85 protein-coding genes (1 of these 85 running past the window's edge) are annotated in these 93407 nt (G+C 70.5%); 52 read left to right on the forward strand and 33 right to left on the reverse strand.

Annotation, left to right across the window (positions count from 1 at the left end; all coding sequences use genetic code 11):
- From K8640_RS18465 to K8640_RS18485, 5 genes are all read right to left on the reverse strand, one after another.
- Positions 1–339, reverse strand: the 5' portion of a protein-coding gene (locus K8640_RS18465; RefSeq protein ID WP_223748215.1) for a biliverdin-producing heme oxygenase. The gene continues 474 nt to the left of window position 1, outside the view; the window shows 339 of its 813 coding nt (coding positions 1–339); it begins with the start codon at positions 337–339; the stop codon falls past the left edge of the window.
- Positions 336–590: a hypothetical protein gene (locus K8640_RS18470; protein WP_223748216.1), complete on the reverse strand. Its 255-nt coding sequence runs from the start codon at positions 588–590 to the stop codon at positions 336–338. The genes K8640_RS18465 and K8640_RS18470 overlap by 4 nt, the downstream gene beginning before the upstream one ends.
- Before the next feature lie 380 nt (positions 591–970).
- A complete protein-coding gene (locus tag K8640_RS18475; RefSeq protein WP_223748217.1) occupies positions 971–1687 on the reverse strand; it encodes a GDYXXLXY domain-containing protein in 717 nt (238 codons plus the stop codon).
- Positions 1687–2784, reverse strand: coding sequence for a DUF4401 domain-containing protein (locus K8640_RS18480; RefSeq protein WP_223748218.1), 1098 nt, complete (start codon positions 2782–2784; stop codon positions 1687–1689). Before K8640_RS18480 ends, K8640_RS18475 begins: the two co-directional genes overlap by 1 nt.
- A 1-nt stretch (position 2785) precedes the next feature.
- Positions 2786–3793 carry a DUF2157 domain-containing protein gene (locus K8640_RS18485; protein WP_223748219.1) on the reverse strand — a complete coding sequence of 336 codons (1008 nt, stop codon included), beginning with the start codon at positions 3791–3793 and terminating at the stop codon, positions 2786–2788.
- Positions 3794–3962: 169 nt separating this feature from the next.
- Here K8640_RS18485 and K8640_RS18490 point away from each other — a divergent pair, with 169 nt between their 5' ends.
- Both K8640_RS18490 and K8640_RS18495 read left to right on the forward strand, forming a co-directional pair.
- Positions 3963–4400, forward strand: a complete 438-nt coding sequence (locus K8640_RS18490) for a tol-pal system YbgF family protein (protein ID WP_223748220.1) — start codon at positions 3963–3965, stop codon at positions 4398–4400.
- Between the two features lie 129 nt (positions 4401–4529).
- Positions 4530–5828: a M14 metallopeptidase family protein gene (locus K8640_RS18495; RefSeq protein WP_223748221.1), complete on the forward strand. Its 1299-nt coding sequence runs from the start codon at positions 4530–4532 to the stop codon at positions 5826–5828.
- Between the two features lie 140 nt (positions 5829–5968).
- Here the strand turns inward: K8640_RS18495 and K8640_RS18500 are convergent, their stop codons facing one another.
- Positions 5969–6877 carry an alpha/beta fold hydrolase gene (locus tag K8640_RS18500; RefSeq protein WP_223748222.1) on the reverse strand — a complete coding sequence of 303 codons (909 nt, stop codon included), beginning with the start codon at positions 6875–6877 and terminating at the stop codon, positions 5969–5971.
- Positions 6878–7060: 183 nt separating this feature from the next.
- Here K8640_RS18500 and K8640_RS18505 point away from each other — a divergent pair, with 183 nt between their 5' ends.
- From K8640_RS18505 to K8640_RS18545, 9 genes are all read left to right on the forward strand, one after another.
- Positions 7061–8050 carry a MoxR family ATPase gene (locus K8640_RS18505; RefSeq protein ID WP_223748223.1) on the forward strand — a complete coding sequence of 330 codons (990 nt, stop codon included), beginning with the start codon at positions 7061–7063 and terminating at the stop codon, positions 8048–8050.
- A gap of 18 nt (positions 8051–8068) precedes the next feature.
- Positions 8069–8950 (forward strand): DUF58 domain-containing protein, encoded by an 882-nt coding sequence (locus K8640_RS18510; RefSeq protein ID WP_141330729.1) that lies wholly within the window; start codon positions 8069–8071, stop codon positions 8948–8950.
- On the forward strand, positions 8947–9978 hold the full coding sequence (locus K8640_RS18515; RefSeq protein WP_223748224.1) for a BatD family protein: 1032 nt from the start codon (positions 8947–8949) through the stop codon (positions 9976–9978). Before K8640_RS18510 ends, K8640_RS18515 begins: the two co-directional genes overlap by 4 nt.
- Entirely contained in the window at positions 9953–10963 is a 1011-nt protein-coding gene (locus K8640_RS18520) for a VWA domain-containing protein (RefSeq protein ID WP_223748225.1), read from the forward strand. Before K8640_RS18515 ends, K8640_RS18520 begins: the two co-directional genes overlap by 26 nt.
- A complete protein-coding gene (locus tag K8640_RS18525; RefSeq protein ID WP_223748226.1) occupies positions 10960–12021 on the forward strand; it encodes a VWA domain-containing protein in 1062 nt (353 codons plus the stop codon). The genes K8640_RS18520 and K8640_RS18525 overlap by 4 nt, the downstream gene beginning before the upstream one ends.
- Entirely contained in the window at positions 12018–12998 is a 981-nt protein-coding gene (locus K8640_RS18530) for a tetratricopeptide repeat protein (protein WP_223748227.1), read from the forward strand. The genes K8640_RS18525 and K8640_RS18530 overlap by 4 nt, the downstream gene beginning before the upstream one ends.
- On the forward strand, positions 12982–14850 hold the full coding sequence (locus K8640_RS18535; protein WP_223748228.1) for a BatD family protein: 1869 nt from the start codon (positions 12982–12984) through the stop codon (positions 14848–14850). The genes K8640_RS18530 and K8640_RS18535 overlap by 17 nt, the downstream gene beginning before the upstream one ends.
- Positions 14847–15557, forward strand: coding sequence for an SH3 domain-containing protein (locus K8640_RS18540; protein ID WP_223748229.1), 711 nt, complete (start codon positions 14847–14849; stop codon positions 15555–15557). Before K8640_RS18535 ends, K8640_RS18540 begins: the two co-directional genes overlap by 4 nt.
- Positions 15558–15653: 96 nt before the next feature.
- Positions 15654–16022 (forward strand): hypothetical protein, encoded by a 369-nt coding sequence (locus K8640_RS18545; RefSeq protein ID WP_046715551.1) that lies wholly within the window; start codon positions 15654–15656, stop codon positions 16020–16022.
- A 12-nt stretch (positions 16023–16034) separates the two neighbouring features.
- Here the strand turns inward: K8640_RS18545 and K8640_RS18550 are convergent, their stop codons facing one another.
- Positions 16035–17504, reverse strand: a complete 1470-nt coding sequence (locus K8640_RS18550) for a tetratricopeptide repeat protein (RefSeq protein ID WP_223748230.1) — start codon at positions 17502–17504, stop codon at positions 16035–16037.
- Positions 17505–17889: 385 nt separating this feature from the next.
- Between K8640_RS18550 and K8640_RS18555 the strand changes: the two genes are divergently transcribed.
- Entirely contained in the window at positions 17890–18297 is a 408-nt protein-coding gene (locus K8640_RS18555; protein ID WP_223748231.1) for a response regulator, read from the forward strand.
- 3 nt (positions 18298–18300) lie between these two features.
- Here K8640_RS18555 and K8640_RS18560 read toward each other — a convergent pair whose 3' ends face one another.
- Complete coding sequence (locus K8640_RS18560) at positions 18301–18627, reverse strand: PilZ domain-containing protein (RefSeq protein WP_223748232.1); 327 nt, start codon at positions 18625–18627, stop codon at positions 18301–18303.
- A 207-nt stretch (positions 18628–18834) separates the two neighbouring features.
- Here K8640_RS18560 and K8640_RS18565 point away from each other — a divergent pair, with 207 nt between their 5' ends.
- The 11 genes from K8640_RS18565 (at position 18835) to K8640_RS18615 (ending at position 27758) form a co-directional block, all read left to right on the forward strand.
- Positions 18835–19329, forward strand: coding sequence for a hypothetical protein (locus K8640_RS18565; protein ID WP_223748233.1), 495 nt, complete (start codon positions 18835–18837; stop codon positions 19327–19329).
- 15 nt (positions 19330–19344) lie between these two features.
- Positions 19345–19827, forward strand: a complete 483-nt coding sequence (locus K8640_RS18570) for an ATP-dependent helicase HrpB (protein WP_223748234.1) — start codon at positions 19345–19347, stop codon at positions 19825–19827.
- 7 nt (positions 19828–19834) lie between these two features.
- A complete protein-coding gene (locus K8640_RS18575; protein WP_223748235.1) occupies positions 19835–20638 on the forward strand; it encodes a flagellar M-ring protein FliF in 804 nt (267 codons plus the stop codon).
- A 17-nt stretch (positions 20639–20655) separates the two neighbouring features.
- The gene (locus tag K8640_RS18580; protein ID WP_223748236.1) at positions 20656–21141 is read left to right on the forward strand and encodes a hypothetical protein; all 486 of its coding nucleotides are present in this window, start codon (positions 20656–20658) and stop codon (positions 21139–21141) included.
- Positions 21142–21282: 141 nt separating this feature from the next.
- Positions 21283–22431: a type III secretion system cytoplasmic ring protein SctQ gene (gene sctQ / locus K8640_RS18585; RefSeq protein WP_223748237.1), complete on the forward strand. Its 1149-nt coding sequence runs from the start codon at positions 21283–21285 to the stop codon at positions 22429–22431.
- 8 nt (positions 22432–22439) lie between these two features.
- Positions 22440–22853, forward strand: coding sequence for a flagellar biosynthetic protein FliO (locus K8640_RS18590; protein WP_223748238.1), 414 nt, complete (start codon positions 22440–22442; stop codon positions 22851–22853).
- Positions 22850–23575 carry a type III secretion system export apparatus subunit SctR gene (sctR, locus tag K8640_RS18595; protein WP_223748239.1) on the forward strand — a complete coding sequence of 242 codons (726 nt, stop codon included), beginning with the start codon at positions 22850–22852 and terminating at the stop codon, positions 23573–23575. The genes K8640_RS18590 and sctR overlap by 4 nt, the downstream gene beginning before the upstream one ends.
- Before the next feature lie 4 nt (positions 23576–23579).
- Positions 23580–23849 carry a flagellar biosynthetic protein FliQ gene (locus K8640_RS18600; RefSeq protein WP_223748240.1) on the forward strand — a complete coding sequence of 90 codons (270 nt, stop codon included), beginning with the start codon at positions 23580–23582 and terminating at the stop codon, positions 23847–23849.
- Complete coding sequence (locus K8640_RS18605; protein WP_223748241.1) at positions 23846–24640, forward strand: EscT/YscT/HrcT family type III secretion system export apparatus protein; 795 nt, start codon at positions 23846–23848, stop codon at positions 24638–24640. Before K8640_RS18600 ends, K8640_RS18605 begins: the two co-directional genes overlap by 4 nt.
- Positions 24637–25686, forward strand: coding sequence for a flagellar biosynthesis protein FlhB (locus K8640_RS18610; RefSeq protein WP_223748242.1), 1050 nt, complete (start codon positions 24637–24639; stop codon positions 25684–25686). Before K8640_RS18605 ends, K8640_RS18610 begins: the two co-directional genes overlap by 4 nt.
- Positions 25683–27758, forward strand: coding sequence for a flagellar biosynthesis protein FlhA (locus K8640_RS18615; protein ID WP_223748243.1), 2076 nt, complete (start codon positions 25683–25685; stop codon positions 27756–27758). Before K8640_RS18610 ends, K8640_RS18615 begins: the two co-directional genes overlap by 4 nt.
- A gap of 7 nt (positions 27759–27765) precedes the next feature.
- Here the strand turns inward: K8640_RS18615 and K8640_RS18620 are convergent, their stop codons facing one another.
- The 6 genes from K8640_RS18620 to ligA form a co-directional block, all read right to left on the reverse strand.
- Positions 27766–28116, reverse strand: a complete 351-nt coding sequence (locus tag K8640_RS18620) for an HU family DNA-binding protein (RefSeq protein WP_046715538.1) — start codon at positions 28114–28116, stop codon at positions 27766–27768.
- Positions 28117–28241: 125 nt separating this feature from the next.
- Positions 28242–29630, reverse strand: a complete 1389-nt coding sequence (locus tag K8640_RS18625) for a YhjD/YihY/BrkB family envelope integrity protein (RefSeq protein ID WP_370640359.1) — start codon at positions 29628–29630, stop codon at positions 28242–28244.
- Positions 29631–30242: 612 nt separating this feature from the next.
- Positions 30243–33089, reverse strand: coding sequence for an Rne/Rng family ribonuclease (locus K8640_RS18630; protein WP_223748244.1), 2847 nt, complete (start codon positions 33087–33089; stop codon positions 30243–30245).
- 553 nt (positions 33090–33642) lie between these two features.
- The gene (locus K8640_RS18635) at positions 33643–34086 is read right to left on the reverse strand and encodes a DUF3052 family protein (protein ID WP_046715536.1); all 444 of its coding nucleotides are present in this window, start codon (positions 34084–34086) and stop codon (positions 33643–33645) included.
- On the reverse strand, positions 34083–34370 hold the full coding sequence (locus K8640_RS18640; RefSeq protein ID WP_223748245.1) for an acylphosphatase: 288 nt from the start codon (positions 34368–34370) through the stop codon (positions 34083–34085). Before K8640_RS18640 ends, K8640_RS18635 begins: the two co-directional genes overlap by 4 nt.
- Positions 34371–34389: 19 nt before the next feature.
- Entirely contained in the window at positions 34390–36408 is a 2019-nt protein-coding gene (ligA, locus tag K8640_RS18645; protein WP_223748246.1) for an NAD-dependent DNA ligase LigA, read from the reverse strand.
- 596 nt (positions 36409–37004) lie between these two features.
- Between ligA and rho the strand changes: the two genes are divergently transcribed.
- Positions 37005–38639 (forward strand): transcription termination factor Rho, encoded by a 1635-nt coding sequence (rho, locus tag K8640_RS18650; protein ID WP_223748247.1) that lies wholly within the window; start codon positions 37005–37007, stop codon positions 38637–38639.
- Positions 38640–38666: 27 nt separating this feature from the next.
- The gene (locus tag K8640_RS18655; protein WP_046715533.1) at positions 38667–38978 is read left to right on the forward strand and encodes a hypothetical protein; all 312 of its coding nucleotides are present in this window, start codon (positions 38667–38669) and stop codon (positions 38976–38978) included.
- A 15-nt stretch (positions 38979–38993) separates the two neighbouring features.
- Here the strand turns inward: K8640_RS18655 and K8640_RS18660 are convergent, their stop codons facing one another.
- The 5 genes from K8640_RS18660 to K8640_RS18680 form a co-directional block, all read right to left on the reverse strand.
- A complete protein-coding gene (locus K8640_RS18660) occupies positions 38994–40238 on the reverse strand; it encodes an AI-2E family transporter (protein WP_223748248.1) in 1245 nt (414 codons plus the stop codon).
- A gap of 138 nt (positions 40239–40376) precedes the next feature.
- Entirely contained in the window at positions 40377–40832 is a 456-nt protein-coding gene (locus tag K8640_RS18665) for a hypothetical protein (RefSeq protein ID WP_223748249.1), read from the reverse strand.
- 15 nt (positions 40833–40847) lie between these two features.
- Positions 40848–41639 (reverse strand): alpha/beta fold hydrolase, encoded by a 792-nt coding sequence (locus K8640_RS18670; RefSeq protein ID WP_223748250.1) that lies wholly within the window; start codon positions 41637–41639, stop codon positions 40848–40850.
- Positions 41640–41744: 105 nt separating this feature from the next.
- The gene (locus tag K8640_RS18675) at positions 41745–42230 is read right to left on the reverse strand and encodes a hypothetical protein (protein ID WP_223748251.1); all 486 of its coding nucleotides are present in this window, start codon (positions 42228–42230) and stop codon (positions 41745–41747) included.
- A gap of 20 nt (positions 42231–42250) precedes the next feature.
- Positions 42251–42988 (reverse strand): glutamine amidotransferase, encoded by a 738-nt coding sequence (locus K8640_RS18680; protein ID WP_223748294.1) that lies wholly within the window; start codon positions 42986–42988, stop codon positions 42251–42253.
- A 106-nt stretch (positions 42989–43094) separates the two neighbouring features.
- Between K8640_RS18680 and K8640_RS18685 the strand changes: the two genes are divergently transcribed.
- The 3 genes from K8640_RS18685 to K8640_RS18695 are packed head-to-tail and all read left to right on the forward strand — an operon-like array spanning position 43095 to position 47291.
- Entirely contained in the window at positions 43095–44585 is a 1491-nt protein-coding gene (locus K8640_RS18685) for an aldehyde dehydrogenase family protein (protein WP_223748252.1), read from the forward strand.
- Positions 44586–44616: 31 nt separating this feature from the next.
- Positions 44617–46083 carry a glutamine synthetase family protein gene (locus K8640_RS18690; RefSeq protein ID WP_223748253.1) on the forward strand — a complete coding sequence of 489 codons (1467 nt, stop codon included), beginning with the start codon at positions 44617–44619 and terminating at the stop codon, positions 46081–46083.
- A gap of 23 nt (positions 46084–46106) precedes the next feature.
- Entirely contained in the window at positions 46107–47291 is a 1185-nt protein-coding gene (locus K8640_RS18695; protein WP_141325637.1) for an iron-containing alcohol dehydrogenase, read from the forward strand.
- Between the two features lie 181 nt (positions 47292–47472).
- Here the strand turns inward: K8640_RS18695 and K8640_RS18700 are convergent, their stop codons facing one another.
- From K8640_RS18700 to K8640_RS18715, 4 genes are all read right to left on the reverse strand, one after another.
- A complete protein-coding gene (locus K8640_RS18700) occupies positions 47473–48069 on the reverse strand; it encodes a hypothetical protein (protein WP_223748254.1) in 597 nt (198 codons plus the stop codon).
- Positions 48070–48262: 193 nt separating this feature from the next.
- Positions 48263–49543: an Nramp family divalent metal transporter gene (locus tag K8640_RS18705; protein WP_223748255.1), complete on the reverse strand. Its 1281-nt coding sequence runs from the start codon at positions 49541–49543 to the stop codon at positions 48263–48265.
- 17 nt (positions 49544–49560) lie between these two features.
- Positions 49561–50055 (reverse strand): hypothetical protein, encoded by a 495-nt coding sequence (locus tag K8640_RS18710; protein WP_223748256.1) that lies wholly within the window; start codon positions 50053–50055, stop codon positions 49561–49563.
- Positions 50056–50129: 74 nt separating this feature from the next.
- Positions 50130–51326, reverse strand: a complete 1197-nt coding sequence (locus tag K8640_RS18715) for a macrolide family glycosyltransferase (protein WP_223748257.1) — start codon at positions 51324–51326, stop codon at positions 50130–50132.
- A gap of 118 nt (positions 51327–51444) precedes the next feature.
- Between K8640_RS18715 and K8640_RS18720 the strand changes: the two genes are divergently transcribed.
- Positions 51445–52056 carry a TetR/AcrR family transcriptional regulator gene (locus K8640_RS18720; protein WP_223748258.1) on the forward strand — a complete coding sequence of 204 codons (612 nt, stop codon included), beginning with the start codon at positions 51445–51447 and terminating at the stop codon, positions 52054–52056.
- A 13-nt stretch (positions 52057–52069) separates the two neighbouring features.
- Here K8640_RS18720 and K8640_RS18725 read toward each other — a convergent pair whose 3' ends face one another.
- The gene (locus K8640_RS18725) at positions 52070–52720 is read right to left on the reverse strand and encodes a hypothetical protein (RefSeq protein ID WP_223748259.1); all 651 of its coding nucleotides are present in this window, start codon (positions 52718–52720) and stop codon (positions 52070–52072) included.
- A gap of 331 nt (positions 52721–53051) precedes the next feature.
- Here K8640_RS18725 and K8640_RS18730 point away from each other — a divergent pair, with 331 nt between their 5' ends.
- Both K8640_RS18730 and K8640_RS18735 read left to right on the forward strand, forming a co-directional pair.
- A complete protein-coding gene (locus tag K8640_RS18730) occupies positions 53052–53780 on the forward strand; it encodes an HAD family phosphatase (protein ID WP_223748260.1) in 729 nt (242 codons plus the stop codon).
- Positions 53781–53926: 146 nt separating this feature from the next.
- Complete coding sequence (locus K8640_RS18735; protein ID WP_223748261.1) at positions 53927–54403, forward strand: hypothetical protein; 477 nt, start codon at positions 53927–53929, stop codon at positions 54401–54403.
- A 58-nt stretch (positions 54404–54461) separates the two neighbouring features.
- Here the strand turns inward: K8640_RS18735 and K8640_RS18740 are convergent, their stop codons facing one another.
- The 6 genes from K8640_RS18740 to K8640_RS18765 all read right to left on the reverse strand — a co-directional run bounded on the left by K8640_RS18740 (position 54462) and on the right by K8640_RS18765 (position 61481).
- Positions 54462–56306 carry a glycosyltransferase family 39 protein gene (locus tag K8640_RS18740; protein ID WP_223748262.1) on the reverse strand — a complete coding sequence of 615 codons (1845 nt, stop codon included), beginning with the start codon at positions 56304–56306 and terminating at the stop codon, positions 54462–54464.
- Positions 56303–57253: a hypothetical protein gene (locus K8640_RS18745; protein WP_223748263.1), complete on the reverse strand. Its 951-nt coding sequence runs from the start codon at positions 57251–57253 to the stop codon at positions 56303–56305. The genes K8640_RS18740 and K8640_RS18745 overlap by 4 nt, the downstream gene beginning before the upstream one ends.
- A complete protein-coding gene (locus K8640_RS18750; RefSeq protein WP_046715518.1) occupies positions 57240–57752 on the reverse strand; it encodes a hypothetical protein in 513 nt (170 codons plus the stop codon). The genes K8640_RS18745 and K8640_RS18750 overlap by 14 nt, the downstream gene beginning before the upstream one ends.
- Positions 57753–57811: 59 nt before the next feature.
- Complete coding sequence (locus K8640_RS18755) at positions 57812–58780, reverse strand: CarD family transcriptional regulator (RefSeq protein WP_223748264.1); 969 nt, start codon at positions 58778–58780, stop codon at positions 57812–57814.
- Positions 58781–58853: 73 nt separating this feature from the next.
- Entirely contained in the window at positions 58854–59066 is a 213-nt protein-coding gene (locus K8640_RS18760) for a hypothetical protein (RefSeq protein ID WP_046715516.1), read from the reverse strand.
- 87 nt (positions 59067–59153) lie between these two features.
- Positions 59154–61481, reverse strand: coding sequence for a serine/threonine-protein kinase (locus tag K8640_RS18765; protein ID WP_223748265.1), 2328 nt, complete (start codon positions 61479–61481; stop codon positions 59154–59156).
- A gap of 175 nt (positions 61482–61656) precedes the next feature.
- Between K8640_RS18765 and K8640_RS18770 the strand changes: the two genes are divergently transcribed.
- Complete coding sequence (locus K8640_RS18770; protein ID WP_223748266.1) at positions 61657–62601, forward strand: App1 family protein; 945 nt, start codon at positions 61657–61659, stop codon at positions 62599–62601.
- A 217-nt stretch (positions 62602–62818) separates the two neighbouring features.
- Positions 62819–63598, forward strand: a complete 780-nt coding sequence (locus tag K8640_RS18775) for a hypothetical protein (protein ID WP_223748267.1) — start codon at positions 62819–62821, stop codon at positions 63596–63598.
- A 3-nt stretch (positions 63599–63601) separates the two neighbouring features.
- Here K8640_RS18775 and K8640_RS18780 read toward each other — a convergent pair whose 3' ends face one another.
- Together K8640_RS18780 and K8640_RS18785 are read right to left on the reverse strand one after the other, a co-directional pair.
- Complete coding sequence (locus K8640_RS18780) at positions 63602–63784, reverse strand: hypothetical protein (protein ID WP_223748268.1); 183 nt, start codon at positions 63782–63784, stop codon at positions 63602–63604.
- Between the two features lie 70 nt (positions 63785–63854).
- Positions 63855–64889 carry a hypothetical protein gene (locus tag K8640_RS18785; RefSeq protein ID WP_223748269.1) on the reverse strand — a complete coding sequence of 345 codons (1035 nt, stop codon included), beginning with the start codon at positions 64887–64889 and terminating at the stop codon, positions 63855–63857.
- A 319-nt stretch (positions 64890–65208) separates the two neighbouring features.
- On the opposite strand from K8640_RS18785, the gene K8640_RS18790 reads away from it, so the two are divergent.
- A complete protein-coding gene (locus K8640_RS18790) occupies positions 65209–67011 on the forward strand; it encodes an acyl-CoA dehydrogenase family protein (RefSeq protein ID WP_223748270.1) in 1803 nt (600 codons plus the stop codon).
- Positions 67012–67024: 13 nt separating this feature from the next.
- On the opposite strand, the gene K8640_RS18795 is transcribed toward K8640_RS18790, so the two are convergent.
- Entirely contained in the window at positions 67025–67732 is a 708-nt protein-coding gene (locus K8640_RS18795) for a PilZ domain-containing protein (protein ID WP_141326194.1), read from the reverse strand.
- A gap of 264 nt (positions 67733–67996) precedes the next feature.
- Between K8640_RS18795 and mraZ the strand changes: the two genes are divergently transcribed.
- From mraZ to agmC, 18 genes are all read left to right on the forward strand, one after another.
- On the forward strand, positions 67997–68449 hold the full coding sequence (mraZ, locus tag K8640_RS18800) for a division/cell wall cluster transcriptional repressor MraZ (RefSeq protein ID WP_046715510.1): 453 nt from the start codon (positions 67997–67999) through the stop codon (positions 68447–68449).
- A 46-nt stretch (positions 68450–68495) separates the two neighbouring features.
- Positions 68496–68882, forward strand: coding sequence for an STAS domain-containing protein (locus K8640_RS18805; RefSeq protein WP_223748271.1), 387 nt, complete (start codon positions 68496–68498; stop codon positions 68880–68882).
- 6 nt (positions 68883–68888) lie between these two features.
- Positions 68889–69803 (forward strand): 16S rRNA (cytosine(1402)-N(4))-methyltransferase RsmH, encoded by a 915-nt coding sequence (gene rsmH / locus K8640_RS18810; protein WP_223748272.1) that lies wholly within the window; start codon positions 68889–68891, stop codon positions 69801–69803.
- Positions 69800–70204 (forward strand): cell division protein FtsL, encoded by a 405-nt coding sequence (gene ftsL, locus K8640_RS18815; protein ID WP_223748273.1) that lies wholly within the window; start codon positions 69800–69802, stop codon positions 70202–70204. The genes rsmH and ftsL overlap by 4 nt, the downstream gene beginning before the upstream one ends.
- The gene (locus tag K8640_RS18820) at positions 70201–72222 is read left to right on the forward strand and encodes a penicillin-binding transpeptidase domain-containing protein (RefSeq protein WP_223748274.1); all 2022 of its coding nucleotides are present in this window, start codon (positions 70201–70203) and stop codon (positions 72220–72222) included. Before ftsL ends, K8640_RS18820 begins: the two co-directional genes overlap by 4 nt.
- Before the next feature lie 54 nt (positions 72223–72276).
- The gene (locus K8640_RS18825) at positions 72277–73800 is read left to right on the forward strand and encodes a UDP-N-acetylmuramoyl-L-alanyl-D-glutamate--2,6-diaminopimelate ligase (protein WP_223748275.1); all 1524 of its coding nucleotides are present in this window, start codon (positions 72277–72279) and stop codon (positions 73798–73800) included.
- Positions 73801–73832: 32 nt separating this feature from the next.
- Positions 73833–75236 carry a UDP-N-acetylmuramoyl-tripeptide--D-alanyl-D-alanine ligase gene (gene murF, locus K8640_RS18830; protein ID WP_223748276.1) on the forward strand — a complete coding sequence of 468 codons (1404 nt, stop codon included), beginning with the start codon at positions 73833–73835 and terminating at the stop codon, positions 75234–75236.
- The gene (mraY, locus tag K8640_RS18835; protein ID WP_223748277.1) at positions 75236–76414 is read left to right on the forward strand and encodes a phospho-N-acetylmuramoyl-pentapeptide-transferase; all 1179 of its coding nucleotides are present in this window, start codon (positions 75236–75238) and stop codon (positions 76412–76414) included. Before murF ends, mraY begins: the two co-directional genes overlap by 1 nt.
- Before the next feature lie 24 nt (positions 76415–76438).
- Positions 76439–77806 (forward strand): UDP-N-acetylmuramoyl-L-alanine--D-glutamate ligase, encoded by a 1368-nt coding sequence (gene murD / locus K8640_RS18840; protein ID WP_223748278.1) that lies wholly within the window; start codon positions 76439–76441, stop codon positions 77804–77806.
- Positions 77807–77810: 4 nt separating this feature from the next.
- Positions 77811–78974 carry a putative lipid II flippase FtsW gene (ftsW, locus tag K8640_RS18845; RefSeq protein ID WP_223748279.1) on the forward strand — a complete coding sequence of 388 codons (1164 nt, stop codon included), beginning with the start codon at positions 77811–77813 and terminating at the stop codon, positions 78972–78974.
- A complete protein-coding gene (gene murG, locus K8640_RS18850; protein ID WP_223748280.1) occupies positions 78971–80116 on the forward strand; it encodes an undecaprenyldiphospho-muramoylpentapeptide beta-N-acetylglucosaminyltransferase in 1146 nt (381 codons plus the stop codon). The genes ftsW and murG overlap by 4 nt, the downstream gene beginning before the upstream one ends.
- Positions 80113–81531 (forward strand): UDP-N-acetylmuramate--L-alanine ligase, encoded by a 1419-nt coding sequence (gene murC / locus K8640_RS18855; RefSeq protein ID WP_223748281.1) that lies wholly within the window; start codon positions 80113–80115, stop codon positions 81529–81531. Before murG ends, murC begins: the two co-directional genes overlap by 4 nt.
- 6 nt (positions 81532–81537) lie before the next feature.
- A complete protein-coding gene (gene murB, locus K8640_RS18860) occupies positions 81538–82473 on the forward strand; it encodes a UDP-N-acetylmuramate dehydrogenase (RefSeq protein ID WP_046715498.1) in 936 nt (311 codons plus the stop codon).
- Positions 82470–83426, forward strand: a complete 957-nt coding sequence (locus K8640_RS18865; protein WP_223748282.1) for a D-alanine--D-alanine ligase — start codon at positions 82470–82472, stop codon at positions 83424–83426. The genes murB and K8640_RS18865 overlap by 4 nt, the downstream gene beginning before the upstream one ends.
- 941 nt (positions 83427–84367) lie before the next feature.
- On the forward strand, positions 84368–88216 hold the full coding sequence (locus K8640_RS18870; protein ID WP_223748283.1) for an Ig-like domain-containing protein: 3849 nt from the start codon (positions 84368–84370) through the stop codon (positions 88214–88216).
- A gap of 377 nt (positions 88217–88593) precedes the next feature.
- A complete protein-coding gene (locus K8640_RS18875; RefSeq protein ID WP_223748284.1) occupies positions 88594–89448 on the forward strand; it encodes a cell division protein FtsQ/DivIB in 855 nt (284 codons plus the stop codon).
- 44 nt (positions 89449–89492) lie between these two features.
- Positions 89493–90725 carry a cell division protein FtsA gene (ftsA, locus tag K8640_RS18880; protein ID WP_046715495.1) on the forward strand — a complete coding sequence of 411 codons (1233 nt, stop codon included), beginning with the start codon at positions 89493–89495 and terminating at the stop codon, positions 90723–90725.
- 412 nt (positions 90726–91137) lie between these two features.
- On the forward strand, positions 91138–93407 hold a 2270-nt coding region (agmC, locus tag K8640_RS18885; protein ID WP_223748285.1), incomplete at its 3' end, for an adventurous gliding motility protein AgmC.

Genomic DNA, 93407 nt, shown 5'->3' on the forward strand with positions numbered 1-93407 from the left:
CATCAGCAGCACGGGCGTCAGTGACGTGCGCGCGGCGCGGGGCAGCACGCTCTCGTACGTGGCGTAGAGCATGTGGAGCTGGCGCAGGTAGCTGACGTAGTGCTGGGCGCGGACGTACTGGCCGTAGATGCCTTCCCACGAACCGCCGAAGAGCGACTGGAGGAACACGGAGCGCTCGGCCTGCTCGTGCGCTCGGGCAGTGCCTTCCGTGAGCAGCACGGACAGTGGCGCGGAGGTGGGGGCCACGGGCTGGAGGGCCTCTGCCTCGCTCTCGCTCAGTCGACGCACGCGCGCGGACTGCTCGTTGCGCGGCAGACGCAAGGTCCCGGTGGCGCTCACTGCTTCCACCCGCCGAACGTCGGGGCCTGCATCGACGGCGCGCTCTCCGCCTCGTCGGCGTGCGGGCGCTCGGGCTCGTCCAGGTTGTGCACCGCCTCCGCCAGCGTCATGCCGATGGCGCGCAGCACTTCCTCTTCGACACGAATCGTCACCGGCCCCATCGCCAGGTGGATGTGACCGCAGGTGCAACGCGTCACCTCGGCGCATGGCCCCCGCGCGAGCACCCTCTTGCCGCATCCCTGACCGAGCATCGCGTGTCTCCTTCTTGATGATTTTGATTTTGATTATCGAAATCAATAAGATGATGCGCGAAACCCGCCCGGGAGTCAATCCCGAGGGGAGAGGGGGCTGGATGATGGGCAGCGGGCGCCAACCCCGGGAGGGTCGCTGGAGGAGGGAGTCGCGTCGGCGGATTCAAGCGCCTCGATGCGAGAGGAGCCTGAGGCCGGTGGGCTGCGTCGTCCGTGTCACCCCGGGCGAGGGGGGCTGGATGTCAGTGGGATACGCGCTATCGGGAGTCACCGCTGAGAGGGTGCTGGATGACGCGCAGGAACCTCGTCGTCAGGAGTCGCCCTGCGAGGCTGCTCGATGACAGTAGGCGCCGCGTCGTCGGAAGGCATCCTCGCAAGGGTTACTCGATGACGGTGGGCTCCTTTTCGTTGGGAGTGTCGACGTCGGTAGAAGCGTCGGCCGCGCTGGGGCTGTCGATGGTGGGCGCTTCGACGGGAGCAGGCGCATCGACCGTGGTGGGGGCATCGATGGTGGTGGGCGCATCGACGTCCGTGGGCGCATCGATGTTGGGGTTCGCCTCGCCCTCGTCGGGAGTGTCGGTGAGGGTCGTCGCGTCGACGTCGTCAGCGGAGTTGGCGTCCAGGGGCTGGCGCTCCTTGTCACGCAGGCCCGCGAGGACGCTGTTGCCATTGTCGGCGGTCTTCAGCTCCGCGTAGCGCGCTCGCTCGTAGCGCCTGGCGTGTCCCTCCTGGAAGAAGAAGGACTCCGCACCCAGTCGGAAGCGGCCGTCCCTGATGCGGTATCTCAGCCTGTGCTCATCGGGAGCCAGGGGGACGACGGCCGAGTCCATGCGCGCGAAGGTCCCCACGCCGTCGCCGTCGAGCTTCAGCACGAGCACCCCGTCCTGGGGAAACTTCTCGTACTTGTTGTTGAGCTCCCGCGTGAGCGCGTAGTCGAGCACCATGTAATCGCCCTGCATCAGCGAGCGAGGGTCCCGAGGCGCGAGCTCCAACAGGATGCCCTTGCCGGTGGAGAGCACGCGCTCCTTCTGGACCGTGAGGCCCAGCGGCACGGCGAGCGCGAGCAGCAGTCCGACGAAGAACAGGGGCGAGCGCATCAGCGTGCCTCCACGGGGGACGGCGCCTGGGGGAAGCGGCGCGAGAGGAAGAGCCGGAGCCCGAGCAGGACGAGCCCGCTGCCCATGAGCGCGAGCGCCTTGGCGAGCAGGGTGACGCTCAGGTCGTAGTAGTACCAGGCGCCCGAGGCGAGCAGGAACGCGGTGGCGATTCCCACCATCAGGTTGCTGCGCCGATGGAAGCCGAGCGCCAGGAGCCCCACCGCGCAGATGACCGTGGGCGTGTGGACCGTGAGGACGGCGACGAGCGTGAGCGCGGCGAAGACGGCCGCGCCAGGGGCTCCGGAGGGGGCCAGGTCGTGCTCCCGCATGATGTGCCACACGGTGTAGAGGGTGATGGCGGTGAGGCCCAGCGTGAGCAGGGGCATCGGCAGCGTCAGGGACCACTCGTGTGTCTCGACGAGGAACGACGCGAGGCGCGTGAGCATCGCGGCGGGCAGGCCGCAGGCGAGCGCGAAGCTGACGGGGCCGACGAGGTCTCCATACTTACCGGCCCGCAGCCTCGCCTGTTGCAGGAAGAGCCAGTGGAGGAGTCCCGTGCACGCGAGCAGTCCCAGGTCCATGACCTGCCCGGACACCAGCTCCAGCAGGAGATAGAGGCTCGCCGCGCCCGCGCCGAGCGTGGCGAGGAAGCGCAGGGTGGCGTCCGGGTAGACGAAGAGCAAGACCAGGCAGAGGACGAGGCCGGCTCCGACACCGGCATTGTCCGAGCCCAATTGAGCGACCCCGGCCCCTGCCATGCCCACGCCGGCGAGCGTCAGCGCGAGCGTGAGCTGCTCCAGGAAGACGCCATGGATGGTGCGCCGGAGCGCGACGGCGGCGATGACGAGGACGATGCCTACGACGGCGAACACCTCCTCTTCATCCCAGAGTCCCACGCAGGCGAAGAAGCTCAGCAGGAAGAGCGCGGCCAGCCAGGCGCCGAAGGCGGCGAAGGCCTTCACGAACCAGGGGGAGGCGGTGCTGGTGCGCTGGTGCACCTCGAGCGTGGAGCGGGCGCGGGACCCGGCGAGCTCGTCGACCTGGCCTTCTCGTCTCAGACCCTCGAGGACCTGTTGGATGGATGGGCGCAGGGACATGTCAGGACTCCTCGGAGGCGCCCGTGGCGCGGGCCTCGGCGCGCAGCCAGCTGACGGCGACGGCGACCTGGATGATGATGAGGATGGGGAGGATGAAGAGCCCCAGCTCGTCCTTCGTGCCCTCGAACACCACGCGGCCCAGGCCCGTCGTCACGAGCGTCATCGCCGAGAGCGCGCCCAGGGTGAGCAGGAACAGCTCGCCGCGCAGGTGCCGGTGGAGCGCGTACTCCGCGGCGAAGGTCCCGAGCAGCAGCACCAGGGCGGCGAGCCCGCTGAGGCGGACCTCACTGGGGATGATGATGAACGACGTGCCGACGGCGAGCAGGGGCAGCACGGCCATCGTCGCGAGGACGCGGGGCAGCCAGCGGCCTCGCAGCCAGGAGACACCCTGGTTGGCGAAGTGCTCGTGGGTGGCCCACGCCAGGCCATTGAGCAGCCCGAGCACCACGGCGAGCCAGCCCTTCGCTGCGTCACCCCCTCCGAAAACCTGGTCCTGGAACAGCGCGATGCCGGTGTTCACGAGCACGAGGAAGAGCAGCCACAGGGGCGGGAAGCGCGCCGCGAGCACCCAGGGCAGGATGAGCGCGGCCCAGCCGACGAACAGCTCGAACGCGTCCGCGCCCGTCTGATACGCCTGCCCGTAGACGGCCAGCATCGCGCCGACGAGGACCGACGAGGCGAAGAGGCTGCACTGTCCCGCGAGCGTGTCACCGAGCCTGCGCGCGAGCAGCGCGGTGCCGAGGATGCCGACGCCGATGAGCCCCAGCTTGGCGAAGCGGTGCATCTGCGCCCAGTTGTAGGCGAAGAAGTAGATGACGCCGGAGAGCACCAGCAGCGCGCCCAGGCCGAGCAGCACGGTGGAGACGAAGCGCCGCCACGCGTCGGACGTCGGTGTAGCCGTGGAGAGCGCGAGCGCGCGCTCCAGGGCGTCGGGAGGAATGACGCGGGCCTCGGCGAGCGCGCGCAGTCGCTCGGGTGTCGCATCGAGTTCGAGCAGGTCTTTCGGCACGCTCGGAGTCTATCCAAGAGTCGTACCCGACCGGGGCTCTCCTCGGCACGAGGCGCGGGGACACGCGGTGGGATGGCCGCCTGCCCACGGGTTGTGCAGCGCGCTGCACACCGGGAAGGGTGGTATACGCAGCCGTGCACGGCGGTCTTCCGCCCGTGGTGAGGTGCACATGCCCGAGATTCCGGACGAGGTCCACGAGCGCATCCAGGCGCTCTGCGCCGAGGGGGATGAACTCGCCGAGAAGGGCGACCCCGCCGCGGCGCTGCGGTCCTTCAAGGCCGCGTTCCAGCTCATCCCCGAGCCGTGGATGGAGTACGAGGCGACCACGTGGGTCTGCACGGCCATCGGTGACATGCTCTTCCAGATGGGGGAGTTCTCGCGAGCCCGCGCCGCGCTCAAGGACGCCGTGCACGCGCCCGATGGCCTGGGCAACCCGTTCATCCACCTGCGGCTGGGGCAGTGCGAGTTCGAGCTGGGCGACCTGCGGCGCGCCGGTGACGAGCTGGCACGGGCCTTCATGGGCGCGGACAAGGAGATCTTCGAGCAAGAGGACCCGAAGTACCTGCGCTTCCTCGAGACGTTGCTGCGTCCCGCCCAGAAGTCCTGATGGCCCCGCGGCCAGGAGCGCGCCATGTTCCAGGTTGGACGCAGTCGTCTCCTTCGTGTCGTCGCCTGTTGTTGGGGGATGGTGCCCGCACCGGCCCTCGCTCGAACCGCGCAGCCCGTGGCCTCGCCCATGTCCACCTCTCCGGTCGTCACCGTCCCCGAACCCCACGCGCTCGCGGAGCGGTGGGACCAGGTCCATCTCGCGTCGCTCCCGGTGGCGCCGCTCGTCCGTCACGCCGATGTGGAGCGACACCTGAAGGACTTGAAGGCGCGCTCACCCGACTTCTTCCGGCTCGAGGTCGTGGGGCACTCGGTGGAGGGGCGCGCGCTCCACCATGTCGCGCTGGGCACGGGCTCGCGTCACGTCCTGCTCTGGTCCCAGATGCACGGGGACGAGCCCACGGCGACCACCGCGCTGTTGGACCTGCTCGAGTACCTGAGGACCCACCGTGACGAGCCCTGGGTGGCGAGGTTGCTCTCCACGCTCACGCTCCACGCGGTGCCCATGCTCAACCCGGATGGCGCCGAGCGCTTCCAGCGCCGCAACGCGCAGGGCATCGACATCAACCGCGATGCGCTCGCGCTCCAGACGCCCGAGGCGCGGACGCTCAAGAAGCTGCGTGACGAGCTCCAACCGTTCATCGGCTTCAACCTGCACAACCAGGGCTGGCGACATGGGGTGGGGGACACGGGCCGGCCCGCGTCCATCTCCGTGCTCGCGGCCGCGTTCGACAAGGCGCGGAGCGACAACTCCGGGCGGCTGCTCGCGAAGAAGGTCTGCGCGGTGATTCGCGACGCGGTGGAGACGCTCGCGCCCGGACAGGTGGGGCGCTACGACGACAGCTTCGAGTCGCGGGCCTTCGGCGACAACATGACGCGATGGGGGACCCCCTCGGTGCTCATCGAGACGGGGGCGTGGACCTCACTGCCTCCGGACGAGCCCCTGGTGCGACTCAACTTCGTCGCGCTGGCCACGGCGCTCGATGCGCTCGCGAGCGGCCGGGCCGAGGCGGCGGATGTCTCGCGCTACGAGTCCATCCCCCAGAACGAGAGCTCCGGCATGGTGCATCTGCTGCTCCGGGGCATCGGCCTGTTCGGCGCGGATGGAAGGTCCTTCACCGGCGACGTGGGCATCGCCGTCAACCGGGCCGTGCGCGCCAAGGGCAAGAAGCGGGTGCTCGCGCACGTGGGGAAGATTGAAGAGCTGGGAGATTTGCGAGTCCTCGGCGCCGTCGAGACCGTGGATGGCGCGGGTCTGTTCGCGGTGCCGCTGTCCGGCAAGGGCGCGAAGCCGGGCGATACGGTCCGGCTCACGCAGCCCGCGCGTCAGTCGCTGTCCCTGGGACAGCGTGGCGACCTGATGCTCGTGAAGGCCCTGGATGTCGCCGGCACGTACCGCATCGAGCGCATCATCCGCTTCGACCCGTGAGCCGCACACGTTGCTCCGAGGATACTCGCGCGCGTCCGCATCTCCGAAGGACGCCCGCTTCGTAGGCGTCCTCCGCGTCTCGTCCCCACCACGTCGTGGAGGTCCACGGGCATCCGCGGCATCGACGCGGGCGCGGTGCGCTACGGCGCTCCGCTCGCGGCGAGGAACGTCTTCAGCTCGGGGAGCACGCGCTCGGGACGCTCCTGATGGGGACTGTGGCCCGCGTCCACGCGCACCAGCCTCGCGTTCGGAAAGCGCCGGGAAGCCTCCTCGGCGAGCGACAGGGGCAGCACGTCCTCGCGCTCACCCCAGACCAGGAGCACCGGCGCCGTGACTTCACCGAGCCGCTCCCGACGGTGGAACACCGGCCCCATCAGCGGCACCAGGCTGTCGAAGGCCCGCGCCGCCTCGTCGTGCCCACCCGGCGCCGACATCAGCTCGTAGTCGAGCGCGCCCAGCCGCTCCCCCAGCGGCGTCGGCGCGGGCGGCATCATCCGCGCCCAGGCCCAAGGCCCCAGCGAGCGCGCCAGCCGCTCCGGTCCCGCGCGGAAGAATGCCCGCGCCTTGCGCGCCATGTCCGGCCCCAGCCCCATCGCGTCCACCAGCACCAGCCGCTCCACCGGCACGCGCGAGCGCAGCGCCAGCTCCACCCCCACCAGTCCCCCCAGCGAGTGACCCACCACGGACACGGGCCCGGGCGCGAGCTGTTCGAGCAGCGCCTCCACGGGCGCGGTGAAGAACCCCACTCCCTCCTCCGCCGAGCGGACGGGCCCCTCGGTCGGCGAGGACATCCCGAAGCCGGGCAGGTCCACCGCGAGCACCCGGTGCCCCCTCGAGATCGCCGTCAGGTACGCGAACCACAGGGAGGCCGCCCCGCCGCGCCCGTGCAGGAGCACCACCGTGGGGCCCTGGCCCCCCTCCAGCACCCTCAGCGCCCCCCCTCCGGGCAGCCAGTGCACCGTGGACGTCACCGCCGGGGCCAACTGGGCCAGCAGCCCCGCCTCCACGGGCCCCGCCGAGGGCGCCTGGGCCCAGGCCGAGCGCTTCATGGCCGCCCCCCACAGCCCCTGGAAATTCGCGAGGTGGGACGAGAAGTGGGGGACAATGGGGCCATGGACACGGTCCTCGGGGACAAGGGGACCCAACTTACCGGAATGCCCGGGCTTCTGCGGTGTTGAGCCCGATACCCGGTCAACCCTAGGCTGCCCGCCGCCAGTCTCATCCGAGGCGTCATGAACACGGACATCCGCGCGCTCACCGAACGCGTGCAGCAGGAAAGCAGCTTCGTCGAGGTCCTCAACCAGGAAACCGGCAAGGTCATCGTCGGCCAGCGCTACATGCTGGAGCGCATCCTCATCGGCCTGTTGTGCAACGGCCACGTGCTCCTGGAGGGCGTGCCCGGCCTCGCCAAGACGCTCACCGTGCGCACGGTGGCGGACGCGCTCAGCGCCACGTTCATGCGCATCCAGTTCACCCCGGACCTGCTGCCCGCCGACGTCGTGGGCACGATGATCTACAACCAGCAGGCCGCGAACTTCACCGTCCGCAAGGGCCCCATCTTCGCGAACATCGTCCTCGCGGACGAAATCAACCGCGCCCCCGCCAAGGTGCAGTCCGCGCTGCTGGAGGCCATGGCCGAGCGCCAGGTCACCATCGGCGACCAGACCTTCGGGCTGCCCCAGCCGTTCCTCGTGCTGGCCACGCAGAACCCCATCGAGCAGGAGGGCACCTACCCGCTGCCCGAGGCGCAGGTGGACCGCTTCATGCTCAAGGTGAAGGTGGGTTACCCGACGCGGGATGAGGAGAAGATCATCATGGACCGCATGTCCGGAGGCTCCACGCCCCGGGCCCAGCGGGTCATCGCGGTGGAGCACCTGGTGCGCGCCCGCGAGCTCGTCCACCAGATCTACATGGACGAGAAGGTGAAGGAGTACATCCTCAACGTCGTCTTCGCCACGCGCGAGCCGGGCAAGTACGGCCTCAAGGACCTGGCCGACTACATCCAGTTCGGCGCCTCGCCGCGCGCCACCATCTCCCTGGCCCAGGCCGCGCGCGCGCATGCGTTCCTGCGCCACCGTGCCTTCGTCACGCCCGAGGACGTGAAGGCCATCGCCTTCGACGTGCTCCGCCACCGCGTGGCGATGACGTACGAGGCCGAGGCCGAGGACCTCACGCCGGAGAAGATCATCCAGCGGGTGTTCGACCGCGTCGAAGTGCCCTGACCTCCCGCCGAGCGCCCCGTGCTGCCCAAGGACCTCATCCGCCGCATCCGCAAGCTGGAGATCCGCACCCGCAAGGTGGTCTCCGACATGCTCGCGGGCCAATACCACTCGGTCTTCAAGGGCCGGGGCATGGCCTTCTCCGAGGTGCGGCAGTACCAGCCCGGCGACGAGATTCGCATCATCGATTGGAACGTCACCGCGCGCATGAACGAGGCCTACGTCAAGGTCTTCACCGAGGAGCGTGAGCTCACGGTGATGCTCCTGGTCGACGTGTCCGCCTCCAAGGAGTTCGGCTCGAAGGAGCGCACCAAGGCCGAAATCGCGGCCGAGGTCGCCGCGCAGATCGCCTTCAGCGCCATCGCCAACAACGACCGGGTGGGGCTCATCCTCTTCTCGGACCGGGTGGAGAAGGTGGTGCCGCCGCGCAAGGGCCGCACGCACGTGCTGCGGCTGGTGAGCGACATCCTCACGTTCCAGCCCGCGGGCAAGGGCACGAACCTGTCCGCGGGGCTGACGTACCTGACGCAGGTGGCGAAGCGGAAGGCCGTCACCTTCCTCGTCTCCGACTTCCAGGCGCGCGACTACGAGAAGCCGCTGCGGCTGGTGGGGCGCAAGCACGACCTGGTCCCCGTGGTGGTGGAGGACCCGCTGGAGGAGGCCTTCCCGCGCCTGGGGTTGGTGGAGATGGAGGACCCGGAGACGGGGGACCGCTTCGTCGTGGACACGAGCGACCCGCGCGTGCGGGGCCGTTACGCGCGCGCCATGCAGGCCGCTCGCGACGAGCGCCGCAAGCTCTTCAAGAAGCTGGAGCTGGACCACGTGGAGCTGCGCGCCGGAGACGACCACGGCAAGGCGCTCGCGCAGTTCTTCCGCGCGCGGGCCCGGAGGATGGCGGCATGAGCCGGTGGATGGCGCGCTTCGCGATGGGGCTGTGCGTGGGCGCGCTGACGCTCGCGTCGTCGGCCGGGGCCCAGGCGCCGCAGGGGACCGCGCCCGCCGCGGCGAGCCCGCCGGGGGCTCCCACGCACGAACAGACGCAGCCCTTGGACGTGTCGGTGCGCGTGGACCCGCAGCAGGTGCGCATCGGCGACCCGTTCACGTACCACGTGGTGCTCACCCATCCGAAGGACCACCGCTACGAGCTGGCGGTGCCCAAGGAGACGGGGGACTTCGAGTTCCTCGACCAGACGCGCCAGCGGCAGGACGGCGCGGAATCGGCCACCACGACGTTCGCGGTGCGCATGTCGGCCTTCGCGCTGGGCACGGTGCAGGTGCCCGCGCTCGCGTTCGACGTGGCCACGCCGGAGGGCCCGCGCCAGTACTCGCTGCCGGGTCGGCAGATTGAAGTGACGTCCACGCTGCCTCCGGAGGCGGAGGGGCAGGGCGCGGACCTGTTCGACATCCAGCCGCCGCAGGAGGTGCCCATCCGCTCGTGGCGCCTGGTGCTGGCGGTGCTCGGCGCGCTCGCCGCGGGCCTGTTGGCGTGGGCGCTCTTGCGCTGGTGGAAGAACCGCCCCAAGCACGTGTACGTGCCGCCCCCGCAGCCCTTGGACGTGCGCACGCGCAAGGCGCTGGACACGCTCAAGGCGGAGAACCTGCCCGCGCGCGGCCGCGTGAAGGACTACTACTTCCGCCTGTCCGAAATCGTCCGTGGCTACCTGGGCGAGCGCTACGGCTTCGAGGCGTTGGAGTGCACCAGCTCCGAGCTGATGTCCTCGCTGCGCCGCCTGGCCCCGCCGAACCTCCCCGAGGACAAGCTCATGCGCTTCGTGTCCGAGTCGGACATGGTGAAGTACGCGCGGGCGGACGCCTCGCCCGAGAGCTGCCGTGACGCGCTCCTGTTCGGCTACGAGCTCGTCGACAAGACCTACGTTCCGCCCCAGCCGATTCAAGCTCCCGACAATGCCGCCGCTCCCCGCGTTCAATAACCCCGAGGCGCTCTGGGGGCTGCTGCTCGTCCCGCTCCTCCTGGTGCAGGCCTGGCGGGAGCGTCGCGCTCGCGCGCCCCTGCGCTTCTCCGCGGCGAACGTGTTCGCCAGGAGCGGCAAGGGCCTGCGCACGTACATGCTGCCATTGTTGCCGCTCTTGCGCGTGGTGGCGGTGACGGCGGCGGTGCTCGCCATCGCCCGGCCCCAGGTGCGCGACTCGCGCGTGCGCGACTTGTCCGTGGAGGGCATCGACATCGTGGTGGCGTTGGACCTGTCCACGTCGATGGAGGCCGGCGACTTCCGTCCGCAGAACCGTCTGCACGTGGCCAAGGAGGTGCTCACCGAGTTCCTCGCCAACCGCGTGAATGACCGCATCGGCCTGGTGGTCTTCGCGGGCGCGGCGTACACGCAGGCGCCGCTCACGCTGGACTACGGCGTGCTGAAGGAGGTCATCAAGCAGCTGCGCACCCGCGTGCTGGAGGACGGCACGGCGATTGGTGACGCGCTGGCCACGTCGCTCAACCGCCTTCGCGACTCGGAGGCGAAGAGCCGCGTGGTGGTGCTGATTACCGACGGCGACAACAACGCGGGGAAGCTGTCGCCCATGGACTCCGCGAACATGGCGCAGGCGCTCCACGTGCCCATCTACACCATCCTCGTGGGCAAGGGCGGCAAGGTGCCCTTCCCGCAGGGCACGGACCTGTTCGGCAACACCGTGTGGCGCGAGACGGAGATTCCCATCAACCCCGAGCTGATGCAGGACATCGCGGACCGCACGGGCGGCGAGTACTACCGCGCGACGGACCCTGAGGGCCTCCGGCGCGGCCTGCAGAAGGTGCTCGATTCGCTGGAGCGCTCCAAGCTGATGGAGGGCGGCGCGTCCGCCACCTACCGCGAGGAGTTCCATCCGTTCCTGCTGGCCGCCTTCGGCCTGCTCGCGCTGGAGCTGCTGCTGCGCTCCACCTTCCTGAGGGTCTTCCCGTGACGCCCGTGGAACCCTGGCGCTTCACCGTGCTCGGCTATCAGGCGGGACTGGCCCAGCCGGTGTTCCTCGGCCTGGTGCTGCTGGGGGCCCTGTTGGGCTTGCTCGCGCTCATGCTGTCCCTGCGGCGCCGCTCGCGTGTGCGCGCGGTGCTGCATGAGCGGCACGCCGAGCGCTTCACGCCGGGCATCTCCGTGTGGCGTCCGGCCACGCAGGGCGGACTGTACGGCCTGGGGCTCATGCTGTTCGGCTTCGCGCTGGCGCAGCCGCAGTGTGGAACGAAGAGCGAGTTGACCAAGCGGCGCGGCATCGACGTGGTGGTGGCGCTGGATGCGTCCAAGTCCATGCTCGCGCGCGACGTGCAGCCCAGCCGCCTGGAGCGCGCCAAGCTGGAGCTGACGACGCTGCTGGATGAACTCAAGGGCGACCGCGTGGGCCTGGTGGTCTTCGCGGGCGATGCGTTCATCCAGTCGCCGCTCACGTCGGACTACTCGGCGGTGAAGCTGTTCCTGCGCGCGGTGGACCCGGAGGTGATGCCCCAGGGCGGCACCAACGTGGGCTCGGCGCTCCGGCTGGCGAAGCAGGTGTTGGACAACGCGGACCGCGGCTCGAAGGAGCGCGTGGTGGTGCTGTTGTCGGACGGCGAGGACCTGGTGGGCGAGGTGGGCGAGGCCAGCGACGCGCTGAAGGAAGCGGGCGTGCAGGTGCTGACGGTGGGCGTGGGCTCCGAGTCCGGCGAGCCCATCCCCGTGTATGACCGGCGCGGCGAGTTCGTGGACTACAAGAAGGACGGCGCGGGCGAGACGGTGATCACGCGCCTGGACCGCGCGGGGCTGACGGCCATCGCGGAGGCCACGGGCGGCGCGTTCTTCTTCCAGCCGCGCGGCGTGGCCATGGGGCAGGTGGTGGAGCGCATCGACCAGATGCAGAAGAGCGAGCTGGAGAGCCGCGTGACGGTCCGCTACGACGAGCGCTTCCAGACCTTCGCGGTGCCGGGCCTGGTGCTGCTCGTGTTGGGAATGATTCTCCTGCCATCCACGCGCCGGAGGTCGACGCCATGAGCGCGCGGTGGCTGGGGCTTGCGTGGCTGCTCATGCTGCCGTGGACGGCGCTCGGCGCCGGGCCGCTGGAGCGCGACCACCCGATGGTCCAGAAGGGGCGTGAGGCGTACCTCGCGGGGAACTACGAGGAGGCGCTGAAGGCCTTCGACGAGGCGAAGAAGGAGCGGCCGCACGACCCGACCGTGGACTTCAACCGGGGCGACGCGCTGGCGAAGCTGGGCCGGGTGAAGGACGCGCAGGAGGTGTTCCGCGGGGTGACGGAGTCCAACCGGCCCGACCTGCGACAGAAGGCCTGGTACAACCTGGGCAACCTCGCGGCCACGACCGGGGACAGGGTGGAGGCGCTGAAGTCCTACCGACGCGCGCTGACCTTGGACCCGCAGGACGTGCAGGCCCGGCACAACTACGAGGTGGTGCTGCGCAACCTTCCTCCGCCGCAGGACAACGCGGCGGATGGAGGAATGGACGGTGGGGGAGACTCCGGGACGGATGGCGGGCGCCCGGATGGTGGCGAGGATGGCGGCACCAAGGCGGACGGCGGCGCGCCCGTGGACGGCGGCACCGACGGCGGCGCGGATGGTGGCGCCGACGGTGGGACGGAGGATGGTGGCAGCGACGGCGGCGCGGATGGCGGCGGCGATGGGGGCGCGGACGGCGGGGGTGACGGCGGCGCGGATGGCGGCGACGGCGGCGACCAGGGGCCTCCGCAGAAGGGCGATGGCGGCAGCGACGGCGGCGCGGATGGCGGCGGCGATGACGGAGATGGCGACCCGCGGGATGGCGGCGCGGATGGCGGCAGCGAGTCGGAGAGCGACTCGGAGTCGTCGGGCGCGGATGCGGGCGTGAGCCCGTCGGACCTGGACCAGCAGGAAGCGGAGCGCTTGCTGGATGCGATGAAGCAGAACGAGAAGAATCTCCAGCTCTGGCGTTTCCAGCAGAAGAAGAAGCAGAGGAAGCCCAATGAGAAGGACTGGTAGCTTCGGCGCCGGGGTGGTGTTGGCCGTGCTGGCCCTGCTGGTCTCGGGGCCGGCGTGGTCGGCGGGCCTCGAGTTCTACCAGACGGTGGACCGGCAGGAGGTCGGCAGCGAGGACACCTTCCGCCTCACGGTGGTGACGGCGGATGCGCCCCCGGACGCGAAGGTGCGGCTGCCGCAGTCGGACGACTTCGAGGTGCTCAACAGCTCGCGCAGCACCCAGCGCTCGGTGTCCTGGTCCGGTGGTGGCCCCGCCAACATCCAGGAGGTCACCAAGTACGTGATGGTGCTCCGGGCGAACCGGACGGGGAAGCTGACGATTCCGCCCGCGGAGATGACGGCGGGGGGCAAGACGCACCGCACGGACTCCGTGCAGATTGTGGTGATGCCGGGGAAGCTGGGGCCCGCGCCCGCGCAGTCGGGCCGCAATCCGCAGCGGCTGCCGGACCCGTTCGCGAACTTCCCCTCGCGCCTGCCGGACCCGTTCGCCAACGACGAGGAGGAGGACACGCCGAGCATCCCGCGGGGCGACTCGGACCTGTTCCTGCGCGCGAGCCTGGACCGGGACCAGGTCTACGTGGGCGAGCAGGTGACGCTGTCGCTCTACATCTACTCGCGCGTGGACCTCACCAGCGTGGACGCCGTCACCATGCCCAAGCTGGAGGGCTTCTGGACGGAGGAGGTGGAGAGCCCCACGCAGCTGTCGGGCGAGCAGAAGGTGGTGGATGGCGTGCCGTACCGCGCCTATCTGCTGCGCCGCCGCGCGCTCTTCCCGGTGAAGGCCGGCTCGCTGGCCATCTCGCCGGCGGAGGCGGACATCACCACGGGCTTCCTCTTCGCGGGCCACCGCGTGCACCGCGTGTCCAACGGCCTCAAGGTGAAGGTGGCGCCGCTGCCGCCCGGTGCGCCGCCGGGCATGTCCAACGCGAACGTGGGTGCGTGGCGGCTGTCCACGGACGTGTCGACGACGCGCGTGGAGCTGGGCCAGCCCGTCACGGTGAAGGTCATCCTGGAGGGCACGGGCAACGTGAAGAACGTCACCCCGCCGAAGCTCACCGGCCCCTCCGCGCTGAAAATCTATGACCCCACGACGACGGACAAGGTGGCGCCGCAGCGCAACAAGGTGCAGGGCCGCCGCGTGGTGGAGTACCTGGTGATGCCGCAGCGCACGGGCACCTTCACGCTGCCCGCGTTGGAGTTCCCCTTCTTCGACGTGCGCGCCCGCTCCTACGAGGTCGCGCGCACCGAGCCCATCACCCTCACGGTGGAGTCCGCGGCGGGCAGCCCCACGCCGCCGCCCACGTCCTCCGCGCACGTGGCGGACGCGGCCAACGAGCAGAAGAACGTGCTGACGGCGGGCGGCCTCAGGCCGGTGCGCTACCAGGCGCGCTTCGTGGCGCCGTCCGAGCCGCCGTGGAAGCGCGGCTTCTTCATCCCGATGGTGCTGGCGCCGCTGGGGCTGCTCGCGGGCGTGGCGCTCGTCGGCGGCCTGCGGGGCCGGCTGGCGACGCGCACCGAGTCGGACAAGAGCCGTCAGCAGGCGAAGGCCGCGCGCAAGCGACTGGTGGAGGCGGAGAAGCTCCAGTCGGGCGCGGACGCCGGGGCCTTCTACGCCGAGGTGGAGAAGGCGCTGCAGGGCTTCCTGGGCGCGCGGCTGGGGGGGCCCGTCATCGGCCTCACCCGCGATGTCATCGGCGAGCGCATGAAGGCGGCGGGCGTGGCGGACGAGCGACGCGGGCAGGTGCTGTACGTGCTGGAGGCGTGCGACCTGGGCCGCTACGGCGGCGGGGGTGACGCGGCGGCGCGGCAGAAGGTGATGGACGCGGCGCTCGCCGCCATGGAGGGCTGGGCGTGAGCGGCTACTACTCGCCGGAAGAGGCGCAGGACGTCTTCCTCAAGGCCAACGAGGCCTACGCGCGCGAGGACTACGCCGCCGCGCAGGCGGGCTACGAGAAGCTCCTGTCCCGAGGCCACGGTGGGGCGGACGTCCTCTACAACCTGGGCACCACGCACCTGGCGCGCGGGGACCTGGGCCGGGCGGTGCTCGCGCTGGAGCAGGCTCGCAAGCAGGGCGGCCGCGCGCCGGACCTGGAGGCCAACCTGGCCGTGGCCCGCGCCCGACAGGTGGACAAGGTGGTGGGCGCCACGGCGGAGGAGGAGTTCCTGCCGCGCGTGACGGCGGCCACGGACGGCAACGTGGTGGCGTGGACCTTCCTGGGCACGTGGGTGGGCGCGCTGCTGCTCGTGCTGGTGTGGCGGTTTCTCGCGCCGGGGCGTCGCACGGTGGTGGGCATCCTGGCGGCGCTGCTGTTCGCCGTGGCGCTTCCCTCGGGCGTGCTGCTGGCCGCGCACGCGCACGTGGATGACACGGTGCATGAAGCGGTGGTGCTGGCTCCCACCCTGGTGGCCCGGGAGCTGCCGCAGCCCGGCGCGCGCTCCATCTTCGAGGTGCATGCGGGCCTGAAGGTGCGCCTGCTCGAGGAGACGGGGCGCTTCGTGCGCATCCGGCTGCCCAACGGCCTGGAGGGCTGGGCCGAGCGCGAGGGCGTCGCGGAAATCTGAACGACAGGGCTTCCTGGAAGGAGCCTGGATGCCGGTGCTCCTGCAGGAGTAGACTGACTCAGAGGATATCGGGTTTTCCTTGGAGGTCGGTGCCCAGTGTTCGAGGTCGAGGTCCACGTCGGCAAGAACCGGCTGGTGGTGCGCATCTGGGGAGACGTCGACAAGGAAGAGGCCCAGCGCGTCGGCGATGCCGCGGTGAGTGCCATCGACCGGATGCGTCCGCGGTTCGACCTGTTGTCGGACCTGAAGGGCGTGACGTCGTTGGACTACGAGGGGACGGTGCACCTGCGGCGCATCATGGAGGCCGCGAAGGCGCGAGGCTTCCGTCGGGTGGTGCGGGTGGTGGGGCGCTCGGTGGAAGCGGCGCTGCACTTCGAGCGGACCAGCCGGGAGATGGGCTACGACGCGTATCTGGCCTTCTCGTTGGAGGAGGCCGAGCGGTTGTTGGACGGCGGAGGACCCTGAGCGGCGCGGTGTTCAGCCGCGTCTGCCGGTGAGCCGCGCGAGGAGGCCGGGCTTGCGGTCCTTGCGCTCGCCGGCGTTGGCCGCGGAGAGCGCCGTCACCTTCAGCAGGTTCTGCTGGAAGACGGTGTTGCCCGGCTCCAGCTCCACGGCGCGCTCCAGCAGCCGCGCCGCCTGCGCGTAGTCCTTGCGCTGGTGGATGAGGATGAGGGCCAGCTTGCTGTGGAGCGCGGCGGCGTCGGGGGCGCGGTCGATGGCCTTGGTGAGGACCTCGATGGCACGCTCCACGTGTCCGGCGCGCTCCAGGCGCACGGCGCGCTGGAGGAGGTCCTCGGGCGAATTCGGGGCCGCGCCGGGGAGCGGCGCATCCAGCGGCATCGAGGGACGCTGGGGACGCGTGGCGTGCTCGACGGGCGTGGGGGCCACCTTTCCGGGGAAGGGCACGGCGGGCAGGGTGGTCGCCCCGCTGGGCGTGACGAGCGGCGGGGGCGTCCGGGCGGGCTGTGCGGAAGCGGCGGGGTGCACCACGCGCGAGGCGCCACCCAACTGTGGATGCGAGCTTCGCAGCGTGGGGGCTTCGTCCGAGGGGATGACAGGGCTCGCCGGGGTGGCGGGCCGCGACGCGTGCGCCGCTCCTTCGAGGGGCCCTGGCCGTGAGGGAGTCGCTCCGATGAATGCGCCGGGCCGAGAGGCTGGCGGTCGCGCCAGGCCCGCGGGCAGGGGGCGCTCCCCGGGAGCGGGGCTCGAGGCCCCACGGGGCGCGGCTCCGGGACGCAAGCCCCGCGAGGGCTTCGCGGGCGCGTCATGCGAGGGTGTATCCAGGGGCCTGTCGCGTCGGGTCGGACGGTCCTCGATGGGCTCCTCGTCACCGAGCGCCATGGGCGTCAGGCCGTCCTCGTCACCCAGGGCCATCGGCGGCAGGGGAGCCTCACCCGAGAGGGTGGGGACCTGCACGTCCCGGAGGGTGAAGGGCTCCGCCTCCTCGTCCGCGCCGAGCGGCTCGGGCTCCAGGAACTCGGAGCCGTCGAGCACGGGCATCTCGGCCGTGAGGCTGCGCTTGGGCGGCGGGGCCGGCTCGCGCCGCAGCTCCACGACGCCGCGCTCCAGCAGGCCCTTGAGGACGACCTTCACCTCGATTTCGGGCAGCCGCGCCGCGAGCGCGAGCTGCGGCACCGCGAGGACGCCATCGACGAACGACGCGATATGCGCCTCGAAGGGATGCAGCGGCTGCAGCGCGATGTCCAACCCGGCACGCAGGCGCGGCACCGTCTGCGCATCCATGGGGATGGTGAAGCGCGCGGTGGCCAGGTGGTGGGCCGCGGGCTTCTGCGGCGGCGGCCGGGGCAGCTCCATGGTCCGGGTGCGCTGGGGCGGAGAGAGCATGGCCCGGACGATGGTGGGCTCGGTGACGACGTACTCCCCGCTGGCCTGCTCCGGGTCCAGGAGCAACCCACAGTGCTCACACTGGAAGTCGTCTCGCCCCACCGTGCCTCGGCACTCAGGACATTCTAGTTTTGCCGCCATTTCAGGCCCATCATAGCGCTCCGGGACAACGGAGAACCGAAGCCTTGGAGGGAGGGGCGTGCAGGAGGTGACCTGGTGGGGTGGAATTCCGAGGGGCGCGGGTGGCGCGGAGGGCCTGCTGGCCCGGGGAGCGGTCGGCCGGCCGGGGCTCGGAGACGAAGGGCGGATTTCCCCGTGAATCCCAGGCAGACATGTCGGATGCGTGGTGCTCCACACAAATGAATGGCAACCCTGGTGCGCGTGGTGTCGGCGGGGCTATACCGCGCGCGGCAGGTGGCACCGGAAGTGGGGGTGGCGCGCCCGCGAGTCATCGCCCTCGAGTCGTCCAGCGTCGCGCCGGAGAAACATGGTTGGCATGTCCCAGGCACCCTTTCACATCCTGCTCGTGGAGGATGAACCCGTCATCCGGGAGCTGGTGCGCTCGATGTTGAGCGACGGCACGGTGGACGTGGTGTGCGCGGCCAACGGGCTGGAGGGGCTGAAGCTGGCGCGCAGCCGCACCTTCCACCTCATCCTGATGGACGTCGTCCTGCCGCAGCTCGACGGCATCTCCGCGTGTCGCATCCTGAAGAGCGACCCCGTCACGGCGGCGGTGCCGCTCTACATGCTCACCGCGAAGGCGAAGAAGTCGGACATGGAGAGCGCCACGCTGGCGGGCGCGGACGGCTACATCCACAAGCCCTTCCGAGGCGCGGAGCTGATGGCGCTGGTGGAGCGGCTGCGCATGGCGCCGCCCCGCTCGGAGCCGGCCTGAGCTTCAGGGCAGGCGCGGGTGGAGGAAGCGCGCCAGGGCGATGAGGTCGTCCCAGTCCAGCTCGCCGAACTCCAGCGCCACGCCGTTCGCCTCGCGGCGGCGGATGGTGCAGGTGGTGACGATTTCGCGGTCCCCCGGCAGCGGCAGGGCCAGGGTGAGCTGACGCTGCGAGTCGCCCGGGTGGGCCAGCAGGAACAGGCCCGCCATGGACACATCGCGGGCCCGGGCCATGACGGCGCGTCCCGGCAGGAGCACCTTCACGGCGATGTCCGCCTCGACGCGCGGGTGGAAGCGCTCGGCGATGTGGGGGCCACCATTGGAAGTCTGCATCTGCTCCTCCGCGTGCGACAGGGTGCGACAACTCTGAGGCACCTGGCGTGCGAGGCAAGTTTCCGTCCCGTCCGCCCATCCCATCGTCCGGACGCTCTTCCCGGCGGGTGGAGTCCGGTGGGCGCCGAGGCAGGCGGGATTGCTCGGGATTTCTCCTGGCATGGCCCCTGAACAGGGGCTTCCGGCACCCATCGCCGGAGGTCTTGCTTGGAACCGAGTCAGCGCAGCCCGTACCTGTTGAGCACCACCCGCACCCTGCCTCGGCAGACGCCGCGCAACGACTTCGGGACGGTGCTGGCGCACGCGGCGCACACCGTCGTGAACAAGGGGGCGGGCGTGGTGGGCGGGATGATTCCGACCGGCGCCATCCTGAGCGCGGCGGTCTCCAGCACGAAGCTGGCGGTGGCGCAGGTGGCGCCCATGAAGACGTCCGACTTCGCGTCCACGGCGTCGGCCTCCACGGCGTCGGCGTCCACGGCGAGCGCCTCGCTGGGAACGGGAGGCACGTCGTCGGGGAGCACCGATGCGTGGGAGCTGTTGAACGCGCAGAAGGAGCTCAGCGCGGAGGGCCAGAAGTTCAATGCGGCCTATCTGCATCTGCAGAACGAGATGCAGCGCGAGAGCCGTGAGCACAACGCGGTCTCCAACATCATGAAGGTCCGCCACGACTCGGCGAAGGCCGCCATCAACAACATCCGCTGAGAGGGCATGGCAGCCATGAGCGTGGACAAAGTGGGCGCCGTGGGGGGCCCGGGCCTGTCGCCCGTGGAGCCCGGGCGCGAGCGGTTCGGTCAGGTGTTGGAGGGGGCCCGGAACCCTGGACGGAGCGGAGGGCCTCCCGTGTCGGTGGAGGGGGCGACGCGTCCGGTGGGCGAGGCCTCCGCGGGCGTGGTCCGGGCCGAGGGCACGGGGGCGCGGGCTTCCGCGGGGTGTGCGCGGGCGCAGGCGGGCGAGCGGGTGGATTCGGTCCAGTCGGCGAGGGAGCAGCAGGCCGCGCAGGTGGTGGAGCGCGTGGGGCAGGCGCAGAAGCGACTGGACCACATCCTGGGGCTGGCGGAGTCGGGCCGGGACTTCTCGTCGGCGGAGCTGCTGTCACTGCAGGCGCAGGTCTATCGGGCGAGCCAGGAGCTCGACCTCGCCGGCAAGGTCGTCGAGAAGGCGACCGGCGGCGTCAAGCAGGTCCTCCAGACGCAGGTTTGAGCGCGCCATGTCATCGACTTCCCGAAGGTGGCTCGCCGTCCTGTTGCTCCTGGGGACGGCGGCGTGTCGAGAGCGCATCCAGCACGGACTGGATGAGCGGCAGGCGAACGAGCTCCAGACGGTGCTCATCCAGCGAGGGGTGGAGGCGCGCAAGGTCCTGGAGGCGGGCAAGAAGCCCTCGTGGTCCATCGAAGTCATGGGCGACCAGTCGACGGAGGCGGTGAGGGTGCTCGCGGAGCTGGGGTTGCCGAGGCCCGCGGCGGAGGTGGGCTGCGACGTCTTCGGTGGGAGCGGGCTGGTGCGCACGCCCACGGAGGAGGGGCTGTGCCGCGTGCGCGTGCTGGAGCGGGGCCTGGAGAAGACGCTCCAGTCCATGGAGGGGGTGCTGCTGGCGAGAGTCCACCTGGTGGTGCCCCCGCCGCCGCGTCCGGGTGTCGCGCCCATGCCATCGAAGGCGTCGGCGATGGTGCGGGTGATGCCCGGCCAGGCGGCGAGGGTGCGGCAGGGCTCGGAGGTCCTGAAGGCGCTCGTGGCCGGAGGCGTGGAGGGGCTGTCCACCGAGTCGGTGTCGCTGTTGGTGGACGAGGTTCCCGCGAGGGGCGAGGTGGCCGCGGCGCAGGGCCTGTCCTCGCCATGGCGGCTGCGGGTGCTGCTCGCGGTGCTCGGCGTGCTGGTGACGGGGCTGTCGGGAGCCCTCGTCTGGGTGGCGCTGCGGATGCGGCACTTCCGCGAGCTGAGTGCGACGCCCGTGGTTCCGCCCGTGCCCGCGCGGCCCGTGTTGTCGCCGGGTGCGGCGCGCAAGGTCGCCTGAGAGGAGGGACACTCGACATGGAAGCGACACGTGTGGGGCGGGTGCGTCGTCCGGCGCGGAAGGAGGAGGTGCCCGTGGCGCCGCCACCGCCGCCCGTGGACCTGGAGGCCACGGTGCACCGCCCGCTCCTGGTGGTTCCCCTGGAGCGGTACGCGCTGGTGGCGTGGGTGCTCGGGCGGGAGCGGGCAGGGGAGCTCTTGGAGGGGCTGGGAACGGGGGCGATGCGGCGCGCGAAGGTGCACCTGCGGACCCTGGCGGCGATGCCCTCGGCGCGGCGGCAGGCGAAGGTGGCGCTGGAGTTTGGTGAGCGGGCTGACGCCGCCGCGAGGTTGAAGGCCTTGATGGAGGAGGCGCCGGAGCCGCTTCGCAAGGAGGTGTTCCGGCGCCTGCCGCCCTATCACCGCACCCTGTTCCCCGGGAGGGTGGTGGAGCCGGTGGACCCGCTGGCGCCGCCGCTGCTGACTTCACTGGCCGAGCGGCTCATCCGCGAAGCCACGCGCTGACGTCCGTCCTGTTCTGCGTACCGGGCATCCCGAGCCCGGATTCCAACACCGTCCAACTCCGCGACTTCACGACACGGCCCCCTGGCGGGGGCCGTGCACGAGAGGGGTGCGTCGTCTCACTCCCCCCAAGAGCCTTCTTCGATGAACCTGGACACCGAACCGTCGATTCCACACGAGCCGCGCAGACTGCGCCGGCTGGGGGCACGCAGGATGAGCCGGGCGCACCTCGTGCTCGCCGCGCGTCCCCGTGTCGCGAACCAGGGGCGTCAGGCCTTGGGGGATGTCTGCGAGGCGCTCGGCCGTGAGCTGGGTTGCTCCGTGACGGCCGAGGCCCGGTTGTTGGACGCGGTGGTCTCTCCGCTCGGTGGGCTGATGCGGCCGGCGGTCTTCGTCCTGTTGGAGCTGTCGGCGGTGGGCGGCGTGGCGGTGCTGGAGTTGGAGCCCGCGCTGGCCATCGCGGCGCTGGAGCGTATCGCGGGCGCGGGTGGCAGGGCGGGTGTGGTGACGGAGCTGTCCCGTCTGGAGGACGCGACGCTGGCGTACCTCGTGCTGGTGGGGCTCTCGGCGGTGCGTGCCCGGTCGGAGCTGTATCCGGTGCTGGCGCCGCGCCTGGTCGCGCTGACGATGCGGGGCGAGGACATCACGGCCCGGCTGCGGGGCCGGCAGCCCCTGGTGGGCGTGGAGCTGCGTGTCACGGTGGGGCAGGTGAGCGCGGGGGCCCGGTTGTTGTTGCCGGCTCCGCTGCTCCAGAGCGTGTTCCTGGAGTACCCGGTGGAGCGCGGCGCGAGTGTCGCGCCCGAGGTGCTCGCCGCATCGCTCGAGCTGAGGTGTCTGGTGGGGCGCATGCCGCTCACGAACCAGGCGCTGGACGCGCTCGCGGTGGGGGACGTGGTGGTCTTCGAGGGTGTGCGCCGTGAGAACGCGCGCCTCCTGGGAGACGGACGGCTGGTGGGCCGTGGCTTCTCGCTCGCGGGGACGTTCCATCCCGAGGGCTTCTGTCTGACGCGCGCGCAGGTCCGTGCGCCCTTCCCGGAGTCGAACATGCAGGCCTCGAATGAACGCAGCAGCGACGCAATGCCCCCGCTCCCCGTGGACGTGGAGGTGGAGCTGACGCGGGTGCTCGTGCCGCTCTCGGAGCTGGCGGCGTTGAAGTCGGGCGTGGTGCTGCCGCTGCACATCAACGCGAGCACGCCCGTGTTGTTGCGCGTGGGCGACCGGGTGGTGGCGCGCGCCGAACTGGTGGACATCGAGGGCGAGGTTGGTGCCCGCATCCTGGCCCTGCTGCCGTGAGCGCGCCCATGAATGCCCGTCGGTTCTCGTTCTCCCCGCGCGCTCGCTTGCAGGTGGCGACGCTCCTGGTGCTCGCGCTGGCCCTGCTGGGGCCGATGGGAGGGGTGTCCATGGTCTCGGTGGCCCGGTGCGTGCTCCTCGTGGGCGCACTGGGGGGGCTTGGATGGTGGTGGAGACGGAGGGCGAGGGGGACGAGCGCGGCGGGCCTCGAGCGCTTGAAGGTCGTCTCCCGGGCGGGGCTGTCACCGCGGTGTGGTCTTGCGCTGGTGGAGGTGGAGGGGCGCGACTTCCTGGTGACCTTCGGGGATGCGTTCGCGCACGTGCATGCGCTGCCCGAGCGGCGACAGGCGGCTCCGTTCGTCCTGGCGCCGGCCCGTCGGCCTCGTCCGGGACGTGGGATGCGCAGGGGGATGCGGTCATGAGCGGCGGACTGGGGTGGCTCGTGCCGTTGGTCGCCGCGGCGTCCCCGGAAGGGATGCTCGGTCAGCAGTCCTACGCGGGCAGTCCGCTGTCGATGATGGGGATGCTCGCGCTGATGTCGCTCTTGCCGTTCGCGGTGCTGATGCTGACGAGCTTCTCGAAAATCGCGGTGGTGTTGTCGCTGGCGCGCTCGGCCATGGGGACGCAGCAGGCGCCGCCGACGTTGGTGCTGACGGGGCTGGCGGCGGTGCTGACGGGCCACATCATGGCCTCGGTGATGGAGCGGATGTACGACGCGGGGCAGCTCGCCTACCAGGAGCTCGAGTCCGGCTCCGGTGCGCGGATTCTCGACTCGGCCGCTCGGGTAGCCGAGCCCCTGCGCGAGTTCCTGGTGAAGCATGGCAGCGCCGAGGAGCGGGCCCGCTTCGTGGACCTGGCGCGTGAGCTGCGGCCGCCGGAGGAGGCGGAGGCGGTCCAGGAGACGGACCTCTTCGTCATCATCCCAGCCTTCGTCATCACCGAGCTGAAGGAGGCCTTCCAGATTGGCTTCCTCGTCTTCCTCCCGTTCCTGGTGCTCGACATGGTCATCGCCAACGTGTTGCTCGCGCTGGGGATGCAGACGCTGTCGCCCAGCCAGGTGAGCCTGCCCTTCAAGATCCTCCTCTTCGTGGCGGTGGATGGTTGGTCGCTGCTCGCGCGCGGCCTCATCCTCGGATACCGGTGACGCGATGACCCAGGACGTGTTGCTGTCGCTGGGCCGTGAGGCCTTGTTGTTGATGGTGCTCGCGTCGCTGCCGCCCGTCGGGGCCAGCCTGCTGGTGGGCTTCCTGTCGGGGCTGTTCCAGGCGACGACGCAGCTGCAGGAGAGCACCCTGTCGGTGGTACCCAAGCTGTGCGCTGCGGTGTTCGCCCTGGTGCTCGCGGGGCCGTGGATCGCCGCCCAGCTCACGCGCTTCACCCACCAGCTCCTGACGCTCATCGCGGAGGTCTCGGTATGAACCTGGAGCTGGTTCGCTCGTCGCTGGAGGCGCTCGGGCCGGACGCCGCCGTGGTGGCGCTGTGCTGCGCTCGGCTCGTGCCCGTGGCCTTCCTGTGCCCCGTGCTGGGTGGACAGGCCACGCCGCCGACGGTGCGGTTGGGGCTGGTGCTCTCCCTGGCGTTGTTCCTCCTCGTGGAGGGAGGCGTGGAGTTGCCGGCGCCTGTGACGTCGTCGTGGACGCTGGCGGGCTGGTTGCTGCGGGAGCTGGCCTATGGCGTGTCGGTGGGGATGGTCTCCGCGCTGCCGTTCGACGCGGCGCGGATGGGGGGACGGTTCATCGACCTGTTGAGGGGCACGTCCGCGGAGGCGAGCCTGCCGGTGTCGGGGAGCCGTGAGTCCGCCACGGGCGAAGGGCTGCATCAGCTGCTCGTGGGGCTGGTGATGTCGGGCGCGGTGGCGCCGCTCGTGTTCGGCGCCTGGGTGCGTGGGTTCGGCGTGGTGGGGTTGGGGGCCTTCGTGCCGACGGAGGCCGCGACGCTGCACGTGGTCGTGCTCGCGGGAGGCGCGCTGGCCACGGGCCTGGCGGTGGGCGCGCCGATGGCGGCGGCGATGCTGACGGTGGATTGCTTCCTGGCCATGGCGTCGCGCGCGGCGCCGCAGCTGAACCTGCAGGAGCTGGGAGCGCCGCTGCGCATCCTGGGGGGCGGCGCGGTGTTGTGGTTGGGGACAGGCGTGTTGTGTGAGCGATTGCTGGCGGAAGTCGTCTCCACGGGCGGGGCGCTCTCGGTGTTGGGGGAGCTGGCCCGATGAGTGGGGAGAAGACGGAGCAGCCCTCCGCGAAGCGTCTGCGCGAGGCTCGCCGCAAGGGTCAGATTCCGCGCAGCCGACTGTTGTCCTCCAGCGCGGTGACGTTGGGAGGCGTGCTCGGCTTCATGGCGGGCTCGGCGCCGCAGGTGGCGCGGCTGCGGGACTGGACGTCGCGGTTGTTCCTCGAGCAGCAGGGGGCGGGCGCCTGGGAGGAGGGGCTCTGGATTTTCATGGGCATGAGCGGGCCCGTGCTCGGCGGCGCGCTCATCGCGTCGCTGGGCGTCAGCGTGGCCACCGTGGGGTTCGAGATGAATCCCGAGCACGTGGCGCCCCAGTGGGAGCGTGTCAGCCCCGCGGCTGGGATGAAGCGGCTGTTCAGCGTGAAGCCGTGGCTGGAGCTGGGCAAGGCGCTGGTCGTGGTGGCCGTGGTCGCGATGTTCGTGTGGAGCGAGGTGGAGGAACTGGGGCCGCAGGTGCTGCGGACCGCGTGGCTCGCGGGCGGCGAGGGGCTGCCGCTCTTGCTGGGGCGCATCGAGGGGCTGGTGCACACCCTGGCCTGGGTGCTGGTGGTGTTGGGAGTGGGGGACTACCTGCTCGCCCGACGGAGCCACTTTCGTGAGCTGCGGATGAGCCGGGAGGAGCTCAAGCGCGAGCACAAGGAGAGCGAGGGAGACCCGCGCCACAAGGGACAGCGCAAGGCGTTGCACCGGCAGCTCGCGCAGGGCGGACCGGCTCGGGGCGTGGCCCGGGCCACCGCGGTGGTCGTCAATCCCACGCATCTCGCGGTGGCGCTCCGTTACGACACCCAGGAGTGCGAGGCGCCCTACCTCGTCGCGAAGGCGCGTGAGGAGGAGGCGCTCGCGCTGCGCGAGGAGGCACGTCGGCTCGGCATCCCCGTGGTGCGGGACGTGCCGCTGGCGCGGAGCCTCATCCACTACGACCTGGGGGAGCCCATCCCCGAGGAGCTGTACCAGGCGGCGGCGGTCGTCCTCCGCACGGCGATGGAAGCGCGGGACGCGGACGAATCATCTCGGAGACGGACTTCATGAAGGCCCTGACGTCGTGGTTGTCGAAGGTGAAGAGCTCATCGGACCTGGTGCTCGCGGTGGCGATGGCCGCCGTGCTGGGCGCGCTCATCATCCCCCTGCCGGCGTGGCTGCTGGACGCGGGCCTGGCGCTGAACCTTGCGGCGGGCGTGGCGCTGCTGGTGGCGGCGCTGCGAGCGAAGGACGCGCTGAAGGTGACGTCCTTCCCGACGTTGCTGTTGTTCACCACGCTGTTCCGACTGGCGCTCAATGTCTCGTCCACGCGGCTGGCGCTCGCGGAGGGGCACGCGGGCGACGTCATCCAGGCGTTCGGTGAGTTCGTGGTGCAGGGGGACTACGTGGTCGGCGGCGTGGTGTTCGCCATCCTCTCGCTGGTGCAGTTCCTGGTGGTGGCGAAGGGCGCGGAGCGTGTCGCGGAGGTGTCCGCCCGGTTCACCCTGGACGCGATGCCAGGCAAGCAGATGTCCATCGACGCGGACCTGCGCGCGGGGGCCATCGACCAGGCTCAGGCCCGCAAGCGCCGGAGGGATTTGGAGCGCGAGTCGCAGATGTTCGGCGCGATGGACGGCGCGATGAAGTTCGTGAAGGGCGACGTCATCGCGGGCCTCGTCATCGTCGCGGTGAACCTGCTCGGTGGCTCGCTCATCGGCGTGTTGCAGGGAGGGTTGTCGCTCTCCGAGGCGGCCGCGACGTTCGCGCTCATCGCCATCGGTGACGGGCTCGTGTCGCAGGTACCCTCGCTCTGCATCACCGTGGCGGCGGGGCTCGTCGTCACGCGGGTGGCCTCGGAGCGCGAGGAGGACTCGCTGGGCGCGGAGATCGGCGCGCAGTTCTTCGGCGAGGCCCGGACGCTCTGGGTCGTCGCGGGACTGTGTGGCGTCCTCGCGCTGATGCCGGGCATGCCGCACCTGACGTTCCTGGTGCTGGCGGCGGCCCTGGCGGGACTCGGGTATGCCCTGTCACGCGGCGCGGCCCGTCCGGTGGCGGCGGCAAGCGAGTCGGAGGCGTCGGGCGAGAAGGCGGGGGCTTCCGGGAAGGAAGCGGCTCCGCCGATGAGCGCGGCGCTCCCCGTGGGTGTGTCCCCGCTCACCCTGGACCTCGCGCCGGACCTGACGGTGCTGACGCAGTCCTCCGGGGGCGCGTTCGTGCATGAACAGCTCAACGCGGTTCGGGACGAGCTCTTCTTCGAGCTGGGCATCCGTGTCCCCGGCATCCGCGTGAGGACCCAGGCCGCCTATCTGTCCCCGGGGGAGTATCGAATCCTGGTGGACGAGGTCCCCGCGGGCGGCGGGCAGCTGACCCCGGGCGTGCTCTATGCCCTGGCGCCTCCGGACGAGCTCGCGTTCCTCCAGGTGAAGGCGGAGCCGGCGGTGGAGCCCTCGACGGGGAGGAGCATCAGTCGGATTCCGGAGTCGGGCCGCGGCCCGGTGGAGCTCGCCCAGGTCCAGGTGCTGCGCCCCGAGGCGCTGCTCGCCGAGCACCTGCGCGTTGTGCTGCGGAGCCGGGCGGCGGAGCTGTTGGGGCTCCAGGATGTCCAGGGCCTCCTGGAGGGGCTGGAGCCGCGTGCGCCGATGCTGGTGAAGGAGGCGCTCCAGAAGGTGCCGTTGCCGCTGTTGACGGACGTGCTGCGCAAGCTGCTCCAGGAGGGCGTGAGCATCCGGGACTTGAGGGCCATCCTGGAGGCGCTCGTGTCACCCACCACCGAGGGGGACGCCACCGCGCTCGCCGAGCGCTGCCGACAGGCCCTGCGTCGCTACCTCAGCCACAAGTTCGCGCCCACGGGGCCGCTGTATGCCTACCTGGTGGACCCCGAGGTGGAGGAGATTCTCCGGGCCGCCGGGCCCAGGGGGCTCGCGCCGGACCCGGAGCGGGTGGCGGAAATCCTGGAGGGGGTGCGTCAGGTCGCGACGGGCGGGAAGGCCGTGCTGCTCACCGCGCCGGATGTGCGCAGGTCACTGCGCAGGCTGTGCGAGGGGGCGTTCCCGGACGTGGCGGTGCTCACGTACGGCGAGCTGGATGGCGCCCTGCAGATTCGTCCCATCGGTCGGCTGTCGCCGGTGTCCCATGGGATGTGAGGGTGGGTCAGAGGCCGGTGCCGGTGCTGCCGGGGCCCTTGCTCTCGGGGGACGCCAGGTCCGCCTGGGCCTGCTGGGGGGCGGGGCGGTTGACCCTGTCACGCAGCTCCTTGCCCGTGCGGAAGAGCAGGCCCCGCTTGGGCTTCACCGGGATGACCTGGCCCGTCTTCGGGTTGCGACCCTGGTAGCCCTGGTAGTTCTTCACGTGGAAGGCACCGAGGCCGCGAATCTCGATGTTCTCGCCGCGACAGAGGGCATCCTTCATCGACTCGAAAATCGTCTCGATGGTGGCCTCAGCCTGCTTCTGCGTCACGCCCCGCTTGGCCACGAGGATGTTGATCAGATCGGACTTGAGCATCGGACGCTCCCGCAAACCCGGTGACCCCTTCGCAACAGGGCACTCTGGCCCGTGGTCGAATCAGGAAAACATAACAGAACGCGCCGGCACTGCAAGCAGGGTGGACTCCCAACCACCTAGAAACTTTACGGATTTCCGCTGGCTGCCATTCGGGGGGGCTCCGAGGGGGCCTCCTGGGCGACTTCAGGCCGCAGGGGCGCCACCAAGTCCGTCCAGCGCGTGCGTCGCAGGCGCTCGACGCCGAGGCAGTCCGCCTCCTGGAAGAAGTGCTCCACCTGCTCGAAGCCGGTGGCCTTGGGGCCATCCCAGGTGTCCGCCCCGCCGGAGATCATCACCCCGTGCACGGCGAGGGTGGTGTCGGCCAGGGTGAGGGAGGCGGGGTCCCTGGCGGGCCTCAAGCCCCCCCGGCGCAGGCGCTCCAGGAGGCCGGCGGTGACCATGCGGTCGACCACCTCGTGGACGAGCGACTCGGGGACGCGAAGCCGGGTCGCCAGCACCCGGGGCGTGGGAGCTGGACCTCCGTCCACCCACGTCAGCGTCGTCTCCTGGGCGATGCGCGAGGCGACCAGCTCATGGGCGCGTGGGTGGGTGCCGAAGGCGAAGAGGGAGTCGCGGAAGGCGGTGTGCTCGACGGCGTAGGCGAGCCGCGCTCCAAAGAGGAGCACGAGCCAGCTGACGTAGACCCAGGCGAGGAAGAGGGGCAGGGCGCTCAGCGAGGCGTAGAGCAGGTTGTAGCGGAAGCTGCGCGCGGCGAACTCGGCGTACACCGACTTGGCCAGGATCCAACCCAGGCCCGCGACGAGCCCCCCCGCCAGGGCGGAGCGGACCCGGACATGGGCGTAGGGGGTCCAGAAGTAGAGCAGCGTCAGGCCCACCACGGCGATGAGGGTGGTGCCGAGCGCGATGAGGACGCTGGCGAAGGGCAGGCTCTGGAGAACGCCGCGCACGGCCCGCGTCCCGGTGAGCGAGGCCGCGAGGAAGACGGGGCCCAACAGGAGCAGGCCCGAGTAGATGAGCAGCCGGGTGCCCCAGGGGCGCTGGCGGCGGATGCCCCACAGCTCGTTCACCGCGCCGTCGATGTGGCGCAGCAGGGAGCCCGCGGACAGGAGGATGGCCAGGAAGCCGACGCTGCCGATGGCCACGGAGTTGCTCTGCTCGAGGAGCTGGTTGAGCACCGCGGCGGACTTCTCCTGGACGCCGGGGGCGAGCATCTCCCTCACGACGAAGCGCAGCCGCTCCTCGAAGCGGTCCTGGTGGAACGCGTTGAGCAGGACGAGGCCCACCGTCAACAGCGGCACCAGCGAGAACATGCTGATGTAGGTGAGCGCGGCGGCGCGGAGTCGGAGGTTCTCTCCGCGAAAGCCCTGGGCCACGGTCCTCGCGGCGAGGAACGTGTCGGTCGCGAAGCGGCCCACCTGGGTTCCCTGCACGGGTTCCCAGACGCGCAGCGCCCAGTCACGGGCACGCTCGCGCGTGCTCCGCCACCACGACGCTGGAGTCGAGGGCGTGGCCAACCTCAGGCGCTCCTGCCCATGCGCTGGCGCACCGCGCGGTGGCACGGTGGATGGTGAGGGTGCTGGAGTGGAGCGGAGGTGGGTGTCATCCGGGGCGGAAGCAGACCGGGAGCCGACGACGCTCCGCGACATGGAGTCGCAAGGCTAGCCAAACCTGTACCTCCAGGGCCAGCCCACCTCCCGTGGATAGGCGCCTGTCGCGGCACATTGACCGACATCCAGGAGGCCTCGTGCGAGCCAGGGCCGGACGCAGGCCTCATCGTTGAGAAGAGGGAGGCGCGCGCATCCGTCACGGGACGTCATGCGTGATTCGACGGTGCCTGCTCCCACAAGCGCGATTCTTCCGGCTCCTGGCCGAGGATTGGGGTGACGCGGAGCCTGATGGCTGGCCCCTCCCAGCGGTCCGGACCTGGCACCGGGCCCAGACCACTTCGCACCCATGAAGGGGCGGCAGTTCCAGTCCGTGATGCCAGAGGAGGGTGCTGCCGTTCCAATCCCGAGGGTGAGGAAGTGGGCCACTACGGAGCCCACTCCACTTGGCTTCCATGGGATGGCTGATGCCTGGGTGAGAAGGGCGGTCACCTAAGCGCCGCCCCGCCTCACCTCGCGGAATCAGGTCGAGCTACCGCCCGACGGCTCCGAGCCACCCTGGCCCGATGCCGGAGGCGTCGAGCCACCACTGCTCTCGCCGCCGTTGCCTCCCGCGGAGCCCTGGTTGCCACCGCGCTCGCCACGCTCGCCGCCCCGGTCACCGCGCTCGCCGCCTTGTTCGCCGCGAGGACGGTCACCGCGTTCGCCGCGCTCGCCCCGTGGGCCGCGGTCACCACGCTCACCGCGTTCGCCGCGCTCACCGCCACGGTCGGCACGCTCACCGCGCTCGTTGCGCTCACCACCCCGGTCGCCGCGCTCACCGCCCCGGTCACCACGCTCGCCGCCACCACGCTCACCGCGCTCACCGCCACCACGCTCACCGGCCCGGTCACCACGCTCACCGCGCTCGCCCCGGTCACCGCGCTCACCACCCCGCTCACCGCGAGGACGGTCTCCGCCACGGTCCGGACGACGGCCGTCACGGCGGTCATCGCGCCGGTCTCCGCCGCCACCACCACCACCGCCCCGGTCCCTGTCGCGATCCCTGCCGCCACCACCGCCCCGGCGGTTCTGGTCCTGCCGCCCGAAGCCGCCGCTGTCCGGCTTGCGCTGCTGCATCGCCAGCTCGCCGTCACCCGAGCCCGGGGACGAGGCCACCTTGTGCTCGGGGCCCGTCGCCGAGCGACCGTAGATGTCGTACTGCTCGCGGTGGTAGTTCTGCTGCGCCTTGACCTGGATGGACTTGTTGTAGCGGTCCATCAGGTGCCGCAGCTCGTTGCGCTCCTCGCCCTGGAGCAGGCGCGCGACCTCCGCGTTGCAGTTGATGACCAGCGTGGAGTCCTTGTAGCCCGGCGCCTCCCGGCGAATCTCCCGGAAGATCTCGTACGCCACCGTCGTCGCCGTCTTCACGAAGCCGTTGCCGTCGCAGTACGGGCAGTCCTCGTGCAGCACCCGGCCGATGGACTCGCGCACGCGCTTGCGCGTCATCTCCACCAGGCCCAGCTCGGAGATGCGCAGCACGTTGGTCTTCGCCTTGTCGCGCCCCAGCGCCTCCTGCAGCGCCTTGAAGACCTTGTCCCGGTTCTGCGCCTTCTCCATGTCGATGAAGTCGCAGATGATGATGCCGCCGATGTTGCGCAGCCGGAGCTGGTACACAATCTCCTTGGCCGCCTCGACGTTGATCTTGGTGATGGTCTCCTCGAGGCTCTTCTTGCCGACGTAGCGTCCCGAGTTGACGTCGATGGCCGTGAGCGCCTCGGCCTGGTCGATGATGAGGTAGCCGCCGCTCTTCAGCCACACCTTGCGCTGGGTGGCCCGCTGCAGCTCCTGCTCGATGCCGTACGCGTCGAAGACGGTGTCGTCGCCCTCGTGCAGCGCCACCCGGTCGCGCAGCGCCGGGTCCTGCGCCGTAACGAAGCCCAGGATGCGCTCGTACTCCTCGCGGTCGTCGACGACGAGCTTCTCCACGTCGTGCGCGAACAAGTCGCGCGTGGCGCGCAGGATGAGGTCCAGGTCCGGATGCAACAGACCGGGGCCGCCCCGCTTCTCGTTCTTGCGGACCACCTGGTTCCACACCTCGATGAGGAACCGGATGTCGCTCTCGAGCTTCTCCTGCGGAACGTTCTCCGCCACCGTGCGCACGATGAAGCCCGTGCCGGGCGGACGCAGCCGGTCCACGATTTCTCGCAGCCGCCGGCGCTCCTTCTCGTTGGAGATGCGGCGGCTGATGCCCACGTGGTCCACCGTGGGCATGAACACCAGCTGACGGCCCGGAATCGAGATGTGCGAGGTGAGCCGCGCGCCCTTGGTTCCGATGGGGTCCTTGGAAATCTGGACCACCACCTCCTGGCCCACCTTCAGCAAGTCCTCGATCTTGTCCGTCCGGCGCTGCTTGACCTTCTCCTTGCCGTTGCCGTCGTCATCGCGCTTGTCGCGGCGCTTCTCGTCCTGCTTGTGACGGCCCTTGTCCTTCTCCTTCTCCCGGCCGCGCGGCTCGCGCGCCTCCCGGGCCTCGCGCGGCGTGCGGCGCTCACCGGAGACCTCGGCGGGACGGGCCACGGCCAGCGCGCCCTCCTCACCGGCGGGCGGCGGAATCAGCTCGCTCAGCGCGGTGGCCGCGGCCGGCGGCGGCTCGGGCTGCTGCTGCGCCGCCGCCACACCGTCCTCGGACACCGGCGCCTGGGACGCGGCCTCGGCCGACTCCGACGCGGGGGAGGGGACCTCCTGCACCGCCACTGCCACGGACGCGGTCTCCACCGAGGCCGTCGCGCCCTCCACGGACACCGACACCTCGCTGGCCACCACCGTCACGGAAGGCTCGCTGGCGGACGGCGCGGCCTCGGACGTCGTCGGCGCGGCCTCGGCCACGGCGGACTCCGTCCCGGAAGCCACCTCCACCGACGGCGCGTTCGCCGCCAGCTCCAGGCGGGTGTCCTTCGGCAGGCCCTCGAGGTGCGCGGGAGCCTCGGCCGACAGCTCCTCGACCTCCGCCTCCGCCGCGTGCTCCACGGGGTGGTGGTGCTGCGGACCCCCGTTCCGGGCGGCGGCCTCGGCGGCCTCGGCCTCGGACTCGGTGGGGACGTCGGGCGCGTCCTCGTGCTCGCCCTCGGTCAGCTCGAACTGCGCCCGGGCGAAGTCCGGGTCGTAGACGACGTCGCTGACGTAGAGGAACGCGGCCTTCTCCAGGCCGATGTCCACGAAGGCCGCCTGCATGCCGGGCAGCACCCGGACCACGCGACCCTTGTAGATGTTGCCGACGACGCCCTTGTCCTTCTTACGCTCGAGATAGAACTCCGCGATGTGCCCGTTCTCGACGAGCGCCACGCGGGTCTCCCGACCCGCGGCGTTGATGACGAGGATGCTGCTCATGGACGAATCCTGGACGCGCGCGCGGTAGGGCGGACCTCACCGGACGGGAGGCGGCAAGACGCCGCGCCTGCGTGCACGCTGCGAAAGGAGAGGCGGCCTCCGGAGGCCCTCCAGTCAGGACGTCCTCCCCGGTCTGTCCGGGAACGGCACACGTCACGCTGTCGAGGGCCAAGGGGACCACCGCCTGCTCCTCCGAGTTCAATTGCTCCGCTTTGCCACCGGCACCCTGCCGGGCGGAGCCTTGTCTTCAACCGCGTTCGAGGTCCTCCACCACGCGCGTGCCGCCCGCTCCTTCCTTCCACACCCGGTCGGTGCCCTGCAGTGGGTCACCTTGGGGGGGCGACTTGGAGCCCCGGCGCAGCCGACGCGCCCGGAGGTATCCGGGAACGCAACCCGTCAAAAATTCAAGACTGGGCGTGACCTTCGCCAATGCGGAGCGTCACACAAGCGCCCAGAAACACGGGGAGTTTTTCACGCCCCCGGCACACGTGTAAAGCCGAGAAACGGCATCCATCCACTGTCGGGCAGATGCCGGGTGCCTCCCTGGCAGGTCTCAGGCCTGGGCGGGGGCCTGCTTGCGGCCCTCGGGCTTGTCCAGCCGTCCGCGGGGCCTGCGCACCAGCCTCAGGCCCGTCCAGGTGGCGTCGATGGTGCAGATTTTGTTGTCCACCAGGCCGATGTCGAGCGCCGCCTGGCGCACGAAGTCCTCGGAAAGGGTCGTCTTGACGCCCTCGCCGCCGGGCCAGCAGACCCAGATGCCCCCGGTGAGGGCCATGGCGCGCGCCAGGGCGGGCAGCCGCTGCACCAGCTCCGTCGCGTCCTGGGAGAAGAAGAGGATGACATCCAGGCCCGTCTGCGCGGTGATGAGGAACTCCACCCCGTCCGGCAGCGGATTGAGCTTCTGCACGAAGCCGCGCGGCGGGTTGATGACGGAGACCTTGGACCCGGCCCGGATGCCCAGCATGGCCGGCAGGGATGCCAGCGCGTAGGGCGTCATGATGTGCGCTCCACGATGAAGTGACGGTACTCGCCGGTGGCCTCGCCGTCCGTGCGCTCGACGCCGGTGACGCGCGCCTGCTCGGGACCTCGGTGACACCACCGGATGAACTCCTCCAGCATCTCAGGCTCTCCCTCCGCCACCGCCTCCACCGAGCCCTCCGAGCGGTTCCTCACCCAGCCCGACAGCCCCAGCCGCGAGGCCTCCACGCGGGCGCTCTCCCGGAAGAAGACGCCCTGCACCTTGCCCTGGATGCGCAGGGACACCCGCCTGGAACCGCTCATGAACCGAATGCCTCACCCTCTAGGCGTCCGCTCGCAACAGCCCGAGGAACGCTTCCTCATCCAGGATTCTTACCCCGAGTTCCTGGGCCTTCTTCAGCTTGCTGCCCGCATCGTCGCCGGCCACCACGAAATCGGTCTTGCGCGAGACACTTCCGGCGACCTTCCCACCCCGCCGCTCGACCTCCTCCTTCGCCTGCTCCCGCGTCATACCCGTCATCGAGCCGGTGAGCACCACCGTCTTACCAATGAACGGGCCTCCCGTGGCCACCTGGGGCGGGGCGGGTGCGACCCCGGCGTTGAGCAGCGCGAGGATGGCCTCGCGGTTCTGGGGCTCCTGGAAGAAGGTGTGGATGACCTGCGCCATGACCGCGCCCACGTCCTTGACGCGGGAGACGTCCTCCAGGGACGCGTCGAAGAGCTGCTTGACCTGGGGGAAGGCCTCCGCGAGCGCCTTGGCGGTGGCGTCCCCCACGTGGCGGATGCCCAGCGCGTAGAGGAAGCGGCGCTGGGTGGTCGTCTTGGAGCGCTCGATGGAGGCCAGCAGGTTCTCCGCGCTCTTGTCGCCCATGCGCTCGAGCGTCATCAGCTTGGGCTTGGTGAGCGCGTACAGGTCCGCGAACGTCTTCACGGTGCCGGTGGCCACCAGCTGCGCGGCCAGCTTGTCGCCCAGGCCCTCGATGTCCATGGCGATGCGGCTGGCGAAGTGGCGGATCTTCTCCACCAGCTGCGCGGGGCAGGACGCGCCGGTGCACCGGATGACGGCGCCGTCCTCGTCCTTCACCGCCACCGCGCCGCACACCGGGCAGTGCTTGGGGAACTCGAAGGGCCTGGAGTCCTCGGGGCGCTTGGAGAGCACCGTGGAGACGATCTCCGGAATCACGTCCCCCGCGCGGCGCACGAAGACGGTGTCGCCCTTGCGCACGTCCTTGCGCCGCAGCTCGTCCTCGTTGTGCAGCGTGGCGCGCGCCACGGTGACGCCGCCCACCTTCACGGGCTTCAGGTGTGCCACGGGCGTGAGGGCGCCGGTGCGGCCCACCTGGATGCCGATGTCCTGCACCAGCGTGGACTCCTCCTCGGGCGGGAACTTGTACGCCACCGCCCAGCGCGGGCTCTTGGAGACCTGGCCCAGGCGCTTGCGCTGGTCCTCGTCGTCCACCTTCACCACCATGCCGTCCACCTCGAAGGGCAGCTCGTGGCGGCCCTTCAGTGAGGCGTCATAGGCGGCGCGCACCCCGTCGATGCCCGCCGCGCGCACGTAGCGGTTGATGGGCAGGCCCAGCGACTTCAGGTACTCGAGCTTCTCGATGTGCGTCTTGAAGGCGGGCACGCCCTCGGTGGGGACACACTCGTAGAGGTAGACGGAGAGCGGACGCTGCGCGGTCTCCTTCGGGTCCAGCTGGCGCAGGCTGCCGGCGGCCGCGTTGCGCGGGTTGGCGAAGAGCGGCTCGCCCTCCTCCTCGCGCTTCTCGTTGAGCTTCTGGAAGTCCGCCTTGCGGATGAAGACCTCGCCGCGCACCTCCAGGAGCTCGGGCACCTTCACCCCGTCCTGGGGGAACAGCTCCATGGGCAGGCTGCGGATGGTGCGCAGGTTGCCCGTCACGTCCTCGCCCGTGGTGCCGTCGCCGCGGGTGGCGCCCTGCACGAAGAGGCCCTTCTCGAAGCGCAGGGCGATCGCGAGCCCGTCCAGCTTGGGCTCGCAGACGTAGTGGACGGCGGGGATGCCGAGCATCTTGCGGATGCGCTCGTCGAACTCCACCAGCCCCTCGTCCTCGAAGAGGTTGGCGAGCGACAGCATGGGGACGCGGTGGACCACCTGGCCGAACTCGTCCGCGGCCTGGCCGCCCACGCGCTGGGTGGGCGAGTCCGGCGTCTGCAGGGTGGGGTGCTGCTCCTCCAGCCCCTGCAGCTCGCGCATCAGCGTGTCGTACTGGATGTCGCTGATCTCCGGCGAGTCGAGCACGTAGTAGCGGTGGTTGTGGTGGGCCAGCTCACGACGGAGCTCGCGGGCTCGGGCTTCGGCTTTCTGGAAGTCGTCCACGGTGGGCGGTCCTTACCCCAAAACGCCCCCGCGTGAGGGCGTGTCCATGGCGCGCAATCTAGAGCGACACCCCGACATCGCGTCGACTGCCTCCCGCCATGTCCGCCGCGTGCACGGGGCCACACGCCCCGCCACGTAGGCCCCGCCTCATGCCGGCGGTGAGGCGCGCCCGCGTGATGCCCGTCGTGCGGGGCGGGGTGGGGGGGCGTCAGTCCTGCCCGCGCGGGCCCACCCCCAGCGAAGAGACTCGTCGGGTCCTGGCGTGGGGAGCCACGACGCCCCGTGGCGGGTGGGAAATGTCCGCCGCCGGGCTCATGTTGCTCATCAGGAAGAGTCCGGAGGGTGGCCCTCAAGATGCCTTGACAGGCCTGGAGGGGGTCAATAACGTCCCTCGGCGGTTCACTGGCGCAGGAATTTCGACGGCGCCATCTCTTCCCCAAAACCAATCGGCCCGCGCCCGCGCAGTCCCCTCCAGGGATTCCGGTAAGGGTCGCTCCTCACTGGAGAAGGTGCTTCCGAGGCCGAGCGGACATCTCCCCCGGCAATCGAGCGTCCGAGTCCTCGGGCACCCCACACCTCCCCAAGCGTTCCCAGCCATGCGCAAAGCCCGTACTTCGAGAGAGAAGGCCGCCGACGTCGCTGTTCCAGTCGAGGCCGACGACAAGCCCCGTCGCAAGCGCGCGGCGGCGAAGACCGCCGACAGGGAGGAAGCCGAGAAGCCGTCCCGTTCGCGCCGCGCCCCTCGCCGTGACGAGGACACGGGCACCGAGGTGGAGGGCGACGCCGCCGAGGCGAGCGCCGAGCCGCCCCGCCCCGTGCTGACGCCGATCTCCCGTCCGGTCCGCGACGACGACCTCCAGGAGGCTCGCATCTCTGGTGAGGACGAGTCCCCCGCGGCCTCGCTGCCGCCCCCGCCGGAGGCCCCCGAGGCCCCGACCATCACGGAGGTCAGCCGCGACGGCGCTCCCATGCAGGTCATCAAGCTCAATGACCTGAAGCGGATGAAGATCACGGACCTGTCCCGGATGGCCCACGACGTGGGCATCGAGAACTACCAGGGTCTGAAGAAGCAGGACCTCATCTTCGCGCTCCTGGGTGGCATCGCGGACAAGCGCTTCGAGGTCCACGCCGAGGGCGTGATGGAGCTGCTCAGCGACGGCTTCGGCTTCCTGCGCAGCGCGGACAGCGACTACCAGCCCAGCCCGGACGACATCTACGTGTCCCCGTCGCAGGTGCGCCGCTTCAACCTGCGGCCCGGCGACACGGTGACGGGCCCCATCCGCCAGCCCCGCGAGGGCGAGCGCTTCTTCGCGCTCCAGAAGGTGGACAAGGTCAACTTCACGGACCCGATGTCGGACGCGGCGCGCGAGCGCATCCTGTTCGACAACCTCACGCCGCTGTATCCGACGCGCAAGCTCAAGCTGGAGCACGAGTCGTCGGAGATGACCACGCGCATCATCGACATGTTCTGCCCCATCGGCCTGGGCCAGCGCTGCCTCATCGTGGCGCCCCCCAAGGCCGGCAAGACGGTGCTCCTGCAGAACATCGCGCACGCCATCAGCCGCAACCACCCGGACGTCTACCTCATCGTGCTGCTCGTGGACGAGCGCCCCGAGGAAGTCACGGACATGGAGCGCAGCGTGCGCGGCGAGGTGGTCTCCTCCACCTTCGACGAGCCCGCCACGCGCCACGTGCAGGTGGCGGAGATGGTCATCGACAAGGCCAAGCGCCTGGTCGAGCAGAAGTACGACGTCTGCATCCTGCTGGACTCGATCACGCGGCTCGCGCGCGCCTACAACACGGTGGTGCCCGCGTCCGGCAAGATCCTCTCCGGCGGCGTGGACGCCAACGCGCTCCACAAGCCCAAGCGCTTCTTCGGCGCCGCGCGCAACATCGAGGAGGGCGGCTCGCTGACCATCATCGGCACCGCGCTCATCGACACCGGCAGCCGCATGGACGAGGTCATCTTCGAGGAGTTCAAGGGCACGGGTAACTCCGAAATCGTCCTGGACCGCAAGCTGATGGAGAAGCGCATCTTCCCCACGCTGGACATCAACAAGTCCGGCACGCGCAAGGAGGAGTTGCTGCTGGGGCCCGGAGACCTGGTCCGCATCACCGCGCTGCGCCAGGTGCTGCACCCGTTCACCCCCATCGACGCGATGGAGTTCGTGCTCAAGCACATGCGCCCGACGGCGACGAACGCCGACTTCCTCGGCTCGATGAACCGCTAGAGGTAGCCATTGGCCCGGGGAGGACCCATGTTGGGTCCCATGCTCGTCCGCCTGCTTCCCCTCCTCGTGGGGGTGACACTCGGAACCGTGGGATGCGATGTGGACCCCCTGGGGCCACTGCTGGACCCGCCGCCGGTGCTGTCCAGCCGCACCTGTTACACAGACGACGATTGCGTCGCGGACGCGTGCTGCGGGCTGGGAACGGCCGTCACGCACGCGGACGAGGGGCCCAACTGCCGCGGCGTGAGCTGCACCAGCGGCTGCCCCGAGGGCTCCATCGACTGCGGGCGCTGCATGCCCATCTGCCGCGGAGACCGCTGCGCCGCCGCCTGTCAGTGAGGCCGTGCCTCTCCCTCAGGCCGCGGGCGTCTGCTGCCCCGGGGTGGCGACGGCCGGCTGCGGCTCGGCGCCCGGCAGCGTCACCACAGCCTGGGGCTGCGCCTTGAGGCGCGCGTAGTCGAAGCACGCCACGAGGATGGCGGTGATGGGCACCGCGAAGAGCGCGCCGATGAGGCCGAAGAGCCGCTCGCCCGCGATGAGCGAGAAGGCCACGATGACCGGGTGGATGCGCGCGGCCTGGCCCATGATTTTCGGGTTGAGGAAGTACGCCTCCACCGCGTGGATGCCGATGATCCACAAGAGGATGGCCACGCCCTTCTGGAAGCCGTCCGCCAGCGCGATGAGGACGATGGGCACCGAGCTCAGGATGGTGCCGAAGATGGGGATGAGGCTGAAGAACGTGGCGATGGTCGCCAGCAGGAACGCGAACTTCACGCCGAAGAGCAGGAGCCCCACGAAGGTCAGCGCGCCGTTGACGACGCAGATGGTGACCTGGCCGCGCACCACGCCGGACAGCGAGCGGTCCAGGCGCTCGGCGAGCTGCCGCGCGTCCTGCGCGTACTCGGGAGGCACCAGCGTGCCGCAGTAGCGGCGGATGGCCTGCCCGTCGATGGAGAAGAAGGCCGCCACCATCAGGATGAAGAACAGCATGAAGACGCCCGCGGCCACGCTGGCGACGATGCGGCGCGACACGTTGACGATGTCGCCCAGGTTCTCCTGCACCAGGGACGCCACGCGCTTCACCGCGTCCCCCATGAGCTGCTCCAAATCCAACGCCAGGCTGAACTGCCCCGCGCCGGCCGCGTCCGCGCCCTCCAGCGCGCGGTTGGACAGCGCCACGGGGATGCCCTGGGCACTCAGCCACGTCTCCGCGCGCTGCGCGAGCACCTGCACCTGCTCGGGCGTCAGCGTGTTGGCCAGCGCCATGAGGTCGCGGCTCACGCGCGCCATCTCCCGGTACAGCTGGGGCACCAGCGCGACGAAGAACAGGTACACGCCGACGAAGAAGCCCGCGTAGATGAGCAGGATGGCCACCCAGTGCGGCACCTGCCGCCCGGCCACCTTCACCCGCGTGATTCGCGACACCAGCGGCTGCACCAGATAGGCGATGAGCGCCGCGCCCGCGAAGGGCATCACCACCGAGCGGAACGTCACCAGGACCAGGGCCACCACGAGCCACAGGGCCCCCAGCACCCACAGGCGATGGCGACGGTCGACGATGGGCGTCGGAGGCGGAGAGTCCACGGGCTGCGGCGACATGTCTCGGGCTTATGGCACCGCCCGCGCGCTGACAAGGCCCGCTCGCCCACGTTCTCGTTCGTGCCCCAAGCAGGGGCTCGCCCGGGTGCCGGGGTGACGGAAAGTTTCCCCCATCCCCGGTCCAACCGGCGGGGCTGCTCAGGCGGAGGGCTGCTGGAGGCGGAGCTTCCGCTCCAGCCGGTCCAGGCACTCGTGCATGTGCTTGCGCTTCACCCGCCCCTCGGTGGCCTCGCCCAGCCCGTGCATCTGCTCCGTCAGCCAGCGCGACAGGAACAGCAGGGCCAGCCTGTCGTCGGGGCCCAGGCCGCGCTCCAGGTAGCGCTGGTGGCGCATGTAGTCGTCATACGCGTCCGTCTCGTGGGACAGCTCCCAGCGCGTCAGCCGCAGGGCCTCCGTGTACACGGAGGGGGAGGGGCGGGGACGGGGCTCGGTGAACAGGGGCGCGAAGTGGCCTCCGGTGTCCAGGTCCACCTCCTGCACCGGCGGCGGCCAGCGCTGCAGGTCCTGCGCGAGCAGCTTCGCCACCTCCTCCACCAGGTGCTCCAGGAGGGTGACGGGCTTCAGGTCGAAGAGATGGTCCCACCGCGAGGGCATGTCCCCCTCTCTACCTCAAGAGGCGGAGGGCGGCAGCGCGCGCAGCGCCGGGGCGTGCTCGCCATACCCCGCGGCCAGCTCGCGCCGGATGACCTGGTAGACGGACTTGCGCGTGAGCAGCTCCCCATGGCCCGCGTCGGGCAGCTCGTGGTTGAAGACATTGGGCTGTCCGTCGACCTTCAGTCGCGCGGAGGTCCACGGCGTCACCTCGTCCGTGCGCGAGTAGAGCGACGTCACCCGCACGTTCCGGGGGAACGCGCCGGTGGAGAGCTGGCGCAGGAAGGGGGACACGGGCGTGAGCTGCCACATGCTGCGGCTGAACCAGCCGAGCGTCGCGCATCCCAGGTACGCCAGGGGGCACCCCTGGTGCGGCGTGCCCAGCGTCACGAGGTTTCGCACCCGTTGGTCTCCGCCCAGGCGCTTCACGTAGTACGTGCCGATGAGGCCACCCTTCGAGTGGCCGATGATGCTCAAGGGCCCCATGTGCGGGTAGCGCGCGTACATGCGCTCCACCTTCTCACGCACCTTCTCGGCGAGCGCGTCGATGCCGTGCGTGTTGAAGCGGTCCAGCGCGCCGCCCAGGTGGATGGACCACACGGCGTAGCCCTCGCGCCGCAGCCGCTGCTCGAGGACCTCGAACACCCGGCGCGTGCTGAAGAAGCCGTAGAGCAGCAGCACGGGCCTGGGGCAGTGGGCGAAGTCCGTCCTCCGGACGATGCGGTTGGCGTCCGCGTCCAGGTGGAGCTGGCCGATGAGGCTCTTGAGCCGGCGGCTCCACCGGCGATAGCGCGGCAGGAAACGTTTCATGGCGCACCCGAGCGACGCGCGAGGCGCCGTCCGGGCTCAACCTGTGGATTCCCACCACCCGCTGCAGGCGGTGCGGGGCGCTCGCGAACCGCGAACGCTCGCTGCTCAACGTCCCGCGTCCGCGCCTCCCGGGCCCGCGTCGGGAATCCCACCATCCCCCGTCCCCGCGTCCGTGCCACCATCCCCGGGGCCGGTGATGCAGCAGGCGGGCACCTGGTCGAAGTACAGCGCCGACTGCGAGCAGAAGACCCGGATGTCCCGGCGGTGCGCGCCGCAGCCGGTGACGAAGCGCCCGTCCTCGCACACCGGCTCGGGCGCCGTCGCCGGGTCACACGCCGTCAGGCTCAGCGCGCACACGGCCCGTGAGCGATAGAAGCGCGCGTCGCTCCGGTCTCCGGCGACGACAGTGCACGTGGCGCCCCGGTCGCACTGCTGGAAGACGGGGCCGGTGGAGCAGGGGCCCACGGTGCAGGCCGTCTCACAGTTGAGCGCCTCCCCCTCGTCACAGCGGGGCGCCTGGTCGCACGGGTTCCCGTCCGAGCAGGAGGTGACGAGGAGGGCGAGCAGGAAGGACAGGAGGATGCGCGGCAAGGGAGGCCTCGGGAAGCGGGTCAGGTGAAGCGCTCCAGGAAGTTCATCAGGATTCGGCGCCCGAAGGGAGTGGGAGCAAGGCTCGCCAGCAGTCTCGGCACCTCCTCGCCGGGCGCACGCCCCCGCGCCAGCGCCTCCTTCTCCAGTCCCTCGCGCCGGGCGTCGATGACGGCGCGCAGTGCGTCGGGGCCCGCCTCCGGGTGGAACTGCACGCCCCGGACCTTGGGGCGGAAGGCGAGCGCCTGCGTGGCCGTATTGTCGTTGCCCGCGAGCACCCTCGCGCCCTCGGGCATGCACGTGACGATGTCCTCGTGAGTGGCCTGGGTGGCGAAGAGCTCCGGCACGCCGTCGAACAGCGCGTCCCGGCGTCCCTCCTCGGTGAGGCGCACCTGCACCGTGCCCGTCTCCCGGCCGCGCGGATTGCGCGCCACCTGTCCGCCGTACGCATGCGCGAGCAGCTGGTGACCGAAGCACACGCCGAGCACCGGCGTGCCCGCCTCGGCGGCGCTCAGCATGAAGTCCGCGGCGCGCTCCATCCAGGGCTCGAGCTTCGTCACCGACAGCGGTGAGCCCGTCATCATCACCGCGTCATACGCGCGCGCGTCGCGGGGCAGCGGCGCGTCGCGGTGCACGGGGAGGATGTCGAAGCGATGACCCTCCAGTCCAATGGTGCGCAGGAACCACTGCTCGTAATCACCCACACTGAGGCGCACGGACACGGCCGCCTCGCCGGCTTTCAGCAACAAGACGTTCTTCACCGCCGCAGGTTGCCGCGTCTGGACGTCATTCCTACCCTGTCGTGCCACCTGTGTTCGCTCCTGGCCAATCCGTCTGGAACGCCCCCGTGCGCCCCGAGGAATCCCCATGATTGATGCACGCTCCCTCTCCCCACGGCTTCCCGTCCTGCAGCTGCTCATCGACGGACAGGGTGTGGACCCCATCGAAGGGGGCACCTTCCCGGTGGTGAACCCCGCCACGGGTGAGAAGGTGTGCGACGTGCCGAGCGCCACCGCGGCGGACGTGGACCGCGCGGTGAAGGCCGCCCGGCGCGCGTTCGAGTCCGGCCCGTGGAGCAAGATGTCCGCCCGTGAGCGCGGCAAGCTCATCCGAAAGCTCTCCGACCTGCTCTGGCAGCGGCGCGAGGAGTTCGCGCTCGTCGAGTCGCTCAACAACGGCAAGACGTTCCGCGACGCCATCCGTGGGGACGTGGCGCCGGGCGCCGGCACGCTCGCGTACTTCGCGGACTGGGCGGACAAGGTGCATGGCGAGGTGCTGCCGGTGGACGGTCCCTTCCACACCTACGTGCTCAAGGAGCCGGTGGGCGTGGCGGGCCTGATTGTCCCCTGGAACTATCCCACGTGCATCCTGTGCTGGAAGCTGGGCCCCGCGCTCGCCGCCGGCTGCACCGTGGTGGTGAAGCCCTCCGAGATGACGCCGCTCACGGCGATGAAGCTGGGCGCGCTCGCGCTGGAGGCGGGCTTCCCGCCCGGCGTGCTCAACGTGGTGCCCGGCTACGGAGACCCCGCGGGCGAGGCGCTCGCGCGCCACCCGGACGTGGACAAGATTTCGTTCACCGGCTCGGGGCGCACCGCGCGCCGGCTGATGCAGGCCTCGGCGGGCAGCAACCTGAAGAAGCTGACGCTGGAGTTGGGCGGCAAGAGCCCCCAGGTCGTCTTCGCCGACGCCGACATGGACCGCGCGGTGGAGGCGTGCTTCTGGGGCATCTTCGGCAACAAGGGTGAGACGTGCAACGCGGGCAGCCGCGTGCTGGTGCAGGACAGCGTCTACGACGAGTTCGTGGGCCGGCTCGCCGAGCGCGCGAAGAAGCTGCGCGTGGGTGACCCGCTGGACCCGTCCACGGAGATGGGCGCGCAGGTGAGCCAGAAGCAGCTCGACACCATCCTGGGCTACGTGGAGAGCGGGCGTCAGCAGGGCGCGCGGCTGCTCGCGGGCGGCGAGCGCGACACGGAGAGCGCCAAGGCGAAGGGCTGCTTCATGAAGCCCACCGTCTTCGGCGACGTGAAGCCGGACATGAAGATCGCCCAGGAGGAGATCTTCGGCCCGGTGCTCGCGTGCATGCGCTTCAAGGACGACGCGCAGGCGCTGGAGCTGGCCAACGGCACGCTCTACGGGCTGGCCGCGTCGCTGTGGACGCGCGACGTGGCGAAGGCACACGCGCTGGCTCGCAAGGTGAAGAGCGGCGTGGTGTGGATCAACTGCTTCAACGAGTTCGACGATGCCGCGCCGTTCGGCGGCTACAAGGAATCCGGCTGGGGCCGCGACTTGTCGCACCACGCGCTGGAGGGCTACCTCCAGACGAAGGCGGTGTGGACGAAGCTGCCCACGGACACCTGAGCATTCCCTCACCCCACGAAGGAAGGTCCCGATGCCGACCCGTTCCAAGGCGAAGGTACTCACGCACCCGGCCGTGGCTCGCAGGGCTCGCGCGAAGGAGCGCGGGGGGCCGGTGCGCGGCGCCGCCGTGCCCCGGGACTCGGGTGGCGCGGACTCGATGCGGCGCTGGCTGGACGAGCGCGGCGCGAAGAAGGTGAAGGTCGGCGCCGTCGACATCGATGGCGTCTGGCGCGGCAAGTACATCTCCGTGGACAAGTTCCTCAGCGCCGCCAAGAGCGGGCTGGGCTTCTGTGACGTCGTCTTCGGCTGGGACTTGAGCGACGAACTGCTCGACAACACGCAGGTGACGGGCTGGCACACCGGCTACCCGGACGCGCACGCCACGGTGGACCTGTCCACGGGGCGGATGATTCCGTGGGAGCCGGACACCGCGGCGTTCCTGCTGGACTTCGTCAACCCGGACGGCACCCCGTTCGAGGCGAGCCCGCGGCAGCTGCTGCAGAAGGTCGCGGCGCGCGCGCGGGAGCAGGGCTACCTGCCGCGCTTCGGCGCCGAGTACGAGTTCTTCATCTTCAAGGAGCAGCCGCACACGCTCCGGGAGAAGGGCTTCCAGGAGCTGACGCCGCTGACGCCGGGCATGTTCGGCTACTCGTGGCTGCGCACGTCGCTCAACGCGCCGCTGGTGCACTCGCTCATCGACGGATGCAACGGCTTCGGGCTGGACATCGAGGGCTTCCACACGGAGACGGGCCCCGGCGTGTTCGAGGCGGCCATCCGGTATGACGACGTGGAGCGCTCGGCGGACAAGGCGGCGCTCTTCAAGACGGTGGTGAAGGAGCTGTGCGCGCGCCAGGGCCTGTCCGCGTGCTTCATGGCGAAGGTGAACGCGAAGCTGCCGGGCTGCTCGGGGCACGTGCACCAGTCGCTGTGGGACCCGAAGGGTGAGCGCAACCTCTTCCATGAAGAGGGCGCGCCGCACGGGATGAGCCGGCTGATGCGGCACTACATCGGCGGGCAGATTGCCCTGATGCCGGAGCTGACGGCGCTCTACTGGCCCACCATCAACAGCTACAAGCGCAGCGTGGAGAACACCTGGGCGCCCACCACCGCGGCGTGGGGCCTGGAGAACCGCACCTGCGCGGTGCGCGTCATCGGCGAGAGCGCCAAGGCGATGCGCATCGAGTACCGCCAGCTGGGCGCGGACATGAACGCGTACATCGGCATGGCGGTGAGCCTGGCCGCGGGCCTGTGGGGCATCGAGAACGAAATCGAGCCGCCACCCGCGTGCAACGCCAACGCGTACGCGTCCCACGAGGCCGCGCCCCTGCCGCGCAACCTCAAGGACGCGGTGACGCTGCTGAAGCAGAGCGAGCGCGCCCGGGAGCTGCTGGGCGAGGGCTTCGTGGACCACTTCGTGCGCACGCGCGAATGGGAGGTGCGCCAGTACGAGCGCGCCGTCACCAACTGGGAGCTGGAGCGCTACCTGGAACTCATCTGATGAGCCCGAGGGAGGAACCCGAGATGAAGCCGTTCGACATCCCCACCGAGCCCCGTGTCACCGAGATGGCGTGGCCCACCCGCATCGTCCTCGGCGCGGGGGCCCTCCAGCGGCTGCCCGCCCAGGCGCAGCGGCTGAAGATGAAGCGCCCGCTGCTGGTGACGGACGCGGGCGTGGTGAAGGCGGGCCTGGTCTCCCGCGTGCTGGAGGTGCTCAAGACGGCGGGCCTGCCGTGCGCGGTCTTCGACAAGGTGGAGCCCAACCCCACGGAGAAGGACGTCTTCGCGGGCCTGGAGGTCTACCGGAAGAACGACTGCGACGGGCTCATCGCCCTGGGTGGAGGCAGCGCGCTGGACGCGGGCAAGCTGGTGCAGCTGCTCACCACGCACGAGCCGCCGCTCAGCCGCTACGACGACGCCAAGGGCGGCGACCAGTACGTGAAGGACGACCTGCCGCCGCTCATCGCCATTCCCACCACCGCGGGCACGGGCTCGGAGGTGGGGCGCTCGGGCGTGGTGACGCTGGAGGACACGGGGCGCAAGACGGTCATCTTCAGTCCGCACCTGCTGCCGGGCGCCGCCATCGTGGACCCGGAGCTGACGCTGGGGCTGCCTCCGGGGGTCACCGCGGCCACGGGCATGGACGCCTTCACGCACTGCCTGGAGGCGTACCTGTCGCAGGGCTTCCATCCGCTGGCGGACGCGGTGGCCATCGACGGCATCCACCGCGTGAGCCGCTCGCTGGTGACGGCGGTGCGCGAGGGGACGAACCTGGCGGCGCGCACGGACATGATGGTGGCCGCGATGCAGGGCGCCATGGCCTTCCAGAAGGGCCTGGGGGCGTGTCACGCGCTGGCGCATGCGCTGACGCCCATCTCCGGCGTGCACCACGGCCTGGCCAACGCGGTGGTGCTGCCGGTGGTGATGGAGTTCAACCGCGCGGCGAGCACGGCCAGGCTGGCCCGCGTGGCGGTGGCGATGGGCGATACGTCCAACGCGCGCGAGGAGGTGCTCGCGAGCAACGCCATCGAGCAGGTGCGCAAGCTCAACGCGGCCATCGGGATTCCCGCGCGGCTGCGGGACGTGGGCGTGCGCGAGGAAGACCTGCCGCTCATCGCGCAGAAGGGCTTCCTGGACGCCTCGCACCTGAGCAACCCGCGCAAGGTGACGGAGGCCGACCTGTTGGCCATGGCCCGCGAGGCCTGGTGATTCAGGGGAGGTGACTCGAGGAGGTCTCGCGTCCTCCTCGGGTGATGTGCCCAGGCGCCCGTGTGGCGCGACGTGAGCGATACGCGCCGAGCCGGTCTGCGTCCGGCTCGCGTGGCGCTCAGGCGGTGTGACACGCGCGACATGCGTCGAGGAGGTCTCGCGTCCTCCTCGGGTGTCGAGCTCAGGTCCCTTCGTCCGCGGCCGCCGGCTGTGCGCCTGCGGTGCCTCCGTCGCCGAGCACCGTGGCGCCCAGGTCCTGGTCCGGCGCGGCGCCGGAGCCCGAGTCCGTCACCTCGCCGTGGGTGCCCACCACCGCGCCGGTGATCTCCGCGGTGCCTTCCTCCGGGACGAAGTCCATCGTCTCCACGAACACGCGTCCCGGCAGCCGCAGGTCCATGGCGCTGATGCGGTCCTGTCCGCGCAGGTCGTAGAGCTGCTGCGCGACGGGGCCCGCGGGGATGCGCTCGTCGGAGAAGAAGATGTAGACCTTGACCTTCCCCTCCTGTGTCGGGACGCGGAAGCTGGTGTTGGCGACGGGCTTGTTCGCGTCGCAGCGGATGGAGCGGTTCTCCCGCGTCAGCGTGAGCTGACGGATGACGCCCTTCTCCGACACCGTGTAGAGCATGCAGTACGGAAGCTGTCCGGCCGAGGGGATGACCTCCATCGTCGCGGGCCCCGTCTTGCGGACCTGCGCCCGTGTGCCGCGGTCCTCTTTCTTGCCGTTCTGGCAACCCACGCTCATCGCCGCCACTGCCAGCACCATGCTCCAGCGCTTCATGTGTCCCTCCCGGGGCGTGGAAGATCCACCATCCGCGTTCGAAAGCCTACTCCGAGCGTCATGCTCGGGGGATGGGCTGTCGCCCGCCCGCCTGGAGGCCGCGCGATACAAAGACCGTAAGTGCACATCCGTGCGCTTCGACACCGGAGCCCGAACCCTCGTTCATTCCAGTGTCCCGCCGCGCGCACCGCTCTCAGCGGATCCTCAGTTTGCGCAGCGCGTCGACCGCTTCGTCAAACCCTACGATGACGAACAGCACCAGCGTGGCGACGAGCGCGGCGTTGACGAGCCAGCCGTTGCGCAGCGAGCCCACCCAGTCCCGCCGGTTGTTCATCCACAAAAGGGTGGCGGCGAGCAGTGGCATGAACAGCGCCCCCACCACGGCATACGCGAGCTGTGCGCGCTGCAGCGGCGCCCAGAGCATGGGCAGGGGCACGAGCGAGAGCGCCACCAGATACAGCTTCCACGCGCGCGTCGTCCGCAGATCCACGAGGCCCCGGGCCTCTCTGCGCTGGATGCGCAGGAAGTCCGCGAAGAGGTAGGGGACGCCCTCCCAGACGCCCAGCAGGCTGGAGAACACGGCGCCCCAGAAGCCGGCCAGGAACACCCAGTAGCCCACCGGCCCGATGATGGCCTCCAGCCGCGTCGCGAGCACGGTGGCGACCCGCAGGCCCGTGCCCTCCAACTGGAGCGTCGAGCCGATGATGACCATGGCGGCGCCGAACATCCCGGTGAGCGCGTAGCCCACGGCCAGGTCCGTCTGACAGATGCGCAGACCGCGCGGGCCCTCGCGCCCCTTCTCCCGAATCCAGTAGCCGTAGGAGAGCATCGTCACCGTGCCGCCCACGCCGCCCAGCAGCCCCAGCACCCAGGGCGCGCCCTGGTCCGGCAGCGAGGGGACGACGAGTCCGCGCGCGGCGGCGGCCCAGTCCGGCTCCGAGGCGAGCGCGGTGAAGAGCACCGCGCCGAACATCAACGCGATGCAGGCGGCCATCAGCTTCTCGAAGAGCCGGAAGCCGCCCAGGCCCACGAGCGCCAGGCCCACCAACGAATGAATCACGCCCCACAGCCGGCGCGACGTCTCCGGGTCACTGGCCAGGGGCCACAGCGCGTCCCCCGCCGCGCCGCACGCGGAGATGAGGGCGCCACCGGTGAAGAAGCTCCAGCCGAGCAGGTAGATGAAGAAGACGTAGCGCAGGCCCGCGCCCAGGCGGGCCCAGCCCTCCAGCACGGTGGTCCCGGTGGCGAGCTGCCAGCGGGCCACGCCCTCGTTGAGGAAGCCCTTGAGCACCGAGCCCACGGCGGCGGCCCACAAGATGGACACACCCACCGCGGAGCCTCCGAGGCTGGCGGTGAGCAGGTCTCCAGCGCCGACACCCGTGGCGGCGACGAGGATGCCAGGAGCGAAGCGCGCGAACAGCCCGGGCTTGTCACTGGCGAGCGGCTGCGCGGAGGACGGTGCGTTGCTTTCCATGGCGGTGGCGCAGGAGGCTACCACCCCCATTCGAGCGACACGTCCACGTCACCCGTGCAGCCCAGGAGAGGAGGTCGCGGGCCGTCTCCCCCCGAGCCGAGCTGGCGGAGAATCGTCGCCCACGCATCGAGGAAGGCTCGTGGAGCCAACACCTTCTGGAGCGCGAGCGAGTGAGCGAAACCGGGCTCGGCCAGCTTGTCCTGGAGACGCTGTGCCTGCTGGTGGACCTCGTTCGCCGCGCTGGCGAGCCGCTCGACGCTGAGCTGACGAGGGTGGGCCCGGTAGGGCTCCGGCGTCGCATGACAGTCCTCGACGCGCGCGAGCAGCTCACCCAGGCTCGCGAGGGTGCTCTCCGAGAAGGTGAAGCGGAAGTAGGTGTTGGGGGTCGTCGACAGCTCGGTCATCGCCTCGAGCAGCTCCGCCAGCGAGGACCAGCCGAGCCACAGGTACAGCTCCCGCGGCTCATCCACCAGGTTCACGACCCACTTCGGATGGATGTCCCGCGCGTCCATGCCCACAAGTCTGCCACGACTCGTCGTCGCGCGTGTCGGGAGTCACGGCGACGCCCGGTGGAGCACGTCGCGCCTCACCCACCGAGCGCCTGCTCGATGAGGTCCGCGGCGCGCTTCGCCCCTCCCTCGTCGCGAAGCTCACGCTGAATCGCGGCGGCCCGCTCGGCGAAGCGGGGCTCCGTGGTGAGTCGCTGGAACGCCTCGCGCAGCGCCGCCGCGGTGGCCTGCTCCGTGTCCAGCCGCAAGCCGACGCCCAGCTCGACGATGCGGTCCGCGTTGGCGAACTGGTCGGTGGCCTGGGGCACGGCCAGCATCGGCTTGCCGCACCACAGCCCCTCCTGCGTGCTGCCCATGCCCGCGTGGGTGAAGAAGACATCCGACTGCTTCAACACCGAGAGCTGCGGCAACCACGCGTGCACCTCGAAGTGGGCGGGGACCTCCCCCAGCTCCGAGCGCTGGACATGTCGACCGATGTTCAGCACCACGTGCCAGTCGGGCAAATCTCCGAACGCCGCCATGCACTGGCGATAGAACGCGGGCTGGTTCGTGAACGTGGACCCCAGCGAGATGAGCAGCACCTTCTTCGCGTGCGCGGGCCTGCTCCACGTCCCCTGGTGGGCGCGCTGCTCGTCCAGACACGGTCCCACGAAGGTGAAGCGCCGCGTGTCCACGCGGTCCGCGTTCGGCTGCATCGCGCGCGGGATGAGCACGAGCGAGCGCGGCGGCAGACCGACGAACAGCGTGGAGTCCGTCTCCGCCACGCCGCAGTCCCTCAGCCACTCGGAGAAGCGACGGTAGTAGTCCGCGCCACCCGGGGCCGCGCGCAGCGCCTCCATCATCGGCGCCATCTCCTCGGTGTAGCCCTCCCACGCGACGAACGTGGGGGAGAGCTGGAGGGCGGGCTTCCCCCAGTTCTCCGCGAGGATGCGCGCCGTGTAGCCCGCGATGTCGTAGAGGAACAGGTCCGGCCGGTCCTGCTCCCAGGCCGCGCGCAGCCTGGGCAACTGCTCCTTCGCGTCCTTCAGGAACACCTCCAGCTGACCAATCGTGTCCTCCGGCCACTGCCGGTCCGCGACGCCTTCTCGCGGCAGCGTCGACGGATAGGGCACCAGCTTCGCGCCCGTCTGTTCGATGGGCTCCGCGAAGGAGGCGTCGTTGGCGTAGCTCACGCGATGGCCCCGGGCCACCAGCTCTCGCAAGACCTCCAGGCTCGGGTTCACATGGCCGTGCGCGGGGATGCTGACCATCGCGATATGGGCGCGTCGCTTCATGGAAGGGCTCCTGGATTGAGACGAGACGGTCCGTCTCGTTTGGCCACCATGAGGCCCGGGGTGCTTGTTGTCAAGACGAGACGTTGCGTATCGCCACCGCCCCGCTAGCGTGTGCCCCATGAGTGAGGCGAAGACGCCGGACACGGGGCGGCGCAGTGAGCGCTCGCACCAGGCCATCCTGAAGGCGGTGGTGGAGCTGGTGGGGGAGCAGGGCTACACGCGGCTGACCATCGAGGCCATCGCCGCGCGGGCGGGGGTGGGCAAGCAGACCATCTATCGCTGGTGGCCGACCAAGGGCGCGCTGGTGCTGGACGCCTTCGCCGCGCTCATCGGGGACGTCGCGCCGCTGCCGGACACGGGCGACGTGGTGGCGGACCTGAAGGGCGTGATTCGGGCCACCGTCGCCGAGCTGGGCTCACCGCGCTTCGAGGTGCCCTCGCGCGCGCTCACCGCGGAGTCGCAGATGGACCCGACGCTGGCGAAGCAGTTCGTGGACACGCTGCTGCGGCCGAACCTGGAGGTCACCAAGGAGCGGCTGCGCGCGGCGCAGAAGGCGGGGCAGGTGGCCCGGGACGTGGACCTGGACGTCGCCGTGGAGCTGTTCTTCGGCCCGCTGTTCCACCGTTGGCTCTTGCGCACCGCGCCGCTCTCCGAGTCCTACGCGGACACGGTGGTGGACTACGCCCTGGCCGCGCTGCGCCCCCGGAAGTCGCCGGGGGGCAGGGGCTGACAGAAGGCGCGGCTCACATGCCCGGGCACTGGCCGGGCTTCATCTCGTTCGCCGTCTGGTGGACCTCGCTGCTGAGCTGCTGCTGCTGGGACGGGTCCATCGCCGTGTAGACGATGACCACGCCATCCGGCGTGTCCTGGACGCTCGCGCTGGAGGGCATCGTCGGCGCGCCCGCCATGCCGGCGCCTCCCGTGCCGCTGTCATCGCGGCCGTACTGCTCCTCGGTGTCGCTGTCGCCCAGGTCCTCGCGCTGCACCTCGTCCAGGACGGAGGTCTCCTGCGCGCGCTGGGTGCTGGCGGCCTGCTCGTGCAGCATGCGGCGGCTGCGCTGCTGCAGCTCCGCCACCTGCGTGGGCTCCGGCGTGCTGAGGACCAGCGCCACGCCCTCGGGCACGTCCTCGGCCCGGGCCACCGCGCCGGGGACGGCCATGGGGCAGTTGGCCTCGGAGACGCCCTTGTGGTGTTTGCCATGGTGCTTGCCGTGGGCGTCGTCGGGCGGCGGCGCGCCCTGCGCCATCGAAGGTGGCGGCTGGGGTGGGGCCGGAGGCTGCGTGCTGGCCTGGGGCTCGGCGCCCTGGGACTGCGAGCCCCGCTTGGAACAGCCGACCGAGAAACACAGCGCCGCGGACACGGCGAGAATCGACGGAAGCCTGAACAGCTGCATGTGGATGTCCCCCTCCGGGCGAGAGCCCGACTCGCGGAAGGTGGACAGGGGGGCGGAGGCCGCCAACGTCGTCCCCACCGCGCCCGGGTCGCCCGCCCCGCCCTGGAGACGGGGGTTCCATCCTCGAGGGGACGCAGCATCGTGCCGGGCGACACCTGGGAGGCCTCAGGTGATGACTCGCGGACGCCAGGACGGTGTTCGACGGGGCTGCTCGTCGGATGCGCAACACGCCGCGCTCCGAGCCGACATCCAGGGGAGGAGGTCCTCCGTCCTGGTTCGTGGAGGAGCCAGGGACTCCGACAGGGGCCCTGCCCGACAGGAAGGATTGTGTATGAGAAGGCTCGCGGTGCTCGACCTGGATGGGACGCTCACCCCGGACACGCTCGGGGCCTTGCTGGTGCGTGAGCTGACGGCGCGCGGTGTCTGTGATGGGACGGTCGTGCGCGAACTCCTGGCGGCGGTCGAACGCCATGACGTGGGCGGACAGGACTTCTTCGACGCCGTCGCGGATGTCTACCGGGGCTGGGAGCGGCTCTTCGCGGGTGTGGCGGTCCCCAGCGTCGAGCGCGCCGCGGAGGATGTCTGGGCCCAGGCGCGAGGTCACCTGTTCGGGTTCGTCCGGCCGCTGCTCCGGATGCTCGAGGCCGAGGGGTTCCTGGTGGCTCTGGTCTCCGGAGGGCCTATCGAGATGGTCCATCTGGTCGCGGAGGACCTGGGCATCGACGTGTACCGGGGCGCGCAGATGGCCATCCAACGCAATCGCTATACGGGACAGGTGCTCCAGGGGCCTGGCCGCAGCGGGGGCAAGCCGGGCATCCTCCAGGAGCTGGCGTCGCTCCACCGCGCCTCGCTGGAGCGCTCCCTCGCGATGGGCAACTCCCTCTCCGACGGGGAGATCCTCGCGCTGGTGGGCTTCCCCCTGGCGTTCGAGCCCTCACCGGAGCTGGCCGACCTGGCGGTGACTCGCGGGTGGAGCCAGGTCGACCGGCACGATGTGCTGCATGTGCTCCCGGTGCTCCTCGCGGGGGAGCAGGGTGGGGAAGGTGTGCCCAGTGCGTGAGGGGTGTTCCCGGGTTGCTTTTGCATCCGGGTTGGATGTTTGTGCTGGAGGTGAGGAGGCGCTTCGGGCGTGGGTGTGAGGGTTTGCGGTCGTCCTTGGTCCAATGGTTAGGATGGACTGTTTCCCTTCACCCCGAGGAGCGTCGAATGAAGCGATGGACTCGTGTCTGGATGGCCGTGGTGTCGTTCGCGGTGTTGTCGGCCTGTGGTGGTGTGGATGCGCAGGCTCCGCTGGAGCAGGAACTGGGGGAGCAGGAGGCCCGCATCGATGTCTGTGGTAACGGCCTGTGTTTCCGGCTGGAGCCGCAGTCCTGTCCCGAGGACTGTCCGTACAGTGGCTACTGCGGCGACGGCATCTGCCAATCGTCCTACGAGTCCAGCGCCTGGTGCTCGGATTGCTCGGCGGGCCCGGGGTGTCTGGCGCCGGAGGCCGCGCGGCCAAGTGAGCCGGAGGGGCTCATCGATGTCTGTGGTAACGGCCTGTGCTTCCGGCTGGAGCCGCAGTCCTGTCCCGAGGACTGTCCGTACAGTGGCTACTGCGGCGACGGCGTCTGCCAATCGTCCTACGAGTCCAGCGCCTGGTGCTCGGATTGCTCGGCGGGCCCGGGGTGTCTGACTCCGTAGCGCCCGCGTCACCCGTGAGCGAGGGCCCCGTGGGTCATCACGGGGGCCTCGTCGCGGCTCAGCGAGGCTCGGGCCGCACGTAGACGATGACCTGCGGCGTCTCGTCCAGGTACAGCCCCGTCGCCGGCGTGCGCGTGTTGAACGCCTGCCACGTCTGGAACTCGTACTCGCGGAACTCCTGGTGGTACTGGTACGCGACGATGTCCGCCTCGAAGGGGCTGCCCACCGCTCGCAGGTCCGGCCGGAGCATCCCGTTGCGCTGGTAGTCGCGGAACGAGCCGCCGTGCACCTCATGCAGGAACAGCCGCGCGTTCGGCTTCGCGTGCTCGTTGATCCACGGCAGCACGCCGGTGACGTGGCTGGACCAGAACTGCCGCTGCATCCCCAGCGTCGCCGCGCCGGGCAGCCCTCCGGCCAGCTCCGAGTACGCCGCCGTCCCGTAGGGGAACACGCGCGCCGAGTACACCAGCGCGGGCGCCAGCAGCACCGCGAACACGGGCGCGAGCACGGCGAGCGCGGGCACCGAGGGCTTCTTCTCGCGCAGCCGCTCCAGGAGCGCCGTCGAGCCGCGCGACACCGCCTGTCCCGCGAGCAGGCCCAGGAACACCATGGACGGGAACCAGTGCTTCACCCCGCCGAAGTGCGGCACCTGGGGGTGGCTGATGATGAGGATGGACGTCACCGCGTTCACTCCCACCAGCGCCTCCACCATCGTCACCGGCCGCACCCACGCGCGCGTGCGCTCCATCTGCCCCAGCACGCCGCGGCCCGCGAGCGCGAGGAAGCCCGTCACCATGGGCGCGAAGAGGCTGGTGGGCACCGTGAGCGCCGTCTTCACCAGCACGTACGCGAGCGGGAAGGGCGGCTCGCGCAAGAGCGTGCCCAGGTAGAACCAGGCGTAGTGGTTGTGCTTGGCGTGGAAGGCCAGGTACCACGCGGTGCGGTCCACCGGGTGGTGCCAGAGGTAGGGCCAGTGCAGGTAGAAGATGACGGGCCCGAGCACCGCCATCGCCGCGATGGGGACGAGCGCCCGCGTCACCTGCGCGTTCACCTTCTCCACGCCCTTGAGCAGCCACGTGCCGCCGACGGCCAGCCCCATGAACAACAGCGTGTGGGGGCTGAGCAGGAAGAACTTCCGCTGGAAGCCCTCGCCGCCGCCCAGCGACAGGATGAGCAGCCCGTAGAGCACCGCCACCGAGGCGAACAGGCCGACGAAGCGCAGCAGCCACCCGCGCGCCTGGGGCTCCGCCTCGCTCGCCTCCCACGCGCGCCACAGCGCGAAGGGCGTCAGCACGAAGGGGAGGAACAGCGCGTTGTGCTTGGCCGTCAGCGCCAGGCCGAAGGCCACGCCGCACGCCACGCCCCAGCGCACGTCCTCCAGCGCGCGCCAGAAGCAGTACACGACCAGCAGCCACAGCGCCGCCACCGGCACGTCGAAGCACGCCAGCTCCGCGTTGAAGTACTGGCGCGGCACCAGCATGAACGCGAGCGCGGCGAACAGGCCCGCGGCGCGGCCGTACAGCGCGCTGCCGAACAGGAAGCTCAGCGCGGGCACCAGCGCCGCCAGCGCGAACGCCGGCAGCCGGAACGCGGCGGCCGAGCGCATCCACCCCAGCGTGTCGTGGAAGAGCAGGTGGCTCAGCCCGAACAGCGTCTTCATCAGGACGGGGTGCTCGTGGTTGTAGTCCCACGCGCGGACGATGGCCGCGTCCGTCAGCGCCCGCGTCGGCGACTGGAACAGCTGGCGGAACCAGCCCGCGTACCCCTCCGCCGCGGCGAAGTAGACGCTCTCGTCGCGCGTGAAGCCCACGTGGCCTTCGGTCCACCACAGCGCCACGAAGGCCAGGGCCCACAGCGCCCACGCCCAGCGCTTCTCCTCGCGGGTCGCCGGCCTGCCCGTCATCCCTTCACTCCCACCGCCGGCTCCACCGCCAGCACGTCCAGACACACCTGCCGCCGGTCCGGATTGCGCGAGCGGACCCACACCTTCACCGTGCGCGGCGCGCCCGGGGGCAGCCGCACCTCGGCCTTCTTCACGCCCTCCTGGCCCGGCGCGATCGCCACGTCCAGCAGTCGCTCGCCGCTCGCCGCGTCGTCCACGCCCAGCAGCGCCGTCGTCAGCTGCGCGTCCTTGGGGAAGGCGTACTCGAAGATGATGCCGCCCTCGAGGCTGAGACTCACGTCGCCGGGCACGCCGTCGAACTCCGCCACCAGCTTCTGGTCTCCCGGCGGCGCGGGCATCCACAGGCAGTGGCGCGGCTCGTAGAGGACCTCGTGCCACTCGGCGGCCACGTAGATATTGCCCTGGCCGGGGCAGCGGTGCGCCGAGCCGCTGAACGGGCACGCCTGCCGCGCGCCGTCGTCCGACTCCAGGTACACGCGCGCGCGGGAGACGACGTCAGAGGCGGTGAAGCGGCGCGGCCGGTGGCGCCCGTTCTCGTAGAGCGTCAGCGTCAGCGAGCCCTCGCGCTCGGGCTCACCCACGGCGCGGCGCTCCGGCAGGAAGTCCTTCAGGAAGGCCGCCTCGTCCGAGCGCGGCAGCTCCGGTTGTCCCAGCACCCAGACGCGCGGGTGCGCGGACAGGTCGTCGGTGTCCGAGCCCAGGTAGCCGTAGACGGGCAGGCCCGGAGGCACGAACAGGCGCGCGCGCTCCGTCCACCAGGGGAACAGCAGCACCGCGTCACCGGGGCGGGCCTGCGACTGGAGCCGCCGGGCCACCGCGCGATAGCCCTCCTCGGTGGGGAGCTTGCCCGGCAGCCGCAGGTGGAAGAGCAGGCACAGGAGCGCGACGAGCAGCAGGCCCCCCAGCTCCAGGAGGGGCAGCGCGCGTGGGAGGCTAGGACTTCGCAAGACGAATCTTCTGCTCGCTCTTTTCCCGGCAGAAGGTGCAGAAGATGGGCTCACCCTGGGAGAACGACGGCGTCCAGGGCGGGTACATCGAGCACCGCGGGTCCAGGCAGTGGTGCAGCTCCCACAGGTGGCCGAGCTGGTGCAGCGCCTGCCGCGCCACGGGCTTGAAGCCCGTCTCCAGGTCCTTGTGCGGCTGCAGCGAGATGATGGAGCGGTCCTTGCCCTGGCGCGCGAAGCCCGGGGTGGGGGCCACGCCGCTGGGCAGCTCGCGCTCCTTGAGCTTGCGCGTGGTGAGCAGCAGCACCTTGTCGTCCTGATAGGCGCGGATGCCCTTCACCTGGTCCAGCAGCTTCTCGGCGTCCAGCGGCTCGCCCAGCCCCGGGGGGATTTCGGCGCTGCCGGAGTGCTCGCTGCCCACGCCGAACGCCGTGTAGAGCGTGCGGTTGAGCTTGGCGAGCTGCTTGTCGTCGAAGGGGTCCAACGTCACGACGCGAATCACGGGGAATCACCTCGGCACGAAGAGGGCCCGCGTCAGGGCCCCCTGGATGGTGTTGGCGGTCAGTCCTCGCTGTCGGCGGGCTTGGCCTTGGGCGGACGGCCGCGCTTCTTGGGCGCGGCGGGCGCCGCTCCCTCCACTTCGGGCGGCTTCGGCTTGGGAGGACGGCCGCGCTTCTTGGGCGCGGCGGGCTCGGCGCCCTCGGGGGGCGCCTCCGGCTTCGGCTTGGGAGGACGGCCGCGCTTCTTGGGCGCGGCGGGCTCGGCGCCCTCGGCCTCCGCGGGCTTGGCCTTGGGAGGACGGCCGCGCTTCTTGGGCGCGGAGGACTCCTCATCGCCCTTCTCCTCGGACGACTCCTCGCCCTCCTCCTCGGAGGCGCTCTCCTCGTCGGACTCGGACTGCGGCTCCTCGTCGGAGGGCAGGTCCAGGTCTCCGTCGAGCCCCAGCAGGTCTCCGTCGAGCCCCAGGTCGTCCTCGTCGCCCTTCGCGAACTCGGCGGCGGTGCGCTTGGGGCGCTCGCGGCCGGGCGGGAAGAGGACCAGGTCGATGGCGTCCTCCGCGTTGACCTCGGCGGTGCCGAGCGCGGTGGCGACCTCCGACACCAACAGGTGCCGGGCGTTGTCGTACAGCTCACGCTCCTTGGTCGGCAGGGGGCGCAGCTCGCTCAGGACCTGGAGGTCCTTGACCACCTCGGCGAGCCCCAGGATTCCGCCCTGGGTCATGCGCTCCTGGTTGGTGCGTGCGCGCTGCTTCCAGTCCAGGTCGGCCTTGTCGCCGTCGGAGCGCAGGAACGCGAAGAGGTTCTTCACGTCGTCGGGGCTGGCGACCCGGCGCACACCGATGGCCACGACCTTTTGCTGGGGCACCATCAGGAGGGCGTTGTCCTCCTCGCGGCGCATCGTGACGAAGATGAGCTTCTGTCCCGCCACTTCCTTGGTGTCGATGGCGGTGACGCGGCAGACACCCTGATTCGGGTAGACGACCCGGTCGCCGACCGCGAGCTGGTTGAGTGACGCGGACCCTTCAGGCATGTCCCCCTCGCGGGCAGGTAGACGTCAAACGGAGGCCCGGGCTTAGCACCGAGTCGCGCTCGACGCCACGAGATTACCGGTGAACCGACGCCGTGCGTTCGCCCGTCCGCTGAGCCTCCAAAAGGATGCCCAGCAGCTCCTTCTGCCGCGCGTCCAGCGCCGCCTCCACCTGCGCCTGCGTCGGCTCCGCCTCGCTGCTCCCGGGACGCGCGTCCACGCGGCCCGACAGCCCCACCGTCCCGAGCACCACCGCTCCCACCACGGCCACTGCCACCAGCTTCAACATGTTGAGCCCTCCTTGTCGCTCAGGGTAGGGGGAGCGACTGGAGGATCAACTTTTAGGCGACAGGCCGCTGCACGGCTGTAGCAGGGCTCACTGCGCCGTGCGGCCGTGGCGGTGCTCGGCGGGGGCCGTCTGGCCGCCGGTGGGGTGGACCACGGGGATGACCTCCAAGAGGAGGGTGCCGGTGTTGTCGGCCAGGTTGTCGTCCGGGAAGGCGAGCTGGAGCCACGACGCCCCCCTGAGTCGGGTGGGCTGCCCCACCTCCAGGAGCGCCAGGCCGCTGGGCGAGCCCTCGGGACCGGGGCCGGTGCCCACCAGGCCGAGCACCCGGCCCACCGGGCCTCCGCCCAGGCCGCGGGTCCGGGCGGGCTCGGCGGTGTAGCGCAGCACCACGTCGTACGTGGTGCCCGGGTCCAGCGCGCGGAGCACGAAGCGGTCCGCGCGTGACAGCTTCACCGCGTGCTGGCGCGAGTCCAGGCGGAAGGGCGCGAGGCTCGCTCCCCCCAGCTCGCGGATGCGCACCTGGAGCCCGCCCCGGTTGTCGTCCCGGCGGGCATCCAGCGCGAAGACGTGGAGCACGGACGCGTGGCGCACCAGCTGCTCGTCGGGGCCGAGCACGCCGAAGGAGTCGTGCGCGGGCAGGTTCGCGTCGCCCTCCAGGAAGTAGCCGGCGTGCTCGACGGACATGGGGCCGCCCAGCGACATGCGCCCCTCGGTGTGCACCAGGTACGTGCGGGCCGGGTCCAGTTGCACGCGCGCGGCGTTGGTGACGGGGACGCGGAAGGCGTGGCTCACCGCGGACAGGCGGATGCCGCCCGGGGCCCAGTCCATCTCCGGTACGGGGGGCGCGTGGTGTGCGCGGGCCGACGTGGCGGACGCGGCCGGAGTGTTCATCCGAGGACGAAGCCGCGCGTGCACGGCCAGGGTGGTGCCCCGCTCGGCGCGGACCACCTGGCTCCACGGCACCATGCCGGGGATGTGGACCTCCAGCAGGTGCTCGGCGTCCGCGGGCAGGTGGGTGAGGAGCGCGGGCGTGAGCGTGTCCAGCGGGCGGCCATCCACGCGGATGTTGGCGCCCGGCGGCGACGAGCTGAGCTCCACGGAGAAGGTGCCGTTGCGCCCCAGCATCATCACCACCAGCGCCACGCCCATGGCCGCGAGCACCGGCGTCCCCAGCGCCATGGCGTTCGGCACGCGAGGGCGGAGCGGCACTGGCGCGTCGGTGGTCGGCGCGGGCTCGGGAGGAGGGGCCTCCGCGGTGGGTGCGTCGGAGGACGGGCCGGGGACGGCGGGGATGGGCTGGGTGGTGCGCTCGCGGCGGCCCTCGGGCGGGCGGGGCGCGGCGGGCGTCTCCAGCGGCGTTTCGAGGGGCGCGGACGGCAGCTCCCGGAGGGTGCGGCGCTCGGCGAGCGGGCGCGTCCAGCGGGCCATCTGCCCCAGGAACTCGCGCGGCAGCAGCACCGGGCGGCCGTCCGCGACCAGCTCGGTCTCGAACAGGTAGCCCATGAAATGGGCCAGCGCGCTGGTGGAGACGTCGGGCGTGGCGGTGTGCAGGTAGCGGGTGAGGACCTCCGCGAAGGCCTCGGCGGTGGGGTAGCGCTGCTCGCGCTCCACCGCGAGCGCGGTGAGGAGGATGCGCTCCAGGGCCGGTGGGATGTCCGGCTCCAGCTCGCGCGGCCGGGGGAAGTCGCCCACCGCGATTTTTCGCATCACGTCGGTGACGGAGCCCTCGAAGGGCAGTCGCCCGCACAGCGTCTCGTACAGCAGGGTTCCCGCGGCGAAGATGTCCGCGCGCGCGTCCAGCTCCCGGCCCCGGGCCTGCTCCGGCGCGAAGTAGGCGTACTTGCCCTTGGCGTCGCCCGCGTCGGACTCGTAGCCGCCCGCCATCCGCGCGCGGGCGATGCCGAAGTCCACCAGCTTCACCTGGCCCTCGAAGCTGAGCAGCACGTTCTGCGGGCTGACGTCGCGGTGGATGATGTGCAGCGGCCGGCCCCGGTCATCCAGGCGCGTGTGCGCGTATGCCAGCCCCTTGAGCACCTCCACCGTCACCAGCAGGGCGAGCGGCTGCGGGAGCGTGTACAGTCCCTTCTCACGCGCCCGGCGCAGCACGCGCGACAGCGGATGCCCGTCCACCCACTCCATGGCGATGAAGTACTGGCCGTCGACCTCGCCGAAGTCGAAGACCTGCGCGATGTTGCCGTGGCTCAGCCCCGCCGCGATGCGCGCCTCGTTGACGAACATGGAGACGAAGGCGCTCTGGTCCGCGTAGCCGGGGAGGATCTTCTTGATGACCACCGGCTTGGTGACACCCGCCACCGCCGTCATCCGGGCGCGGTAGATCTCCGCCATGCCGCCCGTCGCGATGCGCTCGAGCAACGTGTACTTGCCGAAATCGCGCCCTTCGGACGGGTGCTCCACGTGTCTTCCGGCTCCTCTGGGCGCACCGGGCCGATGTGCTACCCCACCACGACGCCCTTCGATGACCGCGTGAAGCTATCATCAAGGTCTCCGTAAACATTAACACGGGAAAATTCCGTTGAACACGCTTGCTCGATGGTTTGTCCTGCTTGGATTTCTCTGCGCGCCCCGCGTCATGGCGGCGCCCGCGGTGTTGCTGACGCCGGTGTTGGGGCAGCCGGAGCGGGTGATGTTGCAGGGGCGGGTGCTGAAGGAAGCGCCCGGTGACGGCAGCTCGGCGTTGACGCGCAACGTGCGTCGCCTGGCGGCTCGCAACTGGGAGGGCGCGAAGGTGTCGGTGCGCTTCCAGGGGGTGACGGCGACCCTCACCAGCGGGCATGACGGTGGGTTCGAGGTGAACCTCCTGCCGCCCGAGGGCAAGGCCTTCGAGGTGGGGGCGTTCGAGGCGGAGGCGTGGGTGGAGGGCGCCACCACGTCGGCGCGGGTGGAGGTGGTGCCGGCGGCGACGCCGCTGCTCGTCGTCTCCGACTTCGACGACACGGTGGTGGTGACGCAGGTGACGAAGCCGACGAAGCTGGTGCAGACGGCGCTGCTCAAGGACGCGGATGAGCTGGAGGTGGTGCCGGGCATGTCGGCGCTCTACGGGTGCCTGCGGGGCGGCGTGCCCTCGGCGTTCGCGCTGGTGAGCGGCTCGCCCGTCCAGTACCTGCCGCGCGTGAAGTCGTTCCTGACGCGGCACGGCTTCCCGGCGGGGTTCGGCGTGTACCTGCGGGACCTGGGGCCCGGCTCGCTGTCCGACTACAAGCAGCCCATCATCCGACGGTTGCTCACGCAGTTCCCGCAGCCGGTGGTGCTGGTGGGGGACTCGGGTGAGAAGGACCCGGAGGTCTACGCGCAGATTCGCGAGGAGTTCCCCGGACGCGTGAAGGCCATCTACATCCGTGACGCGGGGCGCACGAAGGACCCCCAGCGCTTCACGGACATGGTGCTCTTCCAGGACGCGCGCCAGGCGGCGGAGCACGCGGTGGGCCTGGGGCTCGCCGACGCGGCCTGTGTCGCGAGCACGCTGCCGAAGCCCGCGCGGACGCCGCCCGCGACGGCCAGCCCGTCACCCCCGTGACGTCTTGCGTTGAGGTCATGACGCGCGGCTGGATTCATGACGCACCGGGATGTCGCATGCGAGTGTTTCAAGGCGGGGAGGTGGGCCGGTCGTCGGAGGTGTCCTCGGGGACGCGGGCGGGGGTGACGTCGTGAGGTTCGGGGCGGTGATGGCGCGCGGATGCATTCATCGAGCGGCGCGAGTCTCGGGGCGACGATGGCTCGGGGGCCTTTTGTGCATGGGGCTCGCGCTCACGGGCTGTCGTGAGGAGAAGCCCGCGCAGCCCCTGCAGTCGCTGAAGCCCGAGCCGCTCCCGTCGCTGACCCCGGGGACTCGGGCCACCGCCGCCGACGACGGGGGCGCGCGGCCCCGGGTCGATGCTCCGGTCTACGGAGAGAAGCTCCCCGCTGGAGCGCTGCGGATGGCGCTCGCGGGTGAGCAGGTGCGCGTGGACGCGGAGACGTTCGAGCCGACGAACCCGGACTCCCTCGCGCGCCTGGCCTCGCGGGTGAAGGGCCGGGACGTGCTGCTCGTGCCGGACGCGGACACGTTCCTGGCGCAGGTGTCGGAGCTGTTCGCGGTGCTGCGGGACTCGGCGGGCTCGGTGTGGCTCGCGCATCCGGACGCGCCCGTCGCCTATCGGTTGGTCCTCCGCGACGAGGAGGGCTTTCGCGAGTGGCTGGCGGAGGTGGCCCCGGGGAAGCTGCGCATCATCCAGCGCGCGGATGGGTTCGAATTGAGCACGAGCGTGGGCAAGCTGCCCGGCCCGGACGCGAACGGCCCGTCGGTGCCGGTGCGCGAGGGGCGTCAGGACCTCGCGATGCTGCGCCGGGGCCTGGGGCTGTTGAAGGGGCGCTTCAAGCAGTCCGAGGACATCTGCCTGGTGCCCTCGTTCGGCACCGAGGTGGCGCAGGCGGCCAGGGCGCTCGGAGCCGTGTACACGGCCCCAGGAGAGCCCCTGTTCGAGACGCTGTGCCTCGTCTACCCGACGCCTCGGCGCGCCGGGGACGCGGGCTGAGGCTCAGGGCTCGAAGCCGAACTGGAACAGGTCCGACAGGCCGTTCGCGGTCCACGTCCGCGAGCCGACCCGCAGCGTGTCGTGGAAGCGTCCCATGACCGCGGGCCTGCCATCCGGGGTGACGGCGACGGTGCCCTCATCCAAGCCGGGGCTGCCGCGGTCCTGTCCGCCGGGGAAGGTCCGCACCCAGCGCCACGAGCCATGGATGCGGTCGAGCTTCGCGACGTAGACGTTGGCGGCGCTCGCCGCATTGCCATCAGGAACTCCCAGGGCCGCCGTATCCGGGCTGAGGCCCTGGTAGCCACACGCCGTCGTTCAGGTCCATGGCGATGGCGTCGATGTCGAAGGCGAAGTTCCACGCCCAGCGCTCCTCGCCGTCGCGTGTCCAGGCGGCGACGAAGGCGTCCTGGTCGATGCCGAGGTTGGCGGTGGACGAGTGCTCCCGTGCCGCGAAGGTGAAGGTGTTGGCGAACGTGCCGACCGCCACCACGCGGTTGCCGTGCGTGGCCACGCCGAGCGCGAAGCCGACCGCGCCGTCCAGCCGGCGGCGCCACTGGGGCTGCCCCGTGGGTGAGAGCTTGATGAGATAGGGCTCGACGACGCTGATGGGCCCCTTGGCATCGCCCGCGACGTAGATGGCGCCTTCACTGTCCACGGTGGCGGCGCGGCCCACGCCCTGGACGGTGTTCACGTCGACGAACGTCCACTGCTTCACGCCCTCGCCGTCGTACCGGATGAAGGTGAGCCGGGGGCTGTTGTCGGAGCCCACCGTGTATCCCCCGAGGCCGATGTTCCCCGCGCGGTCCGTCACGAGCGCATGGACGCTGAGCTCCGATTGCCGGATGGGGCGCAGCCACAGCAGCCGCCCCAGGGGGTCGAGCTTCATCAGGTGGGGGTCGTCGCTGAACAGGTTGCTGGTGATGGCGCCGGCGGGTCCTCCGAGGATGACGATGTTCCCCTCGGCGTCCGTCGCCAGGTGGAGCGCGTACCAGCCGCTGAGGACGCGCAGGAGTGACTTCTGCCCCTGCGGGGAGTGCCGCACGAGCGCGAGCCCCCGGCCCTCCGGCCCGCCCGGTGCCTGGATGGGACCTGTGCCCAGGTCCACGGTGCCGGTGAAGTTGACGAAGGAGATGAAGCCTCCGTCCCGGGTGGAGGCAATCCGCCCGGTCTCCTCGCTGGGGCCGGTGACGTGCTGGGACCAGGTCAACGCGCCCGCGGCCCGGGCCTCTCCGTGGACCGTGACGACGCCCGCGACGAACAACGCCACCAGCACGCTCGCGCTCGTTCTCATGACAGCCACCCTTCCCTGGAGGCGGAGCGCCTCCGGCCTGGAGTGAGGGGCCATGGGTGGTCATCGTGAGCGGTGTCGACGTCTGCGGGACCCCTGTGACTGTCGCTCACGCCACAGGCACGGGGCCCCGCACGTTCCGCTGCGCGGAAATACCGGACGCGAAGTGCGGAAAGCCGCGGGGAACGGACAGGCCCGCAGCGAGAAAAGGGCTGGCCCGCCTGCTTCTCCTCCTAAGATGGCGCGCTTCATAGCTTGCACGGTGGGCCGTGTGCCCGCCGGCGGAAGGGGTGTTCCTTCCGTTCACCTTGGGAGGTCTTGGATGGCCGCAGTGAATGAGCCCGCCGCGTCGAAGGAAAACCCCACCGGAGGTGCCTTCCTGTTCCAGGAGGTCGGCGCTGCCCGCGTCCTCACGCCGGAGACCTTCACGGAGGAGCAACGGCTCTTCTTCCGCACCGCGCTCCAGTTCAGCCGCGAGCAGGTGGTGCCGCAGTCCGAGCGCATCGAGCACAAGGACAACGCGCTGCTGCGCGAGCTCTTGCGACAGGCGGGCGAGCTGGGCCTGCTGAGCACGGACATCCCCGAGGCCTACGGCGGCACGGGCCTGGACAAGACGACCTCGCTGCTGCTCGCGGAGGCGATGGGCCTCAACGGCTCCTGGTCCGTGACGTTCGGCGCGCACGTGGGCATCGGCACGCTGCCCATCGTCTGGTTCGGCAACGCGGCCCAGAAGGCGAAGTACCTGCCGAAGCTCGCCACGGGCGAGTGGGTGGCGGCGTACGCGCTCACCGAGCAGGGCAGCGGCAGCGACGCGCTGGGCGCGAAGACGAAGGCGGTGCGCTCGCCGGACGGCAAGCACTGGGTCCTCAACGGCTCCAAGCTCTACATCACCAACGCGGCCTTCGCGGACGTGTTCGTCGTCTTCGCCAAGGTGGACGGTGACAAGTTCACCGGCTTCATCGTGGAGAAGGACACCCCGGGCTTCAGCGTGGGCCCCGAGGAGCACAAGATGGGCATCCGTGGCTCGTCCACGTGCCCGCTCTACTTCGAGGACGCGAAGGTGCCCGCGGAGAACCTGCTGGGCGAGGTGGGCCGAGGCCACAAGATTGCCTTCAACATCCTCAACTACGGCCGGCTGAAGCTGGGCGCGGGCGTGCTCGGCAGCATGAAGCTCAACCTGGCCAACGCCCTGCGCTTCACCCAGGAGCGCAAGCAGTTCGGCACGGCCATCGCCGACTTCCCGCTGTCGCGCGAGAAGCTGGCGCGCATGGCGATGCTCGTCCACGCGGTGGAGAGCATGACCTACCGCACCGCGGGCCTGGTCGACGCGCGCCTGGCCTCGCGGGACAAGAGTGCCCCGGACTTCGAGGCGCACCTGCTGGCCGCGGTGGAGGAGTACGCCATCGAGTCCTCCATCATGAAGGTCTACGGCTCGGAGGCCCTGGGCTACCTGCTGGATGACGCCGTGCAACTGCACGGTGGCGCGGGCTTCATCGAGGAGTACCCCATCGAGCGCGCCTACCGCGACGCGCGCGTCAACCGCATCTTCGAGGGCACCAACGAGATCAACCGCATGCTCATCACGGGCATGATCCTCAAGCGCGCGGTGAAGGGTGATTTGCCGCTGTTCTCCGTGGCGAAGAACATCGCGGACGAGCTGTCGCGCGGGGAGCGCCCCCGCGCCCGCACGGAGGACGCGCTGGCGGCGGAGGAGGTCGCCGCGGAGAGCACCAAGCGCCTGGCGCTGCACGCCCTGCGCATCGCCGCGGAGAAGTTCGGCCCGGAGCTGGAGAAGCACCAGGAGGTGCTCGCCGCGCTCTCCGACGTGATGATGGACGCGTTCGCGCTGGACTCGCTCGTCACGCGCACCCGGCAGGTGGCCGCGGGAGGGCAGGTGGACCCGGTGCGGCTGGCGCTGGTGCGCCTGTTCGCGTTCGACAGCGCCCCGCGCGTGTACGAGCGCACCCGCCGCGCCCTGTGCGCCACGCTGGAGGGCGACGCGCTGGACAAGGAGCTGACGCGCCTGCGCACGCTGGACGTCTTCACGCCGTACAACCCGGCCCACCTGCGTGAGACGGTGGTGACCGCCGTCGAGGCCGCCGGCGGCTACCCCTTCGCGGAGTAGCCTCCCGCCGCCCTCACGGCATCCGCGTCACCGCGTCCATGCCGAAGCTCACCCGCGCCTTCCACGGCGCGGGGGGCAACGAGCTCAAGGCCAAGAGCGCGTCCAGCCGCTCCTGCATGGGCGCGCGCAGCCGGCCGAACGTGGCGCCGAAGCCCGGCGTCGCCTCGGTGGCGTTCTTGCGCGGCGTGGACGCGGTCCACACCACCTCGCCGTGCAACAGCAGCGCGCCGCCCGTCAGGTCCATCTCCAACAGGAACGGCGTGCCCACGCGCACGTGGCGGGGCAGGGCGGGCGCCATCACGTCCAGCCCCACGCCGCCGCGCGAGATGTCGCGCACCAGGAAGGCCGGCGACAGGGGCGTCGCCTCCACCGCGCGCAGGTGCAAGGGCAGCCGGGGGAAGCGCCGCAGCCCCTCCTTCTCCTGCACGGAGAAGATGCGCTGGAGCACCGCGTCCAGCGCGGAGCGGTCCTCGGTGGCGCCGTAGCGCACGGTGAGCAGGTAGTCGCGCTCCGGGCGCGGCTCCACCTGCACCACCTCGCCCAGCACCTCCACGGGCCGCAGCGCGCCTCCGGCGTGCAGCTCGAAGGTGAAACGGGTGCCCAGCGGCAGGCTGCGCCGCGTGTGGAGGGTGGCGCCGCCTTGACCCACGCTGCGCGTGTACTCCCCCACCAGGGACTGCGGGCTCTTGTAGGCCACCTTCAGTCGCACGTTCGTGTTCACGCACCCGTCACTCTGCGCCCTTCTCGGGGGGAGCTCAAGTTTACCCCAGCGCCACGGGTAGGGCGCCGCGCCGCGCCAAACACCTGACCTTCCAGGTGTGACGGGTTGTCCGGATGTCGGCGTTGCACTGGCGGCGTGTTCCAACCTGTTGCGCTTTCTTGACCCCCCCCATGTGGGCGCGTATGAATGCCGCCCGGTAGTGGCAAGAAGTGGGAAGGAGTGGAGCTTCATCCCTTGATGGGCTGAAAAGGTGGATCGCCCCCCGTGTTCCGAGGCGTCTATGAGCACCAGATCGACGCGAAGGGGCGGACCAGCCTCCCGGCGAAGCTCCGGGAGACCCTGGTGGGGGCCTACGACGAGCGGCTCATCGTCACGACCGCGCTGGACCGGTGCCTGCACGCCTACCCGGTGCGGGAGTGGGAGGCGCTGGAGACCTCCCTCGCGCGGCGAAATCCCATGGAGCCCGGGGTGAAGACGCTGATGCGCCTGTACGTGGCCAGCGCCCAGGAGTGCCCGCTGGACCGGCTGGGACGGCTGCTCATCCCGCCGTCGCTCCGGACGTACGCGGGGCTGGAGAAGGACGTGGTGTGGGCGGGGATGGTGAAGGTCATTGAGCTTTGGAGCCGCGAGGGCTGGGCGAAGGCCCAGGAAGAGGCCCGCCAGGAGGCGGCCTCCGCGGACGTGATGAAGGTGCTCTCCGAGCTGCGGCAGCCGTAGTCCGGAAAGTCGACAGAGGGCTGAAGTCCCCAGAGGGTGACACCGTATGAATCAGGTTCTGGAGGTGCGGCGAGGAGCGGCGAGCGCGCTGGCGGGTGCCGGGCGCGTGGAGACGCTCATGCTGGAGGGCGAGCTGAGCGAGCAGGACCTGCTGACCCTGTGCGACGAGCTCACCCAGCGCATGCACCGGGGCCTGCGTCAGGTGGTGCTGGACCTGTCCGACGTCGGCCACCTCAACTACAAGGGCGTCAAGCCGCTGATGGCCCGCGCCGAGGCCTTCCGCCGCACCGGTGGAGATTTGAAGCTGTCCGGCCTGTCGCCGTACCTGGCGGCCATCTTCCGGGCCGCCGGCGCGCACGACGCCTTCGAAATCTACCCGCACATGAACGACGCTCGCGCCGCCTTCGGCCTCGCGCGGGCTCCCTTCGTCTGAGTGCTCGTGGGGGCCTTGGAATTCCAGCACCACACCGTCCTGCTGCGTGAAGCGGTGGAGCTGCTGCGACCGGGAGCGGGCAAGGTGATCATCGACGGCACACTCGGGGGTGGTGGCCACACGGAGGCGCTCCTGGCCCAGGGCGCGTCCGTCGTCGGCGTGGACCGCGACCCGGTGGCGCTGGCGGCGGCCACCTCCCGGCTGGGCCCCAACCCCCGCTTCCAGGGCCGCGCCGGCAACTTCGCCGACCTGCCCCGCGTCACCCGCGATTTGCTGCCCGTGGACGGCGTGCTCGTGGACCTGGGCGTGTCCTCGCCCCAGCTGGACGTGGCCGAGCGCGGCTTCTCCTTCAACAAGGACGGCCCGCTGGACATGCGCATGGGCCCGGACGGCCCCACCGCCGCGGAGCTCATCGCCACGCTGGACGAGCGCGAGCTCAAGCACATCCTCGAGGAGTACGGCGAGGAGCCCTTCGCCCGGCCCATCGCCCGCGAGCTCAAGCGCGCGCTGCCCACGCGCACGCTGGAGGCCGCGGAGGTCGTCAAGCGCGCCGTGCCGCGCAAGGCGTGGCCCAACCGCATCCACGTGGCCACCCGGACGTTCCAGGCGCTGCGCATGGCCGTCAACCAGGAGCTGGAGGCGCTGGACGCGCTGCTCTCCGCGTTGCCGGGCCTGCTCAAGGTGGGCGGGCGCGCCGCCGTCATCTCCTTCCACTCGCTGGAGGACCGGAAGGTGAAGGAAGCCTTCCGCGCGCTGGAGGGCCGCTGCACCTGCCCTCCGGGCCTGCCCGTCTGCGTCTGTCAGAGCGTGGGCAACTTCAGCGTGGTGACGAAGAAGGCCGTGTCCGCCTCGGAGGAAGAGGTGGAGGTCAACCCCCGCTCTCGGAGCGCGCACCTGCGCGTGGTGGAGAAAGTGCGATGAGCAAGGCGTCGTCCCAGCGTGGCTCCGTCTCGGTGACGGGCGTGCTGCTGCACCTGCTGCCCGCGGTCCTCCTGTTCACCCTGTTCGCGGCGGTGGGCATCCTCCACGTCACCAGCCGGGTGATGGTGGTGGACATGGGCTACCGGCTGTCGCGCGAGGAGGCCGAGAGCCGCTCGCTGACGCGGGAGAACGACCGGCTCAAGCTGGAGCTGGCCACGCTCAAGGCCCCCGGCCGGCTGGAGCGCGTCGCGCGTGAGCAGCTGGGCATGAGCATGCCCGCCGGCAGCGCGGTGGTGTCGCTGTCCGCGGAGAAGCCCTCTCGCGCCAGCGCCTCCGCCCAGGCGCCCCAGGACCCCAAGCCCGCCGTGCGCGTGGCTGGCCGTGGAGGCGCGGGCCGGTGAGGGACTTCAAGGCGACCCGGGCTCCGGAGCCCAACGCGAAGGGGCTGAAGCTGCGGGTGCAGCTCTTGTTCGGCCTCTTCCTGCTCCTCTTGGGAGTCGCCTTCGGTCGCGCCGTGCAGCTGCAGGTCTTCGAGCAGGAGAAGCTGCGGGGGATGGCGCAGGACCAGTACGTCCGCCAGATTGAGATTCCCGCCCGGCGCGGCGACATCTTCGACCGGCGCGGCACGCCGCTCGCCCAGAGCGTGGAGGTGGACTCCGTCTGGGTGGACCCGTCGATGCTGCCCGACGTGCGCCAGGCCTCGAAGCAGCTGGCCAAGGCCCTGAAGGTGGACGCGGACGAGCTGGCCGCGCGCCTGGCCCGCTCCAAGCGCTTCGCCTGGGTCAAGCGCCAGGCCAAGCCCCAGGAGGTCGCCGCGGTGAAGGCGCTGGGCCTGCCCGGCCTGGGCTTCACCAAGGAGCCCAAGCGCTTCTATCCCCAGCGCGAGCTGGGCGCGCACGTGATGGGCCTGGTCGGCATGGACGGCAAGGGCCTGGAGGGCCTGGAGAAGGCCTTCGAGGACGAGCTGTCCGGGCAGAACTCGCGCATGTCCGGCTTCCGTGACGCCAAGGGCCGCAAGCTGCTGGTGCAGGGCGCCACCGACCCCCTGGAGCGCCAGGGCGCCGCCGTCACCCTGACCTTGGACCGCCACCTCCAGTACGTGGCCGAGAAGGCCCTGGCCAAGGCGGTGGAGGAGGCCAAGGCCGTCGCCGGCATGGTGGTGGCGCTGGACCCCAAGACGGGGGAATTGCTCGCGGTGGCCAACCACCCGCGCTTCAACCCCAACACGCCCGAGTCCAGCTCCCGCGGCGGCATGCGCAACCGCGCCGCGCTGGATACCTTCGAGCCCGGCTCCACCACCAAGCCCTTCGTGGTGGCCACCGCGCTGGAGGAGAAGGCGATTACGCCCGACAGCGTCTTCTTCTGCGAGAACGGCGCCTGGCGTGTGGGGCGCCACACCATCAACGACACCCACTCCTACGGGTGGCTGGCGCCGCAGGGCATCCTCCAGGTGTCCTCCAACATCTGCATGGCCAAGATCGCCCAGGTGCTGGGCCGCGAGAAGATGGTCGCCGGCTACCACGCCTTCGGCTTCGCCGAGCGCACGGGGCTGTCGCTGCCCGGCGAGGGCCGGGGCGTCATCCCCTTCCCGAAGGCCGAAGTGTCCCTGGCCACCCAGTCCTTCGGTCAGGGCATGACGGCCACCGCGGTGCAGATCGCCGCCGGCTATGGTGCGCTGGCCAACGATGGCGTGATGATGCGCCCCTACCTGGTGTCGAAGGTGGTGGACCCGGACGGGGTGGTTCTGCTGGAGAACCGTCCCACGGAGGTCCGCCGGGTCGTGTCCAGCAAGGTCGCCCGGCAGGTGGTGGGCATGCTCGAAAGCGTGGTCGTCAAGGGAGGCACCGCGCCCCGGGCGGCCATGGATGAATACCGGGTGGCGGGCAAGACGGGCACCGCCCAGAAGGCGGACCCCGTGGCCCGGGGCTACTCGGACAAGCGTATCGCCTCCTTCGTCGGCATGGTGCCGGCCGAGGATCCTCGCATCGTCATCCTCGTGGTGGTGGACGAACCCAAGACAGACGTGTACGGGGGGCTCGTGGCTGCCCCTGCTTTCAAGGAAATTGCGACCGCCGCCATGGCCCACCTGGCCGTGCCTCCGTCTCGGACGGTGGCACCCGGGACGGCCGTGGCCGCCGCGTCCCCCGCGCCTGGCGCGGCGAAGCCGGTGGCCCGAACGGCCGTCGAGCCCGCCCGCCCGGCGTTGGAGGAAGCGGTCTCGGAGAGCCCTGAGCCCGGCACGGTGCGTGTGCCGGACGTCCAGGGAGCCGGGGGGCGTGAGGCCGTGGTGAAGCTGCTCGCCGCGGCGTTGGAGCCACAGGTACTGGGAAGTGGTCGTGTGGTGTCTCAAACCCCCGCCGCCGGCTCGCTGGTGGAGAAGGGGGCCCGGGTGACGCTGGAGATGGCGACGCGGCAATGAGGCCGCGCTTGCTCCAGGCCCCGCGCTTGCAATGCGTGTGAAGAAGGGGAAGAGATGAAGCTGACGGATGTCCTCGCAGGGTGTGGTGCCGAGCAGACCTCGGGTGGTCGTTCCGCGGTCGACGTCACCGGTGTGACCCAGGACTCGCGGCATGTGAAGCCCGGCGACTTGTTCGTCGCCATTCCCGGCACCAAGGAGGATGGTGCCCAGTTCATCGGGGAGGCCGTGTCACGCGGAGCCGTGGCGGTGGTCTCCGAGAAGCCGGTGCCCTCCTCGCAGGTGCCCTTCTTCAAGGTGGGCAGCGCGCGCAAGGCGCTGGCCCTCATCGCGGCGAACTTCCATGGCCGTCCGGCCGACAAGCTGACGTTGCTCGCCGTCACCGGCACCAACGGGAAGACGACGACGTCCTTCCTGCTGGAGGCGATGAGCGCGGCGGCCTACGTGTCCACGGGTGTCATCGGCACGCTGGGCTACAAGTTCGGCGGCAAGACGGTGCCGACGGCGAACACGACGCCGGACCCGCTGGAGCTGCACCGCATCTTCAAGGAGATGGTGGACGCGGGCGTGGAGACGGTGGTGATGGAGGTCTCCAGCCACGCGCTCGCGCAGGAGCGCGTGCACGGGCTGACCTTCAAGGCCGCGGGCTTCAGCAACCTGAGCCGCGACCACCTCGACTACCACAAGGACATGGAGGACTACTTCCAGTCCAAGCGGAAGCTCTTCGCGGAGAACCTGTCCGCCTCGGGCGTCGCGGTGGTGAACGGCGACGACACCTACGCCAGCCGCATCTACAACGAGCAGCGCGGCCAGAAGAAGATGGCGTGGAAGTTCAGCCGTCAGGGCAGCGGTGAAATCTCGGCCTCGGACGTCACGTTCTCGCTGGATGGCATCAAGGGCACGCTGAAGACGCCCTCGGGTGACATCGCGCTCAAGAGCAAGCTGTTGGGCCCCCACAACCTGGAGAACATCCTCCTGGCGGTGGGCATCGGCATCGGCGCGGGCTTCTCGCGCAGCGACGTGAAGGTCGGCATCGAGCGGATGACGCCGGTGGAAGGCCGCATGGAGCGCGTGGAGAACTACGGCCCGGGCGGAGCGCCCGCGGTGCTGGTGGACTACGCGCACACGGACGACGCGCTCAAGCGCGCGCTCGAGGCGGCGCGCTCCTTGGCCAAGGGCCGCGTCATCGTGGTCTTCGGCTGCGGTGGGGACCGGGACAAGGGCAAGCGCCCGCTGATGGGGCAGGTGGCCGCGGAGGCCGCCGACGTCGCCGTCATCACCAGCGACAACCCGCGCACGGAGGACCCGGACGACATCATCGCCCAGGTGACGCCGGGCCTGGAGAAGGCGGGGCTGCGCCGCATCTCCGCCGCCAAGGTGAAGTCCGGTGAGAAGGGCTACCTGGTGGAAGCGGACCGCCGCGCCGCCATCGAGCAGGCCATCGGCCTGGCGACCGGGGAGGACGTGGTGCTCATCGCCGGCAAGGGCCATGAGACCTACCAGCAGGTGGGCCAGGAGAAGCACAAGTTCGACGACCGGCAGGTGGCCGCCACGGTGCTGGCCGCCCGCAAACCCAGCTGAGACAAGGCGCGCGAGGCGGGCCCTCACACCCCATGGCAGCTCGATTCAGCGACGAAGAGGTGGTGCAGGCGACCGGGGCGACCCGGCGCCTGGGGCCCGGACCGACCGCCTTCGAAGCGGTCTGCACGGACACGCGGGCACTCACCCCGGGCTGCCTGTTCGTGGCGCTCGTGGGTGAGCGCTTCGACGCGCACGCCTTCGTGGACGCCGCGGCCAGGGGTGGCGCGGCGGGTGCGGTGGTGGGAAGGGGCCGCGCGCTGCCGGCGCTGCCCGAGGGCTTCGTGCTGTACGAGGTGAAGGACACGCTGATGGCGTTGGGGGCCCTGGGCCGCCACCACCGTCAGCGCTTCCGCATCCCCATCTGCGCGGTGGGCGGCTCCAACGGGAAGACGACCACCAAGGAGATGGTGGGCGCCATCCTGGCCACGCGCGGGCCGGCCCTGAAGACGGAGGGCAACTTCAACAACGAGATTGGTGTCCCCCTGACGCTGTTCCGGCTGGAGCCCCAGCACGTGGCGGCCGTCATCGAGGTGGGGATGAACCGCCCGGGTGAAATCGAGCGGCTCACCCGCGTGGTGCGCCCCGACGCGGGCGTCATCACCGTCGTCCAGCCCGAGCACCTGGAGGGGCTGGGCAGCCTGCAGGGCGTGGCGGACGCGGAAGGGGAGATGTTCCAGGAGATGGGGCCGGGCACCACCATCGTCGTCAACGCGGACGACGCGCTCATCCCCGCGCAGGCCGAGCGCAGCACGGCGAACCGGCTGACGTTCGGCCGGACGGACGGCGCGGACGTGCGGCTGGTGTCGGTGGAGACGAAGGGTCGTGACGGCATGGTGGCCACGGTGCGGCACCTGGGCCGCGAGTGGCCGGTGCGGCTGTCGTTCATCGGGCCGCACAACGCACAGAACGCCACGGCGGCCTTCGCGGTGGCGCTGGCCCTGGGCTACACGCCGGAAGAGTGCGTGCGGGGGCTGGAGGCGGCGCGGCCGTACTCGCGGCGGCTCAACGTGCTGGACGGGCAGGGCGGCGTGACGGTCATCGACGATTGCTACAACGCCAACCCCGCGTCCATGGACGCGGCGCTGGAGACCCTGGGCACGCTGGTGCCCTCGGGCGGCCGGGCGGTGGCGGTGCTGGGCGACATGTTGGAATTGGGCCCGGGCGAGCTGGAGGAGCACGCGCGCCTGGGCGAGCAGGTGTCGGGCAAGGCGGCGCTGGTGGCGTTCTTCGGCCCGCGCTCGGCGGAAGGCTTCAAGCGCGCGGGGCTGGCAGAGGCCGCGGCGCATTTCACGGAGGTGGAGCCGCTGGTGGCGTGGTTGACGCCGCGGCTGCGCCCCCAGGACGTGGTGCTGGTGAAGGCGAGCCGCGGCATGCGGCTGGAGCGGGTGGTGGCCGCGTTGACGGGCACCCCGACGTCCTCCGGAGGAAACCACTAGTGCTGTACCTGCTCTACGAGCTCATCCAGAACACGGAGGCGGGGCGCATCCTCAACTTCTTGCGCTACCCCACCTTCCGCATCATCGCCGCCGGGGTCTTCGCGCTTGTGCTGGGCATGCTGATTGGTCCGCGCCTCATCGCGAGCTTGCGGCTCAAGCAGCACGGGCAGAGCAACGTGCGGGAGGACACGCCGGACTCGCATCAGAAGAAGAAGGGCACGCCCACCATGGGTGGCGCGCTCATCCTCATCTGCATCGCGGCGGGCACCCTGTTGTTCGCGGACCTGAAGAGCCGCGTCGTCTGGGTGGTGCTGCTGCTCACCTTCGGCTACGGCTTCATCGGCTTCCTGGACGACTGGCTCAAGCTGTCCAAGCGCAACTCCAAGGGCCTGGCGGGCCGCAAGAAGATGGTGCTGCAGACCTTCTTCTACCTGGTGGCGGTGTTCGGCCTGCTCACCACGTGGACGCAAGCAGACGGCTCGTTCGGCCCCACGCTGCTCATCAACACGCGGCTGACCTTGCCCTTCATCCCCTCGCACTGGTTCAACCTGGACCTGGGGTGGTTCTACGTCGTGTTCGCGTGGGTGGTGGTGGTGGGCACGTCCAACGCGGTGAACCTCACCGACGGCCTGGATGGCCTGGCCATCGTGCCGACCATCGTCTCCGCGATTACGTTCGCGGTGCTCTGCTACGTGGCGGGCACCACGCTGAGCATCGCCGACTCGGTGACGGTGGGGGGCACCACGAAGCTGGTGGCCACGCCGCTGTACCAGTACCTGGGCATCCTCCAGGTGAAGGGCGGCGCGGAGCTGGCGGTGTTCTGCGCGGCCATCGTCGGCGCGGGCATCTCCTTCCTGTGGTTCAACACCTACCCGGCCTCCGTGTTCATGGGCGACATCGGCTCGCTGGCGCTGGGTGGGGCCCTGGGCGGACTCGCCGTGCTGTCCAAGAACGAGGTCGTCTCCGCCATCATCCACGGCATCTTCTTCGCGGAGGCGCTGAGCGTGATGATTCAGGTGGCCTCGTTCAAGATGACCGGCAAGCGTGTGTTCAAGATGGCGCCGGTGCACCACCACTTCGAGCTCAAGGGCCTGGCCGAGCCGAAGATCATCGTCCGTTTCTGGATCGTCTCCATCCTCTGTGGTGGCGTGGCGCTCCTGTCGCTGAAGCTGCGCTGATTCCCCCAAGGGGTGGTGCCTCCCATGTCGCTCTCGCTGTCCGGGCAGAAGGTGTTGGTGTACGGGCTGGCGAAGAGCGGCGTCGCGGCGCTCCGCCTGTTGTGTCGGCAGGGCGCGAGCGTGACGGCGCTCGACGCTCGCAGCGAGGAAGCCCTGGGCGACGTGGCCCGTGAGGTGAAGGCGCTGGGGGCCGCGCTCGTCACCGTGCCCGCGCCGCCGGGCCTGTTGGAGTCGCAGGCGCTGGTGGTGGTGAGCCCGGGCGTGCCGCTGGCGCTGCCGGAGCTGCGCGCGGCCGCCGCGGTCCGGGTGCCCATCTGGGGCGAGGTGGAGCTGGCGTGGCGTGCGCTCACCGCCGTACCGCTGTTCGGCATCACCGGCACCAACGGCAAGAGCACCACCACGGCGCTCACCGGGGAGCTGTTCGCCAAGGGCGGCCGGCGCACCTTCGTGGGCGGCAACCTGGGGCGGCCCTTCAGCGAGGCGGCGCTCACGCCCTCGGACTGGGACGCGCTGGTGGTGGAGCTGTCCAGCTTCCAGCTCGAGGGCATCCAGTCCCTGCGCCCGCGCGGCGCCGCCATCCTCAACCTCACGCCGGACCACATCGACCGGTACGCGAGCCACCAGGAATACGGCGAGGCCAAGGCGCGCATCTTCCAGCACCAGCGCGACGGCGACTTCGCGGTGGTGAACGCCGACGACGCGGCCGTCATGGGCCTTGCGACCCAGGCCCGCGTGCCGGTGTACGGCTTCAGCGTCACGGGCCGGCCGGTGGTGGACGCGCCGAGGCTCGCGGGGCTCGCGGTGGCGAAGGACGGCGGCTTCCGGCTGGAGTTCCTGGGCGAGTCGTACCGGCTGGACAACCGCGCGCTGCGCGGCGCGCACAACGCGCAGAACGCGATGGCGGCGGCGCTCCTGGCGCGGCTGGGCGGTGTGCCGGCGGACGCGGTGCAGGCGGGGCTGGACAGCTACCCGGGCCTGCCCCACCGGTTGGAGAGCGTGCGGGTGCTGGACGGGGTGGAGTGGGTGAACGACTCGAAGGCCACCAACGTGGACTCGGTGCTGGTGGCGCTGCGCGCGTTCCGGGACGGGGTGTGGCTGATTGCTGGTGGCAAGGGCAAGGGCGCGCCGTACGCGCCCATGGTGGAGGCGGGGCGGGGCAGGGTGAAGGGCGTGCTGACCATCGGCGCGGATTCGGAACTGCTCGCCCGGGCCTACGAGGGGCAGGCGGCGGTGCATGCGTGCGGCACGCTGTCGGCGGCGGTGGCGAAGGCGCGCGAGCTGGCGAAGGCGGGGGACACGGTGCTGCTGTCGCCCGCGTGTGCGTCGTACGATCAGTTCAAGAACTTCGAGGACCGGGGCGACAGCTTCAAGCGCCTGGTCGGAGCGCTGTGACGGCATGAAGACCTCTCCTCCGTCGAACGCTCCCGTGCGGTTCGACCCCATCCTCCTGTGCGCGGTGCTGGCCCTGGTGACGATGGGGCTGGTGATGGTGTACTCGGCGAGCGCGGTGCTGGCGCAGGACAAGCTCGGCGACAGCCTCTACTTCTTCAAGCGGCAGGTGACGGCGGCGGGCATGGGCCTGGTCGCCATGGCCGTGGCGATGAAGGTGGGGTGGCGCAAGCTGGCGCGCTGGGCGTATCCGCTGCTGCTCGCGGCCATCGTCCTGCTGGTGCTGGTGGCCATCCCCGGCATCGGCTCGACGGCGGGTGGCGCGCGCCGCTGGATTCGCCTGCCGGGCTTCAGCCTGCAGCCGGCGGAGGTCGCCAAGTTCGCGTGGGTCGTCTACCTGTCGTACTCGCTGGCGAAGAAGCGCGAGAAGGTGGCGACGTTCTCCGTGGGCTTCCTCCCGCACCTGGCGCTGTGCGGCATCCTGGTGATGCTTTGCATGCTGCAGCCCGACTTCGGCAGCAGCGTGCTGCTGGTCTTCATGCTGTTCGTGCTGCTGTTCGCCGCCGGCGCGAAGCTGAGCTACCTGGTCGGCTCCATCCTGCTCGCGCTGCCCCTGGCCTACGTGGCGATTGCGTCCAGCCCGTACCGCATGAAGCGCATCCTGGCCTTCCTGGACCCGTGGGCTCACCGGCATGACGTGGGCTACCAGGTGGCCGAGTCGCTGATGTCCATCGGCTCCGGCGGCGTGTCCGGCCTGGGCCTGGGCGACGGTCGGCAGAAGCTCTTCTTCCTGCCGGAGGCGCACACCGACTTCATCTTCGCCATCCTCGGCGAGGAGACGGGCCTCATCGGCGTGGGTGTGCTGGTGGTGCTCTACGCCATCGTCCTGTGGCGCGGCGTGCGCGCGAGCCTGGCGGCGGGCGAGTCGTTCGGCACGTACCTGGGGCTGGGCATCTCCTCCATCATCGCCTTCCAGGCCACGGTGAACATGTGCGTGGCCATGGGGCTGCTGCCCACGAAGGGGCTGACGCTGCCGTTCGTCTCGTACGGCGGCTCGTCGCTGGTGGTGCTGATGGGCGCGGCGGGCGTGTTGTTGTCGCTGAGCGCCAGCGCGCAGGGGGCGCCGAGGGGCGCCCGGTCGGGTTCGGAGCTGAGGGAGGTGGCGGCGTGAAGGTGCTCATCGCGGGAGGCGGCACGGGAGGGCATCTGTTCCCGGGCATCGCCCTGGCGGAGGAGGTGGTGACGCGTCACCACGCCAACGAGGTCGTCTTCGTGGGCACCGAGCGGGGCCTGGAGGCGCGGGTGGTGCCGCGCGAGGGCTATCCGCTGGAGCTGGTGAAGGTGCAGGGCCTCAAGGGCAAGGGCTTCTTCTCCCTGCTCAAGGCGCTCATCGCGCTGCCCCTGGCGTTCATCGAGTCCTTCCGCATCCTCGCCCGGCAGAAGCCGGACGTGGTGGTGGGCGTGGGTGGCTACGCGAGCGGGCCGGTGGTGCTGGCCGCGTGGCTGATGGGCATCCCCACCGCCATCCAGGAGCAGAACGCGCTGCCGGGCCTCACCAACAAGGTGCTGGGCAAGGTGGTGCGGGTGGTGTTCATCGCCTTCGAGGAGGCGCGCCAGTTCTTCCCCGAGAAGAAGGTGCAGCTCATCGGCAACCCCATCCGCCGCAAGCTGATGGACAACTACCTGCGCAGCCACGTGGCGCACGAGCACTTCTCGGTGCTCGTCTTCGGCGGCAGCCTGGGCGCGCGGGGCTTGAACCAGCGGATGCTGGAGGCGCTCGACTCGCTGGGGGACCTGAAGGGCGAGCTGCGCTTCGTGCACCAGACGGGCAAGAACGACCTGGAGATGGTGCGCAAGGGCTACCAGGACAAGGGCTTCGACGCGGAGGTGGTGGAGTTCATCGACGACATGTCGAGCGCGTACGCGAAGGCGGACCTGGTCATCTGTCGCGCGGGCGCCACCACGCTGGCGGAGCTGACGGTGTGCAAGAAGGCCAGCATCCTGGTGCCGTTCCCGCATGCGACGGATGACCACCAGACGGTGAACGCGCGGGCATTGGTGGACGCGGGTGCGGCGCTGATGTTCCAGGAGTCGGAGCTGACGGGCGCGAAGCTGGCGGAGACCCTGCGCACGCTCAAGGAGCACCCCGAGCGGCTCAAGGGGATGGAGAAGAAGGCGGCGCTGCTGGGCCGTCCGGAGGCGGCGAAGGAGCTGGCCGACGTGTGCGTGGATTTGATGGTGCAGACCTGGGGCCCCAGTGGCCGCGAGCGCGCCACACCCGAAGCGAAGAAGGCGCCCAGGAGCGAGTCGTGACGAGGAACAAGCCCCCCAGTCTCTTCAAGACGCGGCACGCCGCGCAGGTGCACTTCGTGGGCATCGGCGGCATCGGCATGAGCGGCATCGCCGAGGTGCTGCTCAACCTGGGCTACCGGGTGTCCGGCAGCGACTTGAAGGAGAGCGACATCACCCGGCGCCTGACGCGCATGGGCGCCACCATCTTCGAGGGCCACAAGGCGGAGAACCTGGTCCAGGCGGACGTGGTGGTCATCTCCTCGGCGGTGCGCAAGGACAACCCCGAGGTCGTCACCGCGCGTCAGCGCAAGATTCCCGTCATCCCCCGCGCGGAGATGCTCGCGGAGTTGATGCGGCTGAAGTACGCGGTGGCGGTCGCCGGCAGCCACGGCAAGACGACGACGACGTCCATGGTGGCCACGGTGCTGAGCGCCGCGGGCCTGGACCCGACGGCGGTGGTGGGCGGCAAGGTGAACGTGCTCGACTCCAACGCCAAGCTGGGCAAGAGCGAGCTGATGGTGGTGGAGGCGGACGAGTCCGACGGCAGCTTCCTCAAGCTGCACCCGTCCATCTCCATCGTCACCAACATCGACCCGGAGCACATGGACCACTACGGCTCGCTGGAGGTGCTCCAGTCGGCCTTCGTGGAGTTCTGCAACCGGGTGCCGTTCTACGGCCTCAACGTGCTGTGCCTGGACAACCCCAACGTCCAGGCGCTGCTGCCGCGCATCGAGAAGCGCTTCGTCACCTACGGCAGCTCGCACATGGCGGACTACCGCCTGGAGAGCATCACCCTGGATGGGTTCACCACCACGTTCCAGGCGTTCCGCCGGGACGAGGCGCTGGGGGAGTTCCGGGTGCGCATGGTGGGCGCGCACAACGCCTTCAACGCGCTGGCGGTCATCGCGGTGGCGGAGGAGATGGACATCCCGCTGGAGACGGTGCGCACGGCGCTGGCCGAGTTCGGCGGCGTGCAGCGGCGCTTCACGGTGAAGGGCGAGGCGAAGGGCATCACCGTGGTGGACGACTACGGGCACCACCCCACGGAGGTGCTGGCCACGCTCGCGGGCGCCCGGCGCGCCTTCGGTCGGCGGTTGGTGGTGGCCTTCCAGCCGCACCGCTACACGCGCACGCACGATTTGTTCAAGGACTTCACCACCGCGTTCAACGACGCGGACCTGCTCTTCGTGACCAACGTCTACGCCGCCGGTGAGGAGCCGATTCCGGGCGCCACCGGTGACGCGCTGGCGGACGCGATTCGCGCGCACGGCCACCGCGACGTGACGTTCGTCCCCAAGCGCACGGACCTGCCGGCGGCGCTGCTGCCCCGGCTGCGTGAGGGGGACCTGGTGCTGACCTTGGGCGCGGGTGACATCACCCACGTGGGTCCGGACCTGCTCGGCCTGCTCGGCCATGCGGCTCCGACGAAGGGCTAGCGCGTCATGGTGGAAGCAGGCGTGAAGACGGCGCTGGCCCTCCGGTTGGAGCGGGTGCCGGACTGCGAGCTGAAGGCGGGCGAGCCCCTGGCTCCGCTCATCAGCGTCCGGGTGGGCGGCGCGGCGGAGGCGCTGGTGCGGCCGCGCTCTGGCGATGCGCTGGTGGAGGTGTTGAAGCTGGCGCGCGACGAGGGCGCGCCCTTGAGCATCCTCGGGGGTGGCGCGAACACGCTGGTGGGGGATGGCGGCGTGCCGGGTGTCACGGTGAAGCTGCCCGGGGACTTGTTCCCGGAGCTCATCGACGTGGGGCCGGAGGGTGGGCTCATCACGTTGGGGGCGGGCGCGGCCATCGTGAAGCTGGTGAACGTGATGCGCTCGCAGGGGCTGGTGGGCGCGGAGTTCCTCGCGGGCATCCCCGGGACGCTGGGCGGCGCGGTGGCGATGAACGCGGGCACGAAGAACGGCGAGGCCTTCCGTGTCATCGAGGCCGTCGAGGTCGCGACGCCGGACGGGGTGGGGTGGCTGACGAAGGCGCAGGTGCCGCATGCGTACCGTCACTCGGAGCTGCCTGCTGGAGGGGTGGTGACGCGGGTTCGCTTCCGGTTGCCGCGCGGGGACGTGGCGGCGTCCAAGGTCGCGATGGACGCGGACCTGGGGTACCGCAAGCGCACGCAGCCGTTGAGCCAGCCGAACTTCGGCAGCGTCTTCACCAATCCGCCGGGTGACCATGCCGGGCGGCTCATCGAGCTGGTGGGCCTGAAGGGGCACACGCTCGGGCGGGCGCAGATCTCCACGCTGCACGCCAACTGGATTGTCAACCTGGGCGGGGCGACCGCTCGGGACGTGCTGGGGCTCATCACGCTGATGCAGACGCGCGTGAAGGAGGCCACTGGCGTCGACATGAAACCCGAAGTCAAACGCGTGGGAGTCTTCCTGCCATGACAGTCAATCGCGGCGCCTTCACGAAGGACGAGCTGAAGCACAAGCGCGTGGGCGTGTTGTTCGGCGGCCTGTCGTCCGAGCGCGAGGTGTCCCTGCGCACGGGGGCGGCCGTGTCGGGCGCGCTGCGCTCGCTGGGCTACGACGTGGTGGACATCGACGTGGGCAAGGACCTGCCCGCGCGGCTCGTCGCCGAGAAGGTGGACGTGGCGTGGCTGGCGGTGCACGGCCGCTACGGCGAGGACGGCAGCCTCCAGGGGCTGCTCGAGTCCATGTTCATCCCGTACACGGGCAGCGGTGTGCTCGCGTCAGCGATGGCGATGGACAAGGTGTACGCGAAGCAGATCTTCCTGGCGCATGGCATTCCCACGCCCGCGTATCGCGCGTTCCAGGACGAGGCGTCCGCATTGGCCGCGGGGGACTCGCTGCCGTTCCCCTTCCCGGTGGTGGTGAAGCCCAGCCGCGAGGGCAGCAGCGTGGGCGTGCACATCTGCAAGACGCGGGATGCGTACGATGCCGCGGTGAAGGACGCCGCGAAGTACGCGGGCACGCTCATGGTCGAGCAGTTCGTGAAGGGGCGTGAGGTTCAGGGCGGCGTGCTGGACGACGAGGCGCTGGGCGTCATCGAGGTGCGTGCCGCGCGCGAGTTCTACGACTACGACGCGAAGTACAAGGCGGGGACGGGTACCCAGTATCTCTTCCCCGCGCCGCTCCCCGAGGCACTGTACGCGCGGGTGAACGAGGTGTGCCTGGGCGCGCACCGGGCGCTGGGCTGCGCGGGTGGCTCGCGCTCGGACGTCATCGTCACCGAGAGTGGCGATGTGTTCTTGCTGGAGACCAACACGCTGCCGGGCATGACGGCCACCAGCCTGTTGCCCAAGATTGCGGCGGGACGTGGCATCGACTTCCCGGCGCTGTGCGAGCGGCTGCTCGTGGGTGCATGTCTCAAGGCTTGAGCGGGCGGCTCGCCCCCTGAGTGGGGGCGGCTCGGGATGCCGGTGCTGCTAGCGCCTCGCTGATGCGGGGCGCTGACGCAAGGCGGCTCCTTCAGCTGCACTGCGCGTTGGCGCTCCTTCATGCACGCGGCGACGCGATGGCGGCGCTGCTTGATTCCGCTGATGCGGGGCGCTGACGCAAGGTGGCTCCCTTCAGCTGGGTTGCGCCTGGTCCCTGTGACGAGCGTGAGTTGGCATGACGGTGGAACTGCGCGCACTCGATGCTGAGGGGGGATGCAAGGTGGCCGCGCTCCCGCTGGGCTGTGCGTGGCCTCTGTGGTGAGCGCGAAGCGGCATGACGTTGGTGCTGCGTGCTCTCACTGCTGCGGGGCCTTGATGCGAGGTGGCGCATTTCGACTGGGCTGCGCCTGGCCCCTTTGACGAGCGTGAGTTGGCATGACGGTGGCGCTGCTGCGGGGGGAAGTTGAGGTGAAATGGCCGCCCTTCAACAGGGCTGCGCGTGGTCCCTCCACTGAGCGCTCGGCGACAAGGTGGTGTCACTGCCGCCGATGCGGGCACTGAGTCGAGGTGGTCCCGCCAGTTGGCCTGCGCGTGGGCATTCCTCCGTGTGCGTGGCGACGCCGGACGTCTTGGTGGAACGCGCTGTCCTGTGCGTGGCCCTCATGCCGCGCGCGTGAAGACTTCGGACGATTCGGCCGGCACGTTCGCTTCGGCGCGACCTGTCCACCTCGACCACCCCTGTCGTCCGCCACTGTGTGCCGTGGTGAGAGTGGAGGCGTCGTCGCGTCCTCTTTCCCAGGACTCTCAGTCTCCGCGTAGGCGAGACGTGATGGCAGATGCAACGGAATGTGCGACTTTTTCGGCGCCATCCGTTCTTGAGCAGGGGCTGGATTGGGTCCGCAAAAGTGGCCCGTCGGTTCTTCACCGCGCCCCCACCTCTCATGAACGCGAACGCTCCGTGGAAGCGCAGTGTCCTGCTCATCCTGTCCCTCTGGCTGGGAGTCTCCGCCTGCAAGGATTCCGAGTCCGACGACCCTCCGGTGGACGTCGTCGACTCGGGCTCGGATGCGGGGAGTCCTGACGGAGGTTCACCCGATGCCCATGTCCCGGACGGAGGAGAGGAGCCGACGGACGGAGGCGGGCCCACGTCGGATGGCGTGGGCTTCATCGACTACACACTCCCCATGCAGGACGCGGAGCAGGTGCCTCGCAACACGCGCATCCATGTGGCCTTCGTCGATGCGCTCGACGACACCACCGTGGGACCCGCGAGCCTTGCTGTGACGGAGAACGGTGTGGCGGTGGCGGGCGCCGTCACCCATGACGCCGCCACGCGCTCCCTGGCCTTCGTCCCCGCGCGAACCTTCGCGGCCGACACGCTGGTGACGGTCACGGTCGCGACCGCGCTGCGCACCACGACAGGCAACAGCTTGCCCGGGCCCTATGTCTTCCGCTTCAGCGTGGGCGCGGAGACGGACACGAGGGCACCGACGGTGTCCTCCACCCGACCCACGCATCAGCTGCGGTACGTGGCGGTGGGCTACCCCGTGTACTCGCTCACCTTCGAGGAGCAGATGGACCCGCGGACCCTCAACGCGGAGACGCTCCGCTTCGAGCAGAAGCTGGACGACTCACCAGCCGCGCCGCTCACGGGGGCCATCTCGTACGAGCCCAGCTCCCGCACGGCCTACTTCCGGCTGAACCCGCTGCCCGCGCCGGGCGCCGTCGTCACCGGCACGCTCTCCACCCAGGCGAAGGACCTGGCGGGCAACGCGCTCACGAGCAGCTTCAGCTATTCGTTCACCCTGAGCATCGTCGCGGACAACGGAGCGCCGAGCCTCGCATCGACCTTCCCCGCATACGGGGCGACGGGTGTCCCCGTACGCATCGCCGCCATCGAGGGCATCTTCGCGGAGCCCCTGCGCCCCACCACGGTGAGCGTGGAGCGCTTCTATCTGGAGGAGATGGACGAGATTGGCGCGAAGCCCGTCCGCAAGGTGCCCGGCACCGTGCGCTACGATGACCGACGGATGGCGGCCATCTTCACGCCGACCTCGCCCCTCGCGTACCAGACGCGCTACCGGGTGACCATCGACGACGTGGAGGACCTCGCGGGTAACGGCTACCCGTGGATGGGCTCCAACCCCTTCTGGTTCGTCACGGAGCTCCAGCCCGCTCCTCCCCAGGTGACGGGCGCGCTGCCCGTCGCGGACGCGCGCTTCGTCTCGCGCGACGGCGCGCTGCGCGTGAGCTTCGACCGTCCGCTGGACCCGGCCTCCGTCAACACGACGACCTTCTCGGTCGCGGGGCATTCGGGCCTGGTGAACTACGAGGCCTCCACCCGCACCGCCGTATTCCGTCCGGTGCCGCCGTTCGCGCCGGCCACCGTCTACACGGCCACGGTGAAGGACGTCCGCACGCCCCAGGGACAGACGCTCGCCGCGCCCTTCACGTACACCCTGCGAACGGTGGACACGCGCACACAGGTCAGCGGCGCCACGCGCGGGCAGCCCGGCGGCCTGGTGTTCGCCACCGGCCCCCTGGGCACGCTGGCCGTCTGGAACGAGGACACCGGCGAGGGCGTCCAGGTGCGCGCGGCGCTCGACTCCGGCGGCGGCTACGGTGCATCACGGCTGCTCGGAGTGAGCACCTCGGCGGCGGTGGTTCCGCAGGTCGCCGTCTGGGACAACCGCTTCGCCATCTCCTGGCCGGACGCGACGGGCATCTACCAGCGCGTGGTCGCCTTCGATGGGACGACGCTCACGACCGTCGGGCCCAACACCACCGGGCGCCTGTTCAGCGCGGCCGGGCGCCTGTTCATGGTCGAGTCGAATCGCATCCGCGCCCTCTCCGGCAACCAGTGGGCGGAGGTCTTCGCCACCGGCACGCTGGGGGCGAACCCCACGTTCCTCCACAACGGCGGCGCCGTGCTGATTGCCTCCACGCCGGGCGCCAACCCCCGCGTCGCCGTCACCTACGACGGCGTCCAGTGGGTGCAGAGCTCCCTCTCGTCCCGCGCGGACGCCGACTATCTCCGCGTGGGAGACACCTTCGTCCGCGCGTGGGTGAGCGACCGGGGCACGGAGTTCTCGCGCTTCGACCGGGCCACGCGGCAGTGGAGCGCCCCGGAGCTCATCTCCACCTCGGACTCGGACGCGGTGAAGCTCGCCACGGACGGACAGGTCATCACCGCCGTCTACGTCCACGCGAACGGCTTCCCGTACGCGGCGGACCGCGTGGGGAGTACGTGGCAGCCGGAGGTCCGGCTCGCGGAGAACTCGGTCAGCTCGTTGTGGGGCGTCGCGCGGAGCCACGGCAACTTCGTGGCGCTGTGGACCGCCAGCGTCAGCACCAGCCAACTGCGCGCCACGTCCCAGACGGGCGGCTCCTGGTCCTCGCCGGTGACGGCCACCGTGGTGACGGGGATGAGCCGCGTCCGTGACCTGCGCGTGCAGGGCGACGACCTGCTCGTCCTCACCGAGACGGGCAGCGCCACCGCCAACCATCAGGTGTGGGGCACAGCACTCACGCTCCAGGGCTGGCGACCCGCGGTCCTGCTGCGCGACTCCACGGCGGGCCGTGCCTCGTTCATTCCCATCGACTCAGGACAGGGCGTGGTCTTCGCGGCGCCCGGACAGCTCACCGTGCGCGCGTACCAAGGGGCGGGCGAGTGGGCCGAGCCCCGGCCACTCGCGGCGCCCGCCGCCACGGGCACGGTGGGGGTGAGCTCCATCGACTTCCTGCCAGACGGGCGGGGCGTGGCGGCCTGGGAGCAGTTCGACGCCGGGGAGTGGAGCGTCTTCCTCGCCGAATACGACGGGACGTCCTGGGGGCAGCCCGTGCACGTGGCCCGTCCCGCGCGCAAGCCGCGTGTCGCTCGCCACGAGGGCCGCAGCGTCGTCGCCTATCAGCAGCCGGCCACGGGCGGGAAGCTGGACGTGCGCGTGGTGAGCTACGAGGACGACCAACTGGGCACCGCCGTCCTGCTCGAGAGCGTGACGGCCACCCAGCTCCACCTGGACATGGACCAGAGCGGCGGCGGCTTCCTCGTCGCGTGGGGCATCGCGAACGTGCGCACCTCCTACAGCGCGGATGGCCTGTCATGGTCCGCGGCGGCGACCACCCTTCCCGCGGACACCATCAACAACCGGCAGCTCGACCGGCTCGATGTCGACGCGGTGGGCGGTCAGCTCGTGGTGTCCGCGCGCCGGTTCATCGACTTCCTCGCGAGGGTGAGCCTGGGCGGCATCTTCCAGAACACCTACGGGAGCTCGGCCCACATCGACGACGCGCGGTACGTCGTCCACGGCGACACGCTGATGATGGTGGAGGGATTCTCCGACCAGATTGGCTGGCGGGCCTTCAACGGCGAGACCTGGAGCTTCCGCTTCACCCACATCCCGGAGCAGGGGGGCTACGCGCTGGTGGGCCCGTCTCCCCAGGGCCTTCGCCTGCACACGGGCAAGGCGTGGTTCCGCTGGGACGGCGCCGACTGGGTGCATGTCGCGGCGAGCAGCCGCCCCGCAAACGCCAACGAGGGCCGCATGGTCTGTGACGACAAGGGCTGTGGCGCGGTGGCGGCGTCGCCCTGGGGCTACGCGGGCCTGTTGAGCCTGTCCTACGCGGTGGGCACCGGCCCGCTCCACGCGGGGGCCACTCCGGGCGAGACCTCTACCGGCGTTCAGTACGACAGCGCGACGCTGGACTTCGAGGCGGGCACCTATCGCCTGACCTGGCACCAGCTCGTCGAGGACCGCGTCACCGTGCTCCAGGCCAGCACCCGGCTGTGAGGTCCGCCACCGGGTGGGCCCGCCCCGCCTGCCCGGTGCTGGGACACCGTGTCGAAGTCCAGGAGGCCGGGGCGCCCTCCCGCATGAGCCCGTCCGGTCGGGCCGCGGGAGGGCGGCGAGCGTTTCGAGGCGGGGATGAAAGCTCCGGTTCTCGCCGTGAGTTCACCCGCTGACGCTTCCGCGCGCGGGCTTGATAAAAGTCCCCTTGAAATCCAGCCGCTTGAAGATCAAGGTCCGCCGCCCTTCGCCAGGGGCCCGCTTGGGGCGGGAGCCTTTTTTCCTCAGGGGTGTTTCACGCGCTACAGCAACGTGGCTGTTGCCAAAAACTGGCGTGGAGATCCATCCGCGCGCAGCATGCGTGACACCGTTCCCTCACCATGGCCTTCGGACGAAGCAAAAACCGCCGCCGTCAAGACTCCGCCCAGCGAAATGAGGCGGTGAAGAGCGCGGTGCGTTCGAAGGGCCCGGGCGTCGTGAAGGTGCTGGCCCTGACGCTGACGACGGGCCTGTTGGTGTGGGGCGGGGTGGAGACGCGCAAGTGGGCGTTGTCGTCGCCCCGCTTCGAGCTGGCGGCGGTGTCCTTCACCGGCCTGGAGCGCGCCTCGCGCGTGGAGCTCTTGCGGCTGGCGGCGCTGACGAAGGGTCAGAACCTCTGGACGTTGGACACGGGGGCGCTGGAGCGCGCGATGCGCCAGCACCCGTGGGTGAAGAAGGTGGAGGTGACGCGGCGCTTCCCGAACCGGGTCTCGGTGCAGGTGTCCGAGCATGTCCCGGAGGCGCTGGCGGTGTTGGGCGAGCTGTACGTGCTGGACGAGGAGGGCGAGCCCTTCAAGCGGGTGACGCCCGGCGACGGGCTGGACCTGCCGCTGGTGACGGGGGTGGACAGGGACGGGTACGTGGCGGACCCGCAGGTGGCGCGCCAGCGGTTCCAGGCGGCGCTGGAGGTGGCGCGGGCCTACACGAGCGCGTCCCCGGGCAAGCCCGAGCGGCTGTCCGAGGTGCGGATGGATGGGCGGGAGGTGACACTGGTGGCCGCGTCCGGCCAGGAAGTGCGCCTAGGCGAAGGAGATTCCGAGGTCAAGCTGCAGCGGTTGGCCCGTGTTCGTCGCGAACTGAGCGCGAGGGGGCTTGCAGCGGAGATCATTCACCTGGATAACCGGGCCCGGCCCGGCTGGGTGGCGGTGAAGATTTCGAGCCCCGCGTCCGAGAGGAGCGGGAGCCCGAAGCCGTAAGAGGACGCCCCTTTCACGAGAGTGGGGGGCCTGGGAGGGTTGTCATGGCGAAGCAGAAGTCGGGGGAGATCATTGTCGGCCTCGACATCGGCACGACGAAGATTTGCGCCATCGTCGGTGAGCTGACCGACAGCGGTATCGACATCATCGGTATCGGGACGCATCCGTCGAAGGGGTTGCGCAAGGGCGTGGTGGTCAACATCGAGGCGACCGTCTCCTCCATCCGCCGCGCCATCGAAGAGGCGGAGCTGATGGCGGGCGCGGAGATTTCCCACGTCTACACGGGCATCGCCGGTGGCCACATCAAGGGTTTCAATTCCCAGGGCATCGTGGCGGTGAAGGACAAGGAGGTCCGCGAGGCGGACATCGCGCGCGTCATCGACGCGGCGAAGGCGGTGGCCATCCCCCTGGACCGGGAAGTCATCCACGTGCTGCCCCAGGAGTTCATCATCGATGACCAGGGCGGCATCAAGGAGCCCCTGGGCATGGCGGGCGTGCGCCTGGAGGCCAAGGTCCACATCGTCACGGGCGCCGTGTCCAGCGCGCAGAACATCGTCAAGTGCGCCAACCGCACGGGCCTGAATGTCTCCGACATCGTCCTGCAGCCCCTGGCGAGCGCCGAGGCGGTGCTGGGCGAGGACGAGAAGGAGCTGGGCGTGTGCCTCGTCGACATCGGCGGCGGCACCACCGACATCGCCATCTTCTCCGGCGGCTCCATCGTCCACACGGCGGTGATTGCGCTGGGCGGCAACAACCTCACCAGCGACATCGCCATCGGCCTGCGCACGCCCGCGCACGAGGCCGAGCGCATCAAGCAGAAGTACGGCTGCGCGCTGGCGTCGCTCATCAACAAGGACGACACCATCGAGGTCCCCAGCGTCGGGGGCCGTCAGCCGCGCGTGCTCGGCCGGCAGATCCTCTGCGAGATTCTGGAGCCGCGCGTGGAGGAGATCTTCCAGCTCGTGCACCGCGAGATCCAGAAGTGCGGCTACGAGGACCTGCTCGCTTCGGGCGTGGTGATTACGGGTGGCTCCACGCTGCTGGCGGGCATGCCGGAGCTGGCCGAGGAGGTGCTTGGGCTGCCCGTGCGTCGCGGCATGCCGCGCGGCATCGGCGGGTTGGTGGACGTGGTGAAGAGCCCCATGTACGCCACGGGCGTGGGCCTGGTCGTCTACGGTGCCAAGCACCTGGACCGGCGCATGTTCCGCATCCGCGAGGAGAACGTGTACAAGAAGGTGAAGGGCCGCATGCGCGAGTGGCTCGAGGAAATCTTCTAGCGCCTGGGACGCAGCGCGCGTCCTGTCGTAACGCGAGGGGCTCTTCCGGAAGGAGGGCCCCTCGTCGCTTTTCTGGCGGCATGCGTCAGCGGTGCCCCCTTCGTTGACGTGTCAGGGCGGCTGCCCCGCAGGGTCCTGACAGGTCAGCCCGAGGGAGACGTGAGGGGTGGGTCATCCGGTTTCCAGAATCCGGATCCGTGATTCGGATCCGCGGGCCTGGAGGGAGGGGGGCGTCCGAGTGAACCCCCCTGAAACAGGGCGTGGACCGGAAGTGGACGGAGTGTGGCTCCTGGATTGCTATGGGCGTTCACTGCCGCACGGGCCAGTCCCTACACCCCGCGGCCCCGGTCCTATGACTCCCACATCCAAAACTCCCACTTCGCAGGTCGCGGCACGTCGTGGACGCGCTGGCTTGCCCGTCGTCGGTCTGCTGGCGCTCCTGTGTGCCGCGCTGGCGGCGCCCGCGGCTCACGCGGAGCCCGACCGCTTCCACCTCGGTAACGGAACGACGGCGCTGACGGTCAACGTCCCCAACACCGTCATCAACACCTATACCCGGGTGACGGCGGCGGTGCCGGCCGGGCAGAACTTCGTCAACGTCGCGTCCTCCACCGGCTTCGCGGTGGGCAACCTGGTGATGGTGTACCAGGCAGCGGGCCTCACGGCGCCAACCTCGGGCAGCCAGACGCCCATCGACATGTCGGTGGCGGCGAACGCCCCGGTGGGACGGTGGGAGTTCGCGCGCATTCAGTCGCTCACGGCGACGCGGCTGACCTTCTCGGCCCCGTTGACGGTGGCCTTCGCCGCGAACACGGGCACCCAGGCCATCCGCGTCCCCGAGTACACGACGGTGACGGTGAATGCCGCCGGCTCGATCGTCGCGGGGCCCTGGGACGGCACCACGGGTGGTGTGCTCATCTTCCTGGCCACTGGCGCGGTGACGAACAACGGCGCCATCCACGCGGACGGCCGCGGCTTCCGCGGCGGCATCTTCTGGAACGGCGCGGGTGACGGCTGCACTGGCATCAACCAGGCGTATCCGGGTGGCGCGCAGAAGGGCGAGGGCGTGGTGCTGTCGGCCTACGACAACACCGACCCGTTCGTCGCGGGCTCCTCGGGCTACGGCAACATCGCCAACGGTGCCGGTGGTGGCATCTGCCACAACTCGGGCGGCGGTGGTGGTGGCAGCGCGGGCGCGGGTGGCAAGGGCGGCCGGACGTGGAGCGGTGACGAGCCTCCCTCCCGTGACGTCGGTGGTCGCGGCGGTACCCGCATGGACTTCTCGCCGGTGAGCACCCTGCTGTTCGGCGGTGGTGGCGGCGCGGGTCACAGCAACGACGACTTCGGCGGTGGCGGCAGCGCGGCGGGTGGCATCGTGTACATCCGCGCGGCTTCGCTGTCGGGCACGGGCCGCGTCTCGGCCAACGGTGTGGCGGGCGAGAACGCCCGGGACGACGCCAACGACGCCGCGGGTGGCGGTGGCTCCGGCGGCACGGTCTCCGTGCGCACCACCGGAAACCTGACCTGCAATAACAACCTCGTCACGGCCAACGGCGGCAACGGCGGCAGCACCACCTTCGCCGAGCACGGCACGGGTGGTGGTGGCGGTGGTGGTCGCATCCTGTTCCAGGGCGCCAACGTGGCTTGTACGGCGACCGTCACGGGTGGACTTCCGGGGACGCAGCCCACGGCCGGCGCTCCGGACGGGCTGACCTACGGCGCCATCGCGGGCGGCGTGGGTGTCATCACCACGCTCCCTGGCGCTTTCGTGACGCCGGCGGCTCCGGTGGTGGTGACGCCGGCCAACGGCTCCATCACGGGCGTGCGTCCTCCCATCTCCGGCACGGCGACGCCCAACTCGTCGGTCGTCATCTCTGTTGACGGCGTGGTGCTGGCCACCGTCCCAGCGGATGCCTTGGGCAACTTCACGTACACGCCGACCGTGGACCTGGCGGTGGGCAACCACACGGTGAACGCGGTGTCCGTGCTGAACGGCGCGACGAGCGCGGTGAGCAACACGAACACCTTCACCGTGCAGAACGCCCTGCCTCCCCCGGTCATCTCCACGCCGGCCAACGGCGCGGTGCTCCTCGCGTCTCCGACGCAGATCACCGGCACGGCGTCCGGCGGCGCCACGCTGGTCGACCTGACCATCAACGGCACCACGTACACGAACATCCCGGTCTCCGGCGGCAACTGGACCTTCACGGTGCCGGGTACGCTGGCGGACGGTCTCTACAACCTGTCGGCCGTGGCTCGCGACGCGACGCGCACCAGCACGGCGACGACCTCGAGCTTCACGGTGGACACGCAGACGGTGGTCGCCGTCACGACGCCGGCCGAGGGTGCGGTGCTGACGAACCCGGTGGTGACCTACTCCGGCACGGGTGAGCCGGGCGCCACGGTGACGGTGGTGGTGGACGGCACCACGGTGGGCACGGTGACGGTGGGCGCGGGCGGCACCTGGTCGGTGCCGGTGGCCACGCCGCTGGCGGACGGGCCGCACACGGTGACGGCCACGGCGCAGGACGTCAGCGGCAACACGGCCACGGACACGAACGCGTTCGTGGTGGACTCCGGCACGTCGGTCGCTGTCACCACGCCCGCCGAGGGCGCGGTGCTGACGAACGCGACGGTGACGTACTCGGGTACGGGTGAGCCGGGCGCGACGGTGACGGTGGT

Source organism: Myxococcus sp. XM-1-1-1, assembly GCF_020037095.1.
Taxonomy (GTDB): Bacteria; Myxococcota; Myxococcia; order Myxococcales; family Myxococcaceae; genus Myxococcus; species Myxococcus fulvus.

Bases quoted from the DNA above. Each gene is read 5' to 3' on its own strand.
- K8640_RS18470 (WP_223748216.1), bottom strand. From the start codon at position 590: ATGCTCGGTCAGGGATGCGGCAAGAGGGTGCTCGCGCGGGGGCCATGC.
- K8640_RS18475 (WP_223748217.1), bottom strand. From the start codon at position 1,687: ATGCGCTCGCCCCTGTTCTTCGTCGGACTGCTGCTCGCGCTCGCCGTG.
- K8640_RS18480 (WP_223748218.1), bottom strand. From the start codon at position 2,784: ATGTCCCTGCGCCCATCCATCCAACAGGTCCTCGAGGGTCTGAGACGA.
- K8640_RS18490 (WP_223748220.1), top strand. From the start codon at position 3,963: ATGCCCGAGATTCCGGACGAGGTCCACGAGCGCATCCAGGCGCTCTGC.
- K8640_RS18495 (WP_223748221.1), top strand. From the start codon at position 4,530: ATGTCCACCTCTCCGGTCGTCACCGTCCCCGAACCCCACGCGCTCGCG.
- K8640_RS18500 (WP_223748222.1), bottom strand. From the start codon at position 6,877: ATGAAGCGCTCGGCCTGGGCCCAGGCGCCCTCGGCGGGGCCCGTGGAG.
- K8640_RS18505 (WP_223748223.1), top strand. From the start codon at position 7,061: ATGAACACGGACATCCGCGCGCTCACCGAACGCGTGCAGCAGGAAAGC.
- K8640_RS18515 (WP_223748224.1), top strand. From the start codon at position 8,947: ATGAGCCGGTGGATGGCGCGCTTCGCGATGGGGCTGTGCGTGGGCGCG.
- K8640_RS18520 (WP_223748225.1), top strand. From the start codon at position 9,953: ATGCCGCCGCTCCCCGCGTTCAATAACCCCGAGGCGCTCTGGGGGCTG.
- K8640_RS18530 (WP_223748227.1), top strand. From the start codon at position 12,018: ATGAGCGCGCGGTGGCTGGGGCTTGCGTGGCTGCTCATGCTGCCGTGG.
- K8640_RS18535 (WP_223748228.1), top strand. From the start codon at position 12,982: ATGAGAAGGACTGGTAGCTTCGGCGCCGGGGTGGTGTTGGCCGTGCTG.
- K8640_RS18555 (WP_223748231.1), top strand. From the start codon at position 17,890: ATGGTTGGCATGTCCCAGGCACCCTTTCACATCCTGCTCGTGGAGGAT.
- K8640_RS18560 (WP_223748232.1), bottom strand. From the start codon at position 18,627: ATGCAGACTTCCAATGGTGGCCCCCACATCGCCGAGCGCTTCCACCCG.
- K8640_RS18570 (WP_223748234.1), top strand. From the start codon at position 19,345: ATGAGCGTGGACAAAGTGGGCGCCGTGGGGGGCCCGGGCCTGTCGCCC.
- K8640_RS18575 (WP_223748235.1), top strand. From the start codon at position 19,835: ATGTCATCGACTTCCCGAAGGTGGCTCGCCGTCCTGTTGCTCCTGGGG.
- K8640_RS18580 (WP_223748236.1), top strand. From the start codon at position 20,656: ATGGAAGCGACACGTGTGGGGCGGGTGCGTCGTCCGGCGCGGAAGGAG.
- sctQ (WP_223748237.1), top strand. From the start codon at position 21,283: ATGAACCTGGACACCGAACCGTCGATTCCACACGAGCCGCGCAGACTG.
- K8640_RS18590 (WP_223748238.1), top strand. From the start codon at position 22,440: ATGAATGCCCGTCGGTTCTCGTTCTCCCCGCGCGCTCGCTTGCAGGTG.
- sctR (WP_223748239.1), top strand. From the start codon at position 22,850: ATGAGCGGCGGACTGGGGTGGCTCGTGCCGTTGGTCGCCGCGGCGTCC.
- K8640_RS18600 (WP_223748240.1), top strand. From the start codon at position 23,580: ATGACCCAGGACGTGTTGCTGTCGCTGGGCCGTGAGGCCTTGTTGTTG.
- K8640_RS18605 (WP_223748241.1), top strand. From the start codon at position 23,846: ATGAACCTGGAGCTGGTTCGCTCGTCGCTGGAGGCGCTCGGGCCGGAC.
- K8640_RS18610 (WP_223748242.1), top strand. From the start codon at position 24,637: ATGAGTGGGGAGAAGACGGAGCAGCCCTCCGCGAAGCGTCTGCGCGAG.
- K8640_RS18615 (WP_223748243.1), top strand. From the start codon at position 25,683: ATGAAGGCCCTGACGTCGTGGTTGTCGAAGGTGAAGAGCTCATCGGAC.
- K8640_RS18620 (WP_046715538.1), bottom strand. From the start codon at position 28,116: ATGCTCAAGTCCGATCTGATCAACATCCTCGTGGCCAAGCGGGGCGTG.
- K8640_RS18630 (WP_223748244.1), bottom strand. From the start codon at position 33,089: ATGAGCAGCATCCTCGTCATCAACGCCGCGGGTCGGGAGACCCGCGTG.
- K8640_RS18635 (WP_046715536.1), bottom strand. From the start codon at position 34,086: ATGACGCCCTACGCGCTGGCATCCCTGCCGGCCATGCTGGGCATCCGG.
- K8640_RS18640 (WP_223748245.1), bottom strand. From the start codon at position 34,370: ATGAGCGGTTCCAGGCGGGTGTCCCTGCGCATCCAGGGCAAGGTGCAG.
- rho (WP_223748247.1), top strand. From the start codon at position 37,005: ATGCGCAAAGCCCGTACTTCGAGAGAGAAGGCCGCCGACGTCGCTGTT.
- K8640_RS18655 (WP_046715533.1), top strand. From the start codon at position 38,667: ATGTTGGGTCCCATGCTCGTCCGCCTGCTTCCCCTCCTCGTGGGGGTG.
- K8640_RS18660 (WP_223748248.1), bottom strand. From the start codon at position 40,238: ATGTCGCCGCAGCCCGTGGACTCTCCGCCTCCGACGCCCATCGTCGAC.
- K8640_RS18665 (WP_223748249.1), bottom strand. From the start codon at position 40,832: ATGCCCTCGCGGTGGGACCATCTCTTCGACCTGAAGCCCGTCACCCTC.
- K8640_RS18670 (WP_223748250.1), bottom strand. From the start codon at position 41,639: ATGAAACGTTTCCTGCCGCGCTATCGCCGGTGGAGCCGCCGGCTCAAG.
- K8640_RS18685 (WP_223748252.1), top strand. From the start codon at position 43,095: ATGATTGATGCACGCTCCCTCTCCCCACGGCTTCCCGTCCTGCAGCTG.
- K8640_RS18690 (WP_223748253.1), top strand. From the start codon at position 44,617: ATGCCGACCCGTTCCAAGGCGAAGGTACTCACGCACCCGGCCGTGGCT.
- K8640_RS18695 (WP_141325637.1), top strand. From the start codon at position 46,107: ATGAAGCCGTTCGACATCCCCACCGAGCCCCGTGTCACCGAGATGGCG.
- K8640_RS18700 (WP_223748254.1), bottom strand. From the start codon at position 48,069: ATGAAGCGCTGGAGCATGGTGCTGGCAGTGGCGGCGATGAGCGTGGGT.
- K8640_RS18705 (WP_223748255.1), bottom strand. From the start codon at position 49,543: ATGGAAAGCAACGCACCGTCCTCCGCGCAGCCGCTCGCCAGTGACAAG.
- K8640_RS18710 (WP_223748256.1), bottom strand. From the start codon at position 50,055: ATGGACGCGCGGGACATCCATCCGAAGTGGGTCGTGAACCTGGTGGAT.
- K8640_RS18715 (WP_223748257.1), bottom strand. From the start codon at position 51,326: ATGAAGCGACGCGCCCATATCGCGATGGTCAGCATCCCCGCGCACGGC.
- K8640_RS18720 (WP_223748258.1), top strand. From the start codon at position 51,445: ATGAGTGAGGCGAAGACGCCGGACACGGGGCGGCGCAGTGAGCGCTCG.
- K8640_RS18725 (WP_223748259.1), bottom strand. From the start codon at position 52,720: ATGCAGCTGTTCAGGCTTCCGTCGATTCTCGCCGTGTCCGCGGCGCTG.
- K8640_RS18730 (WP_223748260.1), top strand. From the start codon at position 53,052: ATGAGAAGGCTCGCGGTGCTCGACCTGGATGGGACGCTCACCCCGGAC.
- K8640_RS18735 (WP_223748261.1), top strand. From the start codon at position 53,927: ATGAAGCGATGGACTCGTGTCTGGATGGCCGTGGTGTCGTTCGCGGTG.
- K8640_RS18740 (WP_223748262.1), bottom strand. From the start codon at position 56,306: ATGACGGGCAGGCCGGCGACCCGCGAGGAGAAGCGCTGGGCGTGGGCG.
- K8640_RS18755 (WP_223748264.1), bottom strand. From the start codon at position 58,780: ATGCCTGAAGGGTCCGCGTCACTCAACCAGCTCGCGGTCGGCGACCGG.
- K8640_RS18760 (WP_046715516.1), bottom strand. From the start codon at position 59,066: ATGTTGAAGCTGGTGGCAGTGGCCGTGGTGGGAGCGGTGGTGCTCGGG.
- K8640_RS18770 (WP_223748266.1), top strand. From the start codon at position 61,657: ATGGCGGCGCCCGCGGTGTTGCTGACGCCGGTGTTGGGGCAGCCGGAG.
- K8640_RS18775 (WP_223748267.1), top strand. From the start codon at position 62,819: ATGGGGCTCGCGCTCACGGGCTGTCGTGAGGAGAAGCCCGCGCAGCCC.
- K8640_RS18785 (WP_223748269.1), bottom strand. From the start codon at position 64,889: ATGAGAACGAGCGCGAGCGTGCTGGTGGCGTTGTTCGTCGCGGGCGTC.
- K8640_RS18790 (WP_223748270.1), top strand. From the start codon at position 65,209: ATGGCCGCAGTGAATGAGCCCGCCGCGTCGAAGGAAAACCCCACCGGA.
- K8640_RS18805 (WP_223748271.1), top strand. From the start codon at position 68,496: ATGAATCAGGTTCTGGAGGTGCGGCGAGGAGCGGCGAGCGCGCTGGCG.
- ftsL (WP_223748273.1), top strand. From the start codon at position 69,800: ATGAGCAAGGCGTCGTCCCAGCGTGGCTCCGTCTCGGTGACGGGCGTG.
- K8640_RS18825 (WP_223748275.1), top strand. From the start codon at position 72,277: ATGAAGCTGACGGATGTCCTCGCAGGGTGTGGTGCCGAGCAGACCTCG.
- murF (WP_223748276.1), top strand. From the start codon at position 73,833: ATGGCAGCTCGATTCAGCGACGAAGAGGTGGTGCAGGCGACCGGGGCG.
- murD (WP_223748278.1), top strand. From the start codon at position 76,439: ATGTCGCTCTCGCTGTCCGGGCAGAAGGTGTTGGTGTACGGGCTGGCG.
- ftsW (WP_223748279.1), top strand. From the start codon at position 77,811: ATGAAGACCTCTCCTCCGTCGAACGCTCCCGTGCGGTTCGACCCCATC.
- murB (WP_046715498.1), top strand. From the start codon at position 81,538: ATGGTGGAAGCAGGCGTGAAGACGGCGCTGGCCCTCCGGTTGGAGCGG.
- K8640_RS18865 (WP_223748282.1), top strand. From the start codon at position 82,470: ATGACAGTCAATCGCGGCGCCTTCACGAAGGACGAGCTGAAGCACAAG.
- K8640_RS18870 (WP_223748283.1), top strand. From the start codon at position 84,368: ATGAACGCGAACGCTCCGTGGAAGCGCAGTGTCCTGCTCATCCTGTCC.
- K8640_RS18875 (WP_223748284.1), top strand. From the start codon at position 88,594: ATGGCCTTCGGACGAAGCAAAAACCGCCGCCGTCAAGACTCCGCCCAG.
- ftsA (WP_046715495.1), top strand. From the start codon at position 89,493: ATGGCGAAGCAGAAGTCGGGGGAGATCATTGTCGGCCTCGACATCGGC.